The following is a 115,343-nucleotide window of genomic DNA, read 5'->3' on the forward strand; positions in this document are numbered from 1 at the left end:
TCTAAAAGGAATAAAGAAGTGAGGACATTTCTAAAGCACAATATACTTCCTGAGTTATTTAGCCAAAACTGTTCTCTCACCCCTTTTGCTTTGTATGTAAATTTATTCTTTTGCAAACATAGGAGCCAAAAATTATGAAAGAATATCTGTATTCAAACCCAAAATAACTGTTCATATTCCCTTTTTATATTTTACAATGTGAACATCTATTCATATTCAAAATTCCTAATATTTGTAATATCCCGTAATAACGATAAAAAAAGCCCCCGGAAATTACTTCCGGAGACCTCTATTTGAAATTAAATCTAGGTACTTATATGATGATGTTATAAGTTAAAGTTAGTCCATCCTGCATACCATGTATCCGTAGCATCTTTTACAGCACCTCTGTAAGTAACCTGTGTAAACCAGGTTGCTAATTTAGCGTTTGTAAATGCTCCACCTGTTAATAATGGAGAACCTGAAGTAGGGGTAAAGTTTGGAGTAGTTCCTGCAGGAGCCCAAGCACCGGCAAGTTTTACATCAGCTGTAGAAGCAAGGATGGTGTTTCCTTTAGCATTGAACCATGTAGTAAGGTCAGCTAACGTATACGTCGTCGGCGTAGAAGTTGATGGGCCAAATTTTAAAGGAGTTGTAGTTCCAGCCAATATGTTGTTTTCGAAGAATAATTTGTTACCAACAATATTGTTATCTGTTGGAGAACCTTTCGTAGCATCGATGAATAAACCAACCGGGAATCCTGTGAATACAGAGTTGAATACAGAGATAGAAGAGTTTCTTCTGATCTGTAGTGCATTCTGGAATAGCGCATTGATTGATCCCGGAGCTGCAGAGTTGATTGGCCCGATAATCGTCATGTTAGAGAACGTAGCGGATGTTTGAGGTGTTAAAGTAGAACCGTTGGCATCATTATCAGATTCAAATGCGTTAGAACCTGAAACGTCTGCTACCTGAGAATCTCTTACTGCGATACCAAACTGTACCTTTCCTGAATACCCGTTGTCAGTATCGAAATCGTCATCAAGACCTTTGTAAGAAATAAGGTGAGAACAGTTTACTGTTCCTCCGAACCACTCAAAACTGTCATCGTTAGCATAAGCAACCTCTACATAATCTACTGTAGTTCCGTTACCTACACCACCGAATGTAAGTCCGTTAACCTCTTTATCTGGTAAAAATGCATATCCTGCATATTCTATTCTTACATATTTTAATACACCACTATTATCAGCAGCATTGGTTCCGCCATAAAGTCCAAGACCTTCAGAGTTGTTGATTCCTCCTTCAATTTCTCCAACTCCGTTTGCGCCTCCGAAAGATGCATTGGTAGGAGCGTTTCCTAAAATAACTAAACCTGCCCAGTCTCCTCTTTTAGGACTTGGTTTTTCTGAAGTGAAAATAATAGGGTTGGCAGCAGTACCTTCTGCCATGATTTTACTTCCTCTTGTAATGATCAAAGCTCCGTTTTTATCAGCTTCACCTACAATCTTTGTACCTGGCTCGATCGTTAAAGTAGCTCCGTTAGTTACATATACCAGTCCTCTCAGCTTATAGATTTTATTGGCTTTAAGTGTAGTATTGGAAGTGATTTTTCCTGAAAGAATAAGGTTTTCAGTTTCTCCGTTTCCGTTACCTCCATTTTGAATAATGGTAGGTCCATCTTCTTCTATATTTCTACATGCGGTAGTTGATACTAGAGCGCCAAGCATTAAAGAATATAAAACGAACTTTTTCATGTTATAAAGAATTAAATTATTTATTAGATTATTTGTTGAGTGAATTAAAAATTGTATCCCAGTGTTAAACTGATATTGGTTCCTGTAAGTCTTTCAATAGCAAGAGCATCTTTGCTGTCATACTTGCCATTGTCGTTCAGGTCATGGTAGAATTTGGCACGACGGTTCAGGATGTCTGAAACATTCAGCTTGATCTCTCCTTTGTTGCTCCATAGTTTTTTAGAAAGCTGGAAGTCTAAAAGAGGTCTTGGTGCTTCCCAGATTGGTGGAACCTGATCGTTCCCTACATAAAGGATTCTTCTTCCGATCATGTTGAACAATAGCGTTGAAGACCATCCTGATTTTTCAGTATCATACTGAAGACTTAGGTTGACAGTATATGGAGATTGTCCCTGCATTGGTCTGTCAATATTGGTAGCTTCGTCTGTTACTCTGTTTTTGATTAATGCTACGTTTCCACCCAGCGTAAAGTTTTTAAGAGCGCTTACAAAATCCAGTTTTTTTCTGGCTTCCACTTCCAGTCCGTAAGCATCAGCTTTATCTACGTTAAGATAGTTGAAGGTGTTACTCGTTCCTACCCCGGATTGGTTGAAGTATAATTCGATCGGTTTTTTGAAGTTTTTATAGAAACCTGCCACGGAAATAATTTCCCCGTTTCTTGGGTAGAATTCCCAGCGAAGGTCGGCACTCGTAATTTTGGTTCTTTCGATAGATTTGTTACCGATTACAGTTGCTCCCAGATCAAAATCATAATATGCCAAAGGAGAAACTTCTCTAAATTCTGGTCTTACAACAGTTTGTGAACCTGCAAGACGGATATTCATTTTAGGATTTACCTTGAATGTTAAGTTCACAGCAGGTAAGAAATCTGTAACACGAGTGTTTACAAAACGGTCATCGCTTTTCTTCGTGCTTCCTACCAACTGATCAAAGTTCTCCACTCTTAATCCCCAGACAGCTCTTAACCATGGTGTGAAGTTATTGTCAAACTGTAAGTATCCTGCGTTAAGGATGGTGTTGGCAATATATCTGTACTGGTTTCCTGCAATTTCATCAAATGTGAATCCACCGTTAGTTCCGAAGTTACCAGGATTGAAGATGGTTTCAAAAGGCTGGGAAAGTAATCCCTGATTGAAGTTTTCAAGCCTTACAGAGAATGGTCTTGAGTTGTATATTCTGTCTTTTACCTGGAATAAATAACCTCCTTTGATCGTTTGTTTTTGTCCAAACATCGTAAACGTCTTGGAAACATCACCTCCTGCATTATATAAATAGTCGCTTAGGGTGGAGTAGAATACACTTCCTGATTTTTGAGAAAGACCATTAGAAATTAATGCTAAATAAGGGCTTCCCGGCATATTCGTATATTGGTTATACTGTAAACGCTGCAGCAAAGGAATGTATTGATCAAGGATTCCGAAACTTCCGTACCAGTTCACGGTCAATCCGCCAAGTACATCAATTTTATGATTACCGGAAAGGGTAGAGTTATAGAAAGTTGTTTCTTTAAATCCAATTTCCCTTGCCATGATATTGGTACCGTTAATCGGATCAAATTCAAAGTCCTTTCCTGTTCTGAAGGACATGTGATTTACCGTATTGTTGGTGATGATATTCTTTAAGGAGATTTTATTATTGTTGTTCAGCTTTAAAGAAAGGTTCAACATCCCTCCTAAAATAATATCATTGCTGTATTTTTCTGTAAAATAATCGAAGTTGGTATCAGCAAGCTGGTCGTTGATAGTAAAGAAACGGTTGGTAGATTCGGTTCTTCTTTTGTTGTTACTATAGTTTAAAACAGCAATTACTCCTAAATCTTTTCCGAATACTTTCGTGTTGAAACCTCCGTCTAATTGTAAACTTAAGTTTTCAGGATAACCAATGCTGTTGTATCCCAGATTCTTGGTATATCCTTTACCAATCTCTGTTTTTTGTGCTTCAGTCAGAATACTGAAAGCATTTTTCGCAGGCATATTGGTTGGAAGTTTTCTATAGCCGTCATCAATTCCTAAAAAGTCCCATTTTCCTCCTTTCTGCATATGGAATTCCTGTCCCATAGTAGCAGTGTTTCCACCTACACCTACCTGTACATTGAAGAAGTTTTTATTAGGAATATCCTTCGTATTTACCTGAATCAAAGCACCTCCCCATTCTCCTGTATATTCCGGAATGAACGTTTTGTTGATAACAAGGGTTTCGATAACGTTAGCAGGGAAAAGATCAAAAGAGAAAGTCTTTCTGTCAGGCTCCGTACTGGATAACTGAATACCGTTCAGCATGGCCTGGTTATAACGGTCTGATAAACCTCTTACTACAATATATTTTCCGTCGAATAAACTCACCCCTGAAACTCTTTTCAGAACTTCACCGGTGTTTCTGTCCGGACTTCTTTTAATCGCTTCAACACCGATAACCTGAGAAACTACACCGGCATTCTTTTGTAAACCGATGGTAGAGGCTATGGTTTCTTTTCTTGCGTTTGATTTTATGACAACTCCCTCAATTTCTTTCTCTTTGGTAGAGGGCTTATCCAGAACGATATCAAGATGGGTGTTACCTTCATTTTTGATAATAACTTCACTGATCTCTTTTCTGTTATACCCGTTGGAACTTACGGTTACAATGTAATTGGTGCCAGGGGAAAGGTTGATAGAGTAGTATCCGGAAATGTCAGTGGTTACTTCCTGACCATTTACTTTTACCTTTACACCTTCTATTGGAGTATTATCTTTCTCGTCCAATACCCTACCTTCCAAAATCTGACTTTGTGCAAAAGCATAGCCAGCAGAAAACAAGGCAAGTAGCATGATGCTCTTGTGGAGTTGTTTTTTCATTATTACTTCTTTTACTTCTTTTTCAAGGGCAAAATAAAGGCTAAGTTTTTAAGAAAACTTTAGGAGAATCTTAATTAATTATGAAGTTTGTATTAACGAAAGAACAGATTTTATACTTATCGATGTTTAATTTATATAATTATAATTTTTGTTTTAATGTTAATTATTATTCCTTATATTTGATTTGTGTATATTTATTTATTGATTTTTTTATTGATTTTGTAATTAATGTGTAAAATGTAATTTTTTAATAATTAGTTAACATTTGGCGGATAGATGAAATCAATTGAAATAATTAATTTTGTGGGAATTCTTAAACTAGAAGATGAGCAAAAAAATTCTTTTAATAGACGATGAACTGGACATTTTAGAGATTCTGTCTTACAATTTGGAAAAAGAAGGGTATGATATCTATACCGCTACCAATGGTAACGAAGGTATAGAAAAAGCAAAGGAAATTGTTCCGGATCTTATCTTATTAGATGTCATGATGCCTGAAAAAGATGGTATAGAAACCTGTCAGGAACTTCGTAAAGTGAAAGAACTGCAAAAAACACTTATCGTGTTCCTTTCTGCAAGAAGCGAAGAGTTTTCTCAATTAGCAGGTTTTCAGGCGGGTGCTAATGATTACATTGTAAAACTGATCAAACCGAAAATCCTTATCTCTAAAGTAAATGCATTATTACAGCTAACCTCTCAGGTGTCTGACAATGCTAAACTCATCGAAATCGGAGACCTTGTTATCGATAAAGATAACTTCAGGGTTTCCAAAAGCGGACAGCAATTTCTTCTTCCTAAAAAAGAATTTGATTTGCTTTACCTTTTGGCTTCCAATACTGAGAAGGTTTTCAAAAGAGAAGAGATCCTGGAAAAAGTTTGGGGTAATGATGTGATCGTAGGAGAAAGAACCATTGATGTTCACATCAGAAGACTAAGAGAAAAACTGGGAATCAATACGATTCAGACATTAAAAGGGATTGGGTATAAACTGATCGTTTAATTATTTAAAAATCCTAACTTTACGTTCAATCATTAAAACGTTGTAAAATTGAAATTTTACAGACTTACCCTCGTTGCCTCCTGTCTGCTGACACTGGTAATGCTCCTTTTAGTAGTCGTATTCGATTCGCTGAAAGATATCTATTATGAGACCCCTTTGTTCAAAACGGGTCTTTTCATCTGTATTATCCTGATCTTTATGATCAACTGTGTAGTACTGGAGCTGCTCTTTAATTATTACGGAAGAAAGCAGGTGAAAGGACTTTCCGGAATCCTTCCTCAGGAAATGGTTCATGATAATGATGAAAATATAACCATTAAAGAATTAGGAGAAAGATTTTCAGACCTTAATCAGCAGAGAGCTTCCGAAATTGATATGATGAAAGAGATGGAAAGTTACCGTAAAGAATACATCGGAAATGTTTCCCATGAGCTGAAGACTCCTCTTTTTTCTATCCAAGGATATGTAGAAACCCTAAGAGACGGCGGCGTGGATAATCTTACAATCCGTGACAAATATCTGGAGAGAATTGATAAATCGGTAGAAAGACTGATCGCTATTGTGACAGATCTTGATATGATTAACAGGCTGGAAGCCGGTGAAATCAATCTTACCGTTTCAAAATTCGATGTGAATCTTCTGATCAAAGAGATTTTTGACCTTCTTGATCTTGAAGCTGAAAAACGAAATACAACATTACAAATTCAGACCCTTCATCCGCAGATTTTTGTGGAAGCCGATAAACAGAAAATCTCCCAGGTTTTTATTAATCTGATTTCCAATGCTATTCATTATGCCAACAGGCAGGAAGCAAAAGTGATTGTAAAAACCAGTGTCCTTAAAAATAAGGTACTGATCGAAGTGATAGACAATGGAATGGGTATCAAATCTGAAATTCTTCCAAGAATCTTCGAAAGATTTTATCGTGTGGAAACCAGCAGAAGCAGAAGAGAAGGCGGCTCCGGACTCGGTCTGGCTATTGTAAAACACATCCTTGAAGCTCACAACGAAAACATTACCGTAGAAAGCGTTTACCTTGAAGGGACGAAGTTCAGTTTTATGCTTGAAAAAAGTAAATAATTCCGGCAAAATGTAAGAAAAAAAAATATTTTAAAAAATCCTGAAATATTTTTTTGTCACATGTCATTTATTATATATTTGCAACAGAGATTTATCATAATTATAAAGGCAAAAAGTAATTTAAGAAACTGATATGGTTTACAAAATCCGCGTAATATTAGATGCGAAAGAGGATATTTTCCGTGATGTCGAAGTTAAGGGAAAACAAACGTTATGGAACTTACATTTAGGAATTAAAAGTGCATTCAGTCTGCAGGGAGATGAGCTTTCTACTTTTAATCTGTTGGAAGATGACGGAACGATCGTAAAAAGTGTCCCATTGGAAGATATGAGTGATGATGGTGATGGTGAGATCATGTCAGATGTTTACATTGATGAAGCTTTTGAAAATGTAGGTGACAAAGCGCAATTCCAGTATGGACTTCTTGATCTTTGGGAATTCTTCTGCGAGCTTGTGGAAGTAATTGAAGAAACAAAAGGCGTGAACTATCCGATCACTGTATACAGATTTGGAAATGTTCCATTAAAAGCTCCAAGCAAAAACGGAAGTGCCGGAGGTGGCAAAAAGAAATCAGCAATGCCATTGGTAGATGATGAGTTCGGTTTTGATGATGATTTCGGAGCGGGAGGAAACTTTTCAGACGAAGATGATGACAGCTTTGATGATGAGGAAGAAGAAGACTACAATGACGATGTCTTTGATGATGAGGATGACAATGATGATGAAAGATAATCATACAATATACTGGCCCCGGATTTAGATCCGGGGCTTTTTTATGGAGTTTTACTTATGCTTTTTTTACAGAATTTCTTTAAACTTTTATTTTTTGAAACATTAAGATTGGTATTAAGTTGTTAATATAAGCTTCGCTTTAAGCTTAAAAATCAGAATGATTCATCTTAACTAGACTTTATTTCTTAAATCCTTCTTAATGGTTTTAATAGATCCAGCATTTTTTATAAGTCTAAATACTACTTATCCTTTTTCTCCAAAAACAATCCTTACTTTTGTTAAAAATAGTTTAATGAAAAAATTAATTTTGTTAGCTGTAATTGGTCTGGGAATTGTTTCCTGTACCACTCAAAAAAAAATCCGGAAGATGACAGAACTGCCAAAAGATTGGAAACATAATACAAATATTTACGAAGTAAACATAAGACAATACACTCAGGAAGGAACTTTCAAAGCATTTGCAAAAGAAATGCCCCGACTGAAATCTATGGGAGTAAAAACACTCTGGTTTATGCCTGTTACTCCGATTGCCCGGCAAAATAAAAAGGGAAGTCTGGGGAGTCCTTATGCCGCAGCAGATTATACTTCCATCAATCCTGAATTCGGAACCCTGCAGGATTTTAAAGATATGGTGAATGAAGCTCACAGGTTAGGATTCAAAGTCATCATCGACTGGGTAGCCAATCATACCGGCTGGGATCATCTATGGACAAAAACACATCCTGAATTTTATCTTAAAGATCCGGATGGAAAATTCCATATTGCTTCCGGAATGGATGATATTATTGAATTGGATTATAAAAACCAGGAAATGCGCCAGGCAATGATTGATGCTATGAAGTTCTGGGTACAGGAAACCAATATCGACGGATTCCGGTGTGATCTTGCTTCATGGGTGGAAGTCGATTTCTGGGAACAGGCACGTCCTGAAGTGGAAAAAATAAAGCCTCTTTTCTGGCTGGGAGAATTTGATGAGCTGGAAAGTCCGGAATATGGTAAAGTTTTCGACGCAAGTTATTCCTGGAAATGGATGCACAAATCTGCCGACTATTACAAAAATAATGAACCTCTTCAGGAATTAAAAGATCTTCTGAGACAATACTCCAATATCGGAGACGCTTCAATGAGAGCCTGGTTTACCACCAATCACGATGAAAACTCATGGAACGGAACAGAATATGAAAAATACGGAGTCATTACAAAACCTATGGCAGTATTCTCTGCAACATGGAATGGCATTCCGTTATTATATTCCGGCCAGGAACTTCCAAATATGAAGAGATTGGAATTTTTCGAAAAAGATGCTATCAAATGGACCAATACCTATCAGGCTGCAGATTTCTATAAAACATTATTGGATTTAAAAACATCAAATCCTGCATTAAGAGGAGGTGATTCCAATGTGACCACCTATCTTCTTAATACGACAGCCAATGATAAAATTCTTGCTTATGTAAGGAAAAATGGGAAAGATGAAGTGCTGGTAGTCCTGAACATGTCAAAAGAACCGCTTAATTTCTCCATTGAAGACGAACATCTGTCCGGAACCTTCAGAAATGTTTTTGATAAAACCAAAAGAGATTTCAGCAATGGAAAAGATTTTAGTTTTAAGGTATCTGATTTTGCCGTATTTGAAAAGTAATATTTAAATCTTTGGCTTTATCTTAATGCATAGTCACTAAGCAGTACCTAATTCCCCTCCGCTGGAGGGGTGTCAAAATCTATGATTTTGACGGGGTGGTTTATCTGCCCGCAATAAAAAAGATCATCCAATGAACAAACAGGAAATAATCAATATCATTAAAGCAAAAGCCGCAGATAAAATCCGGTATTTTGAAAATCTTATTGCAGAAACACGGGCTTCCAACAATGACACCAAAAGCTCGATGGGTGATAAATATGAAACCGGAAGAGAAATGCTTCAGCAGGAAATCAATAACCTGCAGAGGCAGCTCAATGAAGTGTTGAATCAACAGGCTGTTTTGCAGAAAATAACTTCTGATCCTTCGGAAAAAGTTCAGAACGGAACATTGGTGAAAACCAATAAAGGAATGTTTTATGTTGCGGCGTCAATGGGAGAGATTATTGTTGAGAACCAGAAAATCATGACGGTTTCTGCAGAATCTCCTTTAGTGAAGGCTATGTTTGGCAAGAAAATGGGAGAGACATTTACCATCAACAATATCAGTCAGGATATTGAGCATATTTGGTAATAATCTTTAAAATAATATGAAAATTAAAAATTTATTTTTCCTTGCCTTTTTATTGGTAGGTTTGGCGGTCAATGCACAGGTTCGTGCCTCCGTTTCGTCAAAAACGTATGATCTGGAAACAGTTAAATTTACTGTAGATGGTTTTGTGTTTACACTTAATGCAGACGGGTCAATTGCTGATTTTAATGCTCCTGACCTGAATGGCAAGCTGGAATACTATGATGATCAGGTTTTTGATAAAGTGAAATATGGAAAACTTAAAAGCATTGGAAACGTTAAAATAGATTACTGGGAAGATTCTACTTTCACTAAGGAAAAAGCCGGTAAGCTGAAACGTTTAGGGAATATTTCCGTAGACTATTGGGAAGATTCTGCCTTTACTGAAGAAAAAGCAGGTAAGGTAAAGAAAATAGGAAATCTTGCTATAGATTATTGGCCTAATGATATCATAGATAACAGCAAGATGGGCAAGCTGAAAACGATAGGATCTATTGTGATAGATTATGGAGCAAAAGACGTGATTGATCAGAGTAAGTATAAAAAGCTTGTAAAATTCGGTCCTGTGAGTCTTGATTATTATACTGATAGTTTTATAGACGAAAACAGAAACGGACAGCTGAAATCCATTAACGGAAACAGTGAAAAAATTAGTGTCTCTGTATTGTAATCCATCTGTTGTCTTAATTGGCTGAGAGTGTAGTCTATACATTCATTTATCGAAAAAAACATAAATCTCTTATAAAAAGTATCCATAGGCAGGATGCTTTTTTTTTACTAAATTTGGTCCATAAATTCCTTATCAAAATGCAAAACTACCTGGACCTTTTACAGCATATTTTAGACAACGGAACTGATAAAACAGATAGAACAGGCACCGGAACAAGAAGTGTTTTCGGATATCAGCTGAGATATGATCTGTCTAAAGGATTTCCCTTGGTAACGACGAAAAAAGTGCATTTGAAATCCATTATCTATGAGTTGCTTTGGTTCCTGAAAGGAGATACCAATATTAAGTATCTTAATGATAACGGGGTAAGCATCTGGGATGAATGGGCAGATGAAAATGGAAATCTGGGACCTGTTTATGGTGCACAATGGAGAAGCTGGAATGGAGCAGACGGAAAAGTAGTAGACCAGATTACAGAAGTAATTGACCAGATCAAAAAAAATCCGGATTCCAGAAGACTTATCGTATCAGCATGGAATGTTGCAGAAATTCCTAACATGGCTTTGGCTCCTTGTCATGCCTTGTTCCAGTTCTACGTAGCTGATGGTAAATTATCGCTGCAGCTGTATCAGAGAAGTGCAGATGTTTTCCTTGGTGTACCGTTCAATATTGCAAGTTATGCATTGCTGCTGATGATGGTAGCTCAGGTATGTGATCTTGAAGTAGGGGATTATGTTCACAGTTTTGGAGATGTTCATATTTATAACAATCATTTTGAACAGGTAAACAGACAGCTTGGAAGAGAACCACGATCACTTCCTACAATGAAATTAAATCCTGACGTTAAAAATATCTTTGATTTCGATTTCGAGGACTTTACGCTGGAAAATTATGATCCGCATCCGGGGATCAAAGCTCCTGTAGCCATTTAATTTTTTATATCTTTTTATTTTTTAAATTTACTTCTATTACTTTCATGTGAATAGATGATATTGTCTGTGGTCATAAGTCAGGGAATTAGAATATAAATCCTTTACTACGCTTTCTTTTGGCAATAGTTTCTTACATTTGGAAGAACAATGCCCGTTCACCGGATTTCTTTTGTAAGATGATCCGTTGGGAGGCAATATATCATAAATGTCAAATGCTTAAGAACAGATTATGAAGTATTTAAAAATTAATATTGAAGAAAATGCAGATATTGAAGTACTGAAGAATGCTGTACTTCAGCTGAAAGGTGTGGCATCCGCAGAAATAGTGGATGACGAAAATCCGGAAAGTGAACTCAAAAAAGCGTTTGCAAAAACGAAGGAACAACTTAAAAAGGGCGACTATGAAACCCTTGTTAATGATATTTTCGACATCATCATAAAAAAATAATTCTAAAAAATAATAAAGCAGACCGATGAGAAAGGCTATTTTATCAATTGCTATACTTGGAATTTTATTTTCCGCCAATGTATCAGCACAAACCGAAACTTCAGGAAGAGAAAAAGTATACAGAGCTACCCACACGAAAGTAACGGAGCTTAAGCACACAAAACTGAAAGTGAATTTCGATTATCAGAAAGAACAGATGAATGGGGAAGAATGGCTTACCGCTTCACCTTACTTCTATGCCACCAATGAGCTTACCCTTGATGCAAAAGGAATGCTGATTCATGAAGTGGCTCTTGATAACAACGGTAAAAAGTCTCCTTTAAAATACGAATACAAAGATGATGTTCTAAAAATTACGCTGGATAAAACTTATCAGAGAAATCAGGATTATACCGTTTACATCAAATATACCTCCCGCCCGAATGAAGTGAAACAACAGGGAAGTATGGCAATCAATGATGCAAAGGGTTTGTATTTCATAAACGCTCAGGGAACAGATCCCAACACGCCAACGCAAATCTGGACACAGGGAGAAACAGAATCTTCTTCAGCATGGTTTCCTACTATTGATAAACCCAACCAAAAGACAACACAGGAAATCTTTATGACAGTTCCTGATAAATATGTAACGCTTTCCAACGGTCTTATGAAAGATTCTAAAAAAGAATCCAACGGACTTAGAACCGATCATTGGGTGATGGACAAGAGACATTCTACTTATCTTTTCTTTATGGGCGTTGGAGAATATGCCATCGTAAAAGACAAATGGAAAAACATTCCTGTTGATTATTATATTGAAAAGGAATACGAGCCTTATGCTAAACAGATCTACGGAAATACTCCGGAAATGATCGACTTTTTCTCCAAAAAGCTGAATTATGACTATCCATGGGCGAAATATGCCCAGATTTCCGGAAGAGATTATGTAAGTGGTGCAATGGAAAATACCACAGCCACTCTTCATGGAAGTGATATCCTTCAGAAACCCGGTCAGCTTATCGATGAAAATACATGGGAAGATACCATTGCCCATGAACTGTTCCATCATTGGTTTGGAGATCTGGTAACGGCAGAAAGCTGGAGCAACCTTACCGTCAATGAATCTTTTGCTAACTATTCCGAATACCTTTGGAATGAATACAAATATGGAAAAGACCAGGCAGATTATCACCTGATGACGGATGTGAATAATTATCTTCATAATCCGTCCGATTTTAATAAAAATCTGGTGAGATTCAATTACGAATCCCGTGAAGATGTTTTTGATCTTGTAACATACCAGAAAGGAGGTGGCATTTTAAATATGCTGAGAAACTATCTTGGAGATGATGCCTTCTTTGCCGGAATGAATGATTATCTGAAAACCAATGAATACCAAAATGCTGAAGCCCACCAATTAAGATTGTCTTTTGAAAAAGTTTCCGGGAAAGACTTAAACTGGTTCTTTAATCAATGGTATTTTGGAAGCGGAAACCCAAAGATTAATTATTCATCCACCTTTGAGCCGGTAAAAAAACAGGTTGCCGTAACCATTAATCAAACTCAGGAAAAACCATTTGAATTTCCTCTGGCTATTGATGTCTATGACAATGGAAAACCTAAAAGATATAATGTCTGGGTAAATGCAGAAGCAAAAAATACATTCAGTTTTGATGTTTCTAAAACACCGGATCTTGTCAATATCAACGCAGACGGAGTTTTACTTGCTGATATTACGGATACTAAAACTCCGGAACAGAATCTGATGCAGTTTACCAACTCCAAGGAATTTAAAAGCAGATATCTGGCTCTAAACGGAATTAAAGATCAGGCCGGGAAAAACCCTGCAGCTGTAAAATTATTGGCTGCTGCATTAAAAGATCCTTTCTTCAGAGTAAGAAAAAAAGCATTAAACTTAATGGACCTTACTAATCCTGAACAAATGAAAGCATTGGGTGCTGAAGTTGAAAAACTGGCTTCCAATGATCCTAAAACATTGGTACAAGCGGCAGCTATTACGGCTTTAGGAAAAACAAAAGATAAAAAATACCTTCCTTTATTTGAAAAAGGTGTAAATGCTGTTTCAAATGCAGTAAAAGGAAGTTCAATGGGTGCGCTTCTTTCTATTGATCCGTCAAGAGCAAACAGTCTTGCTGATAAAATTGATATGAAAGGTGCTTCAGAAGAATTGCAGGCACAATTGCTTCCTGTTATTGTAAAGAACAGAATTACTTCACAGATAGAAAATATTGCACCTCTTGCCACTTTTTATCCATTCATTAAATTCCAGAATCCGGAATTGGGAAAAGCAGCAGAAGACGGTTTCAACTGGATCATGACTTCCGATAACCTGAAAGCTACTGAAAGTGTCACTAAAATAGCAGGATATGCCAAAAACCAAATGGCAGGCAATCCACAGGCTAAAATGATGATGGTTCAGACGCTGAAAGATGGCTTGAGCAAAAAAATGGAACTGCTGAAACAGAATCCGCAAAACGCCGCAAGTATCAACAAGCAGATTGATGTCATCAATAAAGCAATTGAAAATTATAAGTAAAATAGATAAAGCCGGCAAATATGCCGGCTTTCTTTTACTGTTAAAGGTTTCTGGATTACTGTATTATATTTTAAAACGCATTGGTTTTTAATGATGTTGCAAAAATTAGCATTTTTTACCACTGTTTTTTGCATTATCTTTCATAAATTCGTTTAAAATTTAGACAATTATGAGTTTTGGAATTGAAGCAGCGGGTTATTATGTGCCTGGTTTATATTTGGAGATTAAGGATTTAGCAGAAAAAAGAGGGATAGAGCCGGCGAAATTGGAAAAAGGCCTGGGTCTTCATAAAATGGGACTTTCTGATGTTCACGAAGACGCTGCCACTTTTGCAGCAGAAGCGTTACTGAAGCTTATAAAAGATTATGAGATCAACCCTGAGGAAATGGCAAGAGTATATCTGGGAACAGAAAGTGCTGTAGATGCGGCAAAACCTACAGCTTCCTATGCTGTACAAATGGTAGAAAAAGTATTGGAAGAAGAATTTGGAACAAGATGTTTCAGAAACTGTGATGTGCTTGATATGACTTTTGCCTGCGTAGGGGGAGTAGATGCTTTACACAATGCTCTGGACTTTGTGAGGGTAAATCCTGATAAAAAAGCAGTTGTGATAGCCAGTGATTATGCAAAATATGAATTGGCTTCTTCAGGAGAATATACACAGGGAGGTGGCGCGGTAGCCCTTTTGGTTTCATCCAAACCGGACCTTCTTGAAATTGAAAATAATTGGGGAGTTGCTTCAGAAAGTGTTTTTGATTTTTTCAAACCCAGAAGATCATATAAAAAAGAAGACTTGAATGGGGCTCCTGAAACATATCCAGAAAAGATTGAAATTTTTACAGATGAGCCTGTTTTTGACGGACAATATTCTAACCAATGCTATCAGGATAGAATAAAAGAAGCTTATTATCATTATAAAGAATTAACAGGACAGGATAGACCATATGAAAACTGGGAGTATATTATCTTCCATCTTCCTTATGCCTTCCACGGAAAAAGAGTTTTCACAGAAATCTACAGTCTGGAGAATGGTCTTTCCTATGAAACGGCTGATGAACAGAAAGCAATCGCTAAGTCAGAAAATTATCTGAAATTAATCAATGATAAGATAGAAAAGACCCAGAGAGCTTCTTCTGAGATCGGGAATATGTACACCGCTTCTATTTTTATGGCATTTCTTTCTGCTTTACAGACATCTTTTAATGAAAATGAAGAACTTTCAGGAAAAGAAATTGGCTTTGTGGGATATGGAAGCGGATCGAAATCAAAGGTGTTTGCCGGGAAGGTATCCGGAAACTGGCGAAAAGTAGCAGAAAAATGGAATTTATTTGAACATTTGAACAGGAGAACTGCTGTTGATTTTGAAACCTATGAAAAGCTTCACAGAAAGCAGCTGAAAGATTCTGTAAATAAAAATTACAAAGGCTTTGGACTTGTCTCTATTGAAACAGAAAATCCTGTTTTAATCGGAGCAAGATACTATCATTACCAGAAGTAACTATATTCTCAGTAAAATTGTATAAAAGCATCTCATACTTTGGGATGCTTTACTTTTTTATCTATAGAGATATTATGGTATTTTACAGTTGGATTATTTGTAATTTTAATAATGAGACAGTCAAAAAACGACAATAAATGCTGTGTGAAATTCTCTACAATTCATTTGAACTCAGTAAACAGTAAATGAACGGTTTTTTTAATTGTTATGATGAATAAAAAATTATGAAACAGGAATTCTCTGTTGGCAGAAGGCTGTTTTTTATATAAAATTTAAGAAGAAAGCCTGTTTTTCACTCCATTTTCTTTAAATTGGTGAATTATTTATATGTATTTTTTACTTCACAATTTGTTATTAATGTTTATTTTTTTAATCATTTATTTTAAATTAATGAAAATTGATTTTAATTTTAAAATTTATTAAAATTTCGTTAATATACAAATTGACTTATTTTTTGTTAATTTTTTAAATATTTTCAAAATGATTTCTCATCATTTTTTTTAGATGAATGTGAATCTCTCTGTTCTGGAAGCGTGTTTTCAGCATTCAGCGAATTGATGTTATAGATATTTATCGACATATTTGTCGCTTGAATATATTAAAATCTGTTAATATGAATGTGAAGTTACATGTATTAAGTGCAGGAGCTTTGTTTTTTTTGGGACAAGCTGCTTTTGCGCAAAAATCTAAGAATGATTCTGTTCTGAAGGAGAATAAGATCGATGAAGTAATCGTTACTGGATACCAGAAGAAAAAAGCAGATGAAATTACCCAGGCTCAGGCTGTTGTTGGTGGTGATGAAATCAGAAGAAACTCTCCTACAACATCTATCGGTAACTCTTTACAGGGTAGAGCTTCAGGGGTATTTGTACAAAGTACTACCGGGCAGCCAGGTGCTGCTGCTACCATCCAGGTAAGAGGGATTGCCGGTGTTGGTGGTTCTTCAGAGCCTACTTATGTAGTAAACGGGATGTATATGACTGCAAGACAGTTCAGTGCAATCAACCCTGCAGACGTAGAGTCTATTTCAATTCTTAAAGATGCCGCTGCTACAGCACAGTATGGTGCGAGGGGAGCAAACGGGGTAGTAGTAGTAACTACTAAAGCCGGAAAAGCTGGGAAAACTCATTACTCATTTGAGACTAAATTTGGTTTTAGTGAAAGGCTTAAGGATAATAACTACACCATGATGAATTCAAGAGAGTTGATGGATTTCCAGAATCAATTGGGATACCTTGGATTTAAACCAAGATCTCAGGAAGAAATGGATAGATTGGCTGCTTATGATCATAACTGGCAAAAAGATCTGTTGAAGCCTTCAAGCATCCAGTCTTACTTATTCAGTGCCCAGGGTGGTTCCAGAGAGAGTACTTTCTATTACTCTTTAGGATATGATTCTGATAACGGGATTATCAGAGATATCGACGGACTTAAGAGATATACAGGTAACTTTGGATTTACCAATAAACTGAGTGAAAAACTGAACGTAGGGATTAACCTGGGGGTTCAGTATCAGGAAACTCAGAATTTTATGGACAGAAACAATACGCAGAACCCATTCGGAGCCATGTATAAATATGCTCCATATGAACCGGTTTATAATGCTGATGGTAGCTATAATCAAACAATGAGAGCGGGTTCTAACGTTGTTGAGCAGATCCGTAATTACAGACTGGATGATCAGAGGTTAAGAATCCCGGTTACTTTATTCGCAGAATATAAAATTATCGATGGTCTGAAGTTTAAAACAAACTTTAACGGACTTTTCGATTGGTACATGGGAACTCAGTGGTTGAAGAAAGGCTCAAACCTTGATTTAACGTTAAACAACAAAATTCCTACAGGGTCATTGAACAAAAATTCATTCTACACATTTAACTATACCTGGAACAACTCCATTAACTATAAAAAGTCATACGGAAGCCACAACTTCGATTTCTTAGGATTTATCGAATATAACGATAACTACAACGAAACGATGAATGGAGGGGCTTACGGATTGAAATCTCCGGTAATCAATGTTCCATCTATTACTACACCTTCAGATAGAAATACATTTACTGGAGTTAAAGTAAGAAATACTTTATTCAGTTTAGCGGGGATGTTAAACTATGACTATGAAGGTAGATATTTGGTAACAGGATCGTTGAGAAGAGATGCTTCTTCAAGATTTGGTGCCAATAACCAAAGTGGTATTTTCTGGTCTGCAAGTGCAGCCTGGAATATCGCGAAGGAAGACTTCATGAAAGGTGGGTTTATTAATGATTTAAAGCTTAGAGGATCTTACGGTACTACAGGTAATGATGGTACTTTACCTGATTATTATAATGTCAATAATATCAGCTACGGTTTATATGGTGCTAACGGTACTTCTTATCCGGGAACAGTTTCAAAAGGTGATTATATTATTGGTAACAGCAATCTTAAATGGGAGTCTAATGCGATTACCAACTTAGGAGTTGATTTTACGATGTGGAACAGAAGAATTCGCGGATCCGTAGAAGTATATCAGAACAAGAGAAAAGATTTCGTACAGCTTGTACCTTTGGATAAACAGGAAGGTGGATACTACCAGTATATCAATGCAGGAGACATGTCTCAGAAAGGACTTGAAGTTGAACTTAGTGTAGATGTGATCAAACAAAAAGATTTCCAATGGAATCTACATGCTAACATCTCTTTCCAGAAGTCTGTTCTTGACAGGCTAGCAGGTGACCAGACAGAAAGAAATTTAGGATATACTTATCTTAAAGTAGGTGAAACTCCATATGTATTCTATAATGTTAGGTTTGCAGGAGTAGATCCAAGTAACGGAAAAGCATTATATTATGATAAAGCTGGAAACGTTACGGATGTTTACAGTGCTTCAAATGCTGTTCCTCTCACTGATAAGTCTCCATTCCCAAAAAGTTTTGGTGGATTCGGAACTACAGTTCAGTACAAAGGACTTGATTTCAGTGCAGATTTTGCATTTAAGCTGGGCGGATATACTTATAACAACATGTATTTTGCCGCTGTTAATCCAACTTTGGCTGTTGCAGGTAGAAATATGGCACAGGCTGCTGCTCAGGTTTGGCAAAATCCTGGAGACACAGGAGTATTCCAGAAAGTTGACTCAAATGGTATGCGTGATTCTGATCAGTGGATTGAAAAATCAGATTACCTGAGATTAAGATCACTTACATTAGGATATACATTTGATAAAGCATTCCTTGGAGAAGGATCGCCAATTAATAAGCTAAGAGCATATGTACAGGGGCAAAATTTATTTACGGTAACTAAATTCCACGGAGAACCTGAAGTTTCTGTAGGATCCGCTGACTCATCATCATTATTTGTTCCCGGATCATTTAACCTTTATACTTATCCTGCTGTCAGAACAATCCTGGTAGGATTGCAATTAGAATTTTAATATTGAATAGCTTTATGAAAAAGAATATAATAAAAATAAGTTTAGCTGCGTTAACTGCCTTTGTATCGTTAACGTCTTGTGACAGAAATTTAGATCAAATCTCATCAATCAATGAAGATCAGGAGCAGGCAATGACGAGACCTGAGACCTTCAGACAGGCCATGGACGGTGCCTATACAGCGCTTAAAGGAGCTGGGTATTATACGAGTGATACAGGAAACCAACTTATCATGGGTGATCTTACCACTGATAACCTGGTTCGTACAACTACAGGAAGAAATACCAATTTTGCGGCGTCAAACTTCGAATTCTCATCCGATAATTCACAGACAACAGGTTTGTTTAGTGCAGCTTATCTTGTAATCAGCAGAGCTAATTTTGTTTTGAAATATATCAATAACGGAGTATTATCCGGAACACAGAAAACAAATTTGGAAGCTGAAGCAAGAGCATTAAGAGCAATAGCTCATTTTGATATTGTGAGAGCGTATTCCCAAATCCCAACTCAATCTGCAGGAGCTAAAAATACGATCGGAATTTATTATTCTGAAACATATTCTCCTTTAAGTAATACATCATCCCGAAATCTTACTGTTGATCAGGTATATGATAAAATTACAGCAGATCTATTATTTGCTGCTGATAATATAACTCAGAATGATGCTGATAAAGGAAGATTGAGCAAAGCAGCTATATACGGATTATTGTCCAGAATTGATCTTTATAGAGGAGACTATGTTAATACTATCAAATATGGTGAATTAGCATTAAACCTTTCTCCAAGTATCACAACATTGGATAACTTTACAAGAATCTGGAAAGAAAACGAAGGTATATCCAGAATTACTGATGGAGTATTATTCCAGATATCGAACTCTGCAGCCGAGCAAAATACGGTAGGAGTTGCATACAACCAGTCAGTTCCGGCTTTAAGATCAGAATTTGTTGTAGATTACGATTTATATACAGCTTATACATCAAATGATGTTAGAAAAGGAGCTTACTTTACTGTGGGTACATATAGCGGACAAAAATACAACCACGTTACAAAATATTCTGGTAATGGTGGTCCTTCTAATATTGTACCGGTTAAATATCTTAGATCTGCTGAAGTATTATTGAATGTAGCTGAAGCATATTACAGAACAGGTAATGGTGCACAGGCTTTGGTTCTATTAAATAAATTAAGAGCTGAAAGATATTCATCATTTACACCTGGTACAGAAACAGGACAGGCTCTTTTAGATGCTATCCTGAAAGAAAGAAGACTGGAGCTTGCATTTGAAAATGACAGATGGTATACATTGAAGAGATTAAACCTTGCCGTTCAGAGATCAGGTAAAGGAGATCTTTTTGATGGTACCGGTACCCCTGCAGTTGCACAGACTCTTGAAGCTGGAAGCTACAAGTGGCAGTGGCCAATTCCTATTTCTGCTATTCAGGCAAACCCGAATATTAAGCAGAATGATCAGTATTAATCATATTTAATTTTGAGGGATCCTATTCTTATGGGAGTAAAATTGTATACTCGAAAATAATATATTTTAATATTAAAAGTAAAGGCATTTCATTATATGGAATGCTTTTATTTTTTGTCCTGTCCTGAAATAAGTTGACAGTTAGTTCGCTTATGTTATGGAAGATCAGGAATTAAAAGTTGAAAAGCGAATGCAATGAAATGATGATATTGGCTTTAAATTATGAGTCGTATTTGTGATATAAGGATAATTTTATTACTATTTTATATGGATTTTACCTGGGTGAAAACAGTATTTTATTTATTACAATTCATTTTTAAACTGATTTTTTTAGTTAATTGTTTGCATTAAAGCTGACCTTACGAAATTTTTAAAACTTCTTAATATTGTGTTAATATTATGTTGTCCGGGATTTTTTTTACTTTTTTTCAAATCACTTCTTGTTTGATTTTTTAAAATTGCTTTTTTAACGAAATTATTGCACTTTAAATTGTTGTTTATCAGTTGTTTAATGTTTGTTTCTGCTTGCATTTATTAACATATTTGTCTATGGATATTAAAATGTGTTAAATATGAATGTTAAACTTTATGCATTAAGTGTAGGTGTTTTGTTCTTTTCGGGACATACGGTGTATGCACAGAAAACGAAAAATGATACCATCCGGAAAGAAATCGAAGGAGTTATTGTAACAGGGTATCAAAAAAAGACCAAAGATGAAATTGCCCAGGCTCAATCTGTTATTACGGCTGACGAGTTAAAAACCCAAACTCCCGCAACTTCTATAGGTAATATGCTGCAGGGGCGTGCTTCTGGAGTATTTGTACAGGCTAAAAACGGACAACCGGGAACTGCTGCTGAAATTAATATTCGAGGTATAGCAGGTTTTAGCGGAAGTTCAGAACCTTTATATGTCGTGGATGGTATATATATGACAGCCAGACAATTCAGCGCAGTTAATGGAAATGATATCGAAAGCATGGTAGTGCTTAAAGATGCTGCAGCAACTGCCCAGTATGGCTCAAGAGGAGCAAATGGAGTGATTGTTGTCACTACAAAAAAGGGTAGAAGTGGCAGAACCCAGTATTCATTTGAAAGCAGGCTCGGATTTTCAGAAAAAATTTCTGATAAAGAACTTAATTTCGAAATGATGAATTCTGCCCAAAAACTGCAATATGAAAGAGAAATGAATGCACTCGGGCTTGGTGGGCTGCCGGTTTATACCCCTGCGGATGAAGAAGCTCTTCTGAAGCTAGACCATAACTGGCAAAAAGATATTTTAAGAACTTCTTTTCTTCAGAGTTATCTGCTTTCTGCAAGAGGTGGAGGTGCTAAAAATAAATTCTACTACTCTCTCGGATATGATAAAGATGATGGTATTGTACGTGATATAAATGGTCTTGACAGATATACAGGAAGGTTTAATTTTGAAAATAACCTAAGTGACAGACTAAAAGTAGGATTAGACCTGGGGGCTGCCTACCAGAATACTCAGAATATTCGCGACAGAAATAATACCCAAAGCCCGTTTGGTGCAATGTACAGGTACAATCCGTTTGAGCCGGTATATAATTCTGACGGATCCTACAATATAAAACTGAGAGCAGGATCAAATGTGGTTGAATCATTAAGAAATGTGCCCGATATTGAACAACGATTAAGGGTATCCGGAAATATATTTGGGGAGTATAAATTCAATGACGGATTGTCCTACAGAATGTACTTTAATTCTTTATATGACAATCTGGTAAATACTACAAATGTTAAAAAAGGTTCACAGTTAGATATTACGACCAATGGAGCCAACGGATTAGGCAAACTGACCAAATCAACATTCTACACATTCAATTATATTTATGGAAACCGGTTGGATTTCAGGAAACAGTTGAACGATCACTATGTGGGTGCAACAGGTATTGTAGAGTTTAGCAATGAATTTACAGAAGATATTACAGCAAGTGGTACCAACTATAAAAATCCCAATTCTGATGTACCTTCTAATACAACTCCGTCAGATAAAAATACCTTTACAGGAAATAAGATAAGAAGTACCCTGTTCTCATTATTAGGCCTTTTTGAATATAATTATCAGAAAAAATACTTAGTCACAGCTTCTATTCGTCAGGACAAAAGCTCGAAATTCGGTGCCAATAACAAATCAGGGATTTTCTGGAGCAGCAGTGTAGCATGGAATATCGGCAAGGAAGATTTTCTCAGCCAAAACTTTTTTAATGATCTTAAGCTAAGGGCATCTTATGGGATAACCGGTAATGACAGAAATATACCCAATTATGCCAATATAGGATATGTTGCTTATGGAGATTACGGAACAGGAGGAACAATGATTCCTACAGATGTTATAGGAAATCCTGATATTAAATGGGAAACCAACAGAACAACCAATTTAGGAGTTGATTTTGCATTTCTGAAAAGCAGATTCAGAGGTGCTGCAGAAGTATACCGTTCAGACCGTAAAGATTTTATCCAGCTCCTGCCTATGCCTTATGAATCGGGAAATTATTCTATATACCAAAACCTTGGTAATATGCGTACTGAAGGAATTGAGACAGAATTTACCTTTGATGTCATCAAAAAGGAGAATATAAAACTCTCATTACGAGGCAACGCTTCCTGGCAAAGAGCTAAAATAATTTCTCTTGATGGCATAAATACACGGAGAAATTTAGGTGAAACTTCTTTAATGGTAGGAGAAACACCTTATTTCTACAGGCTGGTAGAATATGCCGGAGTGAATTCTGCTGATGGAAAAGCACTATACTATACAGACAGAACTACACCGGATAAAGGAGAAAATTTTTATTCAGTGAATGGAAGAACAGCCACAGATGTTTACAATGCCACTTTGGATAAAAAAGATATCACAGATAAAAGCCCGCTGCCAAAATTTTTTGGTGGATTCGGGCTAAGCCTTGAAGCTTATGGATTTGACCTTTCCGCAGACTTTTCTTTCAAAACAGGTGCATATACCTATAATTATCAGTCACAAATGTTGCAGAATCCTTCCAACAGAAAAAATAATATGAGTGTAGATGCATTTAATTACTGGAAAAATCCCGGAGATACCGATGTTCTGCCGAAGCCGACAACTTTAGGACTGAGAGCATCTGACCAGTTTCTGGAAAAATCAGATTATCTGAGATTCCGGACCTTGATGATTGGCTATACTTTCAGTAAAAAAAGTCTGGGCAATAAAGTTCCGCTCAACTCATTAAGAATATATGTGCAGGCTCAGAATTTATTAACGTGGACCAGTTTTAAAGGAGATCCGGAGGTAGCAGTAGGATCCGGAGAGAGTCAGCTGCAGGCTGGTCAAACCTATGTGGCAGGTTCATTTGCACAATTTGGTTATCCGGCTGTCAGACAGTTTATGTTCGGTATTCAGGTAGAATTTTAAAATGTAAAAAAAATGAAAAAGTTAATTATATCGGGATTATTCCTTTCTCTGTTGACTGCAGCTTCTTGCGAAAGAGATTTGGATCAGTATTCAAGTAAAAATACATTGTCTGATCAGGCATTTCAAACCTCCTCGGATTACAGATTGGCATTAGACGGAATCTATGATGTCATGAAAGAAACAGGCTATTTCTCAGGCGATAGTGGAAACCAGAATATTATGGCAGATATCACATCTGATAATTTAATTCAGAGCCCTTCAGGCAGATTATCCAATAACAGAGCCTGGATTTTAGAATTTGGTGCCGACGACGGTCAGACCACAGCTCTGTATAGCGCAGCATACCAGGCAATTTCGAGAGCTAATTTTGTTTTGGAAAACCTGGGTAAAGGAATCCTTTCCCCTGCAGATGCCTTGAAAGTTGAGGCAGAAGCAAGAGCCCTAAGAGGAATTATTCATTTTGATCTTGTAAGAGCATATTGCAAAATACCTACTCAGTCTGCGGATGCCAACAGTTCTTTAGGAATAGCATATATGACAACTACCTCCAATAGTCCGGTAACGAGAGATCTGACCGTAGCTCAGGTTTATGATAAAATTATAGGAGATCTGGAGTTTGCAAGAATCAATATTCCACAGACAAATGACACTGCTGCACCATTTACGAAAGGCAGGCTTAATAAAGCTGCAATAGATGGGTTACTCTCAAGAGTGTATCTTTACAGAGGAGATAATACAAAAGCGCTTCAGACAGCGGAAGAATCCATTGCTCTTTCGCCAAGTGTAGGGTCAATTGATAACTTCCCGTCAGTCTGGAACAATACCAATCAGGACGGAACTTTGCTTGAAATACTGAATTCTGATGCAGAAAAGGTTACAGTGGGCGTTTCATATAATCAGATTGTGGGAGGTGCTATCAAATCTGAATTTGTAGTTTATAAAAATTTTTATGATATGTATACCTCTAAAGATATCAGAAAAAGTACCTATTTCCAGGTAAGTTCCTATTCAGGCCAAAGCTATATAAATGTTATAAAATATAATACCAGAGGATCTTTACCAAATGTTGTAAATTACAAATACCTCAGAACGGCAGAAGTTTACCTTAACGGTGCTGAAGCAGCTTATACCTCTAATCCTGCCCGAGCTCTTGCATTGCTTAATATTCTTAGAAAATCAAGGTATTCTGATTATACCCCACTAAACCTTACAGGGATAGCGTTGTGGAATGAAATTCAGAAAGAAAGAAGATTGGAACTCATGGGAGAAGATGACAGATGGTACACCCTCAAGAGATTAGGACTTGGTTTGACGAGACCTGCTCTGGGCGCCTTAAGTACAGGAGGAGGTGCTCCTGCTCCCACACTTAACCTGCCTTCTTCAAGCTACAAATGGCAATGGCCGATTCCATTGGGAGCAATTAATATTAATTCTTCTATTCAGCAAAATGAAGGTTATAAATAAGGACCTATGGTAGTTCGCTGATCAAAAATTAACGGGACTGTACTTTTGCGGACAGTCTCGTTTTTTTTACAAATTCACCATTTTATTTAGGAAATATTATTTTATCCTGATAACTTTTCGGAGTCACTCCTTCCAGTTGTTTAAATACTCTTGTAAAATAGTTCGTATCTGAAAATCCCGTCTGAAAAGCAGTTTCCTTTATGCTGGTCCGGCTTGCCAGCAATTCCTTCGCTTTGCTGATTCTTTCCTGCAAAATGAAATCATTGGGAGATGTTCCCAACTCATCTTTGAACATTTTAAAGAAATTCGACTTACTTACATAAGCCAGCTTGGCAATACTGTCGATCGATAATTTCTGATGCAGGTTTCTTTTAATATAATCTACTGCAAAACCTATCCTGGATTTATTTTTTACAATATTCTTTTCCACCATTCTCCTTGCCTGAGTCTGCATCAGCCTTATCAGAAGTTCTTTCAATGCAAAATCAGCCATGATATCTTTTTGAGAATTATCATCCATGGCAATTCTCATAATATTGTTGGTGGCAGAAGCAAGTGCTTTATTATTAAACAGAAAATACTCATCAAGCTGAATGTTCCATTGGGAAGTTTCATCTACTTTAGGAAGATGGTAATTCAGATAGTTGAGAGAATCCTCAATAAAATCAGGATTAAGGCTTAAAGAAATACATTGGGTAGGAGTTTCATCCGCCTCAGGAAAATCAATCACCATTGTTTCTCCCGGGGCTACCAGAATGCTTTCTCCCGGATAATAATCAAAGTAACTGGTCTTATTATCCAGTTTCATATGTTTTTTACCCCTCAGCATTGCCGTAAATGCAATGTTTTCAAAATGAAGTTTTACATCAAAAGCGGCCTGGTGAGTCTCATAAATGCTGAACTCACAATTGTTTAGATTGAATTTCGTCTGGTTTTCAACAAGACTCAATAGTTGGCTCTCCTTTCGTAATTCAGGAGTGTTTAATAAAATCTTACTATTGTTATTCATTTCTAAATTTTTTTGAAAAAGAGGTAACTCAAATATAGAAAATTTGAGTGTACGTTGCTGTTAATAAAATACTAAAATTGAACCTCTTGCACTATTTTCCACTTTTTTTATACGATTGTGCTATACTCTTTCTGGCTTCTCAGTGTAATTTGGCGTTATCGAAAAATAAAAACAATACTAATATGAGCACTATTACAGAACCAAGATCAACAACGCTTTTACAGCGCCCGGAGTTTAAAAACAGATACGATAATTATATTGACGGGAAATTCACTCCACCCGTTAAAGGACAGTATTTTGACGTGGTTTCCCCGGTAGATGGCAAAAATTTCACCCAGGTAGCACACTCGTCCAAAGAAGACCTGGAACTGGCTGTAGATGCAGCTGAAAAAGCATTTCAAACATGGAAAAATACTTCTTCTACAGAAAGAAGCATCATCCTGAACAAAATTGCAGACAGGATGGAACAGAACCTGGAATACCTTGCTACAGTAGAAACAATAGATAACGGAAAAGCTGTAAGAGAAACACTGGCAGCAGATCTACCTTTAGCTATTGATCATTTCAGATACTTTGCATCTGTGATCCGCGCTGAAGAAGGATCTCATAACGAACTGGACAAAGATACCGTGTCCCTCATCGTGCATGAACCTCTTGGAGTGATTGCACAGATCATCCCATGGAATTTCCCGATCCTGATGGCAGTATGGAAACTGGCTCCCGCATTGGCTGCAGGAAACTGCGTCGTGTTGAAACCGGCAGAAAGTACACCTGTTTCTATTATGGTTTTAATGGAATTGATCGGTGATCTTTTACCGGCAGGAGTTATTAATATTGTTAACGGATTTGGAGCAGAACTTGGAAGGGCGCTCGTTACCAATCCGAAAGTTGCCAAAGCAGCATTTACAGGATCTACTGCAACAGGACGTCTGGTAATGCAGTACGCTACAGAAAATATTATTCCGGTAACGTTGGAATTGGGAGGAAAATCACCCAATGTTTTCTTCAATTCTGTAATGGATGCAGATGATGAATTTTTAGATAAAGCCATAGAAGGAGCTGTTCTTTTTGCCCTTAACCAGGGAGAAATCTGCACATGTCCTTCAAGATTACTGGTTCAGGAAGGAATTGCAGATGCCTTTATTGAAAGAGTAATCGAAAGAGTAAAAGCTATTAAAGTAGGAAATCCTTTGGATAAAACCGTAATGATGGGAGCGCAGGCTTCGCAGATCCAGAAAGATAAAATCCTTTCCTATATCCAGTTGGGAATAGATGAAGGAGCAGAAATATTGGTGGGTGGAGATGTCAATCACCTGGGAGAAGATCTTGAAGACGGCTACTACATTCAGCCTACCATTTTCAAAGGAAACAACAGAATGAGAATTTTCCAGGAAGAAATTTTCGGGCCTGTGCTGGCATTTACCACTTTCAAAGATGAAGAAGAGGCCGTGAAAATTGCCAATGATACGATCTACGGACTGGGAGCAGGTGTATGGACCAGAGATGCCCACCAGCTGTACAATATTCCAAGACAGATTGAAGCAGGTAGAGTATGGGTAAACCAATATCACTCTTATCCGGCAGGAGCTCCTTTCGGAGGTTACAAACAATCAGGAATAGGAAGAGAGAATCATAAAATGATGCTCGACCATTACCGCCAAACCAAAAACATGCTGATTTCTTATAACAAGAATAAGCTAGGTTTCTTTTAATATTATTATTTAGGACGTGCCCGATTGCCTTGGCTTTATCCAGGGCAAAACGGTCGGGCTATCCAGGGCTGCACTTCGTTTCGGTGCTCCATTGCATTGCGCACCGGCTCGTTCCTCGCCGCCCTTCCTATCCCTCACGCAGGGAAATTTACCTGTTCAGAAGCAGAGATAAAAACTGATAACCTTAAATAACTCAATCCAAAAAAGAAAATATGATTCCAAAAACAATGAAAGCGGCAGTAGTTCAGGGCTACGGCCAACCTTTGAAAATAGAAGAAGTACCTGTAAGAGAACCCGGAAGATATGAAGTCCTGGTTAAAGTCATCGCCTGTGGAGTCTGTCATACAGATTTACATGCTGTGGATGGCGACTGGCCTGCCAAACCTAAGATGCCGCTTATCCCCGGACACGAAGGAGTAGGGATCGTGGTAGCCTGCGGACCGGAAGCTTTTGTGAAAGAAGGAGATGCGGTAGGAGTTCCATGGCTGTACAGTGCTTGCGGATGCTGCGATTATTGCATTACAGGATGGGAAACCCTTTGTGAAGCACAGAAAAACGGAGGGTATAGTGTAGATGGCGGATTTGCAGAATACGTCATTGCAGACTCAAGATATGTGGGACATTTGAAATCTGATGTTAACTTTTTGGAAATTGCCCCAATTTTATGTGCCGGAGTCACAGTTTACAAAGGATTAAAAGAAACAGAAACAAAACCCGGCGAATGGGTAGCCATTTCAGGAATCGGTGGACTGGGACATGTAGCAGTTCAATATGCAAAAGCTATGGGAATGCATGTTGCTGCTATTGATGTAGCAGATGATAAGCTTGAACTGGCGAAAAAATTAGGTGCAGACCTTGTAGTCAATGCAAAAAACACAGATCCTGGAGAATATTTGCATAAAGAAGTCGGCGGAATGCATGGTGCATTGATTACTGCGGTTTCACCTATCGCTTTCAAACAGGGAATAGATGTACTGAGAAGAAAAGGTACCATTGCTCTGAATGGCCTGCCTCCCGGCTCTTTTGAACTCCCTATTTTTGAAACGGTTTTGAAAAGGATCACCGTGAGAGGTTCTATTGTAGGAACCAGAAAAGACTTGCAGGAAGCATTGGATTTTGCCAATGAAGGACTGGTAAAAGCCACCGTTACTCCTGCAAAACTGGAAGATATCAATGATGTATTCGATAAAATGAAAAAAGGACAGATTGACGGCAGAATCGTTTTAGATATTGCCGGCTCAAATTAATTTGATGATGTATAGATGATCCCGGTTAATTTATTGTACCGGGATCTTTTGTCAATATAAGGTTTACATTAAATCAAAATAAAAACAATGGAAACAAAAAGATCAAGACTTTCCGCTACGGAGCAGGCACTTGAAGTAATTGACAAGCTGGAAGATCAATACGGCCCCCTGATGTTTTACCAGGCAGGAGGATGTTGTGAGGGTACACAGCCGCAATGTTTTGAAAAAGGAGGCTTCTTTCCCAGAATGAATGATGCCATGATAGGAACCATTAACGGACATGAGTTCTGGATAGACCGCGATTTGTTTGAATACTGGAAATATTCACATTTTACCCTTGATGTTACAGAAGGTTTCGGACCCGGTGGGTTTTCACTGGAAACTCCCTTGGGAAAAACATTTAAAGTTCATTACAGGCTTTTCACTCCTGAAGAATATGAAAACCTCGAACCGGTAAAACGTAGTGAATAGTGTACTTTAACAAAAAAGTCAGACCTTGACAAACCGGTTGACAAACATAGCCGCCACAATATCTCCCACAGCGTTCAGAACGGTAGCCAACGGATCTACCAATGTCCCGATGATCATTACGGCAGGAATCGCTTCCTGGGGTAGTTTATAAACAGAAATCATCAGCATTTCCCCAATATACCCGCCGTTAGGAATTCCTCCCGCTACAATACTCACAAAAACAGTAATCCCCAAAGCTAAAAGAAGATTGGCAGGATCAAAAAAATCTTTCCCAATAATTAAGAATGCCACGTAGATCTTGATAATAGATGACATGGAAGATCCGTTTTTATGCAGTGTCGTTCCAATAGGAATCACCAGATTGGCAATAGAATTCGGAATCCCGATTTTGGAAGCCGCCTGTAAATTAGCAGGCATTGTTGCAAAACTGCTGCAAGTGCTTATGGCGGTTAAAGTAGGGTAGATGGCATTGGTCCAGAAACTTTTGACTCCATTTTGTCCATTCGCCATAAACGCATAGATAGAAAAGAACACAAGGAAATAAATAACTCCTGCAATATAATATAACCCTAAAGGTTTAGCATAAAATCCAAAAAGTTGTGGCCCTAAAGTAGCGACCTGATAAGCAAAATAAGCGCCCAGACCAATAGGAGCAAGCTTCATCACCAGCAGAAGAAGTTCTTTCATCACTTCATATCCTGAAGCGATAAACACTCTGAAAGGCTGTCCTTTTTCTCCTGTTTTTCTGGCTGCAAACCCTGTCAGGAAAGCAAATACCAGAAGAGCCAGCATATTCCTTCTTGAGAAAAGCTCTGTGAATTCTCCCACGGTAAAGAAACTTACAATTCTGTTGCCCCATGTATCCTCATTGGCTGCTTCAGAAATAATCTCAGAACTTCCAGAAACCCCTGAAACCGGAAAAAGGTAGACCGCACAAATTGTGAAAACAGCTGCTGTGAGAATAAAAAATAAGAAAGTAAGGGCCATTACAAGGATGATCTTTCCAAATTTAGATTGCTGCTCCAGAGAGGCAATAGAATTGGAAACCGCAAAAAATACCAGAGGAACCACACTCACAAAAAGAAGATTCAGAAAAATATCTCCCAAAGGTTTAATGTATTCCACAAAACCGGGTGCAACAATTCCTATGATGCTTCCAACAATAATTCCTAAAAGTAAAAATATGATTCCGGAGTAGTTTTTCAATACATCTTTCATGTATGGCTTTTTATCAAAGATAGGTTTATTTTTAACATTCTGTTATACAATTTTCAGACCTAAAATTCATAAATTTGAGTAAACCTCATTTCTATGGCTTATATAGATTATTATAAAATTTTAGGCGTAGATAAAAACGCAACACAGGATGATATCAAAAAAGCCTACCGGAAATTGGCAAGAAAACATCATCCCGATCTCAACCCCGGAGACAAAGAAGCAGAAAAGAAATTCAAAGAACTGAATGAAGCGAACGAAGTGCTGAGTAATCCGGAAAACAGATCAAAATATGACAAGTACGGAGAACACTGGAAGCACGGCGAAGAATACGAAAAAGCCCAGCAGCAACAGCAAAGACAGTATCAACAACAAAGTTATAACGGAGGTTATTCCGGTGCAGACTTTGGTGGAGGTGAAGATTTCTCAGATTTCTTCCAGGATATGTTTGGCGGTGCAGGCGGTGGATTTGGCAGAAGTTCCAGAGGAAGAGCCTCTGGCAAGTTCAAAGGACAGGATATTCATGCTGAACTGAACTTAAATTTAAGGGACGCCGCAACTACTCATCCGCAAACTTTTGAAATCAATGGTAAAAAAGTAAGAATCACGATTCCTGCAGGAGTATATGACGGGCAGCAGATCAAGTTAAAAGGACATGGAAATCCAGGCGTAAACGGAGGACCCAATGGAGATTTATACATTACCTTCAATATCCCGGCTGATCCGGATTTTGAAAGAATCGGCGATGATCTGAAAACCAAAGTCTCCATTGATTTGTATACTGCCGTTCTGGGCGGAGAAGTAAAAGTACATACGCTCCATGGAAGTGTAAACCTTAAAGTAAAACCGGAAACCCAAACCGGAATGACAGTAAGGCTTAAAGGAAAAGGTTTCCCTGTCTATAAAAAAGAAGGAGAACACGGTGATCTTTTTGTAACCTATGAAGTGAAACTGCCAACCAACCTTACCGAAAAGCAGAAAGAACTTTTTGAACAACTAAAAAATTCCTAAGCTATGAGTGAAAGAATATCACGGGAAGAACTCGTAAAAATCTATAATATAGAAATTACTTTTTTTGATGAGCTTGTAGATTACGGGCTGCTGAATATTCAGATTGAAAATAATATTCATTATCTGATGTATGAAGATCTGCCTGACCTGGAAAAATTTGCCAACTGGCATTATGATCTCGAAATTAATCTGCCCGGCCTGGAAGTGATTCATAATATGCTGAAAAAACTGGATGCGCTGAACCGCAGAAACAGAGAACTGATGAATAAACTTTCTGCAATAAGTGATCAATATGAAGATATTTAGTTTAGTTTTGTAGCTTTTTAAAGCAAACTCTATAATTATGAATGAAGAAAAGGTGATTACACTAAAGCCGGACAGGAAGATTTTTGAAGATATTTATTTTAGCGGTAATCAGGGAAGTCTGCTTTTTTCACCTACTACAAAAAGTAAAACGATTGCCACCATTACAGCAGCAGTAGTTGTTTTCATCGTTTTTCTTTTCAAAGATCTTTTGAGTAAAGAAAGTGTAGGGATTTTATACTTTTTAAGCTTTATATTTTTGCTTTGTGCTGTTTTTTTATCCGTAAGCGTTAATAAAGTTTCAAGATGGAAAAAACAGGTGAATCATTATTTAAGTGTGCTTGAAAGATGTAAAGTATATGAAATCAGGTTGGATAAGGACTTTTTCACCGTCAATATTGATGGCGAAAAAGAAACCAGCGAATGGAAAGATTTTGAATATTTTGACAGCACTCATGAATTTATTTCTCTGGAAGGAAAATACAGCTATATGTTTCCCAGAAAATCAATGAATGAGAAAGAATACAGCTTTCTCAAAAATACATTGAAAGAGAAAGTTAAAACCGATTAATAAAAACAAAAACGGAGCAAAATTTTGCTCCGTTTTTTATTATATACAAGTTAGCTTATTTGTTCTCTTCCAACCAGCCCATTTCCTTCATCCACTCGTCATTGTAGATTTTTCCTACATATCTTGAGCCATGGTCATGAAGTAAAACAACAATGACATCATCTTTTGTGAACTGATCTTTCATCTGAATTAAAGATGCAATAGCACTTCCGGCAGAATATCCACAGAAAATACCTTCCTCTTTCGCCAGTTTTCTGGCATAGATAGCACCGTCTTTATCCGTTACTTTCTCAAAGTGATCAATTACAGACATATCATAGTTTTCAGGAATAATGTCTTCCCCGATTCCTTCTGTAATATAGGTGTAAGCATGGTCATAATGCAGTTCACCTGTTTCGTGGAATTCTTTCAGAATAGAGCCATAAGTATCCACTCCGATTACTTTGATATCCTGATTTTTTTCTTTGAAAAATGTTCCGCATCCGGTGATTGTACCTCCTGTTCCGGCTCCTACGACAAAATGAGTCAATTTTCCTTCTGTCTGTTCCCAGATTTCAGGAGCGGTAGATTCATAATGAGCAGCTCTGTTGGACAGGTTATCATATTGGTTGACATACCATCCGTTTTCCGTTTCTTTTGCCAGTCTTTTGGAAACTGAATAATAAGAACGCGGATCGGTAGGTTTTACGTCGGTAGGGCAAACAATTACTTCAGCCCCTACAGCACGAAGAATGTCACATTTTTCCTTTGACTGTTTTGAATTGGTTACAAAGATACATTTGTACCCTTTGATGATGGCTGCCAAAGCCAGTCCCATTCCTGTATTTCCGGAAGTTCCTTCAATAATGGTTCCTCCAGGTTTTAATCTGCCGTCTTTTTCGGCATCCTCTATCATTTTAAGAGCCATTCTGTCCTTTACGGAGTTTCCGGGATTGAAGGTCTCTACTTTTGCTAATACCAATGCCGGAAAATCTTCACCTAATACTTTGTTAAGCTTTACCAGCGGTGTGTTACCTATCGTTTCAAGGATATTTTTTGCGTATTTCATAAATGTTTTATAAGCGGCACAAAGATAAGGCTTTTAAAATTATCTGTGCTGTGGATAACGTGTGGATAAGTTGTGGATAACACTGAAATCAACTGATACACAATCAATAACTTTCAATTATCAATTATCAATTATCAATTATCAATTATCAATTATCAATTATCAATTATCAATTATCAGGTTAGTTGTACTTAATCGCTTTCACCGGAGAAATCTTACTGATCAGGTAGCTCGGAATAATCAAAGCCAGTCCTGAGATAATAAGAATTCCTACTGAGATGGAGACAATAGCAATAGGGTTAAGATCTACCGGAACGGTGCTTACATAATAATTTTCAGGATTCAGCTTGATAACTCCAAAGAATTTCTGGATTAAAATCAATCCCAATCCGATAGCATTTCCGTACAAAAGCCCTGGAATCATAATAATCAGGGTATAATTGATAAAGGTAGCTCTTATCTGTGAATTGCTTGCGCCTAATGTTTTGAGAAGACCAATAGAATTGGTTCTTTCGATAATAAGGATCAGCAAAACCATAATGATATTGATGACCACTACGATAAGCATAATAATAATGATCAAAGCAATATTGGTATCAAAAATACTGATCCAGTCTGTAATCTGCGGGAATTTTTCTGTCGCTTTCTCAGCATAATTTTTATACCCGATCAGTTTCTCAATGTCAGGAAAATCTTTGTCGATATCATTCACATTCTTCAGGAAGATATCGATTCCGCCAATTTCATCAGGTTTCATATCCTGAATTTTTCTGGCATGATTGATACCGCCGATAACGAATTGCTCGTCAATGAGCTTGATATCCGTTCTGTAAATTCCGATAACTCTGAACTTACGGTAAAGCGGTTTCTGATCAGCTTTTAAAAATACGGTTACAATGCTGTCATTCAATTTAAGATGAAGGTCATTGGCTACTTTCTGAGAAATCGCTACATCACTATTGAATCCTTTTTCTGTTACCTTCGGAGTTGTTCCGGCTATAAGGAATTTTTTAAATCTTAAACTATCAAAATCCTTACCGATTCCTTTAAATATAATGCCTGCGAAATTGTGCTCATTACGCATAATTCCGGTAACTGTTACATATTTTTGAGTGCTTTCCACATCGGGAAGTTCTTTTATCTTGGCAATATTCAGTCCCTGATTGTCCAGTACAGAAGTATTGTATGAAGAATTGGATCTTGTGGATCTTACGGTAATATGTCCGCTGAAATCAGCCAGCCTTTCTTTGATAGCTTTTTTTGAACCAAAACCGGTGGCTACGGTAATGAGGGAAACAATAATTCCCAATGCTACGGAAAGCCTGCCAATGAAGATGATAACCCTTGAAAGGTTATTTTTGTTATCTTTGGAAAATGCTATTTTTCTAGAGAAATATAAAGGAAATTTCAAGCTTATGAATTTAGATTTCAAAATTAAAAATTTACTTCTGATTTGCCTAATTTTTTTAGGAGTATTCAACCAATATTATTCTCAGACTCAAGTTCAACCGGATTTTAAAACGGGTGCCGACCAGCCTGAAATCTATCTGCCGCTGTTAAAAAATAAAACAATAGGGGTGGTAACCAATCAGACAGGTTTAATGAGTGATAAAACCCACCTGGTTGATTTTCTTGTAAAAAACGGAATTAAAATCAAGTCTATTTTCGCTCCTGAACATGGTTTCAGAGGAGATGCAGATGCAGGTGCAAAAGTGAAGAACGGAGTAGATGTGAAGACCGGAATTCCCATTGTTTCACTATATGGAAATAATAAAAAACCAAAGCCGGAACAGCTTTCCGGAATTGATGTGGTTGTTTTTGATATTCAGGATGTTGGAGTGAGGTTTTACACGTATATTTCCACTTTGTCTTACCTGATGGAGGCAGGCGCTGAAAACAATGTGGAGATCATGGTTTTAGATCGTCCCAATCCGCATGACGGATATACCGACGGTCCTGTATTGAGGAAAAAATGGGCAAGTTTTGTTGGACTTCACGAAGTTCCTGTAGTATATGGACTGACAATAGGAGAGTATGGAAAGATGGTAAACGGAGAGAAATGGCTTAAAAATCAAGTACAGGCGAAATATACGCTTGTTCCGATGAAGAATTATCATAAAAAACAGCGTTACCCAATACTTGATAAACCTTCTCCTAATTTACCCAATGATAAAGCTATTAATTTATATCCAAGCCTTTGCTTTTTTGAAGGTACTCAGGTTTCTGTAGGAAGAGGAACAGATCTTCCTTTCCAGATTTATGGTTCTCCATGGACGGAAAATCTGCCTTATCAGTTTACGCCTAAACCAAGTTATGGTGCTAAAGATCCTTTCCTGAACGGGAAGCTGTGTTATGGTGAAAACCTTTCCGATTATCCTAAAGATTTAAGAGAACTAAATCTTGAATGGGTAATCAAAGCATATCAGAATTATAAAAATCCACAGCAGGATTTCTTCCTGAAAAATCTGTGGTTTGATACTTTATCCGGAACTGATGAATTGAGAAAACAGATCATCGCAGGAAAATCAATTCCGGAAATTAAAGATTCATGGAAAAAAGATCTGGGAAGTTTCGAAAAGATCAGAACCAGATATGTGGTGTATGAAGATTAATTAATCAAAATTTTGGGGCGGATTTTTATCATTTCTGCCCTTATTCAATATAAATAGTCCCACAGTTAATCCAACAACTCCTGCAAAAGCCGTCATTAAGGCTCTCTGTAATTTGTCAGGTAAATCATTCCCGATATAATTCATTAAAAAAAGAATCACAAAAGTGATCACTGAAATGATAATATGATTTCTTCCGAATGGTTTCATTGTATTATTTTAATTTATAAGAAATCATGACACCGCCTCTGTATGGGATGATCTCACCGCTTTTATTGAATTCCTTGGCAGAATCGTAACGCCTTCCTGTAGATTTATCGTACCCTTTATAAAATCCTTGTGATGTTCCGATTGTTCCGTAAATATCAAGATTCCAGCGCTCGGATAATTGAAACTGGTATCCTGCTGTAACTCCCAGCATTACAGAAAATCCTTTCTGGTACAGGTTGGAGTTCTTAAGGATTTCCCCATTCCAGTTTTCAAAGGTGTTGTCATTCCAATAACTCCATTTTGTGGCATTGTAAGCAGCAACAGCTACGTTTGCACCTACATACCAATGTTTGAAAGCTTCAGTAAAGTAATATCTTCCTTCTGCAGAAACTGAGTAAAACTGTAGTTTATGTCCTGCGAAAGATTTCCATGGTGAAATGAAAACATCTCCCTGAAGGGTATATTTCGGACTGATCTGTTTTTCTATTCCCAGGTTTAAAATCCCTATCGGAGCAAATAAAGCATTCCCTTTTATGTATAAACTTTTATCCTGTCCTCCTTGTTCCTGTTCCTGAGCGCTCAACGTAGTTGTAGACAGGAAAGCTAAAATGCCTGCTGCTAATAATTTATATTTCATCCGGTTTATAATGTTTATTTTATCTGCTTTAATAGTTCATCTGCCAGTTGAGAATCCTTATTGCCCTGAACTGCCATATTTTTAGACATTTCAGCATAGTTTTTTGCCATCTCTTTATTTCCGGTAAGGTGATAAAGCTTGGCAAGAATATAAGTGTTTTCCGAAGTTTCGCTTCTCATAACAGATTTTTCTGCCCATTCTGTAGCCTTCTTTAATGAAGATGGAGTTTTCACATGATCTGCAAATATCCATGCTGCTCTCAGGAGCTCATTCGGATCAAAGGCATCAGAATTTTTATAATAATCTAAAGCCGCTTTCTCGTATTCAGGAAAATTACTGTTCTGTTCATAATAGCTGAGTTTAGTCTGATTCAGCTTTTTAACAGCAGCTTCTTTCCCTACCAATGGTTCGGCAGCTTTCATAAAATAGTCATCATTGATTTTTTTATTTTTATCATCAATAGACTGTTCTACTATTTTTCCCAGTTTCAGCTGGGCATCAAATTCATTGTAAGTTTCTTCAGGAAGGAATTTAATAATCTCTGCTTTTCTGGATGCAAAAACAGGATAGTTGGTATCTTCCGATGATTTTACGAAGTAAAGAAGAAATCCAATTTCATCCTTTGACAGTTCTTCGGTTTTCTTTTTGTTCTGGAAATATCTTTCTGAAGCTTTTTTGGCAAATTCATAATCTGAGTTGGCATTAAGCTTCATAATATTGATCAGGAATTCCGGGTCTTTTTCCCCGCCGGCAAAGCGGTCTTTAAGAGATCCTTTTTTGTTTCCCGGTGAATTGATATCCTGAGCCATTGCTACAAACAGGCTTTCTTCCATATATCCGGTATTTCGGGAAACAAGCTCACCTTCACCGTTCAGGAAAAGATAAGTAGGATATGAGCGTACTCCGAATTTCGAAGCGATATCTCTGCCTTCTCCTTTTTCCATATCAAATCGCGCATTAATGAAGTTGGTATTGTAATAATCACTCACGGACTTCTGTGTGAAGACATTTTTTTCCATCATTTTACAAGGGCCGCACCATGATGCATAGGCATCAATAAAAACCAATTTCTTTTCTTTCTTGGCTTTGGCAATAATGTCCTTGAATGGCAGTTCCTGAAACTGGATGGCTTCCTGAGCTGAAATAGCGATGGCACAAAAAATAGATATCCCGGAGATGATCTTCTTCATTTTTAAATAAGATTTGTAGGCGAAGATAATTAATTTTCAAAATATAGCGTGATGAATAGGTGGTCTCAATGACGATATTAACGAACTTTAAGACTTAAGCGTATCTGATTTTTGTTTTTTACTTTAAAATATGAAATCTAAATTTAATTCACTTTACAGTCCTGAAATCTTTGTTATATCTTTGCAAACGAATAATTTATATGTAGAGGAATCCATAATTTAGAGAATTTGATTATTAATTTTAAGCACGCCTTATCCAAAAAATCCATTTATATCACCGCTTTATCTGCCTGCCTGATCGCAGTGGCAGCATTTGCTGTTTTGAGTCTTTTGATCACAGAAGACAGCCGTAAGAATACCGATGATTTTGCAAAGAAAACATTCTTCCGAAAGTATGAATCGATAGAACATGAATTCAGAAATATTGAGGATTATCAGTATCTGCTTCGCGCACTAATTCAAAAGGACGGACTGAAGAATTACAAGGATTATTCTTCGGTTTTAAATGATTTAAATAAAAAAAGAAATCTGCTGCCCTATAGCTGGTATTATTATGAAAACACCACTTCAGGAAAAACAGATAGTAATAATCCTTTATCCGGTATTTTCAGGAAGACAGATCGTAAAGAGAATTCTATTGTGATAAAGAATAACGGACCGGGACATTTTAAAGACCTTTTGCTTACCAAAAAGGACAGCATGTATTGGATTAGTTACGATTCTTTGATACTACCTGATAAAAACAAATTGTACTATGGCTCTACCGTAAGCCTGGATGATCTTCATCAATATTTTATTAATGTCGATAAAAGTTCCAATACCTACGCTTATGTCTTTACCAAAGAAGGAATCTGTATTACCCATCCTGAGAAGAAGTATATCGGAAAGAATATTTTTGACTTTACAGATATTAAAGCTAATGATACACTGACCAGCAAAACTGAAGCAGGATATACTAAAGGAACAGCCGTTTCAGAATATCTGGGAGTGGAGGTAACACGCTTTATAAAACCATTGAAGACTGATAATTTTGATGGATACACGGTAGTGAATCATGTAAATTTTATTATTGACGAAAATATCAGCAAGATAAAAACCTATACTGTTTATATTTTTCTGGCAGCGTTGTTTCTCATTGTAACGGTCTTTATATTGTTTCAGAGAGCAACCAGCCTGGCTTATCAGGAAAAAGAAAAAATACAGTCTGAGAAGAATTTATTGTTGGTAGAAAACGAAAAGATGCACAAAGCAGAAGTGATCAATCAGCTTCAGCAGCTTAAAAATAATATCAATCCCCATTTTCTTTTCAATTCATTGAATTCCCTTTATATGTTGATCGGGATCAATAAAGAAAATGCACAGAAATTTACCATGAATCTTTCCAGGATTTACAGGTATCTTATAGTGCCTCCAAAAGACAATATTGTTCCTGTTTCGCAGGAAATTAAATTTATACAGCACTATATGGAACTTCTGAAAAGCAGGTTTGATGAAGAACTGAAGTTTGAATTGATTATTAATGCTCCTGAAAGTCTTGAAAAAAGAATTCCCTATTTATCCCTTCAGATAGTCACGGAAAATGCGACCAAACATAATATTGCAACGATGGATCAGCCTTTGGAAATTATCATTATCGTTGATGAGGACGGGATCACGGTAAAGAATACCTTGCAGCCTAAGACGGAAACGGTACAGGGAGAGAAATTCGGAATTGAATATTTGAATCAGGTTTATGGATATTTTAAGAATAATCTTCTTCATATTTCTGTAGATAGTGAATATTTCGTATGTTTTTTGCCTTTAATGAAGTAAAATAAAAATCCATTCACTCCCGAATTAGCACCATTCACTCCCTAATATTATATATATGATTCATGATACCTATAGCTTTGCTGGCTGAAACTAAGATATTTACTATTTGGAATGAATCGGACTATTTTAATGAAGAATTACAGGCTGGCACTGTATCTCGGTCTTGCTATGGCCTCACCAATGGCAATAGCACAGAAAAAAGATAAAGATACGGTAAAGGTCAACAAAGAAAAAACGGATAAGACAGAAACCTCTTCCTCCAAGAAAACCAAAAAGATTGAAGACCTGATCAAAAAAGGAACCTATAAAAAAGGACTTTTTAATACCATTCAGGTAAAAACGGATATTTATTTTGAAATTCCTGACAGTTTGATGGGACGTCAGTTTTTGGTGGTCAACAAACTTTCTCAGGTTCCCATGCAGGTCAATGAGGCTGGTTTGAACAAAGGAATGAACTATGAGAATAAGGTCATCTCTTTTTACCGTGATCCTGTAGCTAAAAAAGTATGGGTAAAAACGGTGGTACCTAAAGTGTCATCCCCAAAAAATGATGCGATTACAAAATCTGTGAAAGACAATTTTTCAGAATCTGTGATTGAAGTCTTTGATATTGAAGCACAAAACAACGACTCTACGGCTGTAGCCATTAAAGTGAACAAAGTTTTTGACGGAAACCAGAAAAGCTTTAATGATGTGCTGGCCAATGTAGGATTGGGTGGATCTGTGAAATCAAGTCTTTCTTATATAGAAGGTGTGAAGACTTTTCCTAAGAATATTGTGGTGAAGTCCCAATTGTCTACTTCTGTCAATGAAGGCGGGGTAGATCTTCCGGTAACATTAGGCGTTACTACCAATCTGGTTCTTCTTTCTAAAATACCGATGAAACCAAGAGTAGCGGATTCAAGAGTAGGATTTTTCTCCGAAAAACACTGGTCGTTTAATGACAATCAGCAAAAAATGGATGAGAAATTCTTTATTACCAAATGGAATCTTGAACCGAAGGACGAGGACAAAGAAAAATATTTAAAAGGTGAGCTGGTAGAGCCCAAGAAACCGATTGTTTATTATATCGACCCGGCAACACCAAAACAATGGCGTGAAAAGATTATCGCCGGAGTACATGACTGGCAGGCGGCGTTTGAGCAGGCAGGATTCAAAAATGCAGTGATTGCGAAAATGCCGGATGAGAAAGATGAAGATTTTGATATTGATGATGTAAGATATTCTGTAATTACTTACGCCGCGTCGCCAAAGTCAAATGCAATGGGGCCATCAGTAGTAGACCCGAGAAGTGGGGAAATTATCGAAGCAGATATAATCTGGTGGCATAATGTAATGACTTCTCTTCATGACTGGATGAGAATTCAAACAGGACCTATTGACCCTAAAGCAAGAGGAAATAAATTCAGTGATGAACATATGGGAGAAGCGATCCGTTTTGTTTCATCCCATGAGGTAGGGCACACTTTCGGACTGAAGCACAATATGGGAGCATCCTTTGCATTCCCGGTAGAGTCGCTTCGTTCCAAAGAATTTACAGACAAAATGGGTGGTACGGCACCTTCCATTATGGATTATGCCCGTTACAATTATGTAGCTCAGCCGGAAGATGGTGTTACAGCAATCACTCCGAAAATTGGTCTTTACGATAAATATGCCATCGAGTGGGGGTACCGTTGGTATCCGGATGAATTCGTAGAGAAGAAAGCGCTGAAAAACTTAATTGAAAAACATGAAGATGACCCGATGTACTTCTATGGAGAGCAGCAGAGCTACCTGGAAACCATTGATCCGCGTTCGCAGTCTGAAGATTTAGGTGATGATGCGATGAAAGCCAGCGAGTACGGAATCAAAAACCTGAAAGTGGTAATTAACAACCTCCTGAAATGGATGTATGAAGATGGTAAAGAATACACAGATGCCGGAAAACTGTATCTGGGAGTAATCGGGCAGTGGGATTTGTATACAGGTCATGTGATGGCGAATGTAGGAGGAATTTATCTGAACAATACTGTTTTTGGTAACAAGAAGAAAGCCTATGAAGCTGTACCTGCAGAAATTCAGAGAAGAGCAGTTGATTATCTTGTTAAAAATGCCATCAACCTTCCGGAATGGTTATTCTTTAATCCGATTACAGAAAAAACGTATCCGGTTAAGGATTCACCAATGGGACCATTCGAGCAGACACCATATACCATGGCAAGAGGAATGCAGTATGCAAATATCTATTCTTTGTTTATGGATGACAGATTGTTGAGGTTACTTGAAAATGAGCTGAAACATCAGGTGTCTGGCTCTAAAGAAGAAATCTATACGGTTGAAAATTTATTTGATCAGGTTAGAACTGCCATTTTCAGTAAAAAAGGAAGCCTTACGATGCTTGAGAAAATGACTCAGAAAAATTATGTGGATGCTTTGATTGTCTCTGTGAACAAATTATTTGAAAAAACAGCAGTGAAAGGATTGAAAGTAGATGATACTTTGAATATGCCTACCATCTGTAATTTTCATGAAGATGATCATGGTTTGAGGAATATCAATTATTCATCCATGAAAAGAGTATCTGAAGTGACAACTTACAAGAGAGCAGAACTTCAGAAAGTTCTGGATTTACTGAACAGAACAAGGTACAGAGGTGATGATGCTTCCAGAGCACATTACACAGATTTAATCATTCGTATACAAGAGGCTTTAAACAAATAAACGGCAATGAAAAAAACTCTAATACTTTTACCTCTTTTGGCTGCTAATATAGCAATGGCCCAGCAAAAGAAAACCATCACCGGGAAAATAGAAGACGGAAATACGTCTCAGGTTATCACCGGTGCGTCTATAAAAATCGAGACCCAATCGGTCTCTACAAAAACAGAGTTGGAAGGAATTATCGAAAGTGTATCAGTAGGTACGGTAACCGATAAGGACGGAAAATTTATATTGGAAATCCCTGCTGATACAAAAACGGTATTGGTAAGTTATCCTGGGTATGAATCCAGAGTCATTCAGCTGAATGAAGGACAGACTAATTATACTATCAGACTGACTTCTGAGGTTTCAGAAAAAAATAAAATCCAGGAAGTTATTATCACAGGGTATCAGAAAATTGAAAAGCGTAAGCAGACTTCAGCGGTTTCTACCGTTAAAATGGACAACATCAGCCAGGCTGGTGTTGCCAGTGTAGACCAGATGCTGGCAGGGCAGATTGCCGGTGTGGCAGTAACTCCTGAAACGGGAGCTCCGGGAAGTCCGGCGAAGATCAGAATCAGAGGGACAGCTTCCCTTTCCGGTCCCCAGGATCCGCTATGGGTCATTGACGGTCTTCCGTTAGAAGGAAATGATGTTCCGAATTTTACGGATAAAGACAATATTGATCAGCTCCAGAACTTCTCTATCGCAGGCTTAAACCCTAACGATATTGAAGATATTACCATCCTTAAAGATGCAGCGGCAACAGCTATTTATGGAGCAAGAGCAGCCAACGGAGTTATCTCTATCACCACCAAAAAAGGAAAGAAAGGAAGTCTGAAACTGAACTTCTCAGCAGACACTTTCGTTACCTCTCGTCCTGATTTTGATAAATTAAATCTTTTAAATGCTTCTGAAAAAGTAGACCTGGAACTGATGCTTGCCAAGCGTGCAGATCTTACGTACCGTGCCGATAAAGGAGAAGTAATGAGAATCCTGACGCAGAATAACCAGCTTGATGCTTTCAGAAACGGAGGGTTTGATGCTTTGAACTCATTCACACGCCAACAAATTAACGGTTTAAGAAATAACAATACAGACTGGGGCAAACTGTTATACAGAAATGCCATCAACAAACAATACGGATTAAGTGTTTCAGGAGGAAGTGATCGCGCAGATTACTATTTCTCCCTGGGATATTATGATGAAGAAGGAACAACTATCGGTACAGGTTTTAAGCGTTATAACCTGACTTTGAAAAACAATTATAAACTAAGCGATAAGTTAAATGCAGGAATCTCTATTTTCGGAACGCAGAGCGAACGTACATCTTTTGTAACAGATGCTGATGCTTCAATCAACCCCGTGAATTATTCAAGAAATGCCAATCCTTACATGAAGCCTTTCAATGCGGATGGAAGCTACAATTATGATAGAGATATGGATGGTTTTGAAGATCGTTATATTCCTTTCAACTTCCTTGAAGAACGAGAGAATACCAACTATTCACTGAAAAATAACTCTTTGAAAGCAATTTTAGATTTAGAATATAAAGCTTCAAAAAGTTTAAGATTTACTTCTCAGTTGGGACTTCAGTATGATGCTAATAAAACAGAGAAATTTGCAGCGGAGAATACCTATTTTACCAGAAAAATGAAAGAAAATACCCGTTACTACAAAGACGGTAAATACAATTACTTTCTGCCGGCTGGTGCGGTAAAACAAAACTGGGATAATGATTTCTTCCAGTACAACTGGAAATTACAGGCGGCATATAGCACGAAGATCAATAAACATGAAATTGATTTGATGGCAGGAACAGAAATCCGTAAAACAGAAGATAACACAACCATCACGAGGGCTTTCGGATACGATCCTTCAACAAGAAGAGCCACAGCAATCGTTTTCCCGAATTCAAGTTTTGCAGCTGATAAAAGATATGAAACCTACCGTGAAGCAGCTCCTATCGAGAATGCCTATGCATCTATGTTTGCTACAGCTTCTTATACGTATGATCAGAAATATACATTCTTTGGAAGTGTGAGATATGACGGTACTAACCTGTTTGGAGTTAACAAAAAGTATAAATACCTTCCGATATGGGCCGTTTCAGGATCATGGCTGGTAACGAAGGAAGACTTTATGAAAAATATTTCTGCTGTATCCAACCTTAGATTTAGAGCATCTTACGGTCTTCAGGGAAATATCGACAGAAACACCTCACCATTCTTTATCGGTGAATATAATGATGCCACCATTCTTCCTGGAGGAAAAGAATCGATTATCAATGTTCTCAGCCCTCCTAACGATAAACTGAGATGGGAAAAAACAACCAATACCAACTTAGGTCTTGATTTGGGATTGTTCAATAATCGTGTAAGCCTTACCGCTGATGTCTACAGCAGAAAAGGTACGGATATGATCAGTATGAAAGAAACTCCTTTGGAAACAGGATTCGAATATACGATGATGAACTGGGGAAGCCTGACCAACAAAGGTTTTGAACTGGCGATATCTACCAGAAACATCAATCATGATAATTTCAAATGGACGACTACCATTAACTTTGCACATAACAAGAGCAGAGTATTGAGTGAGCAGCCGCGTGATAATGCATTGCTTCCATCAAGAGAAGGACTTCCGGTAAATGCTGTTTTTGCTTTGAAAACAGCAGGAATGGATGAACAGGGAAACCCATTATTCTGGAAAGGAGATCAGAAGGTTTCAGCAGCAGAATTCTTTAAGTTATATGATGTGTATGCAGATTTCCTGCCAGGGCAGCTTGTTGATACCAAACTTTCAAATGCTGAGCTGAGAAGCCTGTTTACTTATGTAGGAGACAGAGATCCGAAATTTACCGGAGGGATTATCAACACCTTTAAAGTAAGTAATTTTGACCTTACCATCTCTGCAACATTCAACCTGAAGCAGACAGTAATGAGAACTCCTTCTTACCGAGGTATGGAGTTAGACAGAGGAAGAAACTACACAAGAGATATTTATGAAGCTGGAGGTTCGCTTCCGGGAATTACAAGTCCTGATATGGAAGCTAACCCGGACGGATGGATGGCCAATAAATGGTTTACAGGAAACCGTTCCAATGCCTACAGCTTACTGGATGTATGGGCAAAAGAAATCAGCTATATCAGAATCAGTAGCATCCGTTTAGGGTACACACTTCCTAAAGAATTTACAAATCCTATGGGGATTTCGAGCCTGAGACTGAGCGTTGAAGGACGTAACCTGTTTGTATTCAGCAACGGATACAAAGGATATTTCGATCCGGAAACGTATGGTAATATTTATGCACAGCCTATCACCAAGTCGGTGACCGTAGGATTTAATGTTTCTTTTTAAAACTTGAGAAAAATGAGAAAAATTACAGCAATCATAGCTCTTGCAGCAATCAGCTTTATCAATATCGGATGCGACAGGTTTTTAGATATTCAGCCGGAAGGAAAAGTGATTCCTACGACTACTGAAGACTATAGAAAAGTCCTTACATCTGCGTATTCAAAATATCCTGTTCACAAATCACTGGTGGCACTTCGTACCGATGAGGTGAATATCGATGATAATTCAACAGATTTTATTTCCTATCGTGAAATTGCGATGTGGAAAGACGCTAATAATGATCAGGCATCTACGGAATTTCCATGGGTAAGCTTTTATTCCGTGAACTTTTATCTGAATCAGATTATCAATGAAGGAAGCAAAACCATGCAGGATTCTCCTGAAAAGAATCAGATTTTAGCAGAGGCGTATGCTCTTCGTGCTTACCTGTATTTTGATATGGTGAATTTATATGGTAAACCGTATAATAGTGCTACAGCTTCTACCGACAGAGGAGTTCCGATCAGTCTTGAAATCGATCTTGAGCAGGTATTGAAGCCATCATCAGTACAGGAGGTGTACAATCAGGTTCATGCAGATCTTAAAAAAGCTGAGGATTTGATGATTGAGCAGAAGCAGCCGCTGGGAGTTAATTACAGGTTCTCAAAAACAGCATTGCTGGCTTTTGAAGCAAGAGCAGCGCTATATGAAGGAGACTGGAACAAGGCTTTAAACTATGCAGGTCAGGTATTGGCAGTAAAAGGAGATCTGAGCAATTTAAATACGGTAAACACACCACCTAACCATTATGCTTCCCCGGAGTCGATCATGGCTTTGGATAATACATGGGATAATTCAATCAAAAATTTATCTTTTGCATCTCCGGAACTGATTTCTTCATACAATTCCACGGCAGATAAAAGGTTTGGCATGTATTTTGAAAAAAATGGTAGTAAGTATAAAGTCACCAAAGGAGGAAGTTTAGAATTCAAAGTGTCTTTCAGAACAGCGGAGCAGTACTTTATCAAGTCTGAAGCATTATTAAAGTTGAATAAACTCGCAGAAGCTAAAGAAGCACTTCTCAAAGTAATGAAAAACAGATATACTCCGGATGGATATACTTCAGTACAAAATGCGGTGAACTCAATGGATTCAACAGCATTGATGAACTTTATCCTGGATGAGAGATTCAGAGAATTTGCTCTGGAAGGACAAAGATGGTTCGACTTAAGAAGAGCAAATCAGAAAAAAATAAGCCACACCATTAGTGGTAATGAGTATATTCTTCAGCAGAATGATCCGCGATATACCATTGAATATCCAATGAGTGCGAAGAAGAATAACCCTAATTTATAGAACTTCATATCAAATTCAATACAGAGGAAACCGCTTGAACTTAATTGTTTCAGCGGTTTTTTTGTACTTTTGCATCGTTATGAAAATTGCCATTATAGAAGATGAGCTGCTGGCTGTTAATTATCTGAAAAATCTTTTGGATACACAGAGCATAGTCCCTGTTACAGAGACTGTTATTCTTCGTTCTAAAAAACAGGCAGTTGATTTCTTTGAAAAAGAATCCGCAGACCTTATCTTTATGGATATTCATCTCGGAGATGGAATGAGCCTGGAAATTTTTGAACAGGTAGAACTTTTTACCCCGATTATTTTCATTACTGCATTTGATGAATATGCCATGAGGGTTTTCAGACATTTTACCATTGATTATCTTCTGAAGCCCTTTGAAGAAGAGGATCTCCATAAAGCTTTACAAAAATTTATTTCCATAAGAAACAATTTTGATCCTGAACCGGTTCTTAAATCTATGTCCTCATTACGACAGGCAGAAGATGAGGTGATGAAACGTTTCATGGTAAGAGAAGGAAATAAACTAAAATCAATAGACGAGCGTAACACTGCCTACTTTTTTGCCTCCGGGAAATACCTTTTCCTGACCACAAAAGATCATCAGACCTATATTTATGATGATACCATTAAAGATATTATTCAGAAGCTGAACCCTGAAATTTTCTTTAAGATCAACAGGAAATTTATCATTAATAAAGACGCGGTTTCCGAAATTATCAAGCATTCCAGCCAGAAAGTAGAACTTAGACTTTCACCGGAACCGGAAGTGAATGCTGAAGTTTTTATCAGTAAATTACAGATTACTGAATGCCTGAACTGGCTGAATAGTTGATTTATTTATTTACTACATCATCGTACTTCTAATCGTGCTAAGAAGGTCTAAGATTATGTTCACTCTTAAAAAATGATTCCACCTTAGCTTCCTTAAAACTTTACCGTAGATATTAAATCTTTGTGTTAAACTAAATCTTACTAGCTACATAGGTTGGATTTGGTTGTTAATTACAATTGTTTTATCATTCAATCAAAAGGCTTTACAAAACAATAATGAAGCAGTCGGTTGAGGGCTACCTGAAACCTCTTTTCTTTTTTCCTTAGAGAGAAGGAGAAATGAACTATATTTTTATTGTTGGGTTTAACCTCGCAATTAAGCCTCATAATCTGTTCGCCAAAGTATGTTTTACTTTTCTCATTAACCCATCCACTCAATCGCTTAATTCTCCCTTTATTCGAAACAAGATAAGTCTTTTCAAAATCAGGGACAGGCTTCCAGTTTTCACCGAAAACAACCAACAACCTGGAAAAATTTGGGAACAGACAAGGAAACGGAAGTTAGGACGATGAGGTTTTGGAAATCTGAAACTATGTGATATATTTACCCGTACTAATAATTTTTTTCATCATTTGTGTTTTTTTAGTCTCCTGATTTTTTATTGAGAGACTATATTATTTTACAAATTACCTTGACTATTGTGGAGAATTTTGAAAAATTAACCACCTCATTCTGGTAAAAACATTACTAGTATAAAATCAATTATTATGTAGTTTTGTATTTCAAAGTGTACAAAAGTAGTACATTTATTGAAGTGGTATAACCTTATATTATTATCTTTTGAATATACTCCTAAATTGATAAAGTAATCTTTCTATTAAGCGTAAATCATCTGTAACTATATCAGCTCTGCCATTCATTTCTTGTTGGAAAGCAATTCTTTTTTTATAAGATGTTTGTAGTCCTTTTGGTAAAGAGACATCAAGTAGCAAATTGCCATCTTTGTCAGGAGTCAGAGAAATATTATTGATAACACCCTCTAAGATTCCAAACTCTTGATCGGGATAATTGGCTAATTTAATATTAACAGTTTGACCTACTTTAACCTTTCCAAAATTTTGTGCAGAAGCTTTTACTTTTCCTATATACTGATTCCCTCCCATAGGAATGATTGAAAATACATTATCACCAGTATTAATGCTTTGATTAACTGACCATAATTGTAAAAAGTTAACTCTGCCATTTATTGATGAGCGAAGAACATAACTTAATTCCCAATCTTTTATAGATTTTTTTAATTGATAAAAAGATTGAAGCACATTTCTTTCTAAGTTTATATTTTCCTTACTTTCATTTATAATTGTGACTTTATTATTTTTATTAAGCTCGTTTATGGATGATCGTAATTGTGAGATATTACTTAATACATTTTTATAGTTTTTTTGATCTTGAAGAAATAAAACTCTTTGCTTTTCAATTTCTTGTGTTGAAATCACTCCTTCTTTATATAATAATTCACTTCTGGTAAGATCACTATGCTTTAATTTTAACTCAGACTCGTTAATACTTTTCTGAGATTCCAATAAACTTAACCTTTCTTTGAGTTGAATAGCTTCATAGCTTTGTGCATTATTTTCTACCTTATAAGGTTTAAAATTAATATTGAGCTGATTAGCAATATACTCTTTTTGAAATGATGAAAATGTACTTTCAACATCTCCAAGCTGTGAAGATTTTAACTTTTCAAAAGGAAAATTTGATTTATCTAAATTAATTGTATCTACAATACTTTTTAATAAAAAAACATCTTTATAATTAGCAGAATTTTCAAGGACAGCCAAAGGAGTATTTTTTGAAATAGTTTCTTTATCCCTTACAAGTATAGCATCTATTTTCCCTGAGTTTTTAGCAACTAATTTTTGAGGCGGAGTCTCTGTTGTTATTATAATTTGGGAAGTTATAATATCTGGATATTTAACAAACCAAGAGATAAGAAGTAAAATACTTATAAAACTTAATAATATTGTATTCCCCCACTTCAAAATAGTTTTTGGAGGGTCTGTCAAAATATCTCTGACTTCCTCACTATAAATTTTTAGACCATCATTTATTTCGTCCATATTAATTGCCTAATTCTAATTGGTTTTTTACTAACTCATAATATTTACCACGCATCGAAACTAAATCTTCATGATTTCCCTGTTCTACAATTTCTCCTTTTTCAAGAACAATAATCTGATCGGCATTTTTTACTGTACTCAGTCTATGAGCGACTATAATTGATGTTCTTCCCTTAATGAATTGATTGAGATTTTCCATTATTACTTTTTCATTATTGGCATCTAAAGCAGATGTTGCCTCATCAAAAAAGACATAAGATGGGTTTTTATATACAGCTCTTGCAATCATCATTCTTTGTTCCTGTCCTCCACTCAACCGAATACCCGATGTTCCTAATTCAGTATTATACTTATTTGGTAAATTTTGTATAAACTCATCAATATTTGCAACAAAAGCAGAATGATATAGTTTTTCTCTATCAATAATTTCATTTTGTTCGGATTCAGATATATTACCCGCAATAGTATCATTAAACATAAAAGTGTCTTGCATTACTGCGCCACAATTCATTCTCCAAAAATCATTATTTATCCCCTTTAAATCAACACTTCCTATATCGATACTCCCTTGTGTAATATCATAAAACTTTAACAAAAGCTTCATTAAAGTTGTCTTTCCACTTCCACTAGCACCTACGATTGCTGTAGTTTTTCCTTCAGGAATTACACAATTAATATTTTTTAACACAAATGGTGTAGATTTACCACCATATCTATATGATACATCTCGAAGAATAATACTTTTATCTTTAGGTAATTCCTTTAGCTTATTTTCAGATACTACATCTTCATCTTCCTTTGTATGTACTTGAGAAAGTCTTTCTAAACTAATTTTAGCATCTTGCCAATTCTGGATGAAAGTTATAGAGTTAGTAAGTGGAACATTCAGTTGTCCTACTATATATTGTATCGAAGTCATCATCCCTAATGTAAGATCTCCATCTATTACTGCCTTTGCAGAAAGAAAAGTGATGAAAATATTTTTAAATTCATTAATCGTACTAGCTCCAACACTTTGATATTGTGCTAACTTTAAAGAACTTAAGGAAGTTTTAAATAATGTAATTTGTGTAAATTCCCATTTCCATCGATTTTTACGTTGTGAATTATTTAGCTTAATTTCCTTTATCCCACTAATTATTTGCAATAAATTGTTTTGACTTTGTGAAGTTTGGTCAAAACGCTTAAAATCTAATTCCGCCCTTTTCTTTAAGAAAAAGAAAGTCCAACCTGTATATAAAATAGCAGAAACTAGAAAAACTAAAAATATTTTAAGACTATAATATGCTAAGATACCATTGAAAACAATAAAAGTCACTATCGAAAACAACATATTAAGCGTTGAAGAAGAAACAAAGTTTTGAATACGAGTATGATCACTGATTCTTTGTAAATGTTCTCCTGCATTTCTGGTGTCAAAATAATTAACTGGAAGTTTAAGCATTTTATACAAAAAATCAGATATCATTTTAATATTAAATCTACTCGTAATATGTATAAGTACCCATTCTCGAAAAATACTGACCAACGTTTGAGTTGATATAAGAATGAATTGTGATGCTAAAATCAAATATATAAATGGAATATCCTTGTTATTTACACCAACATCAACAACCGTCTGCATTAGAAAAGGTAAAATAAATTGAATAACAGTAGCTACAAGCAAACCTATAAATAGCTGATTAATCAGTTTTCTATAAGGTTTAAAATAAGGATATAAAAATGAGAAACCTTTAGCTTGAACTTTCTCTCCTTCTTGACTATCGAATTTTGTATTAGGTTCTAATAAAAGGCAAAATCCAGTTTCATCTACTGCATTAGTCCAGGCTAATCTAAAATCTTCATGAGAATAACTTAGCAAACCCTGAGCTGGGTCTGCTACATAAATTTTATTTTCATCAGTTTTGTATACTACTACAAAGTGCTTTTGTCTCCATGGCACAATAAAAGGAGTCGGTGCTTCATTAACTAAGCTTTCAATTGAAACTCGTACACCTAAAGCTCTCAATTCAATAGCCTCCGCAGCTTCTGCTATACCTGCCATTGTCACACCTGTAGTTGTAATACTGGCTTTATCTCTTAAAAACTCTCTAGAAAATGTTTTGCCATAAAATTTAGCAATCATTCGTAAACAAGTAGGTCCACAATCCCTACTGTCTAGTTGTTTATAAAATGGGAACTTATTTTTTATCGCCATATGACCTGATAAGGATATTTTTCATAAATAGCATTACTTTCACTAATTGTATTACCTTCTTCTGCATCTTTTTTACCTTCAGCTAAAAGAATATTGGCTTTAAAATTTTCATTTAAATGTTTTAGACATATAGCTTTATAGAATTTAGCATCTGAAAATTTAGGATAAAGATTTAGAGCTTTATCAAATTCTACAATTGCTTCTTTCCATTTTTGTTGTTCATATTTTGCAATGCCATAGTAAAATAAAGTAACAGGATTCACCCAATCTTCACCGTTTTTATTAACCGTAGTCTTAATGTCATCCGATAGTAATTTTTCTGCTTTATCAAATAGATTCAACTGAAGATAACACAAGGCAATGTAAAAGTTATAAGTGTGATCCATTTCATATTGATTTCCATACTTCCTAACACACTCCTTAAAATCATCTATAGCCTTAGAATAATTTTTGACAAAAATACACAAGATAAAAGCTCGATATGGCAGATAGGCTTCCTCATCGTAATATACTGCTTTATCAATAAGAGGCATTCCCAATTCATATTTTCTTTGCTTAAACAGAGGCATTGCTTTTTGCTGCCAGAGATAAGCAATAGTACTGTCTTTTTTCAGACCAGTATCAATATTATCTTGCCATTCTTTAGAAAAAAGCATATGCTTCCATGCACCATTTTCCAAATGTTCTTTTATAATTTCCTGTTGTAAAATTTTTCTTGCATCTTTTTCTTGGGAAAAAAAAGAAAAGACAAAAAGACTAAAAAAAATTGCTACCTTCATTGAGCTTTTTTATTATGTTAATGGATTAAGCTCTATAAACTTAGAATAGGTAAAATTATAAGGTTGATTACTTAAATCATAGACTTTAACTTCATCAAACCATTTTTTTGACATTTCTAACCATGTATTTTTAATTTCTTTGTATATACTTAAACCATTTTCAGTAAAATATTTTAATGCATTTTCTTCTGTTTCAAATGGTTGTTTATCTATTAGAACAAAATCATTGTAACATTTATTGATATAAAAAGCAATTCTTCCCTTGGCTTCATGAACTTGTCTTTTGTCAAAGTCTCCTGCATCTAAACAGGCATCTAGACATATAAAGCTCGTATAATAAGTATAAAAAGCATGGAATAAGACATACAAATCTCTATTTTCTATAAAAGTTCCATCTGGCAATTCAATAGTTTCTAAAACTGTTTCTTTAGGAACTTTGAAAAAATCATCAACGTTGGAAAGTAAGGTGTAAAAGATGACATGACCTGTCTGATGTGCAATGTCATCTACAAAAAACACTTCATCATAATTTTCTTGGTAGGCATTATAAAAACCTATGCCGACTGCTTTCAGAGTAGCAAAGGAATTCCTTTCATAAGTGTTTACATTGAAAACCATACATTTATTAGCATATTTTTCAATTAACTGAAATTGAGTCGGTATATTCTTCTTAATGAGTTGATAAGCTGTAGTAAGGTGCTCTAAATGCTCTCTCGTTATTTTTTCTATTTCTACTTCTATTAATTTTTTATCAACATTGAAAAAACATTGTTCCAAAAGTGGAATAGGATATTTTAATATTTCTATAGACGTATTTTCAATTAAAGAAGGGGATTCTAAAGTAAAATCTACTTTTACATCTTCTTTTTTTAAAAGCATTTCATTCTTAAAAAATATCAAACTGTCATTTTTTTTATCTGTAATAAACCAGCCTATTTTCGGTATATAGAATTTTCCAAAGCCGTCAGTTTGCACTCGAAATTTATTCCGATTAGAAAATCCAGCCAGTATTTGTTCTAATTGCGCAATACTATTGTCACTATTATTAAAATAAGAGAAAAATAAAGGTTCTTGATAAATTGTTTCACTTTCAAAATCTAAAGAATTAAAAATGTTCACATCTTTTTTGTAAAGTAAAAGCTTAATATTTTGATTTTGTGTTTCCAATCCCTGTTCTAGGAAAGGTAACAATATTGGTTGTAACGGGTTGTTCATATTATTTTAGAAAGAATCAATGGTATAAAATTGTTTATAGAATGTGTGGCAACACTAGCTCCAAATCCCATCCTTATTCTTATATAGCATAGAATGAATCCAAAAGAAATTTGAGGAGCAAAAGTTATAAAGTAATATGCTATAGAATTATTATTATCTATATAATTTCCTATGTGAATAACAGTAAATAATATACATGAAATTATAATAAGTGCTTTTTGATTTTTTTGCCAAAAATTAATTAATTTTTGATTTTCATACTTTTTCAAAAGAAAAAATAAAACTGTAAAAGTTAAACTAAATATCAAAGCAAACAACAAAATAGAAGTGAGTGTTTTGAACCAATATACATGAAATAGTGTTCCAAATAACCAAAGTAATAAATAAGTTGCTGAAAAAGAAATATTTATTTTATTATAAACTATCCATAACCTAAAAATAACCTCTTCTAATAAAGGTCCTAAAAATACAGAAAAAAACAAAGAATTTACTATTGCCGAAGTCTCATCATCATGATTTAGAGGAGGTAAAACATTTTTAAGAACTAAAATATATCTAATACTTGTAATTAAAAGTAAGAGCAAGTATTGTAATAGCAGAAAAACAAAAATACTAATAACTTTGGAACGAAGTGATAAAGTAGATGTAATTTCTTTAGAGGGAGCAAAATAAAAATAAAATAAATTTTTAATATTAGTGATCATTAGGACAAATTGTGTGGAAAATGTAACATATATATTCAATTTTGATTCAAATAAAGAAAGGGCAAATGCCCTTTCTTATTTTTTTACACATTAATACCTTGAGAGCTAAGGATAGCCTTTCCGATCTCAACAGCTGCTTTGTGAGCCTGTCCCCAAAATCCGTGACAATCTGAAGAATCTCCTCCTTCAACTTTTTGCATTACTTCCTCTGTTTGTACTTTTTCTGCCATTTCCTTAAAGGCATCTAAACTTAATTTTTTGTTTTGTTTTTCCATCTTTTAATTTTTTTAGATGATTAATTAATATTTCTTTGTCATATAACCCTGACATGGGCTTCAATATCAACCTTATATTATATTTCTGTACTGTACACATACAAAATAAAATATTTGTGTTTTTATCTGAGACAAACTTAGACAAGAGTTGAATGTAAAAAAAGCAATAGGTATCAGGATTTATAAATCCATATTATGAATTTATAAATTGTTGAAATTGAAAACAGTTGGAAATCAGTTTATTAAACTATTGTTGAGTCTCGATTTCTTTAATATAAATTGATGGGGTAGTTCCGGTTTTCTTCTTGAATGCAGTTGCAAATGCCTGCACATTATTATAACCAATTTCTTCCGCAATAGCCGGTAATTTATAAGAACGGAACTTTTTATCTTTTACAAGTCGCTCCAAAACATAATCAATACGCAGATCATTAAGATAAGAAGTGAAATTCTTCCCTTTATGATTATTGATCGTTTCAGACAAATAAGATGTGTTAGTTTTTATATTTTTTGCAAGACTGGCTAATGTAATGCCACTTTTTAGAAAAAGCTGCTTATTTTCAAAGATTTCCAATTCCTTTAGAATAAATTGGGTCACCTCTTCAGGAGCAGTCTTTGTTATTATATTTTCTGTTTCAGCATGTTCAGAAATTTGAGACAGTTCAGGAATTTCTTTTTTAATATCTGTAGTAGATTCAAAATTTCTTTTTTCAATACTATGAATCAGTTCCTGGGCAATTTTCCGGTGTTCTTTTGCTGTTTTCTTTGCTTTATAATAAAGATAAAGAACCAATAAAAGAATTAATAATAAAAAACCAATAGAAGCATATAAAATTATTTTCCTGTTTTTTAGATCGTTGATAATCTCTTCTTTTTCTTGTAAAAGATTAGGGGTATCATATTTCTTGGGCATTTCTGTGGACAAATATTGAAACTGCTCATCAAGTTTTTTGTCTACTTTTAAAAATCGATCTATATAATACAATTGTTTTTCTTTATCATTCTTTTCTTTGTAATAATCTATAAGATAAGTATATACTTCTCGAAGCTCTGGGAAAGTGATATTAGTTTTTTGTATATTAGAGTCTAATCTAATAAAATATTCAACAGCCTTTTCTTTATTATTTAATCCATTATAACATTTGCCCAAACTATATAATGCATAATTGGCATTATTATCATTGATACTGGAAAAAAAATTATAAGTCTTGGCTAATTCGTTTATGGCAATTGTATATTTTTTTTGTTTAAGATTAGAATATCCAGAAAAGTATAAATATTGATTAACACTATATTTGCTTTTACCTGTAAACGCAGAGGTTTGGCCTTCTTTGATTAAAATATTGGCAGAATCTAATTTATTAAGCTCAATATAGCAATTGATAAGACTTACCCTTATTTGATTATGCTGGGATTCATTGGTTATATTATTAGGATTATATAGGTAATACCTGAATATTTTGGCTGCTTCTGCATACTTACCCAAATAATTATTTAAATAAGCAATATTTATATTAGCATAAGCAATTTGCTTTTGATCTTTTTGATCTTTTGCATATTGTAAAGCTATAATATAATTGTCTAATGCTTTCTTTAAATAATCATTCTTGAAATATAGATTTCCCTTCATCAAGTATGTTCTGGTAGGGTATAAACTTCCTTTTATGTTTTTTGTAATAATCTCAAGACTATCAATATATTTTAAGGCTGTAGGAAAGTCTTCATTAAAATGTATTAGGATATAGCCTTCCGCAATTTGGAGGTTGTTTTTCTCTTTGTTTGCTTTTTGTAAATAGTATTGTGCAATTATTTTAGATTCGGAAACTTTATCATTATCATAGTAATCATCAAACTTACCTTTCAATTGAGAATAATTGAATTCACTTAAAGTATCAACTATACTTTTTTGAGCATAAATAAAGCCACTCAAAAATAGTAAAATAGAAAATATTACTTTCATCATTTTTGTAAAATGCTACAAATTTACACTTTTCTTAATCAATAAAGTTATTAATATAAATCCTCTTGTAAGTGTATGTAAATATTTGGAAATTAATTTGTTATGATTTGTTTTAATAGGGGGGATTTATAAATCTATAGTGCAGTTTTATTGATAATTTGAAAAATATCCTTTTATTTGCATTTAAATTTAAAATAAATTACAAATGAAAAAACAAGTCAAAAAAGAAAAAAAATTATCTTTAAACAAAGTACGTTTGATGAAGATTACTGACATGAAAACAATTAATGGAGGTAGTGGAGCCCAAGCAGGTTTTAATCTTGATGGAAATGATGACCAACATCCTACCATTCGTAATACTATGGGTCAACAATAATTTAAGTTTCTAATGAAAATAAAAATATTTATCATTATTTGTTTTTTTTCGATCTTTTCTTATTCCCAGAAAACTAACTTATCACCTTCTAAACCAGTCACAGAAAGTTATTTTGGAACTAAGGTCATTGATGAATACCGAAATTTGGAAAGTTTAGAAGATCCTAATACTATTAATTGGATAAAATCTCAAACAGCTTATACCAACACAATTCTTGATCAAATTCCCAAAAGGAATTATTATGTAGAGAAAAGATTAGAACTTGATAAAAGGCAAGGATATTCTGTATCTGATTTGAAAATAACAGGTAATGATAAATACTTTTATTTAAAGAAAAACGAAAATGAAAAAGTCGCTAAGCTTTATTATAAGGATGGACTTTCAGGAAAAGAAGAATTGCTCTATGATCCTGTTAATTATAAAAATAACGAACGCAATCATGATTTCGTTATTAATTACATAAGTCCTAGTTGGGATGGTAGTAAAATTGCTATTTCTATGTCTGAAAAAGGGAATGAGTTAGCAGATGTAATTATTATGGATGTTAAAACAAAATATATTCAGCCAGAAATTCTTACTAATACAGCACCTGCTTCTTTTGATGGAATTAAATGGCTAAATGATAACACTGGCTTTTTTTGCGTAGCTTTTTCTACAATTGATTCTAAATCTAAAGATTTTTATAAAAATACACGAACTGTTTTATACAAAATTGGGACAGATCCAAAGAAATTAATAGAAATTTTTTCTGCTAAAAATAATCCTGAATTAAAAATAACTGAAGATCAGTTCCCAATGCTTTTAGATTTTGATCAAGAAGATCAGTATTATATAGGTATGGTTGTTGACTATAGTTATTACAGAAAAACCTTTATCATTAGCAAAAAAGATTTATTAGAGGGTAAAAAAAATTGGAAGCCTTTATCTGATCCAAATGATAAAGCAAAAAATTTAGAGATATGGAATAATGACATTGTTTTTGTTTCAGGCTATAATTCATCTTTTAATAAACTATGTAAAACGAGTATTAATAATTTCAACTTTAAAAACCCAGAAGTTTTAGTTCCTGAAAAAAAAGGTGAAATCATTAAAAGTTATAGAATCACCAAAGATGGTATTTATTATACCACCACCAAAAACGGAGTAGAAGCAAAATTATATGTATACAAAGATGGAAAAGATAGTCCTATTCAGCTTCCTTATCCATCTGGAAATATTAATTTAGAAAATAAAGGAGTAAATTACTCTGATTTTTGGATAACATGCTCAGGCTGGGCAAATGAGGGACAACGTTTTAAATATGATGTAAAGATTAATGCTTTGAAGCCTGAGAATCTTACACCTATTACAGAATATCCTGAATTCAAAAATATAACAGTCAATGAAATTTCCATAAAAGCTAGAGATGGAGAAGAACTTCCGGTATCATTAATATATAGTAAGAATCTCAGAAAAGATGGTAAAAATATGGTGCTTATTGATAGCTATGGTTCATATGGAATATCCTATGCTCCTTTTTTCGCAAAAATGTATTTATTATGGATTAATCAGGGAGGAATGGTTGCAGTAGCTCATGTGAGAGGTGGAGGAGAAAAAGGAGAAAAATGGCGTTTAGGAGGATACAAAGAAACAAAACCTAATACTTGGAGGGATTTAATAGACTGTACAAAATATTTGATAAAGGAAAAATATACCTCAAAAGATAAAGTTGCTATTTGGGGAGCCAGCGCCGGAGGAATTACAGTAGGAAGAGCAATGACGGAAAGACCAGATTTATTTAAGGCGGTTATTGCAGAGGTTGGCGTAATGAATCCTCTTAGAGATGAGACAACACCGAATGGGCAGCCAAAAGAATTTGGTACAATAAAGGATCCAAAAGAATTTAAAGCTCTGCTAGAAATGGATTCTTATCACCATATTAAAAAAGGAGTAAAATATCCTGCAACTTTTATATCTGGAGGAATAAATGATCAGAGAGTTACCGTTTGGGAACCTGTAAAATTTGCAGCAAAGTTAATGGCTAATAACGCTTCTAATAATCCTACTTTATTGAAAATAGATTTTGAAGGAGGTCATGGAGGTAATATTCCTCCTGCACAACGATACGCTAATTTAGGAGATATGTTTGCCTTTGCATTCTGGCAGTTGGGACATCCTGATTACCAGCCCAAAGAAAGCACAAAAAAATAATGTCACGTTTTCCGTATCAATTTTTTGATGAGTATGTAGTGTGTACTCATTCATTTTCACGCAGAAACTTTCAACAAGCAATAAGTAGTAAAGGTGAAACTACAGATGCAGAACAGAAAGAAATCTGCACTAATCCCATATTTCAGGAAGCTATTTATTTAGGATCAGTCTCAAAATTTTTGGGGAATGTTAAGTAGGTTTATCTTTGCCTAATGTTAAGCGATCACGAACTTCTTAAATTATTACTTCCGGAATTTTTGGTTGAACACTTTGATATCCTCAAAGCAGAAACTCATGATGCAGAACTTCATATCTATTTTGAAGAAAAAAGCATGATCCCAGATGAATTCAAAGAAAGACTACTTGAATCGAAGGGCTTTTTACCTGAAATTATTGTAGATGATTATCCATTACGGGGTAAAATCGTAAAACTTCATGTGAAAAGAAGAAGATGGACTGATAAATCCTCTGGTGAAATTCTTCAAAGAGACTGGCAGCTGGTAGCGAAAGGAACACGCATGACAAAGGACCTGGCAGGCTTCTTAAAAAAAATTAGCCGACACTAAAGCTCTTCCCCTAAAAGTTATAGCAGAATTTTTCGGGATCAAAGGCAAGACTTTTCAAAGACAATACAAGAATACTCTCAGCGAATATTATAGCTGGGAACAAAAACGGCACGCAGAGGACTGGATCATTTATCCTGAAAATCTCTCATCCTCTTTATCCTTAGACGAAGTGGCCTTATCTGACGGAGAACTTTATACTGTTCTTACCTCCAAAAAAGCAAAAGGAAGAAAAGGAAGTATTGTTGCTATCATAAAAGGTACCCAGAGTGATTTTGTCATAGAGCATCTTTTAAAAATCAGCAGAAAACTTCGGATAAAGGTAAATGAAATCACTTTGGATATGGCGGGTTCCATGAAGCGTATTGCCCAACGCTGCTTCCCTAATGCAATGCAGGTGATTGACCGATTTCATGTTCAGAAGCTGGCTATAGAAGCTCTTCAGGAAATCAGGATCCGGCATCGCTGGGATGCTATTGAAATGGAAAATAAGGTAAGGGAAGGATTGGGGGAAGAACTAGTTCTAAGCACAGAAATATTTGAAAACGGTGATTCCCGCAAACAGCTTTTGGCAAGAAGCCGGTATTTGCTTTATAAGAGCCGCGAAAAATGGACACTCTCCCAAAGGCAAAGAGCCATCATTCTTTTTGCTCAGTATCCCGACCTGGAGAAAGCGTATCAATTGACCGATGAACTGCGAAAGATTTATAATCAGAATATTCCTAAATCTTTGGCTATGACTAAACTTGCGCATTGGTTCAAAAAGGTGGAAGAAGCAGATTTTAAATCTTTTTCTACCTTAAGAAAAACAATAATGGTTCATTACAGAGATATTTTAAACTATTTTCATCAAAGAAGCTCCAATGCAGCAGCTGAATCCTTCAATGCCAAAATCAAAAACTTTAGAATGCAGCTCCGCGGAGTAAAAGACAGAACTTTCTTTCTATTCAGGTTGACTAAACTTTTTGCTTAGTCCCCAACTTTTGCGCTTGATCCCAAATATTGTGCTTGATCATTAATCCATAAAAACAAAAAAACCTCTGACTAATCAGAGGTTTTAAAGTGGTTTCTCCAGGAATCGAACCAGGGACACATGGATTTTCAATCCATTGCTCTACCAACTGAGCTAAGAAACCATTATGTTTTTGTTTATTACTTCATTGTTTTAAAGTGTTGCAAAAGTATAACATTTTATAATACCGCGCAAGTATTTTGTTTTATTTTTTCAAATAAATATCCTGCTAAAGCTGGTTTCAGTATTCAATGTATTGTTCATCAGTATTTTGGTACTTTAATTTTTTTCTGTTTTTTTTTAAGTTATTTTCACAGCGTTTTATTAAAAGATTTTTTGCCCTGGTATTTAAGATTTTTCTTACAGTTGCTTTTGGAATATAGTTTTGTTTCTTTAAACAGTCAATACAATCATCCGATTTTCAGTGATAAAAAGCAGCAAACACCTGATTTATAAGAGTTAATTTACCTAACGGGTGTTAGTCGTATTATTACTACACTTTTCGAAATTTAATAATAAATGCAATTTGCTTTTTGTAAATACATCTATATTTGGTGATATAGAAAGCAAACAATCACAATATATTAACCATTAAAATTTACAATCATGGCAGAAAGAAATTCAAGAGGAATTTTAAAATTCAACAACGGTGAAGGGCAAAAACTGTTAAAGCTTAACTACAGTGTATCAAGATCTACGGACGTTTCAGGGCGTGTGGCATCAGATCCTTCCAATGCTCTTATCAAAATCACAGTAGAAGCTACTGAAAAATCAGACATCCTGGAAAGTTTACTGAACGGAAAATATAAGCCTACAGTAGGAGAGATTACTTTCAACAAATCTCACGAAGAAGGAACATTAACAACATTGAAGTGGAACAACGGTTATGTAATCCAGCATGAAGTAGATTTCGATGCTGTGGATGACAACAGTATGTATATCAGTTTTGTGGTAAGTGCAGAACAGATCGATCTGGGGAATTCATCATACTTCGGAGCATGGCCTTCTTAAGCACATTCAGAATTTAAATATCAGGCAGAATAGTACACCCGTTTCAAGGGATGCTGTTCTGCCTTTTTTAACCTTATAGAACGACTGTTTATTTCAAATAAAGTTCTGAAAAAACCTAATCACTATGAATAAAAATATCTCGAATTCAGATAAGATTTCTGAGAATCATATTCCCGGAATCAACCGTGTGGTGAAACTGGATATTGTGATTGAAGGCAAAATTATCAAACACTTCAAACATTTCCATCTGCAGCAAAGTGCCAGAAGACACCACAATTTTGAGCTGATCTTAGCTCATGATTCTCTCGGGGAAGCTCAAAACCATACCCTGGAACAGGCACGCCAGTTTTTGGGAAAACGAATCACCATTGTTTTCAAATACAAAGATTACGAAAGTGAAAGCCCGGAAAGAACTTTTGTAGGAGTTATCACCAAAGCTGCATTCAGCCAGGAAAAAATGAGCCTTGGAAATATTGTGCTGAGAGGCCAGAGTCCTACCATATTGATGGATGCAGCTCCCCATACTCAAAGTTTTGGAGGTGATCAGGCTGTGAATACAGGAATTATTGCCAACAAAATACTTAAAGAAGCCCTGGGATCAGAGAAATTTGATTTCAGAGTAGATACACAGAATAAAAGCTATATCAATTATAGCTCACAATATAATGAAACCCATTATAACTATCTTGCAAGAACAGCCGAAGCCTACGGAGAGCAGTTCTACTACGATGGCGAGGTGCTTCATTTCGGCAAACTTCCCCCTTCAGAAAAACCGATCCGGCTTGTATACGGAAGCAACGCAACAGATGTGCAGGTAGAACTCAATGCAGTTCATACCAATCCTGAATTTTTCGGTTATAACAGCAGCAGCCATACCAAAATGGAAGGCTCTGAAAATAATATCAGACATTTGGGCGAAATACCCTCCAAAGCATATGAACTGAACAATAATATCTTTAAAACCCGTTCACTTTCTCCGGCTCCCATTAATGCCAATATGTTTGTGGATGTAAGCGATTCTCAGAAAAGTGCTGCAGGCAGTGCTGCTGTAGAAGTATTTACGGTTTCAGGAAATACAACTGTTCCGTTTTTATATCCGGGATGCCTTGCAGATATGGAAATGCGGAAACCGGATACCAGCCAGACTTCCTATTTTACAAAACTTACAATTACCGAAGTCTCACACGAAGTCAATGCCAGAGGATATTATACAGGAAGTTTTGAAGCTATTGCTGAAGGCACTGGCTTTATGCCAAAACCGGATTTTAAACAGCCTAAAGCCGAGCCGCAGGTGGCTACCGTTATTTCCAATACAGATCCGCTTAATCAGGGAAGAATACAGGTGAGATTCGACTGGCAGCAACATCCTGATACCACTCATTTTATCAGAATGATGAGCCCCGATGCAGGAGGAACAGATATGGTCACTCAAAACAGAGGTTTTGTTGCTGTGCCGGAAGTAGGAGATCAGGTAATGGTAGGTTTTGAATACCATCATCCCGATTTTCCGTTTGCGATGGGAGGAATGTTCCACGGACAGGTTGCATTGGGAGGAAGCATCAATAATCATCTTAAATCGATTCAGACCAGAAGTGGTAATAAAGTGATCTTTAACGATCAGGAAGGAAGCATCTTTATTGAAGATCCAAGTGGTAATACTTATCTCATGGATGGAAAAGGAAATATTGTGGTGAATGCTCCAAAAAATATCACCTTCACAGCCGGGGAAAATGTGCAGATCAATGCAGGTAAAAATATCATTGCTTCTGCTCAGAGGAATGTCAATATTATGGCTGGGGAAGATATCACGGAAACGGCTAATGATGATTATAATCTGACAGCAAGCAATATTATTGAAACCGCAGAAGCTGGCAGAAAATCTACAGCCAAAAATATTACAGAAAATATGGAATCCGGCTCTTACATCAGTACAAAAGATGCCATTAATGTTGAAAGTGCCAGGGAAGTGCTTATCAATAGCGGTAAACAGGTAAAAATGCAGTAATATGGCAGGCGAAGGCGGAAATATTATAAGAAATGTCTTTGGGAAATCCTATAAGGAAGCAGAACATATCATGAAAGATGCTTCCAAGGGAACTCTGGATTTTAAATCTCCTCAGGAGAACACCTTTTATGGGAAAAAAGGTGGGAAAAAATTTGATGAATACCAGGGGAAAGGCGAAATTCAGTCATTACTTGTGAAGGCAGTGAAATGTTATGAAGATATAGAATGTACAAAAGAAGTTAAGATTATAAAAAAGGGAGTTAAGTATTATTTTAAAGCAACACAGTATAGCAGAACTCCTTCGAAATCAGAATTAAAAGCTCTTAAGTGGGCGATACAGTATGATGATACAAATATAGCCAATGCCCCACAGGTAACAGGCGAAGAAAAGATTTCTTATGTAGTACCGAAGGATAGGAATATCGCTAAGCTGAGAGTATATGCCTTTTTTAAAGAATATAGCCCGAATGTAAAAGCAGAAGTATATTTAATAAAAGAAGAGATAGTAATAATTATAGGTACTGAGCAGCACTCAACAAATATTGCAAATAAACTGATGTTTCCAGGAGAGGCAGTCAGAAAAGTCCGTACCAAATATCCTAATTACCCCTTTGTAAAAGTAGCCCTGTTTACCGATGGATATTCTGAAAATCAGTTATCAACAATAACCAATGATTTAATTAAGCATAATAATGGCTTAACAGTAATAAGAGTTACTACGATAGATGATGTTATTAATATTATTAATTCTGGGAACAGGGATAGTGCAGCTTTTGATAATAAAAGAAGAGTAAAGGAAATTTTTGCATACTCTCATGGTTATGTAAGAAACGCAACCAATGAGGGAGTAATAGCATTTGGGTATGAGGGTAAAAATGCGGATAAACAAGAACTTGATGCCAAAAGCTTTTCAAAAGTTAATCCGGCTGTGTTTTTAGATGGAAATACATCTGTATTTTATTCTTATGCATGCAGAACCGGTATCGGAACAAGTTCGGAGACAACTACAAATGCTTTTAAAGATAAAAGCTTGGCACAAAAAATGGCTAACCATGGGAAAATAACAGTCTATGGCTATATGAGGAGATCACTGTATGAAGATGCATGGGGAACACAGAATCATAGGGATACTTATGCTTCTGATCATGATGAGGGTGGTTCAACTTGGGAAAACTTTAAAACAGATTTAAAAGATACGTATCAGTCGGATCCAAAAGATATGGATACTTATAATAAATACAGAAAAAAAGAAATAAAATTAGATAAAGCAATCTGGAATCCGGATGGGGCATATTTGGATGTAAAAGCAGGTACCTGGCCCGTTGGTGTACCAGCAACTTATGAAAAATTTTTACCAAAATAATTATGAAAATAAAAACTCTTCTCACATTAATTTTTACAGCCCTAATCTTAATAAGCTGTAATAAAAATAAAGATTTGGGCGGATATAGGGAAAATTATAGTTTAGAAAGCGGCTCTGTCATTATTGATACAACCGCATTTAAAAATTTTGTAGGAGAGATTCCCCAATCATTTAATAAAAATGTACATCAGCTTAGCAAAAAAATAACCTTTAAAATAAACCATTCAGACGGTATTGATCTGAAAGGAAACAGGATATTAATTACTCTGGAAAATGAAAATATTTATTTTGGAGAGTATCATCAGGATATAGCGGTCAATGTTGGCTATGATCAGCCTTATTATGCAAGTTTAAGGTTTTATATCATAAATGATAAAAATAAAACTATTAACAAGTTTACTTCAGATCTTCACTATCCGATTTTTAAAAAACAATATAATGAAGCAGATGTTAAGCTTTTGTCTGACTCAAAAAGGATATACACTGATTTACAAACATCATATGAAATTACTAATATCCCGGATGAAATAGCTGAGAAGAAATAAAGCACTGAATCATAAGTAATACAATTAATAAAATTTTTATTCCGGAAATATGAAGAAAAGAATAATAACTGCAGGAGGATTTATAGGAATATTATTCTCAATATGGGATTCAGTAAGTGATAGAGTGGATTCTGCTTTATCAAAGGATCATTTAACTGGATTTATTTTCCATTCGGTTTTTAGTATGAAAACATTGAGATATCTGTTGATTGGTGGGATCTCAGGATGGATAATAAGTTTAATGATTCATAAAATAAATGAGCTGTATCGTGAATGGAATGACTTTTAAACAGCCGGTAATAACAAAACAGTATGGTAGAAACAAGAGTAAAACCTTTTCAGAAATATACTTCAGAAACCCACCAATATCAGGTGGAAAATGCTCTTGAGATACAGTTTGGAGAAGCAAAAGGATTCTATTCATCTTTTAAAATTACCCTTCAGGAAAAGGTAAATGAGCATCATACAAAAAACTGGGAGATAGAGAAAATGGAAGATTCTCCTTTCCCATCAGAAAATAAATTTATGGAAATCCTACATGTGCTGGAGCAGAGTTCCTATCCTGTGGAAATAAAAGTGGATGAAAAGGGTAGTTTTCTTGGCGCTGCAGATCATCAGAAAAATATTGAAGACTGGAAATTCAAAACAGCCGGACTTCAGGAAAAATACCAGAATGCAGATGTTTTCAGAAACCAATATCTGACCACATTTGAAGATGAAGCGGTCTTTTATAAAAATAAACTGAAAGAGCCCTTTTGGAACCTGTTGCTGTTCGCTCCTTATTATGTTGATAATGGAGAAAGAAATGATGAATCCATTGTTTGGAATATCAAAGGAATCGGGGATGTAGAATGTACTGGAATTATCATTGCCAAACAGAGAGAATATGGATTTGAAGCCTTTTTTACCTCTGAAATCAAAGTTCCGGTTCATATAAAAGAAGAATTGGACAAAAAATACCTGTATCAGACGGGATCGTATCAGGTAAAATTAAATATACAAATGGAATATAATTCCCGAAAAAAACAGTATTCCAAAAAGAGCGCTGACTTTATATTGTCAGATGGAGAAAAAACAGTATACCGGGAAACGATCACAATGACTTAATCTTTATGAACAAATGACATGGCGGATAAAGGATACATCATTATAGAAGGAGCCACTGCGTACTGCAGCAGCTCTGTAACCAACAACTCCAATGGTACGGCCGTTCCGATGGAAGTGAAAAGCCAGAAAAAAAAACTGGGCAAAAACAAATATTTTGCACAAAATAAACCTGTAGCGACTTATCTTGATGATAAAGCAGATAGTTTCGGAGGCGGAAACGGATTCGGGAACTGCAAAGGTTCAGACGGGAAAACCTATCCTTGTAAAGGCAAATGCAATATCAAATATAAAGACTACTACGAAAACGTAGAATTCAATAAGAGTATGAAAATCCTGTTGGATGCTTCTACAGGGAACTGTCCGGGATATGGTGTTCCCGGAACAATTGCTTTTGCAACCACCGGGCAGGCCAATAATGTTTCACAGATAGATGTCAAAGAAGCTGATGAGTTTTCAGTAGCCAATACTTCGCCACAATGGCCGTCATCCTCTGCTTCTCAGGCAAGCATAGCAGTGTCATCCATTTCAATGGTAAGACCGATACCGAGTGATAAATTAAGTGGTACTTATTACTATATCAAAGGAATGAATGGCCCGCTTCTTCCTATTATGAACCCTTTTGGTGGTGATAACCTGGACTTAAAAGCCCAGTTCAAAGGTGATGAGAAAAAAATCATCTGGGCGTTGTTCAAAGGGGAAGGAACAAAAGATAAAATAAAAACATTTATTGGATTGGGAAGCAGTTTCAGCCAATCCATGAGTAAAATATTCGATGGACTTACAGAAGGAAAGTACCGGCTGGAAGCTTATGGTAAAAAAGCAGGCGATGCCAAATGCTCTCTCAATGTGGAAGTTATACAGGATTTTGTTAAGAAAATTGTTAGTCCAGGTTCTTCAACGTTGATTAATATTCCTTTACCTCTATCCATTGAACGTAAACTCAACAGTACAACAGATCAGGCAAAAATACTGAACAGAGGATTCTTTATGCCTGTAAATACCGTTCACTGGACTGTAAAGCAGGGAACAGCTGTTCTGTATAACAGTTCTTCCGGAGCTTCTTCATCACACCTTGTTTCTGTAACGGGTGCTGGCGATCGTGTCATTCTTACCTTTAAAAATGCCGGTAAATATACGGTAGAAGCATTTACAGATCCCACAGATCCCAAACCGCAATCTGTGGAGATTAAGATTGAAAACAGTCTGGGTGTCATGGGAGTAAAAGGAGAACCGGGTCTGGTGAGATTCAGTGATACCATTAAAGTGCAGGCTTCGAAGTTTAATGTCAATTATATGCCTTCGGGCACTTCCGTATATTGGTATCTTAAAAAGGAAGGTATAGGAAGAGTAGCTTTATTTGAAAACTCTCCTTCCTTCAGAACAGGTACAATCAATAAAAAGGTAGCTGAACTTCTGTATAATGATGCAAAACTGGGCAGCAATCAATATTTCGGGAAATATATACTCGAAGCTTATGCTAATCCTTTGGGAGCGGGAAAGCAGCCTGGTTTTTCCGGATCAGACTGTTTTAATTTTGAGGTGATTCAAAATGTCATAGATAAATTTACCCTTCCGGCAGCTAATATTCCGAAAGGAACAAAAATAAAATATACGGCAACGGCAAGAATTGCTGCGCTGGCTGGCAATGAAGCCATAAAAATAGAAGTTCCTGATACAGTGACCAATAACGGAGACGGGACCATTACATTCAATGATCTCGGCGAATACACTATTTCTGCCTATTTAACAGGAGATTATACCGATGGAAAGAAAATAGAAGCGAAAGTAAAAGTTTCTGAACCTGCTGTAAAAAGGGCGCTGTGGGCTTATGGAACCGGTGTGAAACGTACCGAAACAGGATTCGGAGAGGAAACCTATGGATTTATTGAAATTGACGGACTGCAGAATCAGACGTTAAAAGTAAAAATCTGGGTAAAAGGCGAAGGTGATGATTTCTATAAAGAGAAAGATAAATACATGCTGGAAGAGAAAACAGTTACTCTTAATAACGAAGGCAAAGCTTCATTCCTTATCATCACGAATGATGATTACAAGAAAAAATTGCTGGCTGCTATCCCTAAAACGACAGAAAATCCGAACCCGTCTTACCGTCTGGTATTCACGGTAGAGCTTCAGGCAGCTTCATCTGCGGATATTGTACTTCCGGGAAATATTACCATTCAGGGAACGAAACCTGTGGTGGTAGACAGCACCACAACTTATCTTGAAGTTTTGGATTCCAATGAAGAACTGACCATCACTTCCGAACAGAAAATTGTATCGATTATGTTCTCTACCGAAGATGGTAAAGATATTCAGCGGATGCAGACTTTCTATGGCAAAACCCATAAGCTTTGGGTTCATACCGTTAATATGACGGAAGAAACTCTGAAGATTGATGTGCTGAAGGAGATTCCCAAAGAAGGATTAAACGAAAAAGATCATATCACCTATACCCACGAAAGCAAACAAAGTTATAACGAGGAAAAAACAGGAAAAGACGGCCTGCTGGAAGTGGCCTTCACCGCAAAAGAAGAATGGAAAAATCCACCGAAAAACTTTGACTATTACATCGCGCAGGTTTCCCGCCAGGTACAGGATCCCGCAGATCCCAAAAAGAAAGTCTGGAAAATAGAAAAAAGCCAGTTTACGATCAACAGTACACTTCCGGCCGATCTGGTTAGAACAGAGGATATGGAAAAACTGGGGATTAAAGCGTATAAAAAAGACGGAACCCCCTTTACAAAAGAAGAAATGCTGGAACTAAGAAAGCAGTTTATCTTCTACGAAAGTGGCTGTCTTAAAGTATCTCAGAAAGAGACCCCCGAAGCTATTGATAATGATGTGATGCCTGTGGTGGTGGAAATGGCGGAGGTACAAAAAGAGGGTGAAAATGGTTGCCCAAGATGTAAAGCTGAAATTACAGTTGATATCCTCAAAAGAGTGTATAAAAATGCTAAGAATGAAGATTTGCAAGAATTAGCATTAACTTTAAACAAATACAGAAATATTTTCGAATTAAACACTTGTGCAAGAAAAGCTCATTTTTTTGCACAATCATTACAAGAAGCAGGAACCAGTTTGAAAGGAGGTCTCCATGGTGAGAGTTTGGATTATGCAGCGGAAGATCTACCAAAACATTTTAAAAATTTTAGAGCAAATCCTGAACTAGGTAAACAAAGTCCACCTAATGATCTAGCATATGAATATGGTAGAAGCTCAAAAAATGGATATAAATCTAATGAAAAGAAAATTGCAGAAATAGCATATGGAGGCAGGCTTGGAAATGAATCTGTTGATGATACCTGGAATTTTAGAGGCAGGGGATTGCTACAAATAACAGGAAAAGGTAATTACAAAGAAATTCAGAAAAAAATAGATGAAAAAGCTAGCGATTCTGGGGTTATGATTGCTGACGGGGTAGATAGAGATTATAGCCCTAAGGAAGCTGCAATAACTGGGATGGCAGATTGGTATAAGGACGCTATGTATTTTAAAGCGGATGATACAGGCAAATCACCGGATGATGTGGTAGTTGATTCTGTAGTTGACATATTGAATAAACTTACACCATCAAGATTACACAGAAAAATTTGGTATCGTGGAGGTAAGCTAGATAATTGGGAAGTTAAAGCTAGTGATTCTATGAAAGCAGTATTTAGAGTGGAAGAGTGTGGAAAAGGGGCAGGATTGAACTTGGTAGGAGATGCTCCATGGTTTCAAGTTGCATGGAAAGAGTATGAAAAATATAAAGGACTAAGAGAAATTGATAGTCCTTTAAAGGAAAAGATTACAGAATACTTTGATGTGTCTTCTGCTGCGGGGCTAGGTTATGATTATACAAATCCTTGGTGTGGAGCATTTCTAGCATGGTGTTTCGATCAAACTCAGGATTATAAAAGGATTAATACTGCCAAAAGTGCAGCAGCTTTTGGGTGGAAAGGAAGTACATGGGAAAATGGAGAAGATTGTGAAGCTTTTGTAGGAGCTTTAATAGTTTTTGATTTCTCACACGTGGCATTGATAGCCGGTGAAAATTTAGATGGTACAAGATATGTATATTTGGGAGGAAATCAGGGGAATGGCGAAAAAACGGCAGGGCATCAAAAAATAATTTTGGGCTCTGTTGATAAAAAGAGTAAATCAATTATTGCGATTACTAAGCCTAAAAAATATACAATATCTGACAAAGACAAACAACTTCCAAAGTATGATGTAAATGCTGAAAACTCTAAAGAAAGTTCCAGATAATAAAATATAATTTCTATGAATATAAAAAGTAAAATTAGACTAACAATATATTCCTTATTAATAATGAGCAGTTTAAGCTGCCAGGAAAAAAAGTCCAGTTCAGAAAATAATCAAAAAGCAATAATAAGTATGAATGATGATACTATAATACCAAAAGTTCTCAAGAAGCAGTTGCAGGAGGGGGCAAGTCAATCAATTGATGAAGCAGGAGCTGAACTAGTTAAAATACCATTTGATATTGAAGAACTAGATGCATCAGCTGAAACTGTACAAAAAATATTATTTTCAAATGGATTTAAGGAAATATCTAATAACGAATTTATTGATAAGATTAAAACTGTTTTTGGAAGAATAATAGGTATTAATTCAAGTAATCCATTCTTATACGTAAACTATTTTGATAAATGTGACAGAAGTTTTGTAACTTATAGTAATAATAGTGTTGATTATGAAGGAGGATATATTGACAAAAAAAGAAAACTTTTCACCGACTTTTACTATTTACCTGAAATTATTGATTATCAAAAAGAATATCCCACATTAAGTGATATCGAATCTAGTAAAATTATTAGAAAATCAAGCTCACAAGTCGACGTTGAAATTCCACACTGGAAAGATGTGGTAAATCTAAAAGAGCAAAGAAAAGTAAATAATCAAAGAATTATTGCCAGAAATATGTACTTGTTCAATGATAACAAAACATATATCATTTGGTTAGTAACTCATGATAAAAACTTTATAAAATTATTGGTTAAAAATTTCGGTTATGATAAAGAACCTAAATTTAATGAAATGCTTATTAATGAATATATTCAATCTAAAGATCAATATAAAATAGGTGAACTTATATTTGCCAAAAATTGTAATAAAGAATTAGAAATACGGGATGGGATATTGCAGAGTTTGACTGATACTTATCAAAAGAGCTCTAATCCTAAAGATTTATATGGATTAATGGAGTTTGTTTCCAAATTATTACAAACAGATGAATACAATAATTATTCAGAGAATGAAAAAATTAAAATGGTAGCTTATCTTGCAAATACTTATGATTTCCTGTTCAAAAAAAATCATAGGAATCAGGATGGTTGGGATCTTAGATGGAATATTTTAGGAGCATATTTTGAAGATGATTCAAGAAGTGAGATTAAATGGCCTAAGTTGAAAGGAGAAATGCAGAAAAATAATTATTATAATCTTCCAAATTTAAAAGAAGTAATTAGTTATGCAGAAGGATTTGATAGTGTAGGCGCTCCGGATTAAATTCATAATTAAATATGCTTCTTTTAATTTTTAGACACAATTAGTGATGCAAACTTCAAATATTTTCACAATTATTCTACTACTCATTGCTTGTAATAGTATGGGACAAGATAACAGCATGAATACTATAAATAAGCAATATACAAACTCACAAAATTTAGTTGAAAACATTAAAAAACATATTAAACTACAAGAGAAAATTGAGTCTGATGAAGTGGAATATGATGATTCTTATAATTTGAATGTAGAAGATCTAAAATTAGCTTCTTCTATTATCTATGATGATCTGATCAGTAATGGTTATATTGAACCAAAAGCTGAATCCTTCAACAATAAGATTGAAACTATTTTTTCAATCAGTCATAGTTCTAATAAATGCGTGAGTATTGATCAAACGAATGGGTACATAACAGTATTTGGTAATCACCTTGATGGTAATCCTGGGACACTTGAACAAAGTAAGTATGAACTTTATTCAACTACTCAGAATACTTTTATCAATACTAATAATCAGTTTATTTTTCCAATACTTTTATTAAAGGAATTAATAAATATTAATGGTGATAATTCTTTTAAAATTAAAGTTCCACGATATATTATTGCACGTAATATGTACCTTTTTAATGATAGTAAGCCACAATTCAAATGGCTTATTTTAAATGATCAAAGTTTCATGGAAAGTTTAGTTAAAACTTTCGGATACACAAAAGATCCTGATTTATTAAAATGGGTTATTGAAAGAACGAAATTTGATGAAAAGGATCCCCGGAATTTTGGTAAGCTCTTTTGGGTTAAAGTGTGTAATGGAAAATTCAAACTGCATGCAGATACATTCAAGCTTCTTCAAAAACTCCATATACCAAATGACCCATCTGAAAATAGATTTATTATTGATAATATCAAAAGCTATTTAGAATTTTTAGGACGTGATAAATCCACTGACCTTACAAGAAACGAAAAATTAAAACTAATGGCAAACTTGGCATATTTTGCTGAACAATATAATTATGATAAAAAATTTAATGATGATAATAAGATGATGGCTAGACTTCGTTATTTTTTGAATGATGATGATTTTAAGGTTATAAAAGAAAATAATTTTTTCAGTCTTCCAAAATTTAAAGAATTGTGGGATAGTGCGGATTATGATGCTTATTATGTAGGTGAGTGCGAATATGAAGGAAGTTGCGGTTCGGGATACCAACCTATGGATTATGCAGAATGGAGAAAACAACATCCTAAGAAATAAATATTGAGAGCACAGTTTAAAAGCTGTGCTTTTATTAAAAACACAACGATGATAAAAAGAATTTTATTTTTCCTGGCGGTATTGTTGTTAAATAATTTTCACTCCCAAAATACAGCTGTAAATCCCGATATCTCATTTTTATCCGTTCTGAAATCACAATTGGCAGCTGGTGTAAGTGGAGAGAAAAGTGAGACGGATTATCCAACCTATAACTTTGCATTGAAAGATTTACAAGCTACAGAATCTGTTATAGCAAAAGAATTAGATGATAATGGATATAAAAAACCAAGTGCAGAAGAATTCATTACTAAAATTAATATGATCTTCAAAAGAGTAATTGATCCTAAATCAGAGTCAAAGTATTTACATATCAATTTTGAAGATAAATGTTCGAAGGACCTGAAATTGTATAAAAATTCAAACAGTATCGATGTAAATCCATATAGTACTTATATTTTTAAGAATGGATCTTTCATTTCAGATTTATACAGTATTCCTGAAATAATGGATTATACTAAAAATCCTGAATTATTTCAGTTTGAAAAAGATGCTGAGAATAATAATCATGCAGTAGAGGTGAAAATATATTACTGGAAAGATTTTACAGATTTAAAAGAGATTCGTGAAAGAAATATTAAAACAATTCTTGCCCGCAACCTCTATCTGTTCAATGATAATAAAGCTTGTTATAAATGGCTTACTCTTAATGATTCATATTTTATGGAGGCTTTAGTAAAAACTTTTGGCTACACTCAGGATATGGATTTATTGAAGTGGGTTATTGAAAGAACAAAGTTTGATAAAAAAGATCCGTCTGATTATGGGAATTTGTTTTGGGTAAAGCAATGTGATGAAACAGTAAAAATACATGCTAATACTTTTAAAATTTTACAAGAGATTTATACTCCGGATATAACAAACGATATGTCAAATGAAAATAGATTTTTACTTGATTATATCAAAGGATATATTGAATATTTTGCTGATTTTAATAACAAAGAAACGGGTGTTTCAAAGGAAGATAAAGTTAAAATACTAGCGAATATTGTTTATTTTGCTGAACAATATAAGTATGACAAAAGATTTGTTTCTGGATATGGAGATAACTCTAAGATGATGGGAAGGTTAAGATTCTTTTTAGATCAGGAAGAAGTAGATATTCTACAGAAAAATAATTATTTCAACCTTCCAAAATTTAAAGAATGGTGGGATAATGCAGACTATGATGAATATTTTGTCGAAGAATGTGAGTACAATAGTACTTGCGGCCCGGATAACCGACCTATGAATATTACAGAATGGCGAAAACAACATCCTAAAAAATAATATATCAAGCACAGTCAGAAATGGGTGTGCTTCTTTTTAATTGTGAAACACAAATTTATACGATGAAAATACTAAATGTTTTGATGGTATCTCTACTATTCGTTAGTGGTAATAATAACGGGCAAGAAAAAAAAGATATCCATTCTATTATTGGTACAAAATATAAGAGTGATAGTATCGTCGAAAATGTCTTAAAAAAAACTTAAACAGGGATCAACCTACACTATTGGTGCAGGACTACCAAAAATTCAATTTGAGACTAAAGAATTGGAAGCAACAGCAATAGTAGCTCATGAACTATTAAATTCAAATGGGTATAATACTCTTGGTACTGAAGATTTTAATAAAAAAATCAAAAATATTTTTGGAAGAATCATTGACTCAGATTCTCAATCACATTTTTTATACGTTAGCTTTTTGGATAAATGTGATAAAGAGTTTGTTATGTATCGTAATAATGGAGTTGATTACTAAACTGAAATTTTAATCATTTTGTGAACTTCCCGAACATTTTTGCTTTGAATGTACCTATGATTTCTACCGGAAACAGTTTGAGAATACAGTTGAACTCCATATAAATAGATATTGCCAATCTTCCGAACGCCACAAATAGACTTTATCTTTTTAACTTTAAAGTATTGATAATTAATTATATAATGATATGATGTATATATGAAGTATCTCTTTTATTTGTTTTTTTATTGAAATTAGAAATACAAGTTCTATATATAATTTAATTTTATCACTTTCCAAAACCAAATTACTATGTTAAAAAGCACAATAGATTCTTCTACAGGATTTGAAAAAAGATTTGAAAAGATAGAAACGGTTATTTTCACGGATTCACTTTCAGCTTCAAAATCCGTAGCAAAAGAGGTTTCAGACCTTATCCGTGTAAAGCAGTCTCAAAAACAACCCTGCATTTTAGGTTTGGCTACCGGCTCCTCACCCAAGAGCTTATACGCTGAATTGGTACGCATGCACAGAGAAGAAGCATTGAGTTTCAAAAACGTAATTGCTTTCAACCTTGACGAATATTATCCTATGGAACCGGATTCCGTACATAGTTATGTTCGTTTTATGAAAGAACTGTTGTTTGATAAAGTAGATATTCTTCCTGAAAACTATCACATTCCTGACGGAACATTATCTAAAGAGGAAATAGCAGATTACTGTACAGAGTACGAACTTAAAATAGAAGCCTTAGGTGGGATAGATTTGCAGATTCTAGGTATTGGCGGTAATGGTCATATCGGGTTTAATGAATCGGGCTCCCTACAAAATTCCAAAACCCGTCTTGTAGCTTTAGATCATATCACAAGAGTAGCAGCAAGCAATGAGTTTTTGGGGCTGTCAAATACCCCCAGAACAGCTATTACATTGGGAGTGAAGAAAATAATGGAGGCGAAAAGAGTAATACTATTAGCGTGGGGTGAATCTAAATCAAATATCATCAAAGAGTCTGTAGAAGGTCCTGTTACCAACCTGGTGCCGGCTTCTTATTTGCAGGAACATAAAAACGCAACTTTTGTATTGGATCAGGCAGCAGCTCATAAACTTACCCGAATTAATACGCCATGGCTGGTAGAAAAAATAGAATGGACTGATGCATTAACCCGAAAAGCAGTTTTGGGATTAGCCCAAAAAATAGAGAAACCTATATTAAAGCTTACCGATTCTGACTATATAGAAAACGGAATGAGCGATTTGTTAGCAGACAAAGGTCCTGCTTATAATATCAATATCGAGATTTTCAATAAATTACAACACACCATAACGGGTTGGCCGGGAGGTAAGCCGGGAGCAGATGACAGTAACAGGCCAGAAAGGAAAGCCCCCGCCAAGAAAAGAATCCTGATATTCAGTCCGCATCCGGATGACGATATTATCAGTATGGGCGGAACTTTCATACGGCTGCACCAACAGGGGCATGAAGTTCATGTAGCTTATCAAACTTCCGGTAACATAGCCGTAGCAGATTCTGAAGCATTGCGGTTTGCCAATTTTGTGTGTGATTACAATGAAATGTTTGGCATCGAAAATAATGCAGCGCAAAAGATTTTTGACAAAGCCATCAAATTTTTGCAAAATAAGAGAAACAGTGATATAGATATTCCTGAAGTAAGACATATAAAAGGCTTAATAAGAAAAGGGGAAGCAAGATCTACTTGTTATTACGTGGGAATACCAGACACCCAGATTCATTTTTTGGAAATGCCATTCTATGAAACAGGCAGAATAGAAAAAAAACCATTGAGTACAGAGGATATAGAAATTGTAACAGATATTATAGATAGCGTAAAACCACATCAGATATATGCGGCAGGTGATTTAGCAGATCCTCATGGAACACATAAAGTGTGTCTGGATGCTGTTTTTGAATCTGTTAAAAATTTAAAATCCAAGGAATACATGAAAGATTGTTGGTTATGGCTATACAGAGGAGCATGGAAAGAATGGTCTATAGAAGAAATAGAAATGGCAGTACCATTAAGTCCGGATCAAATTTTGGAAAAACGCTATGGGATTTTCAAACATCAATCTCAAAAAGATGGAGTAGTATTTCAAGGGACAGATACGAGAGAATTCTGGCAGAGAGCAGAAGAAAGAAACAGAGAAACGGCAGAGACCTACCATAAAATGGGACTTGCTACCTATGCTGCCATGGAAGCTTTTGTAAGATGGAAGTTCTAAAAACAGTTCATGTCCTTTAAAAGAAAGAATTTTATCACAAAAATGCAGGTATTGAAATCGAATTTTGATAAATACTTTGGAAGGTACAGATGGAAATTCCCATATTTTGTGTGGGAATTTGTCTACCTACAGCTGTTGGCAGAATATATCGGACAGATTAACTAAACTTTTTGTATAGCCCTAATAATTGTGCTTGATCATTACTCCATAAAAACAAAAAAACCTCTGACTAATCAGAGGTTTTAAAGTGGTTTCTCCAGGAATCGAACCAGGGACACATGGATTTTCAATCCATTGCTCTACCAACTGAGCTAAGAAACCATTATATTTTTGTTTGACTTACTTTGTTGTTTTAAAGTGATGCAAAAGTAGTAAGTTTTAGTATACAAAGCAAGTATTCATCGTACTTTTTTTAAATAAAGTTAAAAACTTACTGATTATCAGCCGGATTATTTTCCTGCTCTTTTCTGATCTGTTCACTCATCTCTTCCAATACCGGTTTAATCGTGTTTTCCGGAAGATCACTGATTCGGATATACATCAATCCATCGATCGCATCGTTGAAGTTTGGATCTACGTTGAAAGCAATTACTTTAGCATTTTGTTTAATGTATTTTTTGATCAGAACAGGAAGTCTCAATTCAGGTTCAAGATCATCAATAATCTTGTCCAGCTTATTCAAATCAGACTCCATTTCCTCAAAGAAAATGTTTTTATCTCTGTCACGAAGCTTTACTTTATATTCATTCCTTGGAGTGATATACTGAGCTACTGCAGAATCAAAATAATTGGAACGCATAAACTCAATCATCAGCGATTTTGAGAACTCAGAGAACTTGTTCGAGATACTCACACCACCCATAAGGAATTTATGATCCGGATTTCTCAGACATACATGCACTATTCCTCTCCATAAAAGGAAAAGAGGAAGTGGCTTCTGCTGATATTCCTGGCAGATATAGGCGCGGCCCATTTCAATCACCTTTTTGAAAAAAGGATGGATGTCCTGCTCAAACTCAAATAAAGAGCTTGTATAGAACCCTTTGATGCCGTATTTCTTCATTACCTCTCTACCCAATGCCATTCTGTAAGCTCCGGCCAGTTTTTTCTCACCGTTATCCCATAGAAAAAGATGGTGGTAATGTTTGTCATACTCATCAAGGTCAAATGGAAGATTACTTCCTTCACCTACCGCACGGAAGGTGAGCTCTCTCTGACGTCCGATTTCCCTCATAATAGATGGGATTTCCTCGTAAGTCGTAAAGTAAATCTCATAATTTCCGTTACTGAAAAGCATTTTTTCAGTTCCTCTCAGTTTATCAACATCTTTGATAATGTCTTCCAGAGGTGTTTCATCAATGATATTCTGAACAATATTTTCCTCCTTGAGTAAAGGAAATTTGACAGATAAATTCTGAAGGTTAATGCTTTGAGCAAGGGATTTTCTTTTTTCATAGTAAGATTTCATCATATACACCTTACGTTTCAGAAACTCTCCCAATTCCTCAATCGTTTCCATGTCGTCCATTGCCTTTACGGTAATAGGACGTCCGATTCTGATTCTGATAGGTTTTTCCCTGTCATTCATCATTTCTGCAGGAAGCATAAGAGTTTGTAAATTCGGGTGAAGCTTGGCTACCTGATAAAAAAGTCTGCTGTTCTTGGCATGGAAATACATAGGAACTACCGGCACTTTAGCCATTCTGATAAGCTTAAGTGCCGTCTTTTCCCAATCTTTATCTAAAATCTCTCCGTAAGGATTGTTTTTGTTGGAAACTTCTCCTGCCGGAAAAATACCTACACAGCCTCCGTTTTGTAAATGCTTGAGGGTTTCACGCATTCCCGAAGAGCTGCTGTAAGCTTCTTTTCTGTTTTCAAAAGGATTTACAGCGATTACATACGGCTCCATAGGTTTGATCTTTTCCAAAAGGAAATTCCCCATTACCTTGAAATCCGGACGAACCTCTGTCAGGATCTTGCACATCAGAATACCGTCAATAGCACCCAGCGGGTGATTGGAAACGAGAATAAACGGTCCCGTTTTCGGAATCTTTGCCAGATCCTCTTCAAAAGCTACATAGCTTAGGTTTCTTTCTCTCACAAATGAGTCGAAAAAGTCTTTGCCTTCCTTGTCTTTTAATTTATCGTATAATTTATTTACTTCGTTTATTTTAGCAATGCTCATCACAGCAGATGCTACCGGGTTCTTGAGAAACCCAATTTTATTTAAGCCGGAAGCTTTGATCAGATCGTTTTTCGAAATTAAACTCATGTGTGTTTAGTCGCAATTAATATTATTGTGTTACCATTTGAAGAGTATTCTTGGAGATTTGTTCCAATAATACATTTTTTTCATGGTAAAATTTATCAATGTGATCCTTCTTCGCATTTCTTACTGTGAATAAAGATACATTTTTAATTGCTTCGGTTTTAAAAATTTTTTGAAGCTCTTCATTGAGCTCATCAATATGATTAAATTTATCCTCAAGGCACAGTGCCAGAGAGATAGCAGAATTCTGCATAAGGGAAACTTTAATTTTGTATTTGGATAAATATCCAAAAATAAGGCTCATGTGATCTTCTGCAATGAAAGAGAAATCTCTTGTAGAGATTTTCAAAAGATCCTGATTTTCTTTCAGAATATAAGATTCTTCCTGTTGATTTTTATCAGAAGCACCCACTTTTGTTCCTTCTTTGGTAGGCTCTACAAAAGATTTTACATAAAAAGGAATGTTTTTTTGCTGTAACGGCTGTAATGTTTTAGGGTGAATTACACTGGCACCATAATAAGCCATTTCTATAGCTTCCTCATAAGAAATATTGGAAAGAAGGGTTACATCACTGAACTTTCTCGGATCTCCGGTCATTACTCCCGGAACATCTTTCCATATCGTCATTGCTTCAGCATTTAAGCAGTAAGCAAAAATGGCGGCGGAGTAGTCGGAGCCCTCTCTTCCTAATGTTACCGTAAAATTGTTGTCGTCAGAACCGATGAATCCCTGAGTTACATAGCAGATTTCAGGATTAAGATGGGAAATAAATTCTTCCGTTCTTGTCCAGTCTACCGTACCTTCCCGGTATGAATTATCCGTTTTTATATAATCCCTGGCATCCAGCCACTGATTTGTAAATTGGATCTCATTCAGGTATTCACTCACGATTTTAGTAGAGATCATTTCTCCACAGCTTACCACCTGATCGTATACGAAGTTGTAGTTGGGAGATTTATTTCTTCGTAAAAAAGAATCAATATCATCAAAGAAAAGATTGATTTCCGCAAAAACCGCATGATTTTCAGGGAAAAGTCCTTCCGCAATCTCAATGTGCTTTCGTTTTATCTTTTCAATCTCAGTTTGATAATTATCTTTTTTGAAATAAAGTTCTACAACTTTTTCCAACTCATTTGTCGTTTTACCCATTGCTGAAATCACCAGCAAGCATTTGGCAAATCCCTGGCTTTTTAGAACCATGGACACGTTTTTTACACTGTCAGCATCTTTTACCGATGCTCCACCAAACTTGAAAATTTTCATTAAATTGTTAAAAATAAAATTGTTAGATAAAAAATTACATGAGTTTTTTACGGACGTCAAAATTATAAATTTACAACGAGATATGAAATAGCCTTATGCGGAGATAGAATTAAGATTTCCTTAAAATCAACAATTCATGAAATAATCTCAAATTTTTATAAGCATGAAACAGCAAATTCGGAGGCATAATTTTCAATAAATGGGTTGGGTAATGTTATGTTTTGTTTGTATCTTTCTGAAATACAGTAACTAATCTCTTTTTTAATTTAATTTTCTCAATGCGATAAATTTTCCGAAATTTGGGCAAAACGTAAAAAGAAAAATATGTCAAATCAACCATTACAGACTTTAGGAGAATTTCTTATAGATAAACAGGACGATTTTCAGTATTCTACAGGTGAATTTTCTCGTCTTCTAAGTGCAATAAGATTGGCTTCGAAAGTGGTAAACAGAGAAGTAAATAAGGCCGGAATTGTAGATATAACAGGAGCTGCAGGAAACCAGAACATCCAGGGGGAAGAACAGCAGAAACTTGATGTAATTGCTAACGAAATTTTTATTACGGCTTTGTCTCAGAGAGAGGTTGTTTGTGGTATTGCTTCTGAAGAAAATGATGATTTTATTGATATCAAATGCGGTGAAAACGGACATTTAAGTAAATATGTTGTACTGATTGATCCTTTGGACGGATCTTCCAATATTGACGTAAATGTTTCTGTAGGAACTATTTTCTCCATCTACAGAAGAGTTACAGAACCGGGAACTCCGGTACAGCTGGAAGACTTTTTACAGAAAGGTATCAACCAGATTGCTGCGGGATATGTTATTTACGGTTCATCTACCATGATTGTTTATACAACAGGTAACGGAGTAAACGGATTTACATTAGATCCTTCTTTAGGAACATATTATCTTTCTCATCCTAACATGACTTTCCCAAAAACGGGTAAAATCTATTCTATTAACGAAGGTAACTATATCAAATTTCCTCAGGGTGTAAAAAACTACCTTAAATACTGCCAGATGGAAGAAGGTGACCGCCCATATACTTCAAGATATATCGGTTCTTTAGTAGCGGATTTCCACAGGAATATGCTGAAAGGGGGAATTTATATTTATCCTTCTTATTCACAGGCTCCGAATGGTAAACTAAGGTTGTTATACGAATGTAACCCAATGGCATTCCTTGCAGAGCAGGCCGGAGGAAAAGCAACTGACGGATTCAGAAGAATTTTGGAGATAGAACCTACAGAACTTCACCAGAGAATTCCTTTCTTCTGTGGAAGTATCGACATGGTGGAAAAAGCAGAAGAGTTTATGCGTATCGACAGCGTAAAATAATGGAAGCAACTTACGTACAATATTTATTACAATTTAAGCGCCCGAGTGGAACATCTCGCGGCGTTTTGCTTGATAAAGAGACCTTCATTCTGACAATTTCCAAAGAGGGAAGAAAAGGAGTAGGGGAATGTGCTGTTTTCAGAGGGCTGAGTTTTGATGACAGACCTGATTATGAAGAAAAACTGAAGTGGCTTTGTGAAAATATTAATCAGGACAGCGTTTTTTTGAAGCAGGAACTGAAAGAGTTTCCTTCAATCTGGTTTGGATATGAACAGGCCATTCAGAATCTAAAATATGGAGGCAGCCTATATTTTCCAAGTGAATTTACTGAAGGAAAGTCTGCCATTACCATCAACGGTCTGATATGGATGGGCGACGCAACGTATATGGAAGAACAGATTCAGGAAAAACTGGAAAAAGGCTTTCACTGTATCAAATTAAAAATAGGTGTGGATTGGAAATCTGAGCATATTATTCTTCAGAAATTAAGAGAAAAGTTTTCCAAAGATCAGTTGGAACTGCGTGTGGATGCCAATGGAGGTTTCAGTAAAAACGAGGCGGTGATGGTTTTACAGCAGCTTGCTGATCTTCATATCCATTCCATTGAGCAGCCTATCAAGGCCGGAAATTGGGATGAAATGGCTGAGTTATGTGAAAAAACACCTACTCCGATTGCATTGGATGAAGAACTGATTGGAATGATAGATCCTGAAAAGAAGAAACAGCTTTTGGAAACAATCAAGCCGCAATATATTATCTTGAAACCTGCATTAGTAGGAGGTTTTTCAGGTTCTGATGAATGGATTTCCCTTGCAGAAAATCAGAATATAAGCTGGTGGATTACTTCAGCATTAGAAAGTAATATTGGATTGAATGCCATTGCTCAGTATACTTTTACCAAAAAAAATCCAATGCCTCAAGGTTTAGGCACTGGAGCTTTATTTGTCAATAATTTTGAATCCGTTTTAGAACTCAGAAATGAGCTGCTTTGGTTCAAAATATAACTGAAAAAGTTAATTAGCATAATGGTGGAGGTGAATCCGGACATGTAGTTTGCCCACAGTAGTCAGGTGCCCATGCTCTGCAGCACATCGCTGCCGGATCCCAGTTGTTGCACCCAAGCGGTGGTCTTCCCCCTTTGACTTTTTTCAATTCTCCTCTTTTGATTTTCTTTAGATTTTTCATGTTATTGATTTTATTTGATTGGTAAGTAAATGTCGATAACTTTTTTGAATTATACAACATGTGGGGAATTATTTAATATTATTTAACAATTCCCCTTAAATATTTAGATAGTATTGAATATGGATTTGGATGGTTTCAGTTTTTCACCTGCAATCCCTTCCTGTTCAGAATATTTGAATTTTTTTTAATCCGGTCTGTAGGAGGACCTGGCAGTTATAGATCGAATATTTTGTTGATTTAGAGGTTGTTACTCAATTAAATCACATCTTTTACGAAAATGGCTTTCTTTATATAGTTTAATATATTAGAAAACCTTTTTTTAATCTGTCCCATAATTAAAAATTGTAATTCCCTAACAAATGAATTAGCAATCATTGTGCCATACTGATATTTTTTAGCTTATTTTTAACGTATAATTCATTTTTTGGAGATTATTTTAATTATTTGTTAAGAAAAAATTGTGAAAATGTTTTCATTATCTTTAGACCTGTTGGAAATAAGATTTCTGTCAATTCCATATAAATTTTGGAAAATATCATGCTGTACCTGCGAACTGGAAAGATATCCCCAATGGTTTCCTGCTTCATATTTAAAATTGTTAAGCAGATCATCTTTTACAAAGGTACAGTCGATAACAGACACAATATCTTTATATTGATCAATACCGCTCGGACCATTTTTACCCAGCCTTGGGGTAAGAATATTTTTCGTAAACTGAGAAGCCGCCAGAATAATATCCTGTCTGTTTAAGTAAATAGAAATCCTGTTAGCCAGTAAGGGAAGCTTATTAAATGAATCCTCAGCATCTTCAAATACTTTATAGCTCACGTCAGCATTTAACAGAAGGACCTGGTCGATAACACGGAGGATATTTTCCCTTTTAAGGCTGTATAACATACTTTGAAGTACCCTGTTTCCCATAGAGTGGGCCACAAGATGTATTCTTTGGTTGCAGGGAGCAAGATCCCGGTTGGAAAAAATATCTTTTAAAAATTGAGTGTAGAAATAGAACAATCTCATCAAAGATGTTCCCGAATTGATGCTGGAAGCTTTATCATCAAAATAACTCAACGGAATTATACTGCCGGAGGCGGGCCAGCTCACAAATAAAATATGCTCTACAGGAGAGGCTGGATTATCAATAAATATTTTTTTCAGATCAAGTATAGCTTTTAATTCATCATCAAAATCATATAAATAACCATGGATGAATATCATGACATCACTTCTGTCTTTGGTAGAAGACATATTTTTGTACAGTTCATAAAACATTCTTTGGGTTCCGCCAAGATTATTGGCTGTAAGAGAGGATTTTTTAATTCCTTTTTCGCTCAGCAGTACCTCCAGAACTTCTTCATAACCCTGTTTTTCGGGTTCAGAAAAAAGCTTGTAATTTAAAATATTTCTGTTGATATAATCCTTTTTCTTTTTGACTTGTTCTGAAGGCTCCTTGTAGTTCTCAAAATCGCACTTGGCGATTCTGAAATTAGGAATCGAGTATTCTTCATTGGAAAAAGAGTCTACTCTTTCACCTTTATGCCGGATAATTTTCCGGTTGCTTAGGATATAAACAGCCATAACGGTTAATGGTTACAATGGTATTAGCTTTCCGAAATTAGTGAAAAAATATCGAAATACAACAGGTAAGGCATTTAAATTACCACTTTTACAAAAGCTTATTTTTCCGTAACTTTGTAAAACTTTTTTTGCTAAAAAATAAAAGCTACTTTAATGGAAGAAGAAAAAAAATCACTCAATTTTATTGAGCAAATTATAGAAGATGATCTGGCAAACGGTCTGAAAAGAGAGCAGATTCGTTTCCGTTTTCCGCCTGAACCTAATGGTTATCTGCATGTAGGGCATACAAAAGCCATCTGCATCAATTTTGGGCTGGGCGAAAAATACAATGCTCCCGTAAACCTTCGTTTCGACGATACGAACCCTGAAAAAGAAGAACAGGAATTCGTAGACTCTATTATGAAAGACGTTGAATGGCTGGGTTTCAAATGGGATAAAGTTTTGTATGCATCCGATTACTTCCAGCAGCTTTACGATTGGGCAGTTCAGTTAATTAAAGAAGGAAAAGCTTATGTAGATGAGCAGCCTTCTGAAGTGATTACCGAGCAAAGAAAAAATCCTGCAGAGCCGGGAATTGAATCTCCATACAGAAACCGTCCTGTTGAAGAATCGTTAGATTTATTCGAAAGGATGAAAAACGGAGAGTTTGAAAGCGGTTCGATGTCTCTTCGTGCAAAAATCGACATGGTTTCGCCTAATATGAATATGCGTGACCCGGTGATGTACAGAATTTTGAATAAACCTCACCACAGAACAGGTACAGCCTGGAAAATTTATCCTATGTACGACTGGGCTCATGGTGAATCCGATTATATCGAACAGGTTTCACATTCCCTTTGTTCTCTGGAGTTTGAAAATCACAGACCGTTGTACAACTGGTATCTTGACCAGGTGTATGAAGAAGGAAAGGTTAAAAACAAGCAGAGAGAATTTGCAAGGATGAATGTTTCCTATATGATTACTTCCAAAAGAAAGCTGCAGAGACTGGTTGCTGAAGGGGTCGTAACCGGATGGGATGATCCTAGAATGCCTACTATCTCTGGGATGAGAAGAAAAGGATTTACTCCGGCTTCTATCAGAAACTTTATTGAAAAAGTAGGGGTTGCGAAAAGAGAAAACCTTATTGAAATTCAGCTGCTTGATTTCTGCGTGCGTGAAGACCTGAATAAGGTTGCCAAGCGTGTGATGGCAGTAGTAGATCCAGTGAAATTAGTGATCGAAAACTATCCGGAAGATAAGGAAGAATGGTTAGAAACTGAGAATAATCCTGAACAGGAAGATGCAGGGACAAGAGAAGTACCATTCTCAAGAGAAATCTATATTGAACGTGAAGACTTCAAGGAAGAAGCTAACAATAAATTCTTCAGACTTAAATTAGGAGGAGAAGTTCGTTTGAAGTCTGCTTACATCATCAAAGCTGAAAGAGTGGAGAAGGATGAAAATGGTGAGATTACAACGATCTACGCTACGTATGATGAGAAGAGTAAGTCAGGAAGCGGAACGGAGGAAAGTTTAAGAAAAGTAAAAGGAACTTTACATTGGGTATCTGCAAAACATGCTATTCCTGTAGAAGTAAGAATCTACAACCAACTGTTTACAGTGGAACAGCCTGATGCGGAAAAAGATGTAGACTTCTTGAACTTCATCAATCCTGAGTCTGTAACTACAGTGAAAGGATTTGCTGAACCGAGCCTGAAAGAAGTTGCTGTAGGAGAACCATTACAGTTCCAGAGAATCGGATATTTTACAAAAGATCAGGATTCTACTGAAGATACCTTGGTATTCAACAGAACAGTAACATTGAAAGATTCTTATAAACCTGAATAACTTTCAGGAATAGATCATAAAACAAAAAGCAGGACTTCAAATGAAGTCCTGCTTTTTGTTGTTTTTGTTGGAATACGCAACGGCGCAAAGAAATTCATTCATTCTGAATATTTTTAAGACGCGAGGAAATCGAAGATTTCCGGCATGTGTTATACTAATTAATTGATAAATGTTCTAAGCTCCAGGGATCAACAAATATCAATTTTATCGTAGATAAAATCTTTGCGTCTTAAAAACGGGTTAAAAAATAAACTTGCGCCTGCGAATTCCAACAGACAAAATTAAATCAGAATTAATCTTAAGAATAATTGATAAGAAAAAATCAGGACTTGCATTGAAGTCCTGATTTATTTTAATAGCTAAAAATCTGAAATTTAAGATTCTACTTCAGGAAATCCTTGTCCTGATAGGCGGGATTTGGATATTTATAAAATCCTTCCCCGGTCAATACTCCCAGTTTTCCTTTATCAATATATTCTTTTTTTAATTTTTCTACAGCTTTTATCTTTAGTGGATCCTGAGTTTCTTCAGCTTCCATCTTATTGATATTATAAGCCGTCGTAATTCCTACAATATCCAGAATACCAAATGGCCCTGCAGGTGCTCCTGTAGCTACCATCCATGTCTTGTCAATTGTTTCTATATCTGATACTTCATCAACCCATAGATTGACTGCAGCGCCAAGCAGCGGAACCAATAATGAATTGACAATATACCCGGGTTGTTCCTTCTGGATAGGCAGTGCTACCATTCCAATTGCTTTCGCAAATCTGATTACAGAATCAAATACCTCCTGAGAAGTTCCCGGATGCCGCATTACCTCTCCGGTATTGTGCTTCCAGATTTCATTGGCAAAATGGAGGGCTACAAATTTCTCCGGTCTTCCTGTATCCTCAGCAAACTGACTTGGAAGAAGAGTAGAAGAATTCGTTGCAAATACTGTTTTTTCCGGGGCAATCTTAGCCAGCTTATGGTAGAATTCTGTTTTAATTGCTGGATCTTCTGGAACTGCTTCTATCAGAAGATCGGCATCTTTTACTGCTTCAGCAAGGTCTGATGAATAATTGATATTTTTAAATGTGGCATCAAGTTGTTCCTTCGTTGCGCCCAGATCTTTTTTGTAAGCTTCACTTAAAGCGGTGAATTTACCTTTGGCTTTTTCCAATACTTCATCATTGATATCATATACGGTAACGTTAAAACCGTGATAGGCCGTCTGGAAAGCGATCTGATATCCTAATACGCCGCTTCCCGCTATCGTTATATTTTTAAAATCCATGAGATTTATTTTTAGTCTTTTACTCCTTTTACCCATTCCTGAAATCTGGTTAAGAAAGATTCATGTTCTTCTTTTTCATCAGGACGGTTTACCAGAATATGTTCAAAATAAGTTCCTTTTAATATTTTTCTTAAAATTCCTTCTCCTAAGAAAGGTTTATAATCATTCAGAGCCTGAGTCGCTTTTAATAAATGTCGGATGTCATACTGTAACGGATTGATGTCCGGAACCTGTTTATTAAGGTTAAGAAGATTGTAAACAGCTATTCTCGCAGTTCTTACAGAGCTTTCCATGGTGAAGACAACATCATTATTGGTTTCTACAAACTGTCCTACAAGACCTAAGTTGGTACATCCTGCAGGAACCACTCTCGGACGGTCTCCCATCGCTCTCGGCATAAACATAGACGTGATATATGGCATGAATGCAGTACGTACAATGGTATTTTCAGTGACATTATCCAGCTGATCTGCTATTCCAAGGTGGTAGCAAAGCTCGGACAGAATCTCGTTCCCGGTACACTGAGGCATTGTTTTTTTGATATAATTACCTTCTTTATCCATCAGTAAAGCATAAACCCAAACTACAAGGATGTCATCCGGCTGAGTAGGGAAGTGCGGTTGCCTGTTGCAGGTAAAACTCATTACCCAATTAGAATCTGTAATGGTGATAATACCTCCTGTGGCTGTTCTTCCTGAATAAGGATCATTTACACACAGTTCTTTCAGTTTATCTGTGAAAGCAGAAGGACGGCAGGTTAAGGTAGCAGACTCCCATGAAGATTTTTCAATGTGGCTACAGAATTTTTCAGGTTTCCCGAATACTTCAGATTTTGCGGCAAGATTTTTCCAAAGCTTCCATCCTGCACTTTGCCCGGCACTGCTGTTGTCAATGGTAACCTCAGGAACGGTATTATTGTCTCCGTAGAATGTGCTTTCAGTCATAGAACCGGTAGTTACAATAACGTAGTCGTCTTTACCAACCGGTATTCTTACTTCTTCCCCATTTTGTTCAGTGATAATTCCTTCTACAGTTTTTCCTTCCGTATTAATATGAATATCAAGATCTTTTACCAAAGTATTGAACTGGATCTGCACTCCTTTTTCCACCAGGAAGTTTTTTAATGGAGTTACATACGTATCATACTGGTTATATTTGGGGAATACCAGACATGAGAAGTCTTTCATTCCGTCAATGGCATGAAGGAATCTGTGCATATACAGTTTCAGTTCCAGTAAGCTGTGCCAGTTTTCGAAGGCAAACATAGAACGCCAGAAGAACCAGAAATTACTGTTGAGGAAAGATTGAGAAAAATAATCTTCAATTGTAAGATCATCCAGTTCTTCTTTTTTCTTAAGCAATAGTTTTACAATCGCCAGCTGATCTTTTTTCTCAAGTCCGAATTTGCTAAAATCCTTGATCTGTCCTTGATTGTGGATCAATCTTGCTTTAGAGTAATTCGGGTCGTTGTCATTAACAAGACGGTATTCATCCAATACACTATAAGGAGCAGGCAGTTCCAAAGCAGGAATATCCTGGAACATATCCCATAGATTTTCATAAGTCATATCCATTTCTCTTCCTCCACGGATGATGTAACCGTCTTTTGCGTTACCAGCTCCATCCAAAGATCCGCCTTCCACATTCAGCTGGTCGAGGAAAATAATATTTTTGCCGGGTACACGGCCATCACGGATAAAATAATACGCTGCCGACATGCCGGCAATTCCGCTTCCAACAATATAGATTTTACTGTTTTCGTAAGATTGTAAAGGGATGCCTTTATTACGCTGGTAGTTTCCGATCTGGTCGGAAAAAGGCATCGTCTTTTCAGGAGTGTTAATCTGAACTTCTTTGCTTGAATCCGGTTCGTGGTTTACATTTCCAAACTGCTCAGAGGCATTTAAAACTTTATCGAATTTTGAATTGATCGTACTCATCTTTTATTGTTTTTAATTAACAGTATAAAGGTACCTCTATTCAGAAAGCGATATATATCCCCAAGTTCAGAATTATTATCCCCAAATTCTCATGACTGAATATTTTCTTTAGTTCTGTACTCCGAAGGGGAAAGTGCCGTATGTTTTTTAAAGAAACGGCCGAAAGCTGATGCTGAGTTAAACTGAAGCTCAAAGGCGATCTCCGATATGGTGATTTCAGGGTTTCCAAGCATGACATACGCTTCCTTCAGTAATGCTTCATCAATCACTTCATGAGGTGTTTTTCCGCTTGATTTCTTAATGATTTCGATGAGGTATTTATTGGAAATATGAAGTTGATCCGCATAAAACTGAACCGTTCTTTCCCTGGTGATATTTTCACGGATCAGTTTACTGAATTTGAGATAAAGGTCTTTTTTTCCTTCTTCCTTTTCCGGATTTGCAGCATTTTCCTGTTCCATAATCTCAGCAGTCTCCAGCAGAAGATTGAAAATAATGGTACGGATAATCTCCTCTGTAAATTTTCCCTGCTTTTTCGATTTTTTATCGAGGTAATCCAGAAGATTTTGCAGAAGTGAAGAATTGGTTGCCGTAGTTTTTACGATGCTGTATGAGCCTTTGGAGAAAAGATTCATTTTCTCAATGATAAAAGGATTGGAAATATTTTTAATCAGAAAGTTCTTGTCGAAGAACAGCAGTTTCATCGTAAAATCATCACTGGTTTTTCCAAATTTCACAATGGTAGAAGGTGCTGCAATAAGAAAGCTGTCAGCATCTACTTTGTATTTCTGACGGTCTATTTCAATATTGATTTCTCCGGCAGTACATATACATAGTGCATAATAATCCATTCTGAAAGGAGCTTTTGGAAATTCAAAAATGGGTTTTCCGGAAGAAATGTAATAGGATTGGCAGCAGTCAATACTGTAAAAAGATAGCGTATCATGTAAATTTTCGTAGGTTATCATTCTTCAGTATTGGTTAAAATTTTATTATGTTTCTAAGTGAATTTAGTATAAAAGCATCTGTTGTTACTGCAATTTACGATTTTTATAAAAGTTTATTGTTTTTATATAGCAGATAAAACTGTTTTTTAAGATAAAGTTGATTGTCTGTTGAAGGTTATTGATAAAAATAGGGTTTAAACAAAGACTTTTGGGTTATTTTTATCTAATTTTGCACTGTCAAATTTCCCCAAAATATTATTGTGAGATTAATTAACGTATATACGAGTTCTTTCAAAGGACTCTCGCAGGAGAGTTGGATGCTGGCGTTGGTAATGCTCATCAACAGGGCCGGCTCTATGGTACTTCCGTTTCTGGGAGTTTATATGACGAATCATTTGCATTTCAGTATTGAAAATTCCGGAATTGTACTGAGTTTTTTTGGAATAGGTTCGGTTATCGGATCATGGCTTGGAGGTATGATTACGGATAAAATAGGAGAGTACAGGGTGCAGAGTCTGAGTTTGCTGCTCAGCGTTCCTTTATTCTGCTTGATTCCGCTTTTTACAACAGAAGCCGGATTGGCAGGAATTATTTTAGCCCAAAGTATTGTAAGTGAAACGTTCCGTCCCGCAAACTCGGTGGCGATTACCAAATATGCAAAACCTGAAAATATTACCCGTGCTTTCTCGCTCAATCGTATGGCCGTTAACCTTGGGTTTTCTATTGGTCCTGCACTGGGTGGTATTTTGTCGGCTATTTCTTATGAATTTCTGTTTTTCAGCAATGCATTGGCTGCTTTGCTGGCAGGATTGATGTATATCTGGTTCTTTAAAAACCGGGCGCGATTAGCTAAACTGAAAGCAAAAAAAGTAAAAAAAGCTATTATTATTAAAAAAGAAAGTTCACCCTACCGAGACAGTAAATTCCTTATTTATTGTGTATTCTGTATGCTGTTTTCCATATGTTTCTTCCAGCTGTTCAGTACCCTGACGATATTTTATAAGGATACAGCTCATCTGAGCCAGCAGAATATCGGATATATTCTGGGATACAGCGGTTTTCTGATTGTACTGCTCGAAATGGGACTGGTACAGATTGCTGAGAAATATTTTACTTTAGCTTTTACTATGCTGATCGGGACTTTTCTGTGTGGTATTTCCTATGCCATGCTCGCTTTCGATTACAGACTGATTACCCTTGTGCTGTCTATGACATTGCTTTGCGTGGGAGAAATATGGACACTTCCTTTTATGTCAACGATTACGGCATTGCGTTCAGGAGAGAACAATAAAGGCGCTTACATGGGACTGAACGGAATGTCATTCTCCATCGCGTTTATTGTAACACCTTATATAGGAACACTGATAGCAGAAAAATTAGGTTTCAATGCATTATGGATCGGAACAGGAGTACTGGCGGCAGTTATCGCTATTGGTTTTTATTTTATCGTTCCATGGATGCTTAAGGATAAAAATAAGGTAGAAAAAGAGATGATATAACGCTTTTTTAATATCTGTAATCATTTACGATGAAAATCTGGAAAGAATCGAATTGATGATCATATTCGCATGAATCCTTGAATTTTCAATAAACCATAGATGAGTATCTTTTCCTCCACAAACTACTCCTGCAAGATAGAGATTAGAAATATTGGTTTCCATGGTTTCAGGATGGTAAAAAGGATTCAGGCAGTCTCCGTTGAGTTCTATTCCTGAATTTTTCAGAAAATCAAAATCAGGAAGGTAGCCTGTCATGGCCAGAACAAAATCATTGTCAATTTCATGAATAGCTCCGTTCTCATCTTTAAAAACAACAGAGTTTTCTTTAATTTCGATCATTTCTGCATTAAAATGAGCTTTAATGCTGCCCTCTGCAATTCTGTTTTCAATGTCTGGTTTTACCCAATATTTTACACTTTTGGAAATCTCAGCATGACGGACAATCATCGTTACATCAGCTCCTTTTCTGTACGTTTCCAGGGCTGCATCTACAGCAGAATTACTGGAGCCTACCACCACAATTTTCTGCCTTGCATAGGGGTAAGGTTCCGTATAATAATGTTTAACCTTCGGAAGGTCTTCACCGGGAATATTCATCAGGTTAGGAATATCATAAAACCCCGTAGCGATGACTACATTTTTAGCCTGATAATTTGCTTTGGTGGTTTTGATATCAAATATTTCATCATTCTTTGAAACGCTCAGAACTTTTTCATACAGGTTAATATTCAGGTTTTTTTGTCTGGCAATTCCCTGGTAATATTCCAGAGCTTCCTGTCTTCCAGGTTTTGGAGCAGTAGAAATAAAGGGAATCTCATCAATTTCCAGCTTTTCAGCAGTGGAGAAAAAACGCATGTACAAAGGATAATTGTACAGTGAATTGACAATAGTTCCTTTTTCTATGATTACATAACTAAGATTGTTTTTTTTAGCTTCAAGGGCGCAGTTCAGACCAATAGGTCCGGCCCCGATAATCAGAATGTCCAACATTTCCATCTAACAAATGTACGATGTAATTTTTAAAATGAGAAGCCGAAACCTTCCAATCCTCATAGTCTTTATCTCTTTAGATCATGTACCGCTTGGCATCAGTTTTGGTGTTTTTTACCCATTGCAAAATATAAAATATGAAAAAATTATTGATCGCGGTATTCGTTTTGAGTCTTGTTACAGCCTGTAAGAAAGAGGCCGGGAAACCTGTTCCGAACGAAATAGATTCTATTGCACAAAATAAAACAGACACTGCAGGTACGGTTCAGACCCATGCGGATAAAGAAGCCGCTTTAAAGCTGGTTAATGATGAGGTTTTGAAAGCACTGAAAGCTAAAGATTATGCAACTTTTGCCTCCTTCATTCACCCGCAAAAAGGGATCCGTTTTTCAATGTATGCTTTTGTTAATCTGAAAGAAGATAAACATTTTTCTAAAGCAGATTTTGAAAAATACCAGCCTACTAAAACCTTGTTTACATGGGGTACACAGGATGGTTCAGGAGATCCTTATAAAGCAACCATCAATGATTATCTTGGCAAATGGGTTTTTTCTAAAGACTTTACAGCTTCACAATATTCAGTGAATAAATTTATCGGCGGAGGAAACTCCCTGAATAATTTAAAAGAGATTTATCCTAAAGCTGATTTCACGGAAAATTATATCAAAGGAACCGAAAAATCCGGTAATATGGACTGGAAAACGGTTCGTTTCGTATTCGAAGAATTTGAGGGTAAATACTATCTCATTGCCGTTGTGAATGACCAATGGACGATATAGAGTAGAAGTTAGAAGTTAGAAGTTAGAAGTTAGAAGTTAGAAGTTAGAAGTTAGAAGTTGCCGACTGGAATAAACTTCCAGCTTTCAGCCTCTAACTTCCTTTCTTTTTTTATTTCAAAACTTCAGTCAGCTGTTGAGTAAGATTTTTTCTTGAGAACTGCTCAATATGCTGGGTGTTTTCAAGAAGACTTCCGTTTTTCCAAAGATTGAATTTTTCAAGAATAAAGCTCTTGACTGCTTCTGTATCCTGATAGCTGAAATGTTTTCCAGCCTGGGTTTCTTCCAGAATTTTTGATACATCAGCTTTGTCAGGACCGAATGACAGGATAAGTTTTCCTGAAGCCAGGTATTCAAATATTTTTCCGGGGATAATTCCTTTTGAAGATTCATTTGGAAAATTGGTGATCAGAAGCAGATTGGAATTCTGCATCTCTTCTACGGCTTTTCCATGAGCAAGATATCCAAGATTCAGAATATGATTTTTCAGACTTGAATTTTCGATGGATTGTAGGATTTTATCATCTATTCTCCCTACAAATTTTAATTTAAAATCAGCCGCAAATTCAGCGTTTTCTTTGATAAGCTCATCAAGAGCTTTCCAAAGATTTTCAGGATTTCTGAGCTGTTCAAGAACCCCAATATAACTTAGAGTAAATGCTTGTCCATTTTGCAAATTTTGCCCTTCCGCTTTTTGACCAGAATCACTTTCATCATATCCATTCGTAATACAAATGGCATTGGCTCCTGCTTTCCTGAAGTTTTCGGCATCAGTATAACTTGTTGCCAAAGTGATATCTGCATTCTTAAATACAGCACTTTCCAGCTGCCGGTGTTTTTTATCTGAACTTTTAGTTAATTTCAGATGTTTGTAGTAGGAAATCTCTGTCCATGGATCACGGAAATCGGCAACCCATTTCAGATCCGGCATTTTATTTTTAAGCCCTAAACCAATCAGATGCAGTGAGTGGGGCGGACCGGAAGTAACGATGGTGTCTATTTTATTTTCTTTCAGGTATTTTTCTAAAAATGTAATGGATGGTTTTACCCAAAAAACTCTGGCATCAGGAATGAAAAAATTGCCTCGTACCCAAATTGAAAGCCTGGATTTCCAGCTTTGGTTTTTTCCAACATCAAACTGTCCTGCCTTAAATTTTTTATTGCTCTTATTCAGCTTTTCAGCCAGCTGATAAGGCTCCCATATTTTAGTTCTTACCATCTCAATGTTTTCCGGAACATCTTTCATCAATGTTTCGTCCAGCAATGGATAACTTGGATTTTCCGGGGTATAGATGATAGGTTTCCAACCAAAATCAGGTAGATATTTTGCAAACTTCAGCCATCTTTGAACACCAGGACCTCCCGCAGGAGGCCAGTAATAGGTGATAATCAGTATTTTCTTTTGTTCCATTTTTTACTTAATGGTCTTTGTCATTCTGAACCAAGCGTAGCGCAGTGAAGAATCTCACGCTATCTCCTCATTAAACCTTTTGTTCAACAGCAATTTCTTTTTTCCTGTTTTTGTTAATCCAGAAAATTCCAAATGCAGCCAACAGGATAAATAATCCGAATGAAAGAAGAGAAAGCCATTTCCCTTTTTCAATCACTTCAGGTTCAAAAACCATTCTGATATGGTGGTTTCCTGCCGGAACATGTACGGCGCGAAGCAAATAATCTGCTTTGATGTAAGGAACTTCTTTTTCGTCTACAAGTACTTTCCATCCGTGAGGATAATACACTTCAGAGAATACAGCCAATTGAGGTGTCTTCGACTGAGATTTAAATTCAAGTTCGTTAGGCTGGTATTTCGTAAGATTGATGAATGCGGTAGAATCTGCCTGAACAGGTTTGTTATCAAAATAGGATTTGTCAGATGAAGCAATGACAGCTGTTTTCTTATTGTCAATAGTCCCGATAGCTTTAATTTCCTGATTAGGAGTATCTGCAAATTTTAAATCGCTTACAAACCATGCATTACCATTGGCTTTTGGATTAGGAACAACCTGTGGCTGCTCAGGACCTCCGAAAATCATGTATTTGGCATTCAACAGGTTTAATACATTAGGTGTTTTTACACTGTCGATGCTGTTGATATATTCATTTAATACATCATCGTATCTTCTTAATTTTACAGCATGGTAACCACCAATGGAAGCCTTAAAATAAGATGTGTTGGTTTCGCTGGTTACACCCAGTGTTTGATTATAGATTCTGTAGTGTGTTTTGTCTTTTTCTGCAATCGTTTCCAATGTTTTGTTGATGTTGACATTGGATAAAATAGATTCCAGATTTGGATTTCCCTGTACTTTTTCAGCCAGCAGATCTGAACTTTCTGTCTGGAAAGGATTTTCAGCAAAGATTTTATCTACGTAGTTTTCATCATTTAAGTAACGCTTGTTTACGGACCAAAGATCAAATAAACTTACCACTCCGATGATAACCAAAGCAATATTCTGATTAAGCTTTTTCTTTAAAGTTAAGAATAAGGCAGCTGCAGCAATTGCTACATAAATGAATGCTTTTATCGCATCTATTCTGAATAATTTATATCTCTCATCGACAAGATAATCGAGTAGGAAAGGAGGAAAATAAGTCTTTTCATTTTCTGTCGCAAAGCCTAGTAAAGACTTTCCAAAGATCAAAAGAATCAATAAAAACCCTAATGTACCACCTCCCACATAAAGAAGGATTTTCTGTTTATGTTCTTCAGTCAGTTTTTCATCTGTAAAGAATCTGTACAATCCCAGAATGGCAATTAGCGGGAATAATAGTTCTACCACAACCAGGATTGAAGAAGGAGCCCTGAATTTATTGTAAAACGGTACGTAATCGATAAAGAAATCAGACAATGGCATAAAGTTACTTCCCCAGGCCAGTAAAATAGTCAGAATGGAAGCTCCTAAAATCCAGTAACGGTATTTTTTCGAGGCAAAAAAGAATCCCAATAAAGCAAGAAAACAAACAATTGCTCCCTGATAGGCAGGTCCTGAAGTTCCCGGTTGGTCTCCCCAGTAAGTAACCCCGCTGAAACCTTTGGAAATTCTGTCCATTTCAGCCTGTGAACCCACATTTTCCTGAACCAGCTCCTGAACTCTGTTCATGATTTCTTTTCCTTCAGGTTCCTGGCTTCCGCCTCCCATTAATCTTGGAATGAAAAGGTTTAACGTTTCCAGTTGCCCGTAGCTCCACATCAGCATACTTTCTTTGTCCATTCCGGATTTTCCTGAAGTATGGCTGTCGTTATTTAAAATCTGCTTTCCACGAACCGTTTCTTTTACATATTCTGAATTGGCCATGATTCTTTGTGAATTCATTCCAACCCCGATAACACATGACGCTGCGATAATTCCTGATGAAATAAGGAAGTGCTTCATCGGTGTTTTTTTCTGGATGGCTCTGATCAGTTCAGAAAGGAATAAGAATCCTAAAGCAAGAAACAGATAATAGGTCATCTGCGGGTGATTGGCAGCGATCTGAAGCCCCATAAAAAGGGTCGTGACGATGAATCCCCAGATGTATTGTTTCCTGATATACACCAGTAAAATTCCGGCTAACAGCGGTGCGAAATATTCAATGGTATTTACTTTACCGTTATGTCCGGCTGCAATAATGATATAAAAATAAGTCGAAAGTCCGAAGAAAGTAGCTCCCAAAAGAGCATATTTCCAGTTTCTGACCACCACCATTCCCAAAAGGAAAAAACCTGCAAACAGCAGGAAGAGATAATTAACCGGCCTTGGCAGGAAATTCAGATTGCTGTCGATTTTTTTGATGATATCACCTTTGAACTGGCTTCCCATCTGATAAGTCGGCATTCCCCCAAACATGGAGTCACTCCAATAGGTTTCATTTCCGGTATTGGCTCTATAGTCAAGCAGTTCTTTTGCTCCTCCTCTGTACTGTACGATATCATGCTGGAAAAGCTGTTTCCCTGAAAATACAGGAGTGGAATATAAAAATGCTAAAACTATAAATACTACTAATGAAATTGCAATATAAATTAAGTTTTTATTTTTTGCCATGCTGGTTATTATCTTTTATTTCTTGGAATTTTTACCTTTTGTCATTACTCTCTTTCACCTCTTCGTAGTCTACCGTTTCTGCATCCCACTTAAGGTTCTTTTTGTTATTCTTATTCGAGTTGTTGATGTCCTGCTGCCCGTTGTTTTGATTATTGTTATTAAAACGGTAACTATAGAATGTCTTAAAGAAAATTCTTTTCAGAATATTCCAGACAAAGAAAATAATAATGGCAGAGAGTACTAACTCAAGAATGTACTTCATAATTTTTTTGTTTAAAGTTCAGGGTTTAAGATGTAAACTTTAAACCCTGAATGTTTATTCAAGTTATTTAGCAGATGGGTTTACCATTACCGAAGAATTGGAAACGCTCTTCATAGACTGAGACTGTTTTCCATCCGAAATGGTTTCTATCTGAGTTGTTTTTACGTTGATATTCTGGTTGGTTATCCAGCCTGTGCTTTCGTCAAACTTAATGGTTCCGTTTTGAACCAGTTCACTACTCAGGCTGTGTGTGATAGGCCCCTGAGTTTTCTTCTCTGTTTTCTTGGGAATACCTCCGGTTACTGCAATTTCTGCAGCTCCGTTTCCTAAGCTTTTCATTACATAATTGGAGGTTACTTTAACAGCACCGCTGGCGTCAGCATTTTCAGAAGTTGACCATTTTTCTCCGATTTTAACTCCTTTTTTAGGAATAATCATCAGGTTTTTATGGAACTGGTCTTTCAGTACTTTTTCGTTGAAAGACTGCTTAAGGCTTGCTACTACGCTTGCTTTTTCATTGGCATCTTTGATAAGTGTACCAACTGCGTTACCTACTTTTGTGTAAACAGCATCAAATCCTGTAATAGAAATCACATTCCCTTTTGTATCCATCTTCATCTGAAGTTTGTTTCCGGTAAGCGCTTTGTTGACGTTCCAGATCATTTTAAGATCATCTTCTTTAGGAAGAGGAAGTTTGGTGTCTACTACTACCGTTTTTCCCTGTGCCGACTGAGAACTTCTCTTTGCTACAAGGTTAAGCGTCATTTCATATACGTTTCCTTTGATGTCATCCACAACAAAATTCATCTCATCTGTAGATTCGCTGGTAGCGGTGATGGATTTCCCCTGAGGGTCTGTCATAGTCTTCACATCTCTCTGATAAGTGGTAAGAGGGTATGTTTTACCTTTTTCCAGCTTAAAAGTCTGTGTAATAACTCCTGCAGAATCTTTGATAGCCGGGTTTTCTGAAACTTTCGCTACAGAATCAGCGGGAACTTCTACAGTTACTGTTTTTCCGGTTTTAGGATCTACTTTCGTTATTTTTGCTGTTTCTTTTTTACAAGATACAAGAGCTATTGATGATATAAGCGCAAGCGCTGCAATATTCTTCATTCGATTTTTTTAACTTTATTTTTTACTACTGTTTCTTAATATATTATCTGCAATATCATGCAGTTTCCCCTGGGATTCTCCATCCGATTCATTGGAAAGTACTACGACTCCCATATTTTTTGATGGATACATCTGAAGAACACTTGAAAAACCAAATGTACCTCCTGTATGATAAACAGTTTGCGTTCCGTCTTCATAAGTGTGCAGCCTCCAATACAATCCAATGGCATCTCCTTTACTATTTACAAGAGGAGTATGGGATGCTTTTACATACCTATTACCCTCATCCAGATGATACTGCATATATTTCACGAGATCCTCCGTGGTGGACATAATTCCACCGGCAGGAGCAAAGATTGTTGTGAAATTTCTGGGCATTATCTTTCCTTTTTCGTTATAACAAGTCAATAGCTGTGCAGAATTCGTACCAACAATGGTCTGATTCATTTTCAAAGGCTTTGTAATATACTCTGAAAGGAGATCTGCATAAGTTTTATGGTATACTTTTTCCAGGATATCCCCGGCAATCTGTGTTCCGACATTGGAATATTTATATTCTGTACCCGGAACAAAATCCACTTTTGCCTGATGAAGATCTTCATAAAACTTTTTTTTTGAATAGTTTTTATAAAAATCAGACAGTGCCATAGCAACAGAGTCCATCGGTTTTTTGAATGTTTCAGACTGATCCGGCAAAAACTGTGGCAACCCCGATGAGTGATTGGTAAGAGTGCCAATCGTTATCGGATGCTTTTCAAATTCAAGATTAGGATAATTGCCATCCAGATATTTTCGGATATCATCATCCATTTTGATTTTTCCATCTACTAAAGCATGAGCCAGAAGTGTTCCGGTAAAAGTTTTGGTGATAGATGCAATCTCGTACAGACTTTTAGAGGTCGGAAGTTCTGATTTCCCTATTTCTGTTGTCCCATAATTATAAAAATAACTTTTACCATCTTTAAAAATGCCTATTGAAAGTCCCACGCGTGCAGGATCCTGCATGTAAGCAACAGCCTCTTTCTGAACCATCTTATCAAGATCAATAGTAAGACGGTTGTCTGTTGCTATTTTTTTTGTCTGGGCGTTAATAGCCAACGGGACAAAAAATAAGGGTAAAAGTGATTGTATTTTCATGGTTTACGGATTGGGTATCACGGACATTTTCTGTCTTACCGCTTCATACAAAATCGCTCCACATGCTACAGAAACATTCAGGGATTGTGTTTTTCCTTCAATAGGAAGTTTTATTTTTTCATCAGCATGATGCAATACTTCTTTAGAAATTCCGGTTTCCTCATTTCCCATAACGATAGCACATGGCTCAGTCATATTAACATCATAGATTAACTTCTGCGCTTTTTCGCTGGCTGCATATACGGAAATTCCGCTTTGCTGAAGGAAGTCTACCGTGTGGGCAAGATTGTTTTCCTTACATATTTTGATATTATAGATTGCTCCGGCAGAAGTTTTTATCGCATCGGAATTGATAGGAGCAGCTCCTTTTTCAGGAATAATAACTGCATCTATTCCTACGCATTCCGCTGTTCTGCAGATGGCTCCAAAGTTTCTTACATCGGTAAGTCTGTCCAGAATTAAAAGGAAAGGTGTTTTTCCCTGTTCGAATAACTGTGGAACAATATCCTCCACTTTATGAAACGGTACATCCGAAATAAAAGCTACCACACCCTGGTGGTTTTTTCTTGTAAAACGGTTCAGTTTTTCAACCGGAACATAATTGGGACGGATTTTATTTTTCGCTAAAATGGCTTTTAATTCAGCATAAATAGGACCCTGAAGTGCATTCTGCACAAAGATCTTGTCAATCGTTTTTCCCGCTTCAATTGCTTCAATCACGGGACGCAGCCCGAAAATAAAATCGTCTTTCATTGAGTTGTTAAAATTTTATGTTTAAGGTTCAAAGTCTAAAGTTCAAAGTTTAAAGTTTTGAATTTAAGGTTTGTACTTTGTTCCTTTTAAATCTGTTGTATTTAAATATTTTATAAAAGAGCTGATCTTTTTACTTAATGTTTCTGTCTGCTCAATTAATGTTTCAAATTTTTCCTGCGAAATAAAGCTCCTGTCAAAAACTCTATACAATTGTGATCTGGTTTCTCCACAGGAAGCTTTCGCGATAGAAAGAAATTGTATAAATTCTTTATTCCCGTTTCTTTCAAATCCTTCGGCAATATTATCCATTACAGACCCCGAAGATCCATCAATTTGATTGCTAAGTTTAAAATTATTCTTAAGGTTTGTAGATTCAATAATATTATAAATCTCGTTACATAGTTGTCGGGATAATTTCCAGATCTCTAAATCCTCAAATCTATTAATAGTCCCCATAACCTTAAACTTTAAATCTTAAACTTTGAACTAATACTTCTCTCCTAAAATTGCTCTTTTTTGTGCCATCACATATCCATAGTGAAGGGTTTCGTGCATATTGTTGAAGATGATGGCATCCTGGATGCTTTTCAGATCCATTCCGAAACTTGTGGTATAAGGAGTATAGTCTGAGAAGAAATCACTGTCATAATCCTTCATTAAAATCTTTGAAGTTTCGGTAAGTAAAAATTCTAAATCTTCCACTTCTGATTTCTGAACATTTAAGTTGGGTAAAGTCCCTTTCTTATAGGTTTCAATCCAATACTTGTCTATACGGAAAGGATTTCCGCTCAGGTAATAGTGCAATAGCTGCTGTGTGGCAACAGTATGGGCAATATTCCAGTAAATATTGTTGTTGAAACCATCCGGAATCAGGATCAGATCTTCATGAGAGGTATTCTGAAGGATATCTAAAAGGTTCTTTCTAACCTGTCTGTGTGCTTGAAAATGATAATTCATTTTGCAAAATTTTTAATCACCAAAAATAGTTTAATAAACTGGAAATGACAATTTTTGAGCAGGAGATTAAAGCAAATTTTATATATTTTTATGAAAAAATCAGATCATACTATTGAGTTTTAAGACTTCAGCAGTTCTGCAAGTTGTATCAATACGGGATTTTTTAACAAACTTTAACTCAAAAATGGCATTTATTATGTTGATTAATGCAAGTATTTATCAGAAATTTACCACTTATTTTAAATCAAGCTATGTCAGAGATATATCAAGCTGAAGATATCCGCCAATTGACGGAAAAAGTAAAAGAAAAAAACTACTTATTTACTCTTCTGAGACAGGAAATCAACAAAGTTATTATTGGACAGGAATACATGGTAGACCGTCTTTTGGTAGGGCTTTTGGGAAATGGACACGTTCTTCTTGAAGGAGTACCGGGACTGGCTAAAACCTTAGCGATAAAAACATTGGCAGATGCTGTTCATGGAGATTTTTCAAGGATTCAGTTTACGCCGGATTTACTTCCTGCAGACGTTGTGGGAACCATGATCTTCAATATCAAAGACAATGATTTCTCTATAAAAAAAGGACCGGTATTTGCGAATTTTGTTTTGGCAGATGAGATCAACCGTGCGCCGGCAAAAGTACAGTCAGCGCTTCTGGAAGTTATGCAGGAAAAGCAGGTCACGATTGGTGATGAAACCATGAAGCTTCCAAAGCCGTTCCTGGTACTGGCAACACAAAACCCGATTGATCAGGAGGGAACTTACTTGCTGCCTGAGGCACAAAGTGACCGTTTTATGCTGAAGTGTACCATCGATTATCCCGCTTTTGAAGATGAAAGACAGGTGATGAGAATGGTTTCAACCTCACACCAGCCAACAGTAAAACCTGTAATATCTCTTCAGGATATTGTAGATGCAAAAGAGCTGATCAATCAGATTTATCTCGACGAGAAAATTGAAAAATATATCCTGGATATGGTGTTCGCAACACGTTATCCGGAAAATTACGGTCTTTCTGAACTTAAGAATTATATCAGCTTCGGAGCTTCTCCAAGAGCATCCATTAACCTTGCTATTGCTTCAAGAGCCTACGCCTTCTTAAAAGGAAGAGCATTTGTTATTCCGGAAGATGTAAAAGCATTGGCAAAAGACGTATTGAGGCACAGAATAGGCTTAACTTTTGAAGCTGAAGCAGAAGAAATTTCAACGGAAGAAATTATTAACAGGATTTTAGCAAAAATACAGGCACCATAATGAGTGATGTGATCATAAGAAAAGCAGTTCAGCAGGACTGTGCTTCCATGCTGGATTTGATAAAAGAATTGGCAGAATATGAAAAAGCACTGCATGAAGTAGCGGTGACTTTGGATGATTTTACTCAGGATGGTTTTGGAACTTCTCCCGTGTGGGGAGCTTTTGTAGCGGAATATGAAGGAGAAATAGTTGGAATATCCCTGTATTATGACAGATATTCAACCTGGAAAGGAAGAAGGCTGTATCTTGAAGATCTTGTAGTAACTGAAAAGCTAAGAGGAAAGCAGATTGGAAAAAAATTATTTGATGCAACACTGGAATATGGTCAAACCAATAATTACAGTGGAATGGTGTTTCAGGTATTGAACTGGAATGAGCCAGCCATCAATTTTTATAAAAAATACAACACAAAGTTTGATAATGAGTGGTCGAACGTATCCATTGAGTTTAATGACTAGCCCAAAACCCGGATACCTCACCCAACATTAAACTTTGAATGTTAAACCTTGAATTTTGAACTCGTCTATGCAGATAAAAGATATTGTAAAAAAAGTAAAGCAAATTGAAATCCGTACCAGAAAAAAGACGGAGGCTGCTTTGATGGGGCAATATCACAGCGCTTTTAAAGGGCAGGGGATGACTTTTTCTGAGGTACGTCCTTATCAGTTTGGAGATGAGATCAGAAGAATCGACTGGAATAAAACCGCACGTTTCCGTGAACCATTCGTAAAAGTAATGGAAGAAGAAAGGGAACTGACAATGATGATTCTTGTGGATATTTCCGCTTCCATGGATTATGGAACAAAAGTCCAGCTGAAAAGGGAATATGTAGCTGAAATTGCCGCCAGTTTAGGATTTTCAGCAGCTGGTAATAATGATAAAGTAGGATTGATCCTGTTTGCTGATAAAGTATATAAAGTCATTCCTCCTCAAAAAGGAAGAAAACATATCCTTTCTATTATCAGCAATATTCTCACTGCAGATTATGTTCCGGCAGAATCTAAAATAGACAAGGCAATGGAATATATGATGGGAATTTTTAAAAGAAAATCTCTGGTATTTCTGTTTTCAGATTTTGAGGATGCCTATGACTCCAAAATGCTGAGAGTAGCTTCAAAGAAACATCAGTTGCTGGGAATGAGGATTTATGATGAAAAAGATAATGAAATCCCTGACGTCGGATATGCCCGATTACTTGATGTAGAAACCGGAAAAGAGATCTGGGCCAATACTTCCAGTGCAAGATGGCGGTATACCTTCGCAGAAGCTCAAAAACAAAAACTCAGAGCGCTGGAAGAAGACTTTGCCAACAGCTCTGCCAGTTTTATGAATATCAATACCGGTTCGGATTATTCAAAATTATTGTATAATTACTTTCAGAAAAAATAACATCGGGCTGAGCCCGTAACTTAAAAACATCAGGCGTTTTGCCTTATTATTTAACATTGAGAAAAATACTTTTAATATTATCTTTTCTGATCTGTGCAAATGCTTTTTCACAGATATTATCCTCTAACGTAGAAAAGAAAACTCTTGCTCTCGGAGAAATCAATCATCTTACCATAAAGATTGATAACCTTAATGAGCAGCAGGTAACTTCAGCAGCCAAAAATGAGCTGCTTCCTTTTCATTTTGAAGAAACCAAAGACAGTATCGGACAAACGGCTAACACCTATGAAAGAAAAATCGAATTTGCTGTTTTTGAAGAAGGAAAATTTACCATTCCGGAACTGGAATTCAAAGTGGGTGACAGAATACTTAAAACAATTCCTTACGAAATAGATGTTATTAATACGGCTCAAAAAGCAGATCAGATCAATGATATCATGAATAATAAGCAGGTGAAACTTGAACCCAAAGATTATTGGGAGCTTTATAAGTTTTATATCCTTGCTGCATTGGCTGGTATTGCACTGGTTATTGCTATTATTATGTTTGTAAAATGGGGAAGAAAATCAAAGAGTTCTCCTGTAGTGGCAACCAACCAGACCTTAAAAGAGCTCGACTCTCTTAAAAAGAAAAAATATATTGAAGGAGGAAACTTCCGTTCGTTTTATGTGGAACTGATCGATATTTCCAGAACCTTCATTACAAAACAATACCGCCTTCCTGCAGATGTACTTCTTACCGATGATCTTATTGAGGTCATGAAAAAAAATAATACCATCTCGCAGGACAACGAAAAAATAATAGAAGATGTTTTCCTTAGGGGAGACCTGGTGAAATTTGCCAAAACATTTCCTGATCAGGAAACCATGGAAAGAGATTTTGCCAATATCAGAGATTTTGTGAAAAGATCATCCAAAGATTTAGAATTCGAAAACTTAAGGAAGGATGTTTAATTTTGAGTTTTACAGCCCATGGTTTTTGCTGCTTTTTCTGCTGTTTATTCCACTTTTAATTAAAGATATTGGAAAAAATAAAAGAAAAGGTATAAAAGTTCCTACCATAAAAAATATGGATCACAGCGGGAGTATCCAGGGTGTGCTTTTTTTGCTGAAAATATCAAAATATATCATTCTTTCAGCATTGATTATTGCCATGGCAAGGCCGAGAACGTTTACCATTTCTCAGGATAGAGATGATACAAAGGGAGTCGATATTATGTTATCCATTGATGTTTCTCTTAGTATGCTGGCGAAGGATCTGAGCCCGGACAGAATTACCGCCCTGAAGGATATTGCCGTAAAATTTGTTCAGAAACGTCCTAATGATAGAATAGGCGTGGTAGCTTACGCTGCAGAAGCTTTTACCAAAGTTCCGGTTACCTCAGATCACCAGGTGGTTATTGATGAAATTAAAAATCTGAATTCTGCAGGTCTTGAACCTGGAACAGCTATCGGTGAAGGACTCTCTGTAGCAGTGAATCATTTGATTAAAAGTAAAGCCAAAAGTAAAGTGGTGATCCTGATGACGGATGGGGTAAGCAATATTCAGAATGCGATTCCACCACAGGTTGCTGCCGAACTGGCAAAAAATAATAATATAAAGGTATATTCAATCGGAATTGGAACCAATGGTTATGCGCTGATGCCGACATCGCAGGATATTTTTGGTGATCTCATCTTTACTGAAACAGAGGTTACCATCGATGAAAATACCTTGAGAGAAATAGCTCAGACAACGGGAGGCAGATATTTCAGAGCTACCTCAAACAGTAGTCTGGAAGAAGTATATAATGAGATCAACCAATTGGAAAAATCTGATGTAAAGGTTTCCAAGTTGTACAATTATGAAGAGTATTTCAAAATATTCCTTTGGGTTGCACTGGCCATGCTGGTGCTGGATGCATTGTTGAGATGGGTGTTTTATAAAATTTTAAGTTGATGAGTTGGTCTTTAGGAAATTATTGGTATTTATTTTTACTGTTGCTTCTGCCGCTGTTAGCTTCTTTTTTGATCCGTTTTTTACAATGGAGAAATAAAAAAAGAGAAATTTTTGCTGCAAGCCAGTTTCACGAGAATTTATTTGAAAAAAGATCAGGATTTACAAAGTTTTTTCCTGCATTACATTTATTGGGAACATTATTTCTGATATTTTCTATCATTGATCTTCTGAACGGTTCTGAAGAAGTGAAAAGTACCCAGAAACTGAACAATGTCATTTTTATGCTGGATGTATCCAATTCTATGAATGCTGAAGATATAGATCCAAGCCGTCTGACAGAGGCTAAAAACCTGATGCTGGCTACCATGAAGAAAATGAATAATGACAAAGTAGGTATAGTGATTTTTGCAGGGAATGCCATGTCTATTATGCCTCTTACAACGGATTATAATTCTGCGGAAACTTATATCAGCGGTATTGAAACCAGCTCTATGCAGATTCAGGGAACAGATTTTCTGAAAGGAATGCAGGCTGCTGCTGAAAAATTTAAAAATGTAAGCAAAGGATCCAGAAAAGTGATTCTGCTGAGTGATGGTGAAGATAATGAAGGAAATGATAATGCTGCCATCAGATTAGCTAATAAAGAAGGAATAAGCATTACTTCTGTAGGTGTGGGCACAGATGAAGGTGCGCCGGTTCCTGAATATGTGTTCGGACAGCTGATGGGATATAAAACCGATGCCAACGGTGGTACCGTGATTTCAAAAAGGCAGACGGAAGCATTAAAGAAAATGGCGGAATCTACAGACGGAACTTATATTGACGGAAATAATATCAATGAAGCTCCGGACAGAATTGTAGATGCGGTGAATAAAAAATCTGCCGGTGCGGAAACTATGGTAAAATCACAGAATGCCAATCATTATTATCAGTATTTTCTTGCAGTATCTCTTCTGTTTTTCTTTTTAATTTATATTTTTAATCCTAAAAAAGATTTTAATGTGTAGAATTCCTTTATTTATAGAAGAAATTCTACAAGTACTTTAACCGAACTTTAACAAATAAAACTCTGTTTCTTAACATATAAAGGAATAATTTTGCAAGTGATGAATACTAAAATCATATTTTTATCGTTTATTGTTGCCATTTCGTTCTCAGGCCTGATGTTTGGGCAGGAAAGCTATAGGAATTTAGTGTATGAAGGCAATCAGAAATTTGACGGTAAAGATTATGAAGGTGCCTCTTCGAAATATATGGAAGCGATAAAATCTAATGATAAAGATTTTACCGCTCACTATAATATGGGGAATGCATTGTATAAAAGTAAAAAATACGAAGAAGCAAAGGCTGAGTTTGAAAAAGCAGAAAAACTTTCACAGACACTGCCTGATAAAGCAGCTGCTCTTCATAATTTGGGGAATGCTTATATGCAGATGAATCAGCCGGAAAAAGCGGCCGACTATTATAAAAAAGCTTTGAAGCAGGATCCCCACAGTGAGGTAACCAGAAAAAACTATGAGATTGCCAAACTGAAAGAGAAAGAAAAACAACAGCAAAAAAACGAACAGAATAACTCAGGAAAAGGTGGCGGCGGAAATGATCAGAACAAAGGAGATGATCAGAAAGGCGACAAAGACAAAAAACAGGATCAGGGTAACGGCCCGCAAAACGAAGGTAAAAGTGACCAGGGTGACAATCCTAAGCAGAATCAAAATAATGAAGGCAGAATGCCAAAGAATCTTGAAAATGCGATCTTAGATAAAATAAACGAAAAAGAAAAAGAAACCGCCAGAAGAATTTTAAACAAAAATTCTTATTCGATGCCTGAAAGCAACGAGAAAGATTGGTGATGCAGCATAAATTGATTTACATATTGCTAACGCTGGCATCCGTAATTACTTACGGACAGGTAAATCTATCTATGGATGCAGATAAAACCGAATATGCAGGTAAAGATATCATCAACCTGACCATCGTTCTTGAACTTAACGGTAGCGATCTTGTACAGCAGACAGGTTTCCAGCTTCCGGATCTTTCAAAATTTAATATTATAGGAAGCGGGTCTGTTACGAATACCGTGATTGATCCTGCTACCAATACTTTAATTACCCAAAAAGTCTCCAGAATTGCTCTGGAACCTAAGAAAAAAGGGAAAATAAAAATCGGTTCCGTTCTTGTTACCGTCAACAACAGAATCTATAAAACCGAACCTTTTGATGTCAATATCCGTGATATTGTCGACAGAAGATCTCTGGCAGCAAATACTTCCAATGATGTGTATCTGAACATGGAAATTGATGATCGGGATGTCTATCAGGATCAGCCTACTGTAGCTGTTCTGAGAGTGTATTCCAGAAATATGGATAACCTGAGAAAGGTGAAAAATATCCACCTTCCGCAGCAGGACAATATCAACGTGCATCCTATTAATTTTAATAAGTCTGAGATAGATCCGTCCGGATATGGAAATATGCCTTCGCAGGTTCTGGCCATGTTTATGGTATTTCCTAATGAAGCTGGATATGTGGAGGTTCCCGGAGTATCTGCTTCAGTAAGTACCTATTCCAATAAAACAAAAATTGTTTCCAATAAAGTCAGAATCAACGTAAGAAAGCTTCCTGAAGGAGCTCCCGAATGCTTTAAAAATGCTGTTGGAAACTTTAATGTAAACGTATACAATGCTTCCAAAGAAAAACCGGAAGCCAAAAAGCCTCTGAATATAGTGGTGAAAGTTTCAGGAGAAGGTAATTTACCTGATATGGAACTTCCTAAGATTGCTGCTTCTCCGGATTATGAAGTTTTTGCCCCCAAAATTACCTCAAAAGTTACTCCGGGAACTACCGGAATGAAAGGTGAAATCCTGGCTAATTATGTGATTATTCCTAAAAAATCAGGAGTAATTTCAATTAAAACGGAACAATTTGCTTTCTTTGATCCAGCAAGCAAAGAATATGTAGATCTTGGACAGAAAACACTGGATCTGAACGCATTTTCCCACGATCAGATTTTGGAGGCACGTTCTACAGTGGAGAAAGTAAATGAATATACCAATAACCTTTTAGAGACGGTAAATACTCCGGTATTAAAAACCACTTCTTTTAAAGTAAAAGAAAAAAGCAAATTCCACTGGAATATTCTTCTGACCAATATTGCTATTCTGATCAGTTTATTTGTTGCATATCTGCTATTTAAAAATTGGCAAAAAAAACGTACATTAGTTAGGGAAACTGTACCTTCAAAACCTTTAGGTTCAGTGGCTGAAACAGAAAAAGAGATCAGAGAATTGATGAAAACAGATATTAATGATTATTTTGGATATCTGGAAAATCTTAAAGATAACGGAGAGTATGAAAAGTTCTTTGTAACGCTGGAAGAATTGGACGAGGAAGTAAGAAGCCAGTATTTCAAAGGCTCTACTCCCGAGTTTAAAACTTTTCTTGAAAAACACAAGGGTTCTTCAGTTGCAGATGAATACAGCAGACTGCAGCAGAAAGTTCAGATGGAAAAATACAATCCTGTGAAATCTGCTGAAGCTTTGGAAGAACTTTTGAAAACTATTGTTAATTTATATTCACAAATTAGCAAATAATCAGTTTATTTTCATATTTTTGCGAAATTTTTAATTACAAAGAGATGGAAATTTTTGAGGGTTTTTCTTTTAAAGAGATTGTTACCAGCTTTATGGTTCTTTTTGCCGTTATCGATATCATCGGCTCAGTTCCTATTATCGTAAGTCTTCAGCAGAAGTTTGGACAGATTGAAGCCGGAAAGGCTGCCATTACTGCGGGAGCAATTATGATCGTTTTCCTGTTCGTAGGAAATAAGATTCTGAAGCTTATCGGAGTGGATGTAAATTCCTTTGCCATTGCCGGAGCTTTTGTGATTTTTGTCATAGCCCTGGAAATGATTTTAGGAATTGAAATCAATAAAACCACTGAAGCAAAGGCTGCATCCATTGTACCCATCGCATTTCCGCTGGTTGCAGGAGCCGGAACCCTAACAACCGCACTGTCTCTGCGAGCTGAATTTCATGATATTAATATTATCTGCGGAATCATTCTTAATACAATTTTCGTATATTTGGTGCTGAAATCAGCGAAATGGCTGGAGAAGAAAATTGGGGATGCTACTTTGATGATCCTTCAGAAAGTTTTCGGAATTATCCTTTTGGCAATTTCAATTAAATTATTCACCGCAAATTTTGCTCAACTCGTGCAGAATTATATTAATTTTTAAGAGTCATGAAGAAGTTTTATAAAGTATTTTTAGTACTGTTTATCGTATTCATCGCCATCAATCTTTATGCTATCAACTGGCAAGCGACAGATATCCTTGGAGATGAAGATAACATTAAGTTTGTATTCTCTGCTGGCGCTGCTGCCATAGGCCTTATCCTGCTTTTTGTAATGGATACCTGGAGCAGAATCGGTGTAAAGAAATAAATTGATTATTTCAATATAGATATAGACCTCTTTCTTTTGAAGGAGGTTTTTGTTTTTTAGGTGGTAGATAAAAGGAATTAGGTAGCAGCGATTAGGAATAAGGGATTAGAAATTAGGTGTCTTAAATGCAATACTGTTTTTTTGTATCAATAGGAACGGGCTTTAGCCCGTTCAAAAGAAGGAAATATATTCCATTGGCTTTAGCCAAAACTTATAATTATCGCAATATTCTCACTTAGGTTTTTATGAATGGTCATAAACTCGTTTTACTCAGTAAAAAAATGCGCGCAAATATCTGTGCAAATCTGTGCGATCTGTGGGAGAATCTAAAAATATCAGGAAATAACCAGGTTTTTCAATATCGCTTCAGACTTCAGTTCTGTTTCTCTCCATTCCTTTTCCGGATCACTTTGAGCTGTTATTCCGCCTCCTACAAAAACATGTACCGAGTCTTTATAAAGTCTTGCACAACGCAGATTGACAAAGTACAGAATACTCTCATCCGTTTCAACCTTGATATAACCTGCATAAAATTCACGTGGAAATTTTTCATATTTGCGGATATTTTCGTTACAAAAATCTTTTGGAATACCGCAGACTGCAGGAGTAGGGTGCAGATCCTGGATAATTTTATCAAGATCTTCAGGTTGTATACTGGTTTTAAAATCTGTTCGTAAATGTTTGATATTACCGGAAATATGGTCATAGGTTTCCGATTGTTCTACATGGTCAGAATAGTTTTTAAGAATATCCTGAATGTAGGCAGTAACCGGCTTTTGTTCTTCAATTTCTTTCTCAGACCATTCCTCAGACACAGGAAGAGTTCCGGCAAGAGCCATGGTTTCAAATTCGTGAGTCGTTTTATTAAACTTCCCTAATACTTCTGAGAAAGCTCCCATCCATGCATTTTTCCCATCATTAAACAGATATCTGAAAGCATTGGGGTAATTTTTACATACATTATTGAAGCTCTCTTTATAATCGATGGAACTAAAGTCTTTGAAAATCTTTCTTCTGGAATAAACCAGCTTTGGCAGGTGATTTTCTTTAATCACTTCGATCACTTTCTGTAATGTTTCGCAGTATTCATCTTTTGTTTCGGCAGAAGAATTTGTAGAATCACTGATCAGATTTTCATTGGTAATAGAAGTATGAGCAAATTCAACAGCATCAATTTCACAAATTTCTCCGTTGAAGCTGATTTGATCCAGGCCGTTATAAGAAACAAAGTTGACAGCATTTTTTGTATTATTTTCATCAGCAGACAGGAGTCTCTCGTCAAAAGGAAGTTTGAAATAAATCATGAGTTATGAAAGATTTTGAAAAATCATCATGGAAATAACATAGAAATTCCCGTTGTGATTTTCCTTTTTACAAAGGTATTACTAGTCTTAAAGATGTCAAAATAAAAAGAGCTTAAATTTAATTTAAGCTCTTTATTTTTTTATGTTGCTGCAACTTATCTGTGAATAATATTATTCGTCATTGTAGTATGATTGATCAAAACGCCTTTTTCATCACGGATTTCAATTTCAGAGACATGCATGGTTTTGCCTTTTCTGATAAAACGTGCCGTAGCGGTTACAATACCATCTTTTTTACTTCTTAAGTGATTGGAGTTGATATTGGTTCCTACTCCATAATATTTTTCACCATCGATAAAAATATTAGACAGGCTTGACCCTAATGTTTCCGCTAAAACGCAGCTGGCTCCTCCATGCATGATTCCAAACGGCTGGTGGGTTCTTGGGAGAACGGGCATTGTGGCTGTAAGGGTTTCATTTTCCAGATCAATATCGATGAATTTGATTTCAAGCGTTTTGGCAAGAGTTACATCTCCCCAGTTATTGATAAATGCTAATATTTCTTCTTTTGTCTGACCTTTCATTTTTTAATAGTTGATAAATGATGATTAATTTTGCTTCTAGCTTCTAGCTTCTAGCTTCTAGCTTCTAGCTTCTAGCTTCTAGCTTCTAGCTTCTAGCTTCTAGCTTCTAGCTTCTAGCTTCTAGCTTCTAGCTTCTAGCTCGGTTCCCATAATATTGGGATTCCAGTTGGCCGGAACTTTTGGAACAATGTCATTTTTTACATAATAGTCCTGGATTTCCTGCATGATTTCTGAAAAAGGTACTGAGGCTATTCTTTCATAAGGAATGGTGTAACCAAGGTACACAATTTTTCTTTTAAAATCCCCTGCTGCCAGAACGATAGGAACTTTTGCTGCCAAAGCCATGTGATAGAATCCTTTTCTCCATTTTGGTACCCAGCTTCTGGTTCCTTCCGGAGTAATAACAAGACTGAAATCTTCCTTTGAAAACTGGTTGGCCACGAAA

94 protein-coding genes and 2 tRNA genes (1 of these 96 running past the window's edge) are annotated in these 115,343 nt (G+C 36.0%); 58 read left to right on the plus strand and 38 right to left on the minus strand.

Annotated elements, in window-relative coordinates; genetic code table 11:
* Window positions 1–326 precede the first annotated feature (326 nt).
* A complete protein-coding gene (locus tag ACLI50_RS12330; RefSeq protein WP_330747316.1) occupies window positions 327–1,736 on the minus strand; it encodes a hypothetical protein in 1,410 nt (469 codons plus the stop codon).
* 44 nt (window positions 1,737–1,780) lie between these two features.
* Window positions 1,781–4,570: a TonB-dependent receptor gene (locus ACLI50_RS12335; RefSeq protein ID WP_202838891.1), complete on the minus strand. Its 2,790-nt coding sequence runs from the start codon at window positions 4,568–4,570 to the stop codon at window positions 1,781–1,783.
* 325 nt (window positions 4,571–4,895) lie between these two features.
* Between ACLI50_RS12335 and ACLI50_RS12340 the strand changes: the two genes are divergently transcribed.
* From ACLI50_RS12340 to ACLI50_RS12405, 14 genes are all read left to right on the plus strand, one after another.
* Window positions 4,896–5,570: a response regulator gene (locus tag ACLI50_RS12340; protein ID WP_002977493.1), complete on the plus strand. Its 675-nt coding sequence runs from the start codon at window positions 4,896–4,898 to the stop codon at window positions 5,568–5,570.
* 48 nt (window positions 5,571–5,618) lie between these two features.
* Window positions 5,619–6,650 (plus strand): sensor histidine kinase, encoded by a 1,032-nt coding sequence (locus tag ACLI50_RS12345; RefSeq protein ID WP_110010193.1) that lies wholly within the window; start codon window positions 5,619–5,621, stop codon window positions 6,648–6,650.
* Window positions 6,651–6,783: 133 nt separating this feature from the next.
* Window positions 6,784–7,383, plus strand: a complete 600-nt coding sequence (locus ACLI50_RS12350; RefSeq protein ID WP_110010192.1) for an IS1096 element passenger TnpR family protein — start codon at window positions 6,784–6,786, stop codon at window positions 7,381–7,383.
* A 292-nt stretch (window positions 7,384–7,675) separates the two neighbouring features.
* A complete protein-coding gene (locus ACLI50_RS12355) occupies window positions 7,676–9,025 on the plus strand; it encodes an alpha-amylase family glycosyl hydrolase (RefSeq protein ID WP_343643647.1) in 1,350 nt (449 codons plus the stop codon).
* 130 nt (window positions 9,026–9,155) lie between these two features.
* Window positions 9,156–9,596: a hypothetical protein gene (locus tag ACLI50_RS12360; RefSeq protein ID WP_110010190.1), complete on the plus strand. Its 441-nt coding sequence runs from the start codon at window positions 9,156–9,158 to the stop codon at window positions 9,594–9,596.
* A gap of 16 nt (window positions 9,597–9,612) precedes the next feature.
* The gene (locus ACLI50_RS12365) at window positions 9,613–10,263 is read left to right on the plus strand and encodes a hypothetical protein (RefSeq protein ID WP_110010189.1); all 651 of its coding nucleotides are present in this window, start codon (window positions 9,613–9,615) and stop codon (window positions 10,261–10,263) included.
* 137 nt (window positions 10,264–10,400) lie between these two features.
* The gene (locus ACLI50_RS12370) at window positions 10,401–11,195 is read left to right on the plus strand and encodes a thymidylate synthase (protein ID WP_110010188.1); all 795 of its coding nucleotides are present in this window, start codon (window positions 10,401–10,403) and stop codon (window positions 11,193–11,195) included.
* A 229-nt stretch (window positions 11,196–11,424) separates the two neighbouring features.
* Window positions 11,425–11,643, plus strand: coding sequence for a hypothetical protein (locus tag ACLI50_RS12375; protein ID WP_110010187.1), 219 nt, complete (start codon window positions 11,425–11,427; stop codon window positions 11,641–11,643).
* 25 nt (window positions 11,644–11,668) lie between these two features.
* Entirely contained in the window at window positions 11,669–14,179 is a 2,511-nt protein-coding gene (locus tag ACLI50_RS12380; RefSeq protein WP_202838893.1) for a M1 family metallopeptidase, read from the plus strand.
* A 169-nt stretch (window positions 14,180–14,348) separates the two neighbouring features.
* Window positions 14,349–15,677, plus strand: a complete 1,329-nt coding sequence (locus ACLI50_RS12385; RefSeq protein WP_343643650.1) for a hydroxymethylglutaryl-CoA synthase family protein — start codon at window positions 14,349–14,351, stop codon at window positions 15,675–15,677.
* Window positions 15,678–16,290: 613 nt separating this feature from the next.
* The gene (locus ACLI50_RS12390; RefSeq protein WP_202838895.1) at window positions 16,291–19,089 is read left to right on the plus strand and encodes a SusC/RagA family TonB-linked outer membrane protein; all 2,799 of its coding nucleotides are present in this window, start codon (window positions 16,291–16,293) and stop codon (window positions 19,087–19,089) included.
* 14 nt (window positions 19,090–19,103) lie between these two features.
* Window positions 19,104–20,567 carry a RagB/SusD family nutrient uptake outer membrane protein gene (locus ACLI50_RS12395; protein WP_202838896.1) on the plus strand — a complete coding sequence of 488 codons (1,464 nt, stop codon included), beginning with the start codon at window positions 19,104–19,106 and terminating at the stop codon, window positions 20,565–20,567.
* 572 nt (window positions 20,568–21,139) lie between these two features.
* Window positions 21,140–23,980 (plus strand): SusC/RagA family TonB-linked outer membrane protein, encoded by a 2,841-nt coding sequence (locus ACLI50_RS12400; protein WP_343643749.1) that lies wholly within the window; start codon window positions 21,140–21,142, stop codon window positions 23,978–23,980.
* 12 nt (window positions 23,981–23,992) lie between these two features.
* Window positions 23,993–25,444 (plus strand): RagB/SusD family nutrient uptake outer membrane protein, encoded by a 1,452-nt coding sequence (locus ACLI50_RS12405; RefSeq protein ID WP_343643750.1) that lies wholly within the window; start codon window positions 23,993–23,995, stop codon window positions 25,442–25,444.
* 82 nt (window positions 25,445–25,526) lie between these two features.
* On the opposite strand, the gene ACLI50_RS12410 is transcribed toward ACLI50_RS12405, so the two are convergent.
* On the minus strand, window positions 25,527–26,453 hold the full coding sequence (locus ACLI50_RS12410; RefSeq protein ID WP_202838899.1) for an AraC family transcriptional regulator: 927 nt from the start codon (window positions 26,451–26,453) through the stop codon (window positions 25,527–25,529).
* A gap of 182 nt (window positions 26,454–26,635) precedes the next feature.
* Here ACLI50_RS12410 and ACLI50_RS12415 point away from each other — a divergent pair, with 182 nt between their 5' ends.
* The 3 genes from ACLI50_RS12415 (at window position 26,636) to ACLI50_RS12425 (ending at window position 29,883) form a co-directional block, all read left to right on the plus strand.
* Window positions 26,636–28,165 (plus strand): aldehyde dehydrogenase family protein, encoded by a 1,530-nt coding sequence (locus ACLI50_RS12415; protein WP_343643752.1) that lies wholly within the window; start codon window positions 26,636–26,638, stop codon window positions 28,163–28,165.
* A 212-nt stretch (window positions 28,166–28,377) separates the two neighbouring features.
* Window positions 28,378–29,412: an alcohol dehydrogenase AdhP gene (gene adhP, locus ACLI50_RS12420; RefSeq protein WP_110010178.1), complete on the plus strand. Its 1,035-nt coding sequence runs from the start codon at window positions 28,378–28,380 to the stop codon at window positions 29,410–29,412.
* Between the two features lie 87 nt (window positions 29,413–29,499).
* A complete protein-coding gene (locus tag ACLI50_RS12425; protein ID WP_202838901.1) occupies window positions 29,500–29,883 on the plus strand; it encodes a DUF779 domain-containing protein in 384 nt (127 codons plus the stop codon).
* 18 nt (window positions 29,884–29,901) lie between these two features.
* On the opposite strand, the gene ACLI50_RS12430 is transcribed toward ACLI50_RS12425, so the two are convergent.
* Window positions 29,902–31,101: a dicarboxylate/amino acid:cation symporter gene (locus tag ACLI50_RS12430; RefSeq protein WP_137905907.1), complete on the minus strand. Its 1,200-nt coding sequence runs from the start codon at window positions 31,099–31,101 to the stop codon at window positions 29,902–29,904.
* 93 nt (window positions 31,102–31,194) lie between these two features.
* Here ACLI50_RS12430 and ACLI50_RS12435 point away from each other — a divergent pair, with 93 nt between their 5' ends.
* From ACLI50_RS12435 to ACLI50_RS12445, 3 genes are read left to right on the plus strand one after another with little or no spacing between them, the layout of a single operon-like run.
* Window positions 31,195–32,109 (plus strand): DnaJ C-terminal domain-containing protein, encoded by a 915-nt coding sequence (locus ACLI50_RS12435; protein ID WP_411413905.1) that lies wholly within the window; start codon window positions 31,195–31,197, stop codon window positions 32,107–32,109.
* A gap of 3 nt (window positions 32,110–32,112) precedes the next feature.
* Window positions 32,113–32,415, plus strand: a complete 303-nt coding sequence (locus ACLI50_RS12440; protein ID WP_079242769.1) for a chaperone modulator CbpM — start codon at window positions 32,113–32,115, stop codon at window positions 32,413–32,415.
* A 37-nt stretch (window positions 32,416–32,452) separates the two neighbouring features.
* Window positions 32,453–32,983, plus strand: coding sequence for a hypothetical protein (locus ACLI50_RS12445; protein ID WP_411413906.1), 531 nt, complete (start codon window positions 32,453–32,455; stop codon window positions 32,981–32,983).
* 55 nt (window positions 32,984–33,038) lie between these two features.
* On the opposite strand, the gene ACLI50_RS12450 is transcribed toward ACLI50_RS12445, so the two are convergent.
* Complete coding sequence (locus ACLI50_RS12450) at window positions 33,039–34,031, minus strand: PLP-dependent cysteine synthase family protein (protein WP_110010173.1); 993 nt, start codon at window positions 34,029–34,031, stop codon at window positions 33,039–33,041.
* Window positions 34,032–34,212: 181 nt separating this feature from the next.
* Entirely contained in the window at window positions 34,213–35,442 is a 1,230-nt protein-coding gene (locus tag ACLI50_RS12455; RefSeq protein WP_110010172.1) for an ABC transporter permease, read from the minus strand.
* A 4-nt stretch (window positions 35,443–35,446) separates the two neighbouring features.
* Between ACLI50_RS12455 and ACLI50_RS12460 the strand changes: the two genes are divergently transcribed.
* Window positions 35,447–36,643, plus strand: coding sequence for an exo-beta-N-acetylmuramidase NamZ family protein (locus ACLI50_RS12460; RefSeq protein ID WP_411413907.1), 1,197 nt, complete (start codon window positions 35,447–35,449; stop codon window positions 36,641–36,643).
* On the opposite strand, the gene ACLI50_RS12465 is transcribed toward ACLI50_RS12460, so the two are convergent.
* From ACLI50_RS12465 to ACLI50_RS12475, 3 genes are read right to left on the minus strand one after another with little or no spacing between them, the layout of a single operon-like run.
* Window positions 36,644–36,850, minus strand: a complete 207-nt coding sequence (locus tag ACLI50_RS12465) for a hypothetical protein (protein ID WP_062674325.1) — start codon at window positions 36,848–36,850, stop codon at window positions 36,644–36,646. It lies immediately after the preceding gene.
* A gap of 4 nt (window positions 36,851–36,854) precedes the next feature.
* Entirely contained in the window at window positions 36,855–37,487 is a 633-nt protein-coding gene (locus ACLI50_RS12470) for a DUF3575 domain-containing protein (protein ID WP_202838906.1), read from the minus strand.
* Window positions 37,488–37,501: 14 nt separating this feature from the next.
* Window positions 37,502–38,677 (minus strand): thioredoxin family protein, encoded by a 1,176-nt coding sequence (locus tag ACLI50_RS12475; RefSeq protein WP_137905903.1) that lies wholly within the window; start codon window positions 38,675–38,677, stop codon window positions 37,502–37,504.
* A 228-nt stretch (window positions 38,678–38,905) separates the two neighbouring features.
* Between ACLI50_RS12475 and ACLI50_RS12480 the strand changes: the two genes are divergently transcribed.
* The 5 genes from ACLI50_RS12480 (at window position 38,906) to ACLI50_RS12500 (ending at window position 48,701) form a co-directional block, all read left to right on the plus strand.
* On the plus strand, window positions 38,906–40,489 hold the full coding sequence (locus ACLI50_RS12480; RefSeq protein WP_277695341.1) for a histidine kinase: 1,584 nt from the start codon (window positions 38,906–38,908) through the stop codon (window positions 40,487–40,489).
* A 129-nt stretch (window positions 40,490–40,618) separates the two neighbouring features.
* Window positions 40,619–43,192, plus strand: coding sequence for a zinc-dependent metalloprotease (locus ACLI50_RS12485; protein ID WP_411413908.1), 2,574 nt, complete (start codon window positions 40,619–40,621; stop codon window positions 43,190–43,192).
* Window positions 43,193–43,198: 6 nt separating this feature from the next.
* On the plus strand, window positions 43,199–46,528 hold the full coding sequence (locus ACLI50_RS12490) for a SusC/RagA family TonB-linked outer membrane protein (RefSeq protein ID WP_411413909.1): 3,330 nt from the start codon (window positions 43,199–43,201) through the stop codon (window positions 46,526–46,528).
* Window positions 46,529–46,540: 12 nt separating this feature from the next.
* The gene (locus tag ACLI50_RS12495) at window positions 46,541–47,860 is read left to right on the plus strand and encodes a RagB/SusD family nutrient uptake outer membrane protein (RefSeq protein WP_411413910.1); all 1,320 of its coding nucleotides are present in this window, start codon (window positions 46,541–46,543) and stop codon (window positions 47,858–47,860) included.
* A 79-nt stretch (window positions 47,861–47,939) separates the two neighbouring features.
* Complete coding sequence (locus tag ACLI50_RS12500) at window positions 47,940–48,701, plus strand: LytR/AlgR family response regulator transcription factor (protein WP_411413911.1); 762 nt, start codon at window positions 47,940–47,942, stop codon at window positions 48,699–48,701.
* A 188-nt stretch (window positions 48,702–48,889) separates the two neighbouring features.
* Here the strand turns inward: ACLI50_RS12500 and ACLI50_RS12505 are convergent, their stop codons facing one another.
* From ACLI50_RS12505 to ACLI50_RS12540, 8 genes are all read right to left on the minus strand, one after another.
* Entirely contained in the window at window positions 48,890–49,165 is a 276-nt protein-coding gene (locus ACLI50_RS12505; protein ID WP_411413912.1) for an NUMOD4 domain-containing protein, read from the minus strand.
* 309 nt (window positions 49,166–49,474) lie between these two features.
* Window positions 49,475–50,761 carry an HlyD family secretion protein gene (locus ACLI50_RS12510; protein ID WP_343644138.1) on the minus strand — a complete coding sequence of 429 codons (1,287 nt, stop codon included), beginning with the start codon at window positions 50,759–50,761 and terminating at the stop codon, window positions 49,475–49,477.
* Between the two features lies 1 nt (window position 50,762).
* Window positions 50,763–52,958, minus strand: a complete 2,196-nt coding sequence (locus ACLI50_RS12515; protein WP_411413913.1) for a peptidase domain-containing ABC transporter — start codon at window positions 52,956–52,958, stop codon at window positions 50,763–50,765.
* Window positions 52,949–53,737: a tetratricopeptide repeat protein gene (locus tag ACLI50_RS12520; protein WP_411413914.1), complete on the minus strand. Its 789-nt coding sequence runs from the start codon at window positions 53,735–53,737 to the stop codon at window positions 52,949–52,951. Before ACLI50_RS12520 ends, ACLI50_RS12515 begins: the two co-directional genes overlap by 10 nt.
* A gap of 12 nt (window positions 53,738–53,749) precedes the next feature.
* Window positions 53,750–54,952: a hypothetical protein gene (locus tag ACLI50_RS12525; protein WP_343644195.1), complete on the minus strand. Its 1,203-nt coding sequence runs from the start codon at window positions 54,950–54,952 to the stop codon at window positions 53,750–53,752.
* Window positions 54,949–55,656 carry a CPBP family glutamic-type intramembrane protease gene (locus ACLI50_RS12530; protein ID WP_343644194.1) on the minus strand — a complete coding sequence of 236 codons (708 nt, stop codon included), beginning with the start codon at window positions 55,654–55,656 and terminating at the stop codon, window positions 54,949–54,951. The genes ACLI50_RS12525 and ACLI50_RS12530 overlap by 4 nt, the downstream gene beginning before the upstream one ends.
* Before the next feature lie 83 nt (window positions 55,657–55,739).
* The gene (locus ACLI50_RS12535; protein ID WP_411413915.1) at window positions 55,740–55,931 is read right to left on the minus strand and encodes a hypothetical protein; all 192 of its coding nucleotides are present in this window, start codon (window positions 55,929–55,931) and stop codon (window positions 55,740–55,742) included.
* A 247-nt stretch (window positions 55,932–56,178) separates the two neighbouring features.
* Window positions 56,179–57,894, minus strand: coding sequence for a helix-turn-helix domain-containing protein (locus ACLI50_RS12540; RefSeq protein ID WP_411413916.1), 1,716 nt, complete (start codon window positions 57,892–57,894; stop codon window positions 56,179–56,181).
* A gap of 202 nt (window positions 57,895–58,096) precedes the next feature.
* Here ACLI50_RS12540 and ACLI50_RS12545 point away from each other — a divergent pair, with 202 nt between their 5' ends.
* The 4 genes from ACLI50_RS12545 to ACLI50_RS12560 all read left to right on the plus strand — a co-directional run bounded on the left by ACLI50_RS12545 (window position 58,097) and on the right by ACLI50_RS12560 (window position 61,993).
* The gene (locus ACLI50_RS12545) at window positions 58,097–58,267 is read left to right on the plus strand and encodes a hypothetical protein (protein WP_311228321.1); all 171 of its coding nucleotides are present in this window, start codon (window positions 58,097–58,099) and stop codon (window positions 58,265–58,267) included.
* 12 nt (window positions 58,268–58,279) lie between these two features.
* Window positions 58,280–60,457: a prolyl oligopeptidase family serine peptidase gene (locus ACLI50_RS12550; RefSeq protein ID WP_343644191.1), complete on the plus strand. Its 2,178-nt coding sequence runs from the start codon at window positions 58,280–58,282 to the stop codon at window positions 60,455–60,457.
* Between the two features lie 212 nt (window positions 60,458–60,669).
* The gene (locus ACLI50_RS12555) at window positions 60,670–61,023 is read left to right on the plus strand and encodes an ISAon1 family transposase N-terminal region protein (RefSeq protein ID WP_411413917.1); all 354 of its coding nucleotides are present in this window, start codon (window positions 60,670–60,672) and stop codon (window positions 61,021–61,023) included.
* A gap of 37 nt (window positions 61,024–61,060) precedes the next feature.
* Window positions 61,061–61,993, plus strand: coding sequence for an ISAon1 family transposase (locus ACLI50_RS12560; protein ID WP_432205877.1), 933 nt, complete (start codon window positions 61,061–61,063; stop codon window positions 61,991–61,993).
* Between the two features lie 90 nt (window positions 61,994–62,083).
* Here ACLI50_RS12560 and ACLI50_RS12565 read toward each other — a convergent pair.
* A tRNA-Phe gene (locus ACLI50_RS12565) sits at window positions 62,084–62,156 on the minus strand.
* A gap of 482 nt (window positions 62,157–62,638) precedes the next feature.
* Between ACLI50_RS12565 and tssD the strand changes: the two genes are divergently transcribed.
* The 13 genes from tssD (at window position 62,639) to ACLI50_RS12630 (ending at window position 79,011) form a co-directional block, all read left to right on the plus strand.
* The gene (tssD, locus tag ACLI50_RS12570; protein ID WP_047421063.1) at window positions 62,639–63,043 is read left to right on the plus strand and encodes a type VI secretion system tube protein TssD; all 405 of its coding nucleotides are present in this window, start codon (window positions 62,639–62,641) and stop codon (window positions 63,041–63,043) included.
* 124 nt (window positions 63,044–63,167) lie between these two features.
* Window positions 63,168–65,048: a type VI secretion system Vgr family protein gene (locus ACLI50_RS12575; RefSeq protein ID WP_202838913.1), complete on the plus strand. Its 1,881-nt coding sequence runs from the start codon at window positions 63,168–63,170 to the stop codon at window positions 65,046–65,048.
* A 1-nt stretch (window position 65,049) separates the two neighbouring features.
* Window positions 65,050–66,411: a hypothetical protein gene (locus tag ACLI50_RS12580; protein ID WP_202838914.1), complete on the plus strand. Its 1,362-nt coding sequence runs from the start codon at window positions 65,050–65,052 to the stop codon at window positions 66,409–66,411.
* A 2-nt stretch (window positions 66,412–66,413) separates the two neighbouring features.
* Window positions 66,414–66,956 (plus strand): hypothetical protein, encoded by a 543-nt coding sequence (locus tag ACLI50_RS12585; protein WP_202838915.1) that lies wholly within the window; start codon window positions 66,414–66,416, stop codon window positions 66,954–66,956.
* Window positions 66,957–67,005: 49 nt separating this feature from the next.
* Window positions 67,006–67,245, plus strand: coding sequence for a hypothetical protein (locus tag ACLI50_RS12590; RefSeq protein WP_202838916.1), 240 nt, complete (start codon window positions 67,006–67,008; stop codon window positions 67,243–67,245).
* A gap of 23 nt (window positions 67,246–67,268) precedes the next feature.
* A complete protein-coding gene (locus tag ACLI50_RS12595) occupies window positions 67,269–68,063 on the plus strand; it encodes a hypothetical protein (RefSeq protein ID WP_137905898.1) in 795 nt (264 codons plus the stop codon).
* A gap of 18 nt (window positions 68,064–68,081) precedes the next feature.
* A complete protein-coding gene (locus ACLI50_RS12600; protein WP_411413918.1) occupies window positions 68,082–72,314 on the plus strand; it encodes a hypothetical protein in 4,233 nt (1,410 codons plus the stop codon).
* Window positions 72,315–72,329: 15 nt separating this feature from the next.
* Window positions 72,330–73,577: a hypothetical protein gene (locus tag ACLI50_RS12605; RefSeq protein WP_411413919.1), complete on the plus strand. Its 1,248-nt coding sequence runs from the start codon at window positions 72,330–72,332 to the stop codon at window positions 73,575–73,577.
* Between the two features lie 46 nt (window positions 73,578–73,623).
* Window positions 73,624–74,826, plus strand: a complete 1,203-nt coding sequence (locus ACLI50_RS12610) for a hypothetical protein (RefSeq protein ID WP_411413920.1) — start codon at window positions 73,624–73,626, stop codon at window positions 74,824–74,826.
* Between the two features lie 48 nt (window positions 74,827–74,874).
* On the plus strand, window positions 74,875–76,152 hold the full coding sequence (locus ACLI50_RS12615; RefSeq protein ID WP_238349594.1) for a hypothetical protein: 1,278 nt from the start codon (window positions 74,875–74,877) through the stop codon (window positions 76,150–76,152).
* Between the two features lie 267 nt (window positions 76,153–76,419).
* On the plus strand, window positions 76,420–76,626 hold the full coding sequence (locus ACLI50_RS12620) for a hypothetical protein (RefSeq protein WP_202838919.1): 207 nt from the start codon (window positions 76,420–76,422) through the stop codon (window positions 76,624–76,626).
* A gap of 291 nt (window positions 76,627–76,917) precedes the next feature.
* On the plus strand, window positions 76,918–78,846 hold the full coding sequence (gene nagB, locus ACLI50_RS12625; protein ID WP_411413921.1) for a glucosamine-6-phosphate deaminase: 1,929 nt from the start codon (window positions 76,918–76,920) through the stop codon (window positions 78,844–78,846).
* 9 nt (window positions 78,847–78,855) lie between these two features.
* Complete coding sequence (locus ACLI50_RS12630; protein WP_411413922.1) at window positions 78,856–79,011, plus strand: hypothetical protein; 156 nt, start codon at window positions 78,856–78,858, stop codon at window positions 79,009–79,011.
* Window positions 79,012–79,094: 83 nt separating this feature from the next.
* Here ACLI50_RS12630 and ACLI50_RS12635 read toward each other — a convergent pair.
* The 3 genes from ACLI50_RS12635 to ACLI50_RS12645 form a co-directional block, all read right to left on the minus strand.
* Window positions 79,095–79,167: transfer RNA gene (locus ACLI50_RS12635), tRNA-Phe, on the minus strand.
* 109 nt (window positions 79,168–79,276) lie between these two features.
* Window positions 79,277–81,118, minus strand: a complete 1,842-nt coding sequence (locus ACLI50_RS12640; protein WP_411413923.1) for a bifunctional lysophospholipid acyltransferase family protein/GNAT family N-acetyltransferase — start codon at window positions 81,116–81,118, stop codon at window positions 79,277–79,279.
* A gap of 22 nt (window positions 81,119–81,140) precedes the next feature.
* A complete protein-coding gene (locus ACLI50_RS12645; RefSeq protein WP_202838923.1) occupies window positions 81,141–82,379 on the minus strand; it encodes an aspartate kinase in 1,239 nt (412 codons plus the stop codon).
* Between the two features lie 324 nt (window positions 82,380–82,703).
* Between ACLI50_RS12645 and fbp the strand changes: the two genes are divergently transcribed.
* Both fbp and menC read left to right on the plus strand, forming a co-directional pair.
* Entirely contained in the window at window positions 82,704–83,720 is a 1,017-nt protein-coding gene (gene fbp / locus ACLI50_RS12650; protein WP_110010152.1) for a class 1 fructose-bisphosphatase, read from the plus strand.
* Window positions 83,720–84,724, plus strand: coding sequence for an o-succinylbenzoate synthase (gene menC, locus ACLI50_RS12655; protein WP_343640189.1), 1,005 nt, complete (start codon window positions 83,720–83,722; stop codon window positions 84,722–84,724). Before fbp ends, menC begins: the two co-directional genes overlap by 1 nt.
* 13 nt (window positions 84,725–84,737) lie before the next feature.
* Here menC and ACLI50_RS12660 read toward each other — a convergent pair whose 3' ends face one another.
* Together ACLI50_RS12660 and ACLI50_RS12665 are read right to left on the minus strand one after the other, a co-directional pair.
* A complete protein-coding gene (locus ACLI50_RS12660; protein ID WP_171006348.1) occupies window positions 84,738–84,905 on the minus strand; it encodes a bacteriocin-like protein in 168 nt (55 codons plus the stop codon).
* Window positions 84,906–85,352: 447 nt separating this feature from the next.
* Complete coding sequence (locus ACLI50_RS12665) at window positions 85,353–86,483, minus strand: alpha/beta hydrolase (protein WP_411413924.1); 1,131 nt, start codon at window positions 86,481–86,483, stop codon at window positions 85,353–85,355.
* A gap of 153 nt (window positions 86,484–86,636) precedes the next feature.
* Here ACLI50_RS12665 and ACLI50_RS12670 point away from each other — a divergent pair, with 153 nt between their 5' ends.
* Window positions 86,637–88,310, plus strand: coding sequence for a glutamine--tRNA ligase/YqeY domain fusion protein (locus ACLI50_RS12670; RefSeq protein WP_110010149.1), 1,674 nt, complete (start codon window positions 86,637–86,639; stop codon window positions 88,308–88,310).
* Between the two features lie 382 nt (window positions 88,311–88,692).
* Here the strand turns inward: ACLI50_RS12670 and ACLI50_RS12675 are convergent, their stop codons facing one another.
* From ACLI50_RS12675 to ACLI50_RS12685, 3 genes are all read right to left on the minus strand, one after another.
* A complete protein-coding gene (locus tag ACLI50_RS12675; RefSeq protein WP_277695324.1) occupies window positions 88,693–89,589 on the minus strand; it encodes a 3-hydroxyacyl-CoA dehydrogenase in 897 nt (298 codons plus the stop codon).
* 11 nt (window positions 89,590–89,600) lie between these two features.
* The gene (locus ACLI50_RS12680; protein ID WP_411413925.1) at window positions 89,601–91,529 is read right to left on the minus strand and encodes an oleate hydratase; all 1,929 of its coding nucleotides are present in this window, start codon (window positions 91,527–91,529) and stop codon (window positions 89,601–89,603) included.
* 89 nt (window positions 91,530–91,618) lie between these two features.
* Entirely contained in the window at window positions 91,619–92,497 is an 879-nt protein-coding gene (locus ACLI50_RS12685) for an AraC family transcriptional regulator (protein WP_343640177.1), read from the minus strand.
* A gap of 296 nt (window positions 92,498–92,793) precedes the next feature.
* Here ACLI50_RS12685 and ACLI50_RS12690 point away from each other — a divergent pair, with 296 nt between their 5' ends.
* Window positions 92,794–93,975, plus strand: coding sequence for an MFS transporter (locus tag ACLI50_RS12690; RefSeq protein ID WP_411414088.1), 1,182 nt, complete (start codon window positions 92,794–92,796; stop codon window positions 93,973–93,975).
* Window positions 93,976–93,999: 24 nt separating this feature from the next.
* Here ACLI50_RS12690 and ACLI50_RS12695 read toward each other — a convergent pair whose 3' ends face one another.
* Entirely contained in the window at window positions 94,000–94,971 is a 972-nt protein-coding gene (locus ACLI50_RS12695; protein WP_411413926.1) for a YpdA family putative bacillithiol disulfide reductase, read from the minus strand.
* A 131-nt stretch (window positions 94,972–95,102) separates the two neighbouring features.
* Here ACLI50_RS12695 and ACLI50_RS12700 point away from each other — a divergent pair, with 131 nt between their 5' ends.
* A complete protein-coding gene (locus ACLI50_RS12700; protein ID WP_411413927.1) occupies window positions 95,103–95,744 on the plus strand; it encodes a hypothetical protein in 642 nt (213 codons plus the stop codon).
* A gap of 109 nt (window positions 95,745–95,853) precedes the next feature.
* Here ACLI50_RS12700 and ACLI50_RS12705 read toward each other — a convergent pair whose 3' ends face one another.
* From ACLI50_RS12705 to ACLI50_RS12740, 8 genes are all read right to left on the minus strand, one after another.
* Window positions 95,854–97,152 (minus strand): glycosyltransferase family protein, encoded by a 1,299-nt coding sequence (locus tag ACLI50_RS12705; RefSeq protein WP_411413928.1) that lies wholly within the window; start codon window positions 97,150–97,152, stop codon window positions 95,854–95,856.
* A gap of 70 nt (window positions 97,153–97,222) precedes the next feature.
* Window positions 97,223–99,763 carry a YfhO family protein gene (locus tag ACLI50_RS12710; protein WP_411413929.1) on the minus strand — a complete coding sequence of 847 codons (2,541 nt, stop codon included), beginning with the start codon at window positions 99,761–99,763 and terminating at the stop codon, window positions 97,223–97,225.
* Between the two features lie 31 nt (window positions 99,764–99,794).
* Window positions 99,795–100,025 carry a hypothetical protein gene (locus ACLI50_RS12715; RefSeq protein WP_062674391.1) on the minus strand — a complete coding sequence of 77 codons (231 nt, stop codon included), beginning with the start codon at window positions 100,023–100,025 and terminating at the stop codon, window positions 99,795–99,797.
* Window positions 100,026–100,088: 63 nt separating this feature from the next.
* Window positions 100,089–101,138, minus strand: a complete 1,050-nt coding sequence (locus ACLI50_RS12720) for a DUF6263 family protein (RefSeq protein WP_227942940.1) — start codon at window positions 101,136–101,138, stop codon at window positions 100,089–100,091.
* A 15-nt stretch (window positions 101,139–101,153) separates the two neighbouring features.
* Window positions 101,154–102,275, minus strand: coding sequence for a serine hydrolase domain-containing protein (locus ACLI50_RS12725; protein WP_343640166.1), 1,122 nt, complete (start codon window positions 102,273–102,275; stop codon window positions 101,154–101,156).
* Window positions 102,276–102,278: 3 nt separating this feature from the next.
* Window positions 102,279–103,028, minus strand: a complete 750-nt coding sequence (gene rlmB / locus ACLI50_RS12730; RefSeq protein ID WP_062674398.1) for a 23S rRNA (guanosine(2251)-2'-O)-methyltransferase RlmB — start codon at window positions 103,026–103,028, stop codon at window positions 102,279–102,281.
* A 63-nt stretch (window positions 103,029–103,091) separates the two neighbouring features.
* Complete coding sequence (locus tag ACLI50_RS12735; protein WP_227942938.1) at window positions 103,092–103,484, minus strand: four helix bundle protein; 393 nt, start codon at window positions 103,482–103,484, stop codon at window positions 103,092–103,094.
* 30 nt (window positions 103,485–103,514) lie between these two features.
* Window positions 103,515–103,985 carry a DinB family protein gene (locus tag ACLI50_RS12740; RefSeq protein ID WP_202838931.1) on the minus strand — a complete coding sequence of 157 codons (471 nt, stop codon included), beginning with the start codon at window positions 103,983–103,985 and terminating at the stop codon, window positions 103,515–103,517.
* A 251-nt stretch (window positions 103,986–104,236) separates the two neighbouring features.
* On the opposite strand from ACLI50_RS12740, the gene ACLI50_RS12745 reads away from it, so the two are divergent.
* The 10 genes from ACLI50_RS12745 to ACLI50_RS12790 all read left to right on the plus strand — a co-directional run bounded on the left by ACLI50_RS12745 (window position 104,237) and on the right by ACLI50_RS12790 (window position 113,010).
* Window positions 104,237–105,241, plus strand: a complete 1,005-nt coding sequence (locus ACLI50_RS12745) for an AAA family ATPase (protein WP_227942935.1) — start codon at window positions 104,237–104,239, stop codon at window positions 105,239–105,241.
* Window positions 105,241–105,699: a GNAT family N-acetyltransferase gene (locus tag ACLI50_RS12750; protein ID WP_411413930.1), complete on the plus strand. Its 459-nt coding sequence runs from the start codon at window positions 105,241–105,243 to the stop codon at window positions 105,697–105,699. Before ACLI50_RS12745 ends, ACLI50_RS12750 begins: the two co-directional genes overlap by 1 nt.
* Before the next feature lie 67 nt (window positions 105,700–105,766).
* Window positions 105,767–106,630, plus strand: coding sequence for a DUF58 domain-containing protein (locus ACLI50_RS12755; protein ID WP_076597442.1), 864 nt, complete (start codon window positions 105,767–105,769; stop codon window positions 106,628–106,630).
* Window positions 106,631–106,686: 56 nt separating this feature from the next.
* The gene (locus ACLI50_RS12760; protein WP_227942933.1) at window positions 106,687–107,583 is read left to right on the plus strand and encodes a BatD family protein; all 897 of its coding nucleotides are present in this window, start codon (window positions 106,687–106,689) and stop codon (window positions 107,581–107,583) included.
* Window positions 107,576–108,568 carry a VWA domain-containing protein gene (locus ACLI50_RS12765; RefSeq protein WP_343640151.1) on the plus strand — a complete coding sequence of 331 codons (993 nt, stop codon included), beginning with the start codon at window positions 107,576–107,578 and terminating at the stop codon, window positions 108,566–108,568. Before ACLI50_RS12760 ends, ACLI50_RS12765 begins: the two co-directional genes overlap by 8 nt.
* Window positions 108,568–109,575 carry a vWA domain-containing protein gene (locus ACLI50_RS12770; RefSeq protein WP_343640149.1) on the plus strand — a complete coding sequence of 336 codons (1,008 nt, stop codon included), beginning with the start codon at window positions 108,568–108,570 and terminating at the stop codon, window positions 109,573–109,575. The genes ACLI50_RS12765 and ACLI50_RS12770 overlap by 1 nt, the downstream gene beginning before the upstream one ends.
* 99 nt (window positions 109,576–109,674) lie before the next feature.
* Window positions 109,675–110,418, plus strand: coding sequence for a tetratricopeptide repeat protein (locus ACLI50_RS12775; RefSeq protein WP_343640147.1), 744 nt, complete (start codon window positions 109,675–109,677; stop codon window positions 110,416–110,418).
* Window positions 110,418–112,157 (plus strand): BatD family protein, encoded by a 1,740-nt coding sequence (locus tag ACLI50_RS12780; RefSeq protein ID WP_411413931.1) that lies wholly within the window; start codon window positions 110,418–110,420, stop codon window positions 112,155–112,157. Before ACLI50_RS12775 ends, ACLI50_RS12780 begins: the two co-directional genes overlap by 1 nt.
* A gap of 44 nt (window positions 112,158–112,201) precedes the next feature.
* On the plus strand, window positions 112,202–112,804 hold the full coding sequence (locus ACLI50_RS12785; RefSeq protein WP_411413932.1) for a MarC family protein: 603 nt from the start codon (window positions 112,202–112,204) through the stop codon (window positions 112,802–112,804).
* A gap of 5 nt (window positions 112,805–112,809) precedes the next feature.
* On the plus strand, window positions 112,810–113,010 hold the full coding sequence (locus ACLI50_RS12790; RefSeq protein WP_110010130.1) for a hypothetical protein: 201 nt from the start codon (window positions 112,810–112,812) through the stop codon (window positions 113,008–113,010).
* A 335-nt stretch (window positions 113,011–113,345) separates the two neighbouring features.
* Here the strand turns inward: ACLI50_RS12790 and ACLI50_RS12795 are convergent, their stop codons facing one another.
* From ACLI50_RS12795 to ACLI50_RS12805, 3 genes are all read right to left on the minus strand, one after another.
* Window positions 113,346–114,314, minus strand: coding sequence for a chorismate-binding protein (locus tag ACLI50_RS12795; RefSeq protein ID WP_343640141.1), 969 nt, complete (start codon window positions 114,312–114,314; stop codon window positions 113,346–113,348).
* Between the two features lie 155 nt (window positions 114,315–114,469).
* Entirely contained in the window at window positions 114,470–114,898 is a 429-nt protein-coding gene (locus tag ACLI50_RS12800; protein WP_002977570.1) for a PaaI family thioesterase, read from the minus strand.
* A gap of 120 nt (window positions 114,899–115,018) precedes the next feature.
* Window positions 115,019–115,343, minus strand: the 3' portion of a protein-coding gene (locus ACLI50_RS12805; RefSeq protein ID WP_110010128.1) for a 1-acyl-sn-glycerol-3-phosphate acyltransferase. The gene runs 272 nt beyond the window's last position; only the last 325 of its 597 coding nucleotides appear in the window; the start codon falls outside the window, past its right edge; it ends in the stop codon at window positions 115,019–115,021.

This window comes from Chryseobacterium cupriresistens (genome assembly GCF_046614675.1).
GTDB lineage: Bacteria > Bacteroidota > Bacteroidia > Flavobacteriales > Weeksellaceae > Chryseobacterium > Chryseobacterium cupriresistens.

Bases quoted from the DNA above. Each gene is read 5' to 3' on its own strand.
- ACLI50_RS12695 (WP_411413926.1), bottom strand. From the start codon at position 94,971: ATGGAAATGTTGGACATTCTGATTATCGGGGCCGGACCTATTGGTCTG.
- ACLI50_RS12475 (WP_137905903.1), bottom strand. From the start codon at position 38,677: ATGAAGAAGATCATCTCCGGGATATCTATTTTTTGTGCCATCGCTATT.
- adhP (WP_110010178.1), top strand. From the start codon at position 28,378: ATGATTCCAAAAACAATGAAAGCGGCAGTAGTTCAGGGCTACGGCCAA.
- ACLI50_RS12340 (WP_002977493.1), top strand. From the start codon at position 4,896: ATGAGCAAAAAAATTCTTTTAATAGACGATGAACTGGACATTTTAGAG.
- ACLI50_RS12400 (WP_343643749.1), top strand. From the start codon at position 21,140: ATGAATGTTAAACTTTATGCATTAAGTGTAGGTGTTTTGTTCTTTTCG.
- ACLI50_RS12610 (WP_411413920.1), top strand. From the start codon at position 73,624: ATGCAAACTTCAAATATTTTCACAATTATTCTACTACTCATTGCTTGT.
- ACLI50_RS12485 (WP_411413908.1), top strand. From the start codon at position 40,619: ATGAAGAATTACAGGCTGGCACTGTATCTCGGTCTTGCTATGGCCTCA.
- ACLI50_RS12795 (WP_343640141.1), bottom strand. From the start codon at position 114,314: ATGATTTATTTCAAACTTCCTTTTGACGAGAGACTCCTGTCTGCTGAT.
- ACLI50_RS12785 (WP_411413932.1), top strand. From the start codon at position 112,202: ATGGAAATTTTTGAGGGTTTTTCTTTTAAAGAGATTGTTACCAGCTTT.
- ACLI50_RS12550 (WP_343644191.1), top strand. From the start codon at position 58,280: ATGAAAATAAAAATATTTATCATTATTTGTTTTTTTTCGATCTTTTCT.
- ACLI50_RS12450 (WP_110010173.1), bottom strand. From the start codon at position 34,031: ATGAAATACGCAAAAAATATCCTTGAAACGATAGGTAACACACCGCTG.
- ACLI50_RS12705 (WP_411413928.1), bottom strand. From the start codon at position 97,152: ATGGAACAAAAGAAAATACTGATTATCACCTATTACTGGCCTCCTGCG.
- ACLI50_RS12725 (WP_343640166.1), bottom strand. From the start codon at position 102,275: ATGAAAATACAATCACTTTTACCCTTATTTTTTGTCCCGTTGGCTATT.
- ACLI50_RS12545 (WP_311228321.1), top strand. From the start codon at position 58,097: ATGAAAAAACAAGTCAAAAAAGAAAAAAAATTATCTTTAAACAAAGTA.
- fbp (WP_110010152.1), top strand. From the start codon at position 82,704: ATGTCAAATCAACCATTACAGACTTTAGGAGAATTTCTTATAGATAAA.
- ACLI50_RS12735 (WP_227942938.1), bottom strand. From the start codon at position 103,484: ATGGGGACTATTAATAGATTTGAGGATTTAGAGATCTGGAAATTATCC.
- ACLI50_RS12700 (WP_411413927.1), top strand. From the start codon at position 95,103: ATGAAAAAATTATTGATCGCGGTATTCGTTTTGAGTCTTGTTACAGCC.
- nagB (WP_411413921.1), top strand. From the start codon at position 76,918: ATGTTAAAAAGCACAATAGATTCTTCTACAGGATTTGAAAAAAGATTT.
- ACLI50_RS12530 (WP_343644194.1), bottom strand. From the start codon at position 55,656: ATGATCACTAATATTAAAAATTTATTTTATTTTTATTTTGCTCCCTCT.
- ACLI50_RS12685 (WP_343640177.1), bottom strand. From the start codon at position 92,497: ATGATAACCTACGAAAATTTACATGATACGCTATCTTTTTACAGTATT.
- ACLI50_RS12410 (WP_202838899.1), bottom strand. From the start codon at position 26,453: ATGAATAACAATAGTAAGATTTTATTAAACACTCCTGAATTACGAAAG.
- ACLI50_RS12555 (WP_411413917.1), top strand. From the start codon at position 60,670: ATGTTAAGCGATCACGAACTTCTTAAATTATTACTTCCGGAATTTTTG.
- ACLI50_RS12775 (WP_343640147.1), top strand. From the start codon at position 109,675: ATGAATACTAAAATCATATTTTTATCGTTTATTGTTGCCATTTCGTTC.
- menC (WP_343640189.1), top strand. From the start codon at position 83,720: ATGGAAGCAACTTACGTACAATATTTATTACAATTTAAGCGCCCGAGT.
- ACLI50_RS12600 (WP_411413918.1), top strand. From the start codon at position 68,082: ATGGCGGATAAAGGATACATCATTATAGAAGGAGCCACTGCGTACTGC.
- ACLI50_RS12405 (WP_343643750.1), top strand. From the start codon at position 23,993: ATGAAAAAGTTAATTATATCGGGATTATTCCTTTCTCTGTTGACTGCA.
- ACLI50_RS12745 (WP_227942935.1), top strand. From the start codon at position 104,237: ATGTCAGAGATATATCAAGCTGAAGATATCCGCCAATTGACGGAAAAA.
- ACLI50_RS12645 (WP_202838923.1), bottom strand. From the start codon at position 82,379: ATGAAAATTTTCAAGTTTGGTGGAGCATCGGTAAAAGATGCTGACAGT.
- ACLI50_RS12365 (WP_110010189.1), top strand. From the start codon at position 9,613: ATGAAAATTAAAAATTTATTTTTCCTTGCCTTTTTATTGGTAGGTTTG.
- ACLI50_RS12670 (WP_110010149.1), top strand. From the start codon at position 86,637: ATGGAAGAAGAAAAAAAATCACTCAATTTTATTGAGCAAATTATAGAA.
- ACLI50_RS12535 (WP_411413915.1), bottom strand. From the start codon at position 55,931: ATGGAAAAACAAAACAAAAAATTAAGTTTAGATGCCTTTAAGGAAATG.
- ACLI50_RS12660 (WP_171006348.1), bottom strand. From the start codon at position 84,905: ATGAAAAATCTAAAGAAAATCAAAAGAGGAGAATTGAAAAAAGTCAAA.
- ACLI50_RS12520 (WP_411413914.1), bottom strand. From the start codon at position 53,737: ATGAAGGTAGCAATTTTTTTTAGTCTTTTTGTCTTTTCTTTTTTTTCC.
- ACLI50_RS12330 (WP_330747316.1), bottom strand. From the start codon at position 1,736: ATGAAAAAGTTCGTTTTATATTCTTTAATGCTTGGCGCTCTAGTATCA.
- ACLI50_RS12500 (WP_411413911.1), top strand. From the start codon at position 47,940: ATGAAAATTGCCATTATAGAAGATGAGCTGCTGGCTGTTAATTATCTG.
- ACLI50_RS12800 (WP_002977570.1), bottom strand. From the start codon at position 114,898: ATGAAAGGTCAGACAAAAGAAGAAATATTAGCATTTATCAATAACTGG.
- ACLI50_RS12740 (WP_202838931.1), bottom strand. From the start codon at position 103,985: ATGAATTATCATTTTCAAGCACACAGACAGGTTAGAAAGAACCTTTTA.
- ACLI50_RS12395 (WP_202838896.1), top strand. From the start codon at position 19,104: ATGAAAAAGAATATAATAAAAATAAGTTTAGCTGCGTTAACTGCCTTT.
- ACLI50_RS12720 (WP_227942940.1), bottom strand. From the start codon at position 101,138: ATGAAGAATATTGCAGCGCTTGCGCTTATATCATCAATAGCTCTTGTA.
- ACLI50_RS12350 (WP_110010192.1), top strand. From the start codon at position 6,784: ATGGTTTACAAAATCCGCGTAATATTAGATGCGAAAGAGGATATTTTC.
- ACLI50_RS12425 (WP_202838901.1), top strand. From the start codon at position 29,500: ATGGAAACAAAAAGATCAAGACTTTCCGCTACGGAGCAGGCACTTGAA.
- ACLI50_RS12510 (WP_343644138.1), bottom strand. From the start codon at position 50,761: ATGGACGAAATAAATGATGGTCTAAAAATTTATAGTGAGGAAGTCAGA.
- ACLI50_RS12355 (WP_343643647.1), top strand. From the start codon at position 7,676: ATGAAAAAATTAATTTTGTTAGCTGTAATTGGTCTGGGAATTGTTTCC.
- ACLI50_RS12495 (WP_411413910.1), top strand. From the start codon at position 46,541: ATGAGAAAAATTACAGCAATCATAGCTCTTGCAGCAATCAGCTTTATC.
- rlmB (WP_062674398.1), bottom strand. From the start codon at position 103,028: ATGAAAGACGATTTTATTTTCGGGCTGCGTCCCGTGATTGAAGCAATT.
- ACLI50_RS12415 (WP_343643752.1), top strand. From the start codon at position 26,636: ATGAGCACTATTACAGAACCAAGATCAACAACGCTTTTACAGCGCCCG.
- ACLI50_RS12640 (WP_411413923.1), bottom strand. From the start codon at position 81,118: ATGAGTTTAATTTCGAAAAACGATCTGATCAAAGCTTCCGGCTTAAAT.
- ACLI50_RS12750 (WP_411413930.1), top strand. From the start codon at position 105,241: ATGAGTGATGTGATCATAAGAAAAGCAGTTCAGCAGGACTGTGCTTCC.
- ACLI50_RS12385 (WP_343643650.1), top strand. From the start codon at position 14,349: ATGAGTTTTGGAATTGAAGCAGCGGGTTATTATGTGCCTGGTTTATAT.
- ACLI50_RS12540 (WP_411413916.1), bottom strand. From the start codon at position 57,894: ATGATGAAAGTAATATTTTCTATTTTACTATTTTTGAGTGGCTTTATT.
- ACLI50_RS12360 (WP_110010190.1), top strand. From the start codon at position 9,156: ATGAACAAACAGGAAATAATCAATATCATTAAAGCAAAAGCCGCAGAT.
- ACLI50_RS12335 (WP_202838891.1), bottom strand. From the start codon at position 4,570: ATGAAAAAACAACTCCACAAGAGCATCATGCTACTTGCCTTGTTTTCT.
- ACLI50_RS12780 (WP_411413931.1), top strand. From the start codon at position 110,418: ATGCAGCATAAATTGATTTACATATTGCTAACGCTGGCATCCGTAATT.
- ACLI50_RS12465 (WP_062674325.1), bottom strand. From the start codon at position 36,850: ATGAAACCATTCGGAAGAAATCATATTATCATTTCAGTGATCACTTTT.
- ACLI50_RS12690 (WP_411414088.1), top strand. From the start codon at position 92,794: ATGCTGGCGTTGGTAATGCTCATCAACAGGGCCGGCTCTATGGTACTT.
- ACLI50_RS12440 (WP_079242769.1), top strand. From the start codon at position 32,113: ATGAGTGAAAGAATATCACGGGAAGAACTCGTAAAAATCTATAATATA.
- ACLI50_RS12435 (WP_411413905.1), top strand. From the start codon at position 31,195: ATGGCTTATATAGATTATTATAAAATTTTAGGCGTAGATAAAAACGCA.
- ACLI50_RS12765 (WP_343640151.1), top strand. From the start codon at position 107,576: ATGTTTAATTTTGAGTTTTACAGCCCATGGTTTTTGCTGCTTTTTCTG.
- ACLI50_RS12430 (WP_137905907.1), bottom strand. From the start codon at position 31,101: ATGAAAGATGTATTGAAAAACTACTCCGGAATCATATTTTTACTTTTA.
- ACLI50_RS12615 (WP_238349594.1), top strand. From the start codon at position 74,875: ATGATAAAAAGAATTTTATTTTTCCTGGCGGTATTGTTGTTAAATAAT.
- ACLI50_RS12490 (WP_411413909.1), top strand. From the start codon at position 43,199: ATGAAAAAAACTCTAATACTTTTACCTCTTTTGGCTGCTAATATAGCA.
- ACLI50_RS12590 (WP_202838916.1), top strand. From the start codon at position 67,006: ATGAAGAAAAGAATAATAACTGCAGGAGGATTTATAGGAATATTATTC.
- ACLI50_RS12470 (WP_202838906.1), bottom strand. From the start codon at position 37,487: ATGAAATATAAATTATTAGCAGCAGGCATTTTAGCTTTCCTGTCTACA.
- ACLI50_RS12630 (WP_411413922.1), top strand. From the start codon at position 78,856: ATGTCCTTTAAAAGAAAGAATTTTATCACAAAAATGCAGGTATTGAAA.
- ACLI50_RS12515 (WP_411413913.1), bottom strand. From the start codon at position 52,958: ATGGCGATAAAAAATAAGTTCCCATTTTATAAACAACTAGACAGTAGG.
- ACLI50_RS12675 (WP_277695324.1), bottom strand. From the start codon at position 89,589: ATGGATTTTAAAAATATAACGATAGCGGGAAGCGGCGTATTAGGATAT.
- ACLI50_RS12390 (WP_202838895.1), top strand. From the start codon at position 16,291: ATGAATGTGAAGTTACATGTATTAAGTGCAGGAGCTTTGTTTTTTTTG.
- ACLI50_RS12445 (WP_411413906.1), top strand. From the start codon at position 32,453: ATGAATGAAGAAAAGGTGATTACACTAAAGCCGGACAGGAAGATTTTT.
- ACLI50_RS12665 (WP_411413924.1), bottom strand. From the start codon at position 86,483: ATGGCTGTTTATATCCTAAGCAACCGGAAAATTATCCGGCATAAAGGT.
- ACLI50_RS12375 (WP_110010187.1), top strand. From the start codon at position 11,425: ATGAAGTATTTAAAAATTAATATTGAAGAAAATGCAGATATTGAAGTA.
- ACLI50_RS12755 (WP_076597442.1), top strand. From the start codon at position 105,767: ATGCAGATAAAAGATATTGTAAAAAAAGTAAAGCAAATTGAAATCCGT.
- ACLI50_RS12460 (WP_411413907.1), top strand. From the start codon at position 35,447: ATGAATTTAGATTTCAAAATTAAAAATTTACTTCTGATTTGCCTAATT.
- ACLI50_RS12680 (WP_411413925.1), bottom strand. From the start codon at position 91,529: ATGAGTACGATCAATTCAAAATTCGATAAAGTTTTAAATGCCTCTGAG.
- ACLI50_RS12770 (WP_343640149.1), top strand. From the start codon at position 108,568: ATGAGTTGGTCTTTAGGAAATTATTGGTATTTATTTTTACTGTTGCTT.
- ACLI50_RS12595 (WP_137905898.1), top strand. From the start codon at position 67,269: ATGGTAGAAACAAGAGTAAAACCTTTTCAGAAATATACTTCAGAAACC.
- ACLI50_RS12715 (WP_062674391.1), bottom strand. From the start codon at position 100,025: ATGAAGTACATTCTTGAGTTAGTACTCTCTGCCATTATTATTTTCTTT.
- ACLI50_RS12580 (WP_202838914.1), top strand. From the start codon at position 65,050: ATGGCAGGCGAAGGCGGAAATATTATAAGAAATGTCTTTGGGAAATCC.
- ACLI50_RS12370 (WP_110010188.1), top strand. From the start codon at position 10,401: ATGCAAAACTACCTGGACCTTTTACAGCATATTTTAGACAACGGAACT.
- ACLI50_RS12525 (WP_343644195.1), bottom strand. From the start codon at position 54,952: ATGAACAACCCGTTACAACCAATATTGTTACCTTTCCTAGAACAGGGA.
- ACLI50_RS12585 (WP_202838915.1), top strand. From the start codon at position 66,414: ATGAAAATAAAAACTCTTCTCACATTAATTTTTACAGCCCTAATCTTA.
- ACLI50_RS12790 (WP_110010130.1), top strand. From the start codon at position 112,810: ATGAAGAAGTTTTATAAAGTATTTTTAGTACTGTTTATCGTATTCATC.
- ACLI50_RS12380 (WP_202838893.1), top strand. From the start codon at position 11,669: ATGAGAAAGGCTATTTTATCAATTGCTATACTTGGAATTTTATTTTCC.
- tssD (WP_047421063.1), top strand. From the start codon at position 62,639: ATGGCAGAAAGAAATTCAAGAGGAATTTTAAAATTCAACAACGGTGAA.
- ACLI50_RS12605 (WP_411413919.1), top strand. From the start codon at position 72,330: ATGAATATAAAAAGTAAAATTAGACTAACAATATATTCCTTATTAATA.
- ACLI50_RS12710 (WP_411413929.1), bottom strand. From the start codon at position 99,763: ATGGCAAAAAATAAAAACTTAATTTATATTGCAATTTCATTAGTAGTA.
- ACLI50_RS12575 (WP_202838913.1), top strand. From the start codon at position 63,168: ATGAATAAAAATATCTCGAATTCAGATAAGATTTCTGAGAATCATATT.